The organism is Exiguobacterium sp. s34 (genome assembly GCF_018617435.1).
GTDB lineage: Bacteria > Bacillota > Bacilli > Exiguobacteriales > Exiguobacteriaceae > Exiguobacterium > Exiguobacterium aestuarii.
Genome location: NZ_JACSKE010000005.1, coordinates 173,014 through 268,198 on the forward strand (window position 1 = coordinate 173,014; position 95,185 = coordinate 268,198).

At 48.4% G+C, this 95,185-nt stretch carries 92 protein-coding genes, 1 pseudogene and 2 riboswitches (1 of these 95 cut by a window edge); of the genes and pseudogenes, 23 read left to right on the plus strand and 70 right to left on the minus strand.

All coding sequences use genetic code 11. The annotated features are described in order from the left end of the window. From KNO87_RS11975 to KNO87_RS12015, 9 genes are all read right to left on the minus strand, one after another. Positions 1-767, minus strand: partial view of an iron-containing alcohol dehydrogenase gene (locus KNO87_RS11975; protein WP_214787197.1) — the 5' portion only. The gene continues 397 nt to the left of window position 1, outside the view; 767 of the gene's 1,164 nt are visible here — the first part of the coding sequence; it begins with the start codon at positions 765-767; the stop codon falls past the left edge of the window. A 74-nt stretch (positions 768-841) separates the two neighbouring features. Continuing rightward, a complete protein-coding gene (locus tag KNO87_RS11980) occupies positions 842-1,834 on the minus strand; it encodes a Gfo/Idh/MocA family protein (protein WP_214795576.1) in 993 nt (330 codons plus the stop codon). Positions 1,835-1,935: 101 nt separating this feature from the next. Beyond that, on the minus strand, positions 1,936-2,328 hold the full coding sequence (gene yugI, locus KNO87_RS11985; RefSeq protein WP_074033496.1) for a S1 domain-containing post-transcriptional regulator GSP13: 393 nt from the start codon (positions 2,326-2,328) through the stop codon (positions 1,936-1,938). A gap of 197 nt (positions 2,329-2,525) precedes the next feature. Further along, positions 2,526-3,770, minus strand: a complete 1,245-nt coding sequence (locus tag KNO87_RS11990) for a lysine N(6)-hydroxylase/L-ornithine N(5)-oxygenase family protein (RefSeq protein ID WP_214795574.1) — start codon at positions 3,768-3,770, stop codon at positions 2,526-2,528. A gap of 58 nt (positions 3,771-3,828) precedes the next feature. Further along, complete coding sequence (locus KNO87_RS11995; protein WP_214787191.1) at positions 3,829-5,013, minus strand: aminotransferase; 1,185 nt, start codon at positions 5,011-5,013, stop codon at positions 3,829-3,831. After that, positions 5,010-5,504 (minus strand): Lrp/AsnC family transcriptional regulator, encoded by a 495-nt coding sequence (locus tag KNO87_RS12000; protein ID WP_214787189.1) that lies wholly within the window; start codon positions 5,502-5,504, stop codon positions 5,010-5,012. Before KNO87_RS12000 ends, KNO87_RS11995 begins: the two co-directional genes overlap by 4 nt. Before the next feature lie 2 nt (positions 5,505-5,506). After that, positions 5,507-6,307, minus strand: a complete 801-nt coding sequence (locus KNO87_RS12005) for a glycosyltransferase family 2 protein (protein WP_214795572.1) — start codon at positions 6,305-6,307, stop codon at positions 5,507-5,509. Further along, entirely contained in the window at positions 6,304-6,552 is a 249-nt protein-coding gene (locus KNO87_RS12010; protein WP_026825527.1) for a NifU N-terminal domain-containing protein, read from the minus strand. The genes KNO87_RS12005 and KNO87_RS12010 overlap by 4 nt, the downstream gene beginning before the upstream one ends. 12 nt (positions 6,553-6,564) lie before the next feature. Beyond that, on the minus strand, positions 6,565-6,795 hold the full coding sequence (locus tag KNO87_RS12015) for a DUF1871 family protein (RefSeq protein ID WP_214787185.1): 231 nt from the start codon (positions 6,793-6,795) through the stop codon (positions 6,565-6,567). A 519-nt stretch (positions 6,796-7,314) separates the two neighbouring features. On the opposite strand from KNO87_RS12015, the gene KNO87_RS12020 reads away from it, so the two are divergent. Genes KNO87_RS12020 through KNO87_RS12030 form a run of 3 tightly spaced genes read left to right on the plus strand, consistent with a single transcriptional unit; the run spans position 7,315 to position 11,135 of the window. Continuing rightward, positions 7,315-9,582 carry a ribonucleoside-diphosphate reductase subunit alpha gene (locus tag KNO87_RS12020; RefSeq protein WP_256441815.1) on the plus strand — a complete coding sequence of 756 codons (2,268 nt, stop codon included), beginning with the start codon at positions 7,315-7,317 and terminating at the stop codon, positions 9,580-9,582. A gap of 49 nt (positions 9,583-9,631) precedes the next feature. After that, a complete protein-coding gene (locus KNO87_RS12025) occupies positions 9,632-10,138 on the plus strand; it encodes a flavodoxin domain-containing protein (protein ID WP_214787183.1) in 507 nt (168 codons plus the stop codon). After that, entirely contained in the window at positions 10,095-11,135 is a 1,041-nt protein-coding gene (locus KNO87_RS12030) for a ribonucleotide-diphosphate reductase subunit beta (RefSeq protein WP_214795570.1), read from the plus strand. The genes KNO87_RS12025 and KNO87_RS12030 overlap by 44 nt, the downstream gene beginning before the upstream one ends. An 86-nt stretch (positions 11,136-11,221) precedes the next feature. Here KNO87_RS12030 and KNO87_RS12035 read toward each other — a convergent pair whose 3' ends face one another. Further along, positions 11,222-13,135 (minus strand): N-acetylmuramoyl-L-alanine amidase family protein, encoded by a 1,914-nt coding sequence (locus tag KNO87_RS12035; RefSeq protein WP_214795568.1) that lies wholly within the window; start codon positions 13,133-13,135, stop codon positions 11,222-11,224. 129 nt (positions 13,136-13,264) lie between these two features. Further along, complete coding sequence (locus tag KNO87_RS12040) at positions 13,265-14,044, minus strand: MazG nucleotide pyrophosphohydrolase domain-containing protein (protein ID WP_251126816.1); 780 nt, start codon at positions 14,042-14,044, stop codon at positions 13,265-13,267. A gap of 85 nt (positions 14,045-14,129) precedes the next feature. Between KNO87_RS12040 and ytvI the strand changes: the two genes are divergently transcribed. After that, entirely contained in the window at positions 14,130-15,263 is a 1,134-nt protein-coding gene (ytvI, locus tag KNO87_RS12045) for a sporulation integral membrane protein YtvI (RefSeq protein WP_214795564.1), read from the plus strand. Between the two features lie 10 nt (positions 15,264-15,273). On the opposite strand, the gene KNO87_RS12050 is transcribed toward ytvI, so the two are convergent. Further along, positions 15,274-15,933, minus strand: coding sequence for a DUF429 domain-containing protein (locus KNO87_RS12050; RefSeq protein WP_214795562.1), 660 nt, complete (start codon positions 15,931-15,933; stop codon positions 15,274-15,276). A 132-nt stretch (positions 15,934-16,065) separates the two neighbouring features. Beyond that, complete coding sequence (locus tag KNO87_RS12055; protein WP_214787173.1) at positions 16,066-17,508, minus strand: leucyl aminopeptidase; 1,443 nt, start codon at positions 17,506-17,508, stop codon at positions 16,066-16,068. Positions 17,509-17,833: 325 nt separating this feature from the next. Here KNO87_RS12055 and ptsP point away from each other — a divergent pair, with 325 nt between their 5' ends. Then, positions 17,834-19,552, plus strand: a complete 1,719-nt coding sequence (gene ptsP, locus KNO87_RS12060) for a phosphoenolpyruvate--protein phosphotransferase (protein ID WP_214787171.1) — start codon at positions 17,834-17,836, stop codon at positions 19,550-19,552. 50 nt (positions 19,553-19,602) lie between these two features. Here ptsP and KNO87_RS12065 read toward each other — a convergent pair whose 3' ends face one another. From KNO87_RS12065 to KNO87_RS12090, 6 genes and pseudogenes are all read right to left on the minus strand, one after another. Next, positions 19,603-20,436 (minus strand): aldo/keto reductase, encoded by an 834-nt coding sequence (locus tag KNO87_RS12065; protein ID WP_214795560.1) that lies wholly within the window; start codon positions 20,434-20,436, stop codon positions 19,603-19,605. Between the two features lie 124 nt (positions 20,437-20,560). Continuing rightward, complete coding sequence (gene ptsG, locus KNO87_RS12070; protein ID WP_196430953.1) at positions 20,561-22,600, minus strand: glucose-specific PTS transporter subunit IIBC; 2,040 nt, start codon at positions 22,598-22,600, stop codon at positions 20,561-20,563. Positions 22,601-22,733: 133 nt separating this feature from the next. Further along, a pseudogene (gene ptsG, locus KNO87_RS12075) lies at positions 22,734-24,233 on the minus strand (glucose-specific PTS transporter subunit IIBC); the annotation flags it as partial. Between the two features lie 220 nt (positions 24,234-24,453). Continuing rightward, a complete protein-coding gene (gene glcT, locus KNO87_RS12080; RefSeq protein WP_214693426.1) occupies positions 24,454-25,299 on the minus strand; it encodes a glucose PTS transporter transcription antiterminator GlcT in 846 nt (281 codons plus the stop codon). A 103-nt stretch (positions 25,300-25,402) separates the two neighbouring features. Then, positions 25,403-25,720, minus strand: a complete 318-nt coding sequence (locus KNO87_RS12085) for a YuiB family protein (RefSeq protein ID WP_012726819.1) — start codon at positions 25,718-25,720, stop codon at positions 25,403-25,405. 127 nt (positions 25,721-25,847) lie between these two features. Next, positions 25,848-27,059, minus strand: a complete 1,212-nt coding sequence (locus KNO87_RS12090; protein WP_074033515.1) for an NAD(P)/FAD-dependent oxidoreductase — start codon at positions 27,057-27,059, stop codon at positions 25,848-25,850. A gap of 263 nt (positions 27,060-27,322) precedes the next feature. On the opposite strand from KNO87_RS12090, the gene KNO87_RS12095 reads away from it, so the two are divergent. Continuing rightward, on the plus strand, positions 27,323-28,300 hold the full coding sequence (locus KNO87_RS12095) for an NAD(P)/FAD-dependent oxidoreductase (protein WP_214787165.1): 978 nt from the start codon (positions 27,323-27,325) through the stop codon (positions 28,298-28,300). Positions 28,301-28,339: 39 nt separating this feature from the next. Here KNO87_RS12095 and KNO87_RS12100 read toward each other — a convergent pair whose 3' ends face one another. Beyond that, positions 28,340-29,194 carry an NAD-dependent epimerase/dehydratase family protein gene (locus KNO87_RS12100; RefSeq protein ID WP_214787163.1) on the minus strand — a complete coding sequence of 285 codons (855 nt, stop codon included), beginning with the start codon at positions 29,192-29,194 and terminating at the stop codon, positions 28,340-28,342. Positions 29,195-29,322: 128 nt separating this feature from the next. On the opposite strand from KNO87_RS12100, the gene KNO87_RS12105 reads away from it, so the two are divergent. Then, the gene (locus KNO87_RS12105) at positions 29,323-29,562 is read left to right on the plus strand and encodes a hypothetical protein (RefSeq protein WP_047795133.1); all 240 of its coding nucleotides are present in this window, start codon (positions 29,323-29,325) and stop codon (positions 29,560-29,562) included. 35 nt (positions 29,563-29,597) lie between these two features. On the opposite strand, the gene KNO87_RS12110 is transcribed toward KNO87_RS12105, so the two are convergent. Further along, on the minus strand, positions 29,598-29,954 hold the full coding sequence (locus KNO87_RS12110; RefSeq protein ID WP_214787161.1) for a HesB/IscA family protein: 357 nt from the start codon (positions 29,952-29,954) through the stop codon (positions 29,598-29,600). A gap of 98 nt (positions 29,955-30,052) precedes the next feature. Continuing rightward, positions 30,053-30,195: riboswitch (FMN riboswitch) on the plus strand. Positions 30,196-30,358: 163 nt separating this feature from the next. Here KNO87_RS12110 and KNO87_RS12115 point away from each other — a divergent pair. Beyond that, positions 30,359-30,946, plus strand: a complete 588-nt coding sequence (locus KNO87_RS12115; protein WP_214693438.1) for an ECF transporter S component — start codon at positions 30,359-30,361, stop codon at positions 30,944-30,946. Positions 30,947-31,017: 71 nt separating this feature from the next. Continuing rightward, complete coding sequence (locus KNO87_RS12120; protein ID WP_214795556.1) at positions 31,018-31,578, plus strand: nucleotidyltransferase family protein; 561 nt, start codon at positions 31,018-31,020, stop codon at positions 31,576-31,578. Between the two features lie 52 nt (positions 31,579-31,630). On the opposite strand, the gene KNO87_RS12125 is transcribed toward KNO87_RS12120, so the two are convergent. Beyond that, positions 31,631-32,842 (minus strand): NupC/NupG family nucleoside CNT transporter, encoded by a 1,212-nt coding sequence (locus KNO87_RS12125; RefSeq protein WP_214795554.1) that lies wholly within the window; start codon positions 32,840-32,842, stop codon positions 31,631-31,633. A 202-nt stretch (positions 32,843-33,044) separates the two neighbouring features. Continuing rightward, on the minus strand, positions 33,045-33,281 hold the full coding sequence (locus tag KNO87_RS12130) for a YuzB family protein (RefSeq protein WP_074033523.1): 237 nt from the start codon (positions 33,279-33,281) through the stop codon (positions 33,045-33,047). Positions 33,282-33,379: 98 nt separating this feature from the next. Here KNO87_RS12130 and KNO87_RS12135 point away from each other — a divergent pair, with 98 nt between their 5' ends. Beyond that, positions 33,380-34,435, plus strand: coding sequence for an NAD(P)/FAD-dependent oxidoreductase (locus KNO87_RS12135; RefSeq protein WP_214746262.1), 1,056 nt, complete (start codon positions 33,380-33,382; stop codon positions 34,433-34,435). 242 nt (positions 34,436-34,677) lie between these two features. Next, positions 34,678-36,108, plus strand: coding sequence for a S8 family serine peptidase (locus KNO87_RS12140; protein WP_214795552.1), 1,431 nt, complete (start codon positions 34,678-34,680; stop codon positions 36,106-36,108). 95 nt (positions 36,109-36,203) lie between these two features. Here KNO87_RS12140 and KNO87_RS12145 read toward each other — a convergent pair whose 3' ends face one another. Continuing rightward, a complete protein-coding gene (locus KNO87_RS12145; protein ID WP_214795550.1) occupies positions 36,204-37,490 on the minus strand; it encodes a globin-coupled sensor protein in 1,287 nt (428 codons plus the stop codon). A gap of 174 nt (positions 37,491-37,664) precedes the next feature. Beyond that, the gene (locus KNO87_RS12150) at positions 37,665-37,952 is read right to left on the minus strand and encodes a YuzD family protein (protein ID WP_251126817.1); all 288 of its coding nucleotides are present in this window, start codon (positions 37,950-37,952) and stop codon (positions 37,665-37,667) included. Positions 37,953-38,081: 129 nt separating this feature from the next. Between KNO87_RS12150 and KNO87_RS12155 the strand changes: the two genes are divergently transcribed. Next, entirely contained in the window at positions 38,082-38,309 is a 228-nt protein-coding gene (locus KNO87_RS12155) for a NifU family protein (RefSeq protein WP_012726833.1), read from the plus strand. 19 nt (positions 38,310-38,328) lie between these two features. On the opposite strand, the gene KNO87_RS12160 is transcribed toward KNO87_RS12155, so the two are convergent. Further along, complete coding sequence (locus KNO87_RS12160; protein ID WP_214795548.1) at positions 38,329-39,108, minus strand: TIGR01457 family HAD-type hydrolase; 780 nt, start codon at positions 39,106-39,108, stop codon at positions 38,329-38,331. 4 nt (positions 39,109-39,112) lie between these two features. Continuing rightward, complete coding sequence (locus KNO87_RS12165) at positions 39,113-39,556, minus strand: DUF86 domain-containing protein (protein ID WP_214795546.1); 444 nt, start codon at positions 39,554-39,556, stop codon at positions 39,113-39,115. A gap of 158 nt (positions 39,557-39,714) precedes the next feature. Between KNO87_RS12165 and glpX the strand changes: the two genes are divergently transcribed. Beyond that, the gene (gene glpX, locus KNO87_RS12170) at positions 39,715-40,695 is read left to right on the plus strand and encodes a class II fructose-bisphosphatase (RefSeq protein ID WP_047795127.1); all 981 of its coding nucleotides are present in this window, start codon (positions 39,715-39,717) and stop codon (positions 40,693-40,695) included. Between the two features lie 41 nt (positions 40,696-40,736). Here glpX and KNO87_RS12175 read toward each other — a convergent pair whose 3' ends face one another. The 8 genes from KNO87_RS12175 to KNO87_RS12210 form a co-directional block, all read right to left on the minus strand. Beyond that, the gene (locus KNO87_RS12175) at positions 40,737-41,408 is read right to left on the minus strand and encodes a DUF975 family protein (RefSeq protein WP_214760112.1); all 672 of its coding nucleotides are present in this window, start codon (positions 41,406-41,408) and stop codon (positions 40,737-40,739) included. Positions 41,409-41,512: 104 nt separating this feature from the next. After that, positions 41,513-41,818, minus strand: a complete 306-nt coding sequence (locus KNO87_RS12180; RefSeq protein WP_214795544.1) for a hypothetical protein — start codon at positions 41,816-41,818, stop codon at positions 41,513-41,515. Positions 41,819-41,972: 154 nt separating this feature from the next. Continuing rightward, entirely contained in the window at positions 41,973-42,341 is a 369-nt protein-coding gene (locus tag KNO87_RS12185) for a YutD family protein (protein ID WP_214795542.1), read from the minus strand. A 48-nt stretch (positions 42,342-42,389) separates the two neighbouring features. Further along, positions 42,390-43,736: a bifunctional metallophosphatase/5'-nucleotidase gene (locus tag KNO87_RS12190; RefSeq protein ID WP_214795540.1), complete on the minus strand. Its 1,347-nt coding sequence runs from the start codon at positions 43,734-43,736 to the stop codon at positions 42,390-42,392. Positions 43,737-43,745: 9 nt separating this feature from the next. Next, positions 43,746-44,591 (minus strand): DUF72 domain-containing protein, encoded by an 846-nt coding sequence (locus tag KNO87_RS12195; protein ID WP_214795539.1) that lies wholly within the window; start codon positions 44,589-44,591, stop codon positions 43,746-43,748. A gap of 12 nt (positions 44,592-44,603) precedes the next feature. After that, positions 44,604-45,785 (minus strand): MFS transporter, encoded by a 1,182-nt coding sequence (locus tag KNO87_RS12200; RefSeq protein ID WP_214782026.1) that lies wholly within the window; start codon positions 45,783-45,785, stop codon positions 44,604-44,606. A gap of 105 nt (positions 45,786-45,890) precedes the next feature. After that, positions 45,891-47,210 (minus strand): branched-chain amino acid transport system II carrier protein, encoded by a 1,320-nt coding sequence (brnQ, locus tag KNO87_RS12205; protein ID WP_214795536.1) that lies wholly within the window; start codon positions 47,208-47,210, stop codon positions 45,891-45,893. Positions 47,211-47,415: 205 nt separating this feature from the next. Beyond that, on the minus strand, positions 47,416-47,688 hold the full coding sequence (locus KNO87_RS12210; protein WP_214795535.1) for an acylphosphatase: 273 nt from the start codon (positions 47,686-47,688) through the stop codon (positions 47,416-47,418). Positions 47,689-47,780: 92 nt separating this feature from the next. On the opposite strand from KNO87_RS12210, the gene KNO87_RS12215 reads away from it, so the two are divergent. Then, entirely contained in the window at positions 47,781-49,163 is a 1,383-nt protein-coding gene (locus KNO87_RS12215; RefSeq protein ID WP_214795533.1) for an alanine/glycine:cation symporter family protein, read from the plus strand. A 37-nt stretch (positions 49,164-49,200) separates the two neighbouring features. Here KNO87_RS12215 and KNO87_RS12220 read toward each other — a convergent pair whose 3' ends face one another. From KNO87_RS12220 to KNO87_RS12270, 11 genes are all read right to left on the minus strand, one after another. After that, the gene (locus tag KNO87_RS12220) at positions 49,201-50,184 is read right to left on the minus strand and encodes an L-lactate dehydrogenase (RefSeq protein ID WP_214795531.1); all 984 of its coding nucleotides are present in this window, start codon (positions 50,182-50,184) and stop codon (positions 49,201-49,203) included. Between the two features lie 109 nt (positions 50,185-50,293). Then, on the minus strand, positions 50,294-51,691 hold the full coding sequence (sufB, locus tag KNO87_RS12225; protein WP_012726850.1) for a Fe-S cluster assembly protein SufB: 1,398 nt from the start codon (positions 51,689-51,691) through the stop codon (positions 50,294-50,296). A gap of 19 nt (positions 51,692-51,710) precedes the next feature. After that, complete coding sequence (sufU, locus tag KNO87_RS12230; RefSeq protein WP_026825487.1) at positions 51,711-52,145, minus strand: Fe-S cluster assembly sulfur transfer protein SufU; 435 nt, start codon at positions 52,143-52,145, stop codon at positions 51,711-51,713. Further along, a complete protein-coding gene (locus KNO87_RS12235; RefSeq protein ID WP_159562600.1) occupies positions 52,135-53,355 on the minus strand; it encodes a cysteine desulfurase in 1,221 nt (406 codons plus the stop codon). Before KNO87_RS12235 ends, sufU begins: the two co-directional genes overlap by 11 nt. Before the next feature lies 1 nt (position 53,356). Further along, positions 53,357-54,625 (minus strand): Fe-S cluster assembly protein SufD, encoded by a 1,269-nt coding sequence (gene sufD / locus KNO87_RS12240; RefSeq protein WP_214693478.1) that lies wholly within the window; start codon positions 54,623-54,625, stop codon positions 53,357-53,359. Between the two features lie 12 nt (positions 54,626-54,637). Next, positions 54,638-55,399, minus strand: a complete 762-nt coding sequence (gene sufC, locus KNO87_RS12245; RefSeq protein WP_143180266.1) for a Fe-S cluster assembly ATPase SufC — start codon at positions 55,397-55,399, stop codon at positions 54,638-54,640. Positions 55,400-55,577: 178 nt separating this feature from the next. Next, the gene (locus KNO87_RS12250; protein WP_214795529.1) at positions 55,578-56,792 is read right to left on the minus strand and encodes an MDR family MFS transporter; all 1,215 of its coding nucleotides are present in this window, start codon (positions 56,790-56,792) and stop codon (positions 55,578-55,580) included. Between the two features lie 98 nt (positions 56,793-56,890). Next, positions 56,891-57,724: a MetQ/NlpA family ABC transporter substrate-binding protein gene (locus KNO87_RS12255; protein ID WP_214795527.1), complete on the minus strand. Its 834-nt coding sequence runs from the start codon at positions 57,722-57,724 to the stop codon at positions 56,891-56,893. A gap of 30 nt (positions 57,725-57,754) precedes the next feature. Then, on the minus strand, positions 57,755-58,417 hold the full coding sequence (locus tag KNO87_RS12260) for a methionine ABC transporter permease (protein WP_214795525.1): 663 nt from the start codon (positions 58,415-58,417) through the stop codon (positions 57,755-57,757). Continuing rightward, complete coding sequence (locus tag KNO87_RS12265; RefSeq protein ID WP_214795523.1) at positions 58,407-59,435, minus strand: methionine ABC transporter ATP-binding protein; 1,029 nt, start codon at positions 59,433-59,435, stop codon at positions 58,407-58,409. The genes KNO87_RS12260 and KNO87_RS12265 overlap by 11 nt, the downstream gene beginning before the upstream one ends. A 77-nt stretch (positions 59,436-59,512) precedes the next feature. Beyond that, a riboswitch (SAM riboswitch) is annotated at positions 59,513-59,619 on the minus strand. Between the two features lie 451 nt (positions 59,620-60,070). Continuing rightward, positions 60,071-60,328, minus strand: a complete 258-nt coding sequence (locus KNO87_RS12270; RefSeq protein ID WP_214787019.1) for a thioredoxin family protein — start codon at positions 60,326-60,328, stop codon at positions 60,071-60,073. Positions 60,329-60,505: 177 nt separating this feature from the next. On the opposite strand from KNO87_RS12270, the gene KNO87_RS12275 reads away from it, so the two are divergent. Further along, on the plus strand, positions 60,506-61,564 hold the full coding sequence (locus KNO87_RS12275) for a PTS sugar transporter subunit IIC (protein WP_214795521.1): 1,059 nt from the start codon (positions 60,506-60,508) through the stop codon (positions 61,562-61,564). Positions 61,565-61,610: 46 nt separating this feature from the next. Here KNO87_RS12275 and gcvH read toward each other — a convergent pair whose 3' ends face one another. From gcvH to KNO87_RS12305, 6 genes are all read right to left on the minus strand, one after another. Continuing rightward, positions 61,611-61,994 (minus strand): glycine cleavage system protein GcvH, encoded by a 384-nt coding sequence (gene gcvH, locus KNO87_RS12280; protein WP_214787015.1) that lies wholly within the window; start codon positions 61,992-61,994, stop codon positions 61,611-61,613. A 48-nt stretch (positions 61,995-62,042) separates the two neighbouring features. Beyond that, the gene (locus KNO87_RS12285) at positions 62,043-62,396 is read right to left on the minus strand and encodes an arsenate reductase family protein (protein ID WP_214795519.1); all 354 of its coding nucleotides are present in this window, start codon (positions 62,394-62,396) and stop codon (positions 62,043-62,045) included. Positions 62,397-62,443: 47 nt separating this feature from the next. Continuing rightward, a complete protein-coding gene (locus tag KNO87_RS12290; protein WP_214795517.1) occupies positions 62,444-63,175 on the minus strand; it encodes a hypothetical protein in 732 nt (243 codons plus the stop codon). Positions 63,176-63,264: 89 nt separating this feature from the next. Continuing rightward, on the minus strand, positions 63,265-65,049 hold the full coding sequence (locus KNO87_RS12295) for an acyl-CoA dehydrogenase family protein (RefSeq protein ID WP_214795515.1): 1,785 nt from the start codon (positions 65,047-65,049) through the stop codon (positions 63,265-63,267). 13 nt (positions 65,050-65,062) lie between these two features. After that, positions 65,063-66,235, minus strand: a complete 1,173-nt coding sequence (locus tag KNO87_RS12300; protein ID WP_214795513.1) for an acetyl-CoA C-acetyltransferase — start codon at positions 66,233-66,235, stop codon at positions 65,063-65,065. 18 nt (positions 66,236-66,253) lie between these two features. Beyond that, positions 66,254-68,665 carry a 3-hydroxyacyl-CoA dehydrogenase/enoyl-CoA hydratase family protein gene (locus tag KNO87_RS12305; protein ID WP_214795511.1) on the minus strand — a complete coding sequence of 804 codons (2,412 nt, stop codon included), beginning with the start codon at positions 68,663-68,665 and terminating at the stop codon, positions 66,254-66,256. A gap of 214 nt (positions 68,666-68,879) precedes the next feature. Here KNO87_RS12305 and KNO87_RS12310 point away from each other — a divergent pair, with 214 nt between their 5' ends. From KNO87_RS12310 to KNO87_RS12320, 3 genes are all read left to right on the plus strand, one after another. Continuing rightward, complete coding sequence (locus KNO87_RS12310) at positions 68,880-69,782, plus strand: SDR family oxidoreductase (RefSeq protein WP_214795509.1); 903 nt, start codon at positions 68,880-68,882, stop codon at positions 69,780-69,782. A 120-nt stretch (positions 69,783-69,902) separates the two neighbouring features. Continuing rightward, positions 69,903-70,445: a YcxB family protein gene (locus tag KNO87_RS12315; protein ID WP_214795507.1), complete on the plus strand. Its 543-nt coding sequence runs from the start codon at positions 69,903-69,905 to the stop codon at positions 70,443-70,445. Positions 70,446-70,493: 48 nt separating this feature from the next. Beyond that, positions 70,494-71,057 carry a YcxB family protein gene (locus tag KNO87_RS12320; protein WP_214795505.1) on the plus strand — a complete coding sequence of 188 codons (564 nt, stop codon included), beginning with the start codon at positions 70,494-70,496 and terminating at the stop codon, positions 71,055-71,057. Between the two features lie 124 nt (positions 71,058-71,181). On the opposite strand, the gene KNO87_RS12325 is transcribed toward KNO87_RS12320, so the two are convergent. The 6 genes from KNO87_RS12325 to secA2 all read right to left on the minus strand — a co-directional run bounded on the left by KNO87_RS12325 (position 71,182) and on the right by secA2 (position 80,229). Beyond that, positions 71,182-72,099 (minus strand): proline dehydrogenase family protein, encoded by a 918-nt coding sequence (locus tag KNO87_RS12325; RefSeq protein ID WP_214795503.1) that lies wholly within the window; start codon positions 72,097-72,099, stop codon positions 71,182-71,184. Between the two features lie 157 nt (positions 72,100-72,256). Then, positions 72,257-72,928: a PAQR family membrane homeostasis protein TrhA gene (gene trhA, locus KNO87_RS12330; protein ID WP_074033553.1), complete on the minus strand. Its 672-nt coding sequence runs from the start codon at positions 72,926-72,928 to the stop codon at positions 72,257-72,259. 95 nt (positions 72,929-73,023) lie between these two features. Then, complete coding sequence (locus KNO87_RS12335) at positions 73,024-74,466, minus strand: carbon starvation CstA family protein (RefSeq protein ID WP_214795501.1); 1,443 nt, start codon at positions 74,464-74,466, stop codon at positions 73,024-73,026. A 175-nt stretch (positions 74,467-74,641) separates the two neighbouring features. Continuing rightward, the gene (locus KNO87_RS12340) at positions 74,642-76,927 is read right to left on the minus strand and encodes a bifunctional 2',3'-cyclic-nucleotide 2'-phosphodiesterase/3'-nucleotidase (protein ID WP_251126818.1); all 2,286 of its coding nucleotides are present in this window, start codon (positions 76,925-76,927) and stop codon (positions 74,642-74,644) included. Between the two features lie 129 nt (positions 76,928-77,056). After that, positions 77,057-77,863, minus strand: coding sequence for an SLAP domain-containing protein (locus tag KNO87_RS12345; protein WP_214795499.1), 807 nt, complete (start codon positions 77,861-77,863; stop codon positions 77,057-77,059). After that, positions 77,863-80,229: an accessory Sec system translocase SecA2 gene (gene secA2, locus KNO87_RS12350; protein WP_214795497.1), complete on the minus strand. Its 2,367-nt coding sequence runs from the start codon at positions 80,227-80,229 to the stop codon at positions 77,863-77,865. Before secA2 ends, KNO87_RS12345 begins: the two co-directional genes overlap by 1 nt. 252 nt (positions 80,230-80,481) lie before the next feature. On the opposite strand from secA2, the gene KNO87_RS12355 reads away from it, so the two are divergent. Next, complete coding sequence (locus KNO87_RS12355; protein ID WP_214795495.1) at positions 80,482-81,777, plus strand: Y-family DNA polymerase; 1,296 nt, start codon at positions 80,482-80,484, stop codon at positions 81,775-81,777. Continuing rightward, the gene (locus tag KNO87_RS12360) at positions 81,774-82,103 is read left to right on the plus strand and encodes a YolD-like family protein (RefSeq protein ID WP_214795493.1); all 330 of its coding nucleotides are present in this window, start codon (positions 81,774-81,776) and stop codon (positions 82,101-82,103) included. The genes KNO87_RS12355 and KNO87_RS12360 overlap by 4 nt, the downstream gene beginning before the upstream one ends. On the opposite strand, the gene KNO87_RS12365 is transcribed toward KNO87_RS12360, so the two are convergent. After that, positions 82,100-83,656, minus strand: coding sequence for a SulP family inorganic anion transporter (locus tag KNO87_RS12365; protein ID WP_251126819.1), 1,557 nt, complete (start codon positions 83,654-83,656; stop codon positions 82,100-82,102). The two genes, KNO87_RS12360 and KNO87_RS12365, sit on opposite strands and share 4 nt — an antisense overlap. A gap of 296 nt (positions 83,657-83,952) precedes the next feature. Here KNO87_RS12365 and KNO87_RS12370 point away from each other — a divergent pair, with 296 nt between their 5' ends. Next, positions 83,953-84,336, plus strand: coding sequence for a hypothetical protein (locus KNO87_RS12370; RefSeq protein WP_214795489.1), 384 nt, complete (start codon positions 83,953-83,955; stop codon positions 84,334-84,336). Between the two features lie 52 nt (positions 84,337-84,388). Here the strand turns inward: KNO87_RS12370 and KNO87_RS12375 are convergent, their stop codons facing one another. The 6 genes from KNO87_RS12375 to KNO87_RS12400 all read right to left on the minus strand — a co-directional run bounded on the left by KNO87_RS12375 (position 84,389) and on the right by KNO87_RS12400 (position 90,015). Beyond that, complete coding sequence (locus tag KNO87_RS12375; protein WP_214795487.1) at positions 84,389-85,030, minus strand: ABC transporter ATP-binding protein; 642 nt, start codon at positions 85,028-85,030, stop codon at positions 84,389-84,391. Between the two features lie 11 nt (positions 85,031-85,041). Beyond that, the gene (locus tag KNO87_RS12380; protein WP_214795485.1) at positions 85,042-86,535 is read right to left on the minus strand and encodes a hypothetical protein; all 1,494 of its coding nucleotides are present in this window, start codon (positions 86,533-86,535) and stop codon (positions 85,042-85,044) included. 12 nt (positions 86,536-86,547) lie between these two features. Then, positions 86,548-87,327, minus strand: a complete 780-nt coding sequence (locus KNO87_RS12385; RefSeq protein ID WP_214795483.1) for an ABC transporter permease — start codon at positions 87,325-87,327, stop codon at positions 86,548-86,550. Between the two features lie 3 nt (positions 87,328-87,330). After that, the gene (locus KNO87_RS12390) at positions 87,331-88,071 is read right to left on the minus strand and encodes a permease prefix domain 1-containing protein (RefSeq protein WP_353047462.1); all 741 of its coding nucleotides are present in this window, start codon (positions 88,069-88,071) and stop codon (positions 87,331-87,333) included. Continuing rightward, positions 88,064-88,420, minus strand: coding sequence for a PadR family transcriptional regulator (locus KNO87_RS12395; RefSeq protein WP_214795479.1), 357 nt, complete (start codon positions 88,418-88,420; stop codon positions 88,064-88,066). The genes KNO87_RS12390 and KNO87_RS12395 overlap by 8 nt, the downstream gene beginning before the upstream one ends. A gap of 182 nt (positions 88,421-88,602) precedes the next feature. After that, positions 88,603-90,015 carry an NAD(P)H-binding protein gene (locus tag KNO87_RS12400; RefSeq protein ID WP_214795477.1) on the minus strand — a complete coding sequence of 471 codons (1,413 nt, stop codon included), beginning with the start codon at positions 90,013-90,015 and terminating at the stop codon, positions 88,603-88,605. Between the two features lie 405 nt (positions 90,016-90,420). On the opposite strand from KNO87_RS12400, the gene KNO87_RS12405 reads away from it, so the two are divergent. Beyond that, positions 90,421-90,921, plus strand: a complete 501-nt coding sequence (locus KNO87_RS12405; protein ID WP_214795475.1) for a hypothetical protein — start codon at positions 90,421-90,423, stop codon at positions 90,919-90,921. A 37-nt stretch (positions 90,922-90,958) separates the two neighbouring features. Here KNO87_RS12405 and KNO87_RS12410 read toward each other — a convergent pair whose 3' ends face one another. Together KNO87_RS12410 and KNO87_RS12415 are read right to left on the minus strand one after the other, a co-directional pair. Further along, positions 90,959-91,606 carry a hypothetical protein gene (locus tag KNO87_RS12410; protein ID WP_214795473.1) on the minus strand — a complete coding sequence of 216 codons (648 nt, stop codon included), beginning with the start codon at positions 91,604-91,606 and terminating at the stop codon, positions 90,959-90,961. Between the two features lie 11 nt (positions 91,607-91,617). Beyond that, positions 91,618-92,082 (minus strand): GNAT family N-acetyltransferase, encoded by a 465-nt coding sequence (locus tag KNO87_RS12415; RefSeq protein WP_214795471.1) that lies wholly within the window; start codon positions 92,080-92,082, stop codon positions 91,618-91,620. Between the two features lie 151 nt (positions 92,083-92,233). On the opposite strand from KNO87_RS12415, the gene KNO87_RS12420 reads away from it, so the two are divergent. Continuing rightward, positions 92,234-93,253, plus strand: coding sequence for a DUF418 domain-containing protein (locus KNO87_RS12420; protein ID WP_214795469.1), 1,020 nt, complete (start codon positions 92,234-92,236; stop codon positions 93,251-93,253). 172 nt (positions 93,254-93,425) lie between these two features. On the opposite strand, the gene KNO87_RS12425 is transcribed toward KNO87_RS12420, so the two are convergent. The 3 genes from KNO87_RS12425 to KNO87_RS12435 all read right to left on the minus strand — a co-directional run. After that, positions 93,426-93,857, minus strand: coding sequence for a hypothetical protein (locus KNO87_RS12425; RefSeq protein ID WP_214795467.1), 432 nt, complete (start codon positions 93,855-93,857; stop codon positions 93,426-93,428). 114 nt (positions 93,858-93,971) lie between these two features. Beyond that, a complete protein-coding gene (locus tag KNO87_RS15585) occupies positions 93,972-94,412 on the minus strand; it encodes an HNH endonuclease signature motif containing protein (protein ID WP_214795465.1) in 441 nt (146 codons plus the stop codon). Between the two features lie 440 nt (positions 94,413-94,852). Next, positions 94,853-95,185, minus strand: a 333-nt coding sequence (locus KNO87_RS12435; protein ID WP_214814654.1) for an RNA-guided endonuclease TnpB family protein, incomplete at its 5' end; no start/stop codon positions are given.

A 95,185-nucleotide genomic window follows, 5' to 3' on the forward strand; every position in this document is an offset into this window, starting at 1 on the left:
AGGACACCATTCAATGCCATCGTACCTGAGAATAAGATGATGGCGCGAAGGTCTACGTTTTCCAAATCGTTCACGAGTTTCGGTGCCGATTCAACGACCGCTTTTAACACACCTTCTGTCATGCGCTCTTGTACCGGTGCATGGTTCGGGTGGAAGTATTGTTCGAAACAGTGGCTCATCATATCGACAATCCCGTAAATTGTCTGGTCTTTTGGAACCGAGACTGTATAACGTGGATCAAGGATTGAGAATGTTGGGAAGACGAGTGGGTGACCCCAACCGAACTTTTCTTGTGTCTCCCAGTTCGTGATGACAGACCCTGAGTTCATTTCTGAACCAGTTGCCGCGAGTGTGAGGACCGTCCCGAATGGTACTGCCTCTGTCGGGATGTGTTCACGGAGAACGATGTCCCAAGCATCCCCATCATACGGAATAGCCGCTGAAATCAGTTTCGTACAGTCGATGACTGACCCTCCGCCGACCGCAAGCAACGCATCGACGTTTTCTTCGCGTGCAAATTTGACTGCACGACGTACCGTCTCGATGCGTGGGTTCGGTTCAACGCCTGAAAAATCAACGTATGAGATGCCAGCCTTGTCTAGCTCAGCCACGACTTCGTCGTACGTCCCATTCTTTTTGATGCTTCCGCCACCATAGACGAGCATCACTTTCTTCGCGTCGAGCGCATCGAGTTCTCCAGCTAATTTATCGACCTGATGTGTACCAAAAATCAGTTTTGTCGGGTTTTTGTATTCAAAGTTGTGCATGATTCATCCTCCTCATAGAAATATGTAACACCTACACTATATACCCTGTTTTCAAAGAATGAAAAGTATCGTGCTTACGCGTATATTCGATCGATGATGCGATGAAGAATGACCGCTTCCTCTGCTTGGCGGTAGTTCGGTTTCTCTCGGCATGCTTCGAGAAACAGCTGAATTTGACGTTCGTATGGATTATGCTCCGTCAAATAAGCAGGCCGCTCGTCAAACAGCGCCCCATATTTTTCGGTATGAAGGGTGAGTGGAAACAGACTTGCCCCGGCGTTCGTCCCACGGCACTCGACCCGCATCGTGTCTTCCGCCTCTACATTGGCCATGTAGCTGACATCGAGCACCAAGGACGCTCCCGTCTCGAACGTGATCATCGCCCTTGCCGTATCTTCGACCGATAACGATTCATGGTCCCATTCGCCCATCAAACCAACACCCGGACGGTTCCCTAAATATTGTCCGACATGACCGACGACCGCTTCTGGTTCAGGATAATCCATCAAGTAGAGTGCAAGGTCTAACATATGAACACCGATATCGAGTAGCGCCCCTCCGCCCTGAAGCTCCTTGTTCGTGAACACACCCCATCCTGGAATGCCGCGACGACGTAGCGCAAGTGCCGTGGCCGCATAGATATCCCCAAGTTCTCCCGCATCAATCATTCGCTTTAAGAGAACCGTATCGGCGCGGTGACGATAATGAAACCCATAGTGGAGCGTTTTTTCGGCTCGTTTTGCAACTTCTAACATCTCGATTGCTTCTTTCTCTGAGATGCCTGGTGGCTTCTCGCAGAGGACGTGACACCCTGCTTCAAGTGCTAGAATCACCTGCTCTTTATGTAAGGCGTTCGGTGTACAGATGCTGACGGCATCGAGCTGTTCCTTTGAAAGCATCTCCTCGACCGTCTCATAGACGTTCGGGATTCCAAACTCCCGTGCGACACGTTCCCCGTTCGCCCGTGTCCGGTTCATGACCGCTACCACATCCATTCCTGCTTTTACATAATTCGGAATGTGGGCACTCGTCGCAATCCCGCCCGTCCCGATGATACCAATCTTCATATGATCTCCTCCTGTTCGGTTTACAGTTTCGTCACACGGTCCGTCGATTCCTGTAAAACACAAAAAAGGTGACCCGTTTAGAACGGGTCACCTTCGAACACTTACTTCTTGAAGTTTGTGTTTTTGATCCAGTCTTCAAGTTTGTCTTTGAGGACTGTGAATCCTGGAGCTTCTTCTTGCTTGAAGTTTGAAGATGCTTCGTTGCGGCGTGGCGCACGACGAGCTGGCTTCGCAGACTTCTCGCGTTTTGGAGCTTCTTGAGTCGCTTTCATTGAAAGCTTGATCTTTTTAGAAGCTTCGTCCACTTCAAGGATTTTCACTTCAACTTCTTGACCAACTTGAACGTAATCGTTTACGTCTTTTACGTAGTCGTGTGAGATTTCTGAAATGTGTACAAGACCTTGAGTCTCGTCATCGAGTGCTACGAAAGCACCGAAAGGTTGAATTCCTGTTACTTTACCTGTTAATACTTGATCTTTTTCGTATTTTGCCATTACAAACAACTCCTATGCTAAATTCATCAACTTACTATAACATACTTTTTTCGATAAAGTGTACAAATTAGTAAAAAAGATTATTTTTGACGTGTTGTCATGTTTTAAAGTCGAAGTGCGGGGTAAATACAAATCAAGCAAGACTTCAAGTATTCCCCCCTGATTCCGCTAGGCGACTCGCCTAGCCCTTTTTTTGTTTAAAATGTCGTGAACGGCTTTTGATGGCGAATCGGATAGACCGTTTCCCCAGCCATCTCGTTCAACATCACCGCATTTCGGTATACGGCCATCCCTAGATTCGTCGCAGCGGGTCCATGGGAATGTTCCAAATTCGTATGCGTGAACAATTTTCCCTTCAACGACTCGCTCATGACCACCTCGTACGTATCATGAACAGCCCACTCACCCTCTGCTTCCCATACAATCGGGAGCTTCTCGACCCAAGTCGGAATCACTGGACGGTATCCCGTTGCCACGACAACAAGGTCATACTCCTTCTCAAACACTTCTCCTGTATATCGTTGCGTCCCCTTTAAGTGATGCTTCAACCAATCATAGGAAATGGATTCTACTTCGACTTGCGTTAGCATCTCTGCTCGCTTTGGTTCACCTTCTGCGGTTCGATGATAGAGCGCCTCATAAATCGCCGTCATCGTTTCCGGGTTGACACCGTGGCGGAAGCGTTCAAATGTCCGAAGTAATTCCTGACGCGATGCGTACGACAGACCATGAAAATATTCGACATAGTCCACACTAAAAATCTCGTCCCCGAGCTTCCCTGCTTCGAGTGACTCGAAATGATCAGAACGCGTGATCCAATCCACGCGTTGTTCATCCGTTGCTTCACGGAATAAATCAAGGAACACCTCTGCAGCACTCTGCCCACTGCCTACAACAGCAACACGATATCGGTCTCGAAGCACGTCTCGATATGTCAAATAATCGCTCGTATGGATGACTTGTTCAAAACCGTCTGGTACGAACGGTGCGGCCCCTGTACCAAGAACGATGTGCGTCGCGCGTACGTGAGTCGTTTCACCATTCGATTCGATCGTCACGAGAAATCCATCTGGTTCGACTTTCACATCCGTTACTTCGTGATCGAAGTGGATGGTCGATAAGCGTTCGGTCACCCATCGCAAGTAGCGATTGTACTCTGTCCGAGGAATCTTATCTTGTTCTTGCGTGATGAACGTCTGAAGACGCCCCGTCTCACTCAAGTAATTCAGAAAACTCGATGGATTTGTCGGATCCGCGAGCGTGACGAGATCTTGCAAGTAATGTGTCTGCATCGTCATCCCTTCGATGAGCATTCCTTCATGCCACATCATTTCTTCTCGCTTTTCAAAGCAAATCCCACGTAACGTCGTCTTTTCGGCAAGGGCCATTAAACCAAGATTATAAGGCCCACATCCGATTGCAACAAAGTCAACTTGTTTCATCTTCTTCACCTCGCCCGTCTTTTCCCCTTCATTATATCGCTAAAACGCCAAAAGACTCTCACGAATGAGAGTCCTTGACCGCTGCGACTTCGAATTGTTGCATAAATCGATGAATACGACGAATCGCTTCTTGCAACTGCTCGAGCGATGTCGCATAGCTCGCCCGAACGAATCCTTCACCGCTTTCACCAAAGGCGTTCCCTGGAACGACGGCGACGCGCTCTTCAAGCAAGAGACGTTCCGCAAATTCCTCACTCGTCAATCCAGTATGGCGAATCGACGGGAACGCGTAGAAGGCACCACCCGGCACGTGTGTCGGAAGACCGGCCTCATTCAGCGCCTGGATGAAATAGTTCCGTCGTTGACGATAGCTCTTCACCATGTTCGGCACATGTTGATGACGCGAACGAAGTGCCTCGAGTCCACCGAATTGAACGAGCGTCGGTGCACACATCATCCCATATTGATGAACCTTCAACATTTCCCTCGTCACGACTTCAGGCGCGCAGGTGAAACCGAGGCGCCATCCGGTCATCGCGAACGCTTTCGAGAATCCGTTGATGACGATTGTCCGGTCCCGCATATCGTGAAGTGTCGCAAAGCTTGTAAATGCTTCGTCATAGCAGAGTTCCGCATAAATCTCGTCACTGACGACCCAAAGGTCATATTTGGTCGCGAGCTCTGCGATTTGAGCGAGCTCATCGCCGTTCATCGTCGCCCCCGTCGGATTCGATGGGAAGCAGAGAAGAATCGCCTTTGTCCGTTCGGTGATGACACGTTCAACGTCATCCCGGTCGAGACGAAAACCATTTTCCGGGCGACAAGCGACAGGAACGACTTTCCCGCCTGCCATCTCGATGAGCGGACCGTATGATACGAAGGCCGGTTCGACGACGATGACCTCATCCCCTGGGTTCAGGAGGGAACGGAACGCGATATCGAGCGCTTGTGAAGCACCTGTCGTCACAATCAATTCCGTCGTCGGATCGTATTCGACTGAGAACCGTTCTTTCATATAAATCGCAATCTCTTCTCGCAATTCGATGAGTCCCGCATTGGCGCTGTATGCTGTATACCCTTGTTCAAGGGCGGCATAGCTTGCTTCTCGAACGTTCCATGGCGTGATGAAATCCGGTTCTCCCACCCCGAGAGAGACCACATTTTCCATCGTCTGTGCCAAATCAAAGAAACGACGAATGCCTGATGGTTTCATCGAGACGACTTGATTCGATAATGACTTCATGGTGTGATGTTCAACCGTTTGTCTTCAGTTTGTGGGGTGAACAAAATCCCGTCGTGCTTGTACGTCTTCAACTTAAAGTGTGTCGTCGTCGATAAGACCGAGTCAAGCGGTGACAACTTGTCAGAGACGAACGAAGCCACGTCTTGGAGCGAATTCGCCTGGATGACGACTTGGAGATCGTAAGCACCTGACATCAAATAAAGGGCCGTCACTTCCGGGAAACGATAAATACGCTCGGCCACATCGTCGAATCCACGCCCCCGTTTCGGCGCAACTTTGACGTCAATAAACGCCGTGACATCGTGCCGATTGATTTTTTGCCAATTGACCATTGCTCGGAATCCAAGTAAGATCCCGTCTTGTTTGAACTTCTCGAGCATCGACTCAATCGTCTCTTCATCGAGCGCCAACAAATCAGCCAACAGTTTCGTCTCTAGGTAGCCCTTCTCTTCCAACAGCTCTAATAGTTCTAGTTCTTTTGATGAATACATACTTAATCTCCTTCCGTCCGACCAGGTAACTCGCCTGTGAACGTTCTCTCTGTTTGTCTCACATATGGACGCCGCTCTTCTTGGACCATATGGAAATTCTTCATTCCCATGTCTGTCAGTCGATGCTTCTGACAAAAACGGTCAAAGTAACGACGTCTCGTCTCATCTTGTTTTGCCGATAGGTTGTCTGTCCCATTGAATGCATAGAGAACCGTCGCGCGAGCGGGATGGGACACGGTGAACTTCTCCATGACCCTCAAGAAAAAATCCCAGTCCCAATAATTGTAGACATCCTCATCAAAGAGACCGATTGTCTCGTGGATTGATTTTCGATACATCGTGCCGGACGGAATGAACGTCGAGTCTTTTCGCATCCGCACACGATCGAAGTCATATGCGAATGGTTCCCAGTCAGTCACGGTCCGTCGACCCTCTTTCCATTCAAAACGGAACAACTCAGCATCTGTATAGACGAAATCTGCTTCTTGAAGGTCACGCAAACCATCTTCGATATGCGTTGGCATCAATAAATCATCGTCGTCTAACAATAGGATGACGTCGCCTTTCGCTTCAAGAACGCCACGATTTCGCGCACGGACATGGTGGTTCTCACCGACCTCAAGCACACGCACATCCAATTGATTCAAAAAAGGCGCCAAAATATGCTGTTTTGGCGGCCCTTCATTATTCATGACCAAGACTTCGAACTGCTGAAACGTTTGGACCGTTAAGCTTTCGAGCAGCTCCGTCAATTCCGTCTCACGTTTGTAAGCCGGGATGACGATCGTGACAATCGGGTTCATCCGCGATATGCCGTCTCGACCTGTGGAAGAATTGCTTCCCAGCTCACACCGTTCTCTTTGGAAACAGTCACGAAATCGCCGTATGCAAATACGCTCTCGACGCCTTCAATCTCGACAAGTTTCGCAAGTAGCGGCTGATCTGTCGCTTCTCCCGCTTTCACACTTTGGCTCTTTGCGCCGAATACGTTTTCTGGAAGTGTAACTTTCATCGCATTTGGGTTTGGTGTTGGATCAATTCGTAACATCATTATTCCTCCTTATAGTTGGCAAGATGACGACGCAAGTAGTCGCTGCGCCATCTTGAAGATCTCTTGTTCAGGTGGACACTCATCGAACGCCTCAAGAAACGTACGGTGAATCACCTCGGTCAATTGTTCCGCGGATTCGACATAGGTTAATGCCATCATCACCTCATCGAACTCTGGTCCGTATGAACCTGGTCCATAACCGAGCGGGTCCCATGATAATAATATGTTTTCTGTACGCACTTGTTAAACCCTTCTTTTCGTTGAAATCCATGTCCTACTCCATCAATCTACCTTACTTTTTGTTCGGATACCAGCCTTGACAAATCGATTCACGCATCACGATTTCGTGAAACACTATATCTAGTATTGATTGATTCATGCAGGTATTTCGTTAATCGACATCAAATACAATACATTCGTGCTTAAATCGAGGTCCAAACAAACCTTTTCCGATGATGAAATCGAATTCATCTTGTTGTGAAAGAACGAGCAAATAGTGTCACTAAATATTTTTCATCTCAGATCTCTGTCTCAAATTGGGTCATGAAGCCCTTTTTGAACAAAAGCAAAAGAACGTCTCGCACATTCGAGAATGTCAAGGATTGAAAAACTAAATATAGGTGTTTTATGATTAAAAAGATAAAAATGTGTCAATATATAGTTAACAGCTATTTTGAGCGTTGATACATTATTGTGACAGGTTAGGAAGTTCTTATTATACTTTCATAACGTCTACATCTATTAAAGGAGTGATCAATTTTGACATCCCCTATCCATCACGAGACGATGCTACCAGCGGCACCAACGCTTGCTGACGTCGCTTCTCTTATTCAATCTATCCAAACACGGTATCCTCATTTAAGTGTACAGCGTTACGAGGAACGCGCGATTCGGGCGCTCGAGACGAAGACGCTAACACAAGATGTAGTATATGACTTATTGACGATGCATGCGCTCGATATGTTGAAAGCCGAAGAACCGGACTGGACGTTCGTGGCGACCGAGATGTATTTGAACCGTCTCTATCTCGAGGCGGCACGCAATCGTGGCTATGATGCGTCGATGCGCTACGGCAACTTCTATCATTTGATTGAGACGTTGACGTCAAAACGCATCTTCACTTCAGCACTGCTCGATACGTATTCAAAAGAAGATATGGACCACCTCGAGACATTGATTGATCCGTCTCGCGACCGTCTCTTCACGTATATCGGACTTCGCACACTATCAGACCGTTATCTCGGTCGCGATCATGTAAAGAACTTGTACGAGCTCCCACAAGAGCGGTTCATGGTCATCGCGATGACCCTCATGCAAAAAGAGGATGAAAAGACTCGCCTCAAACTCGTGGAAGAAGCGTACTGGGCGCTCTCAAATCTTTACATGACCGTCGCAACGCCGACGTTATCAAATGCTGGTAAATCATACGGTCAGCTCAGTTCTTGCTTTATCGATACAGTCGATGACTCGCTTCGCGGAATTTACGATTCCAACACGGACGTGGCGACACTTTCAAAAGGTGGCGGCGGAATCGGTGTCTATCTCGGTAAAATCCGCTCACGTGGAAGTGACATCAAAGGATTTAAAGGCGTCTCAAGCGGAGCCCTCCCTTGGATGAAACAACTGAACAATACGGCCGTCTCCGTTGACCAGCTCGGTATGCGCCAAGGTTCGATTGCTGTATATCTAGACATTTGGCACAAAGATATCTTTGAATTTCTAGATGCGAAGTTAAATAACGGCGATGAGCGTCTTCGGACACACGACTTGTTCACGGGTGTCTGCTTACCGGACCTCTTCATGCGGACGGTCGAAGCGCGTGGTGAATGGCACTTGTTCGACCCACATGAGATTCGCACGGTAATGGGCTACAGCCTCGAAGACTACTTTGACGAAACGGAGAACGGGGGTAGCTTCACTGAGAAGTATATGGAGTGTGTCAACACGCCAGAATTGTCTCGCGTAACGGTCCCTGCCATCGACCTCGTGAAACGTTACATGCGTTCGCAGCTTGAGACGGGAACACCGTATATGTTCTTCCGTGACGCCGTGAACCGTGCCAACCCGAACAAACACGCGGGTATGATTTATAGTTCGAACCTCTGCTCAGAGATCGCACAAAACATGTCGGCAACGACAATTGAAGAAGAGTACACACAAGACGGGAAAATCGTCATCACAAAAACTCCAGGTGATTTCGTCGTCTGTAACTTGAGTTCAATCGCACTCGCCCGTGCGGTGAAAGCAGACGTGCTCGAACGCCTCATCCCGGTTCAAATGCGTATGCTCGACAATGTCATCGACTTGAACACCATTGAAGTGCCACAAGCGATGATCACGAACCAAAAATATCGTGCTGTCGGTCTTGGTACATTCGGATGGCATCATTTGCTCGCTCTCGAAGGAATCCGCTGGGAGTCGGTCGACGCCGTACAGTATGCGGAAAAACTCTACGAAAAGATTGCTTATCTCACGATTCAAGCATCGATGGAACTCGCTAAGGAAAAAGGTGCATTCGGTGTCTTCGAAGGATCGGAATGGCACACAGGTGAGTACTTCAAACGCCGTAACTATCGTTCGCACGACGACTTGGATTGGGACGGCCTCGCTGAAGCCGTTCATCAAAATGGTGTCCGTAACGCCTATATGATGGCTGTCGCGCCGAACTCTTCGACTGCAATCATCGCCGGTAGTACTGCTTCGATTGACCCGGTTTACAAGAAAGTCTATTCGGAAGAGAAGAAGAACTATAAAATCCCGGTCACAGTGCCTGATTTGACACCTGAGACGAACTGGTTCTATAAATCTGCTTTCGAAGTCGATCAATTGTGGAGCATCCGTCAGAACGCATCGCGTCAACGCCACATCGACCAAGCAATCAGCTTTAACTTGTACGTCAAGAACGATGTGAAAGCGACAGAGCTTCTTGCGATGCACCTAGAAGCTTGGTCTCTCGGCATGAAATCGATTTACTACACACGTTCAACGACCGTTGAAGTAGATGAATGTGAGTCTTGTGCCTCATAAACAGATTGGATAACGAATTTGTCCGTTTTTAAGAAAGGTGGTTTACGACATGAACATTGCAATCATTTGTCATTCGATGAGCGGAAACACGGAAGAAGTGGCAACGCTCATCGAGTCGACCCACCATCATCGCGGCGACCACGTCGTCCGCTACGATGCCGATCGGGTCGGGTATCGGGAAGCTCGGTCTCTCGCTTCGTGCGACCTCGTCTATTTCGGGTCCTACACATGGGCAGACGGTATCCTACCGGACGAAATGAAAGACACGTTCCGCCTCGTCCTGAAGGAATTGAATGTACCGATTCGTCAGGCAGCGGTATTTGGGACGGGTGACAAAATGTTTGTTCACTTCTGCCGAGCTGTCGACGAGATGGCGTACCACCTTTCAAAATACGGAATCCCGCTCGCCGGTGAATTGCTCAAAATCGAGCAGTCACCTCGTAACCAACCGTTCAACGTCCAGCACTGGGCAGAACGGATGGCTCAGAATGTAGAAGAAGGAGTCATGCATCATGTCGATTCAGAAAATCAAATTATTGTCGCCCAAACATCCTAACCGGGCAACGGCCATCATCGGTGGCGAAACAAGTTCAATCGTGAACTGGAACGATATCGCGTATCCTCAGTTCTATACGATTTACAAACAATTGCTTTCAAACTTTTGGATCCCAGATGAGATCTCGATGTCTAAAGATATGCAACAGTGGCCACAACTGACGGAACGTGAACAAGACGCGTTCAAACGGATCATCGGCCTCTTATCGATTCTCGATTCTGTCCAGACACGATACATTCTCGAATCGTCGATGTTCTCATCAGATTCATCCGTGCACGCGGTACTCGCCGTCATCGCACAACAAGAAGTCGTGCACAACCAATCGTATAGTTACGTTCTCTCGAGCCTTGTGCCGCTCGCCGAACAAAATCGCATCTTTGACATTGCGAAAGATGACGAGATGGTCATGAAACGCAACCAATTCATCCTGGACTTATATGAAGAGTTCCGCGACACGCCAAATGCGGAGAATTTCGCTAAATCACTCGTTGCCTCAGTTATTTTAGAAGGCATCAACTTCTATTCCGGATTCGCCTACTTCTATAACCTTGCCCGTCATCAAAAGATGGTCGGTACGTCAACGATGATCAGTTACATTCAGCGTGACGAGATGCAACACTCATACTTCATTAGCCAGTTGCTCCGTGCCGTGTTGACGGAAAATCCAAAGATCGATGCAGACGGGCAGTTCAGCCAGTTCGTATACGATACGATGTCAGAGGCCGTCGACCTCGAGATCGAATGGTGCGAGTACGTACTTCGCGACCTCGACGGACTCGACGTCAGTGAGATGCGTGATTACGTTAAATACTTGGCAAACAAACGCTTACGCGTAATCGGTCTGAATGACTTGTATGAAGGATACGATGAAGATGTCATGCCATGGATTCGTGCGTATTCAGACGACTCCCTCAACGCAACGAAATCTGATTTCTTTGAACAGAAATCGCGTTCGTATGCGAAAGTGACAGACGCGAACGGTTTCGACGACTTGTAAGATCATCTGTAAACCGAACCTTTACGAGGTTCGGTTTTTTTGATGCAACAAAAAAACCTTAGACAGGATCGTCTAAGGTTCTCGAATCAATGGTATGTTTGTACGTATTTGGCGATTCCTTCCGCAACACCTTCTGCCATACGCTGGCGAGATGCGTCACTGCGAAGATATGTCAAATCCGTAGGAGAAGAGATGAATCCAAGTTCAACGAGCGCAGATGGCATCGTATTATACGTGATGACGTAATAGTTTGCCGTCTTCACACCTCGGTTCGACATCCCGCTCATCTTCCCAGCTAAATTACTTTGAATGTTTGAGGCCAACACGCTGCTGCGTGCACTGTGGGCTGAACGTGTCGAGTAGAATGTTTCCACCCCTTTAGCTGCTGATGAACCCGCCGCGTTGACGTGCATGCTCACGAATAAGTCACCACGCAATGACTTCGCTGCAGCGACACGTTGATCAAGTGTCAAGTAGACATCTGTCGAACGTGTAAGGCGAACCGTATAACCGTATTTCGAACGAAGATATGCTTCCACACGTTGTGTGACATCTAGTACAATCGTCTTTTCATAGAGCGAACCGTTCACAGCTCCCGGGTCTTTCCCACCATGTCCAGGATCTAGCACAATGACAGCTCCAGAAGATTCACTTGGTTTTGACGACGAGACGAAAGCTGAAGAAACGTAAGCATCTTTACCATTGTATTTGATTTTGTGGAAACCATTAATTGTCCCATAGTGAGGAACGGCCGTACCGTGATCGAGCTTCCCTACTACATTCGAGTTAAGACTAGCTTGAGAACGTACATTTAACACATCACCTGGTGTATTAATATATACTGTTCCTTTTGGTGCTGCTTCAGGTGCAGCCGGAGCTTTTCCAGCAGTCAACCATGAGCTTGCCGTGTAGTAGACTTTCGACCCGATATGAACCGTCGACCAGCTTGCATTATACGACTTGTATGATACCGCTGTGTATTTCGGAAGAACAAGTTGAACTGGCGAACTTTGATGCGTTCTTCCGAACAAGTTGACGTTTCGGTTTGCGTATCCTTCAGTCAATCCGTCGTTTGGTTCCGTTGTTGTAGGTGGCTGTATTTCCGTTTTAGAAGTTGAGATCCAAGCTGTCGGTGTATAGTATGTCTCATTCCCGATATACACCGTCGACCAACTTGAATTGTACTTGCTTGAAACGACTGCAGTATTGATTGGCAATACTTTAGCTACGCTAGAACTTTGGCTCCGCATCACGAATAGTTTTAAATCTCGGTTTGCGTAACCATTCTCTTTGACAATCTGTGGCTTGAGTGACCCAGGTGTGATCCACGAAGTTGGCGTATAGTATGTCGAGCTTCCAATATAAACGGTTGACCAGCTTGAGTTGTACTTGCTCGACGTGACGACCGTATGTTTCGGCAATACTTTTTGGACAGGCGAACTTTGACTCCGCATCGCAAACAATTTCATCTCGCGGTTTGCGTAACCTTCTGTTCGGTTCACAGTTGCATCAGACAACTTTGGTGCGATATACATCTTCGCAGCATAGTACGTCTTACCGTTCAAGTAAACTTTCGCCCATGAAGAATTATGAACGGCATACTTTACTTCAGTCCCTTTTTTCAACGTCGTGACAATACTGGCTGCACGATGTGATGTGACACGGATATTCAAATTGACGGTTGTCACACCGGTTGAAGTTGCCGACTGAGTCGTCAACGAACTAGACGAAGAAGAAAGTTTGCGAATGTACTGTGCCGATGCATAATATGTACGACTATCGACATACACCTTATGCCAGGACTGATTATATGTCCCGTATTTCACTTTCGTGCCTTTCGGCAATGTCTTGACGACTGCTCCGCTCAAACTTGGTGTTGAACGAATATTCAAATTCACAGTGGTCTCCCCATCGTACGTTGCGGCTTCAACTGAAGGAAGTTGCATTCCAAATAAGAGAACCGTTAAGATGAGTGCGATTTTTACGAGCTTCATTTTCATCCAAAATATTCCTTTCTTCTAGCGGCATTTCCTACTAACAACAATTTCATATTAGCATAATGCTTTTTTAAAAAAAGTAAATATTTGAAAATAAGATGAATGTTTTTGATAAAAAGGTAAATGTTTTTATTATTGGGGTTTGACGACTAAAAAATGATGTGTCCCGTAAGCTTCTTCTACAATATGAAAGCTTTCAGGAATCTTATATTGTTGATCTCGATCATATAAAAGACCATCAGTTGGTTGTGGAATCACAAATCCATCTAGTCCCTCGATATGAGCAATTTTTATAAAGCGTGCTAAATGTTTCTCTCTCTCCATATATCGGTCGAATCGCTCAAAAGGTTTAGGTTCAATCCCACCCCAATAGCGACCAAATTGATAAGCAATATACGTTCTGACCGAATCTTCCGTAATCGGGTCTGGCGTATGATCGAATCGCCCGAAGTCACGTGTCGACTTTTCATCAATCAACGCATATAACGAGTCAAACAATTCATAGTTACATTGCTCCCCTAAAGAAATCACGGCACGTTGTAATTGTTCAATATGCAGTTGCAATGAAGCACCTTGACGATTCGGCTTTAGCTTTTTATCCCCTTCGTACGCATTCAATATCCGCGCCACTTCGCCCGCCTCTTCTACGATTTGGAAATATAGCTGTTCTTTCGTCACTTCCCCTCCATTCACTTCTGGTTGTTGGAGTGAGATGGCATACTGGTTTGCGAGACACGTGGAAATGACAAGGACATCGAGCAACTCCTCTTTTAGCTCATCCGCTGTTCCTTTCCGCATCGCTCCCCCGACTTCTCCGACTTCTTCTAACAATCGTGCCAGACCCGATAATGGCCTCCAGTAGCCTCCCAAATGAAGAATCATCGCATCAATTTTTTGTTGAATCTCTCTCATGTTCATTCACCTATCTTTCTGCTTTATTTACCGTCTACATGATATACTATGCTCAATCTAACTGTCCGGAAAGGGTGGGTTTTTCATGTCTTCGGTAAGACTTTGGCAACTGCTTCGGTTCGTGCTCGTCGTGATCGGCTTATTTTTGGTTACGTGGGTATTGAACATCCTCTTCGAATATACGTACCCGTTCGTCTTTGCCTTACTCTTATCTCTCTTGACGGTCCCACTCGTCAATTTTTTTGAGCGAAAAACCAATATGCCACGAGCTCTCGGGACACTTATTTCTTTATTGTTCGTCCTCAGCATCGTCATCGGCATCATCACTATCGTCATCATCCAATTGATCCATTATGCGACGATCGCAGCGGAGCGACTTCCTGAACAAATCCAAACGTTCACCGAATACGTCCAACGGCTATTCAATGAAAAAATTGCACCACTCGTCAATGACGCGTACGAGAGCTATCAACAGTTGAATCCCGGTCAGACGACATCACTAGAAGGCGGCATTACAGAAATCGGCGTTCAACTTGCAGCAGCAATCGGGGTGTTATCCCGTGGTGTGGCTAGTGTGCTACAAAACATGTTGGCAGCACTACCGCTTGTCCTGTTGCTCGTTGTCGTCATTGTGCTCGCCTGGTTCTTTATCACAAAAGATTGGCCGTCCTATGTGACCTCACTCAATCGACTCAATGAACGTAAAGGCTTTAAAGAGTTCGAGGAAGTGATGATCAACTTGAAGTCCGCTCTATTCGGTTACGTCCGAGCACAACTTACACTCATCTCCATCACGTTCGGGATCGTATTGGTCGGTATGTTCATTCTCCGAGTCGACAACCCGCTTTCATTCGCTTTACTCGCGGGATTCTTCGACCTCTTGCCCTATTTAGGCGTCGGGACACTACTCATTCCATGGGCCGCCTATGCTGCAGTTTCAGGTGATTGGTTCGTCGCCATTGGGTTGGTTGTGCTATATATCATTGTCATCGTTCAGCGAAACTTAGCCGAACCAAAGATTGTCGGTTCCCATATCGGGTTGAACCCGCTTGCCGCACTCATCTCGATTTTTGTCGGTCTAAAACTATTCGGTGTATTCGGCTTTATCTTAGGCCCAGTGCTCGCCGTACTGTTAAAGGCTGTCTACAACGCCAAAGTCTTTCATTATATGTGGCGGTTCATCGTCGGACCGTCTGCCACGACAACAAAAGAGCGATGAAATCAATATTTCATCGCTCTTTTTTCATTTGAGGTACAGCCACTATCGGTTCATTCGCCTCTTCAGGGTGTAACGAAAGACCACTTGTTCCCGCTTCATAGGCGGCTACCGCCAGAATACAGGCATCGATTATGTCGTCTACTTGGACGTTCGACATCTTCCATTTCCACGGAGAACTCTTCGAGTACTTTCGAAGTAACTCGATTCGCTCCTCCTGACCTTCGGCTGTCTTTTTCGAATGACTTGCCTCACGCCCCATCATGACCGAGAAACAGACCTCCGGATGAGATTCATAAACGTTCTCAGCCTCCACTTGTTGGAACTCACGGATACGCGGGACTAAATTCCACGCCTGTTTGCTGATCCCTTTACTGATTAGCGTCCGACTTTTTTCGTTCGCTTCCTCGTATGTCGCTTCATGAAGGACTTCTTGAATCGGCGGGGTAAAGACGGAAGACTTCCGCTCTACAAGTTGACTCCGCATCCAAGCGTCGCATGCTCGACTCGATTGGTCGACCGTCCCTAAATCTTTTGGCATATCTACAAAATGCATGGCACCGTCAATAAACAACTCTTCTAGCGATTCTGAAATCGTCAAGCATAAAGAAATGCTATCGTATGTGATGCGTACCCAGCCACCACGTGCGCCATCAATTCCTACTCCTACCATGTCGTACCTCCTGTAACATCATCAACACGCCGAACACGGCGAAAAATACTGTACATCCTAACCAAATTCGGTTCGGCCAAACTGTGTAGGCAAAGCCACACAGAATAGCCAAACCGATTAAGAGGAGCGCTCTTAACGCTCCCACGTTTCAATCATCCGGGCAAGCGTTCGAACCATTACGCCAGTCGGGCCTTTCGGACCGAGGTCGTTCGCTGCCGCACGCTCGCTCGTGCCCGCGATATCAAGATGAAGCCACGGTGTGTCGCCGACAAATTCGCCGACAAACGCTCCACCGAAAATCATGTGTCCGAATCGACCTGGCGAGTTGTTCAAGTCGGCCACTTCTGACTTTCTAACTTTGTCGATGAAGACATCAAAGTAAGGCATTTGCCAAACGAGCTCATTCGTCTCGCGGCTCGCTTCTTCAAGTGCCCGATAGAGTGTATCATCGTTCGTCAGACAGCCTGTGACGTCCGTACCGAGCGCGACGAGTACCCCACCTGTAAGCGTAGCTACGTCGATGATGGCTTTAGGTTCATACGTTTTCGCAAACGTGACGGCATCCGCTAGGACAAGTCGTCCTTCTGCGTCCGTATTCAACACTTCAATCGTTTTTCCGTTCATTGCCGTGATGACATCATCCGGTTTGAAAGCGTCGCCTGAGATCATGTTGTCGGTCGCCCCGATGATCCCGATGACGTTTTTATTCGGGCGTGTGCGTCCGAGTGTCTCGAATAAACCGAGGACGGTAGCCGCACCACCCATATCCCCTTTCATCCCAACGATGCCATCTTTCGGTTTAATCGAATAGCCACCTGTATCGAATGTGACACCTTTGCCGACAACCGCAATCGGAGCTTCTTCATCTGCGCCACGATATTCTAACACGATCAACTTTGGCGGGATTGTCGAGCCTTGGTTCACAGCGAGCAACGCCCCCATTCCGAGGCCTTCCATTTCTTCTTTTTCTAAAACTCGGTATTTGAAATCATGACGTTTCGCTAACTCCACTGCATAATCCGCCAAACTTTCTGCTGTTAAGATGTTAGCCGGCATCATTGTCAACGTTCGTGCGACGTTGACCCCTTTTCCATAAGCAACACCTGCGTCGATATCCTCTTGCAACACATCGCCAAGGAGCGTGATTGTCGGTTCTTCGATTGTTTGTTTCGGCTCTGACTTGTATGTAGGATGGGCATACGTCGCCATTTCAAATGCTTCTGTGAACGTGCGAGCCGCGTCGTTCGTGAACGTGTCGAGTGCGACCGCAACGTCCTTCAGACCACGTGCGTGGACGAGTTTCGACACTTTCCCGAACCAGTTTCGAACATTCTCCGTCGTAATATCGTTGCGTTGACCGAGCCCGACAAATAAGACACGTGCCGTTTCCCCAGCGAACGTTGGCAATAATGTCACTTCTCCTGTTTTCGTAGAGAGGTCTCCTGATTGAATGAGTGCTTTCACACGTCCACCGAACAATGTGTCGAGCCCTTCATCGATTGAATCAGCCGCTCCGATTCCGACGACCATCGTGTCATATGAATCTGTCCAATTTAATTGAGCAATTTGATACATGTTGCCACTTCCCTTCTTTATATATGGTAAGCATAGCGAACTTCTCCAAAATAATGAAATAGTATGCGTAAGAGTCAAGAAATCTTCGAATTCATGGGCTATCTCCTCGTTGTGACGTTGTTTTATTTTATGATAGGATAAGAAAGTACGCAATCGGGCTTCTCTTCATCGTGAAGTGAGGCCAATTTGACTGGTCGAGGCTTCCCCTAGTCGTAGACCGTTGCTACTTTAACTTTCTCCGTTCTCGTTAATTCTTTTTTCTTTTCGGGTATGAAGTAACGAGGCAGGAAAGTACACTATTTCTTTGAAAAGAGGGACTACGCTTATGTCACACATTAAAGGTATTGGTGCATCTGCAGGAATCGCAGTTGCAAAAGCATTCGTCATGGAGACACCTTCATTCGATATCCCATCACACAAGGTTGAAGATGTCGCTGCAGAAAAGGCACGTTTCCAAGATGCAATCGCACAATCTAAAACGGAGCTTGAAGAAATCCGCGAACACACGCTTCGTGAACTTGGTCCAGACAAAGCCGAGATTTTCTCAGCTCACCTTTTAATCGTTGAGGACCCAGAAATCGTTTCGCAAGTGAACGATAAAATTGAAAGCGAAAACATGAATGCTGCGAAAGCACTCGACGAAGTCGCACAAACAATGATCATGATTTTCGAATCGATGGACAACGAGTACATGCGCGAGCGTGCAGCTGACGTTCGTGACGTGACAAAACGTGTTTTGGCTCATATTCTCGGGGTGACGTTCGTGACACCTGCATCGATCTCTGAAGAAGTCATCATCATCGCCGAAGACTTGACACCTTCAGACACGGCGCAACTTAACCGTAAATACGTCAAAGGGTTCGCGACAAACATCGGTGGACGTACATCACACTCTGCCATCATGTCACGTTCACTTGAAATTCCAGCGGTCGTTGGAACGAAAGTGGCCCTTGAAGAAATCAAAAACGGTGACCTCGTCATCATCGACGGTACGGAAGGTGACGTTTTCGTCAACCCTTCAGAAGACCTCGTCAAAGAGTATGAAGGCAAACGTGCTGATTTCGAAGCTTACAAAGAAGAGTTGAAGCAACTCGTCAATGAAGAGTCTGTCACAGCAGACGGTCATAAAGTGAAGCTCGCAGCGAACATCGGTACGCCAAACGACTTAGAAGGCGTTTTGAAAAACGGTTCAGACGCAATCGGTCTTTATCGTACAGAGTTCTTATACATGGACTCTGAAACATTCCCGACAGAAGAAGAGCAGTACACAGCATACAAAACGGTTCTTGAAGGTATGGAAGGCAAGCAAGTCGTCATCCGTACACTCGACATCGGTGGCGACAAAGAATTGTCTTACCTCGACCTCCCGAAAGAGATGAACCCGTTCCTCGGCTATCGTGCGATTCGCCTTTGCCTCGAGGAAACTGATTTGTTCCGCACACAACTTCGTGCCCTTCTCCGCGCGTCAGCTCATGGTAACCTCGCGATCATGTTCCCAATGATTGCGACACTTGAAGAGTTCCGCGCAGCGAAAGCCCTTCTCCTTGAAGAAGAAGCGAAGTTGAAAGAAGAAGGAATCGAAGTCGGTCAATATGAAACAGGGATGATGGTTGAGATTCCATCAACGGCTGTCATGGCGAAACAATTCGCAAAAGAAGTCGACTTCTTCTCAGTCGGTACAAACGACTTGATTCAATACACGATGGCGGCTGACCGCATGAACGAAAAAGTATCTTACTTGTACCAACCGTTCAACCCTGCCATCTTGAACCTTCTCCACAATGTCATCACAGAGGCACACAAAGCTGGCAAATGGGTCGGTATGTGTGGAGAGATGGCCGGAGAAGAGCTCGCGATTCCTATCCTTCTCGGTCTCGGACTCGATGAATTCTCAATGTCTGCTTCAAGCGTCCTTCGTGCACGTAGCCTCGTGAAACGCTTGACGAAGACAGAGACAGAATCAATCGTCAACGAAGTCCTCAACATGGATACAGCTGAAGAAGTCGTGAACTTCCTTAGCGAAAAGTTCGACATTAAAAAATAACGTCAAAAATCCTTCTCTCGCCCGAGAGAAGGATTTTTTTACATACCTATTCAGAAATCGAAATCGTCTGGGTCCGGACCGACACGTTTATGCTGATCGAGTGCATCGATTCGATTCATTTGCTCATCGCTCAACTCAAAGTCATATAAGTTGAAGTTTTCTTCGATACGATGTGATTTGACGGATTTCGGAATGATGACCCACCCTGTCTGAAGATGCCAGCGTAAGATCACTTGGGCGACAGAACGCTCCACTTCTTTCGCAATCTCTACTAACGTCGGTTCTTCAAACAACCCACCTTGCATGAGCGGTGCCCAAGCGACTGGTACGATTCCATGCTCGCTCATATACGAGGACAACTCGGTTTGACGTAGCAGTGGATGCCGCTCGACTTGGTTCACTGCTGGAACAAGTTCACTGTTCACAGCCAAGGTCTCAAGGTGATGTGCCTGGAAGTTACTCACTCCGACCGCTCCGACACGTCCGTCTCGATACAATTGTTCAAGCGCGCTCCAAGAGTCAACGATTTTGTCTTCCACCGGCCAATGGATCAAATACAAATCCAATTGTTCTAAGCCGAGGCGTTCGAGTGAAGCTTCATACGCAGCGATGGCGGCATCATATCCTTGATCGGCATTCCATAGCTTCGACGTAATGAACAAATCATCCCGGGAAATATTCGCAATCTCCATCCCTTTCCGAATTCCGATTCCGACACCTTCCTCGTTCTCGTAAACGGCTGCCGTATCGATATGGCGGTAGCCTTGACGAATCGCTTCCACGACGGCATCGATGACCGTATCCCCGTCTTCTACTTTGAAGACACCAAGTCCAATAGCAGGAATGGCTTTCTGACCGTGATTTAACTGTATCGATTGTTTCATTCGTACCCCTTCTTTCGTGAGAATTCTCCTCCACTATAAATGGGATTCTCACTTTCTGGAATAAGGCACATTGAGGTAACTACAAAAAAACCGCCCCATTGCTGGAGCGGCGTGTAACACATGTTTATTCTGGACCTCTGTCATCGGCTCTAAAATCGAGCGCTTCACCTGCGACGACTGTCTCACCAAACGGTACGACGACAACTTTTCCGTCTCCGTTTGTCCAAATGATTGGTGTGATGAGTGATGGTACTTTATCGCGAATTGCGCTGAGATCGACTTCAAGAAGTACGTCTCCTGCTTCGACCCGTGCGCCCTCCTCTACTTTCGCAGTGAATCCTTCCCCTTTCAGGTTGACCGTATCGAGACCGACGTGAATCAACAGTTCGCGTCCATCGTCAGCCAAGATACCGATCGCGTGTTTCGTCGGGAAGAATGTCGTGATTTGACCGGTCACCGGTGAAACGACCTGACCTGAGCTTGGTTCAATCGCAAATCCTTCTCCCATCATGCGACCCGAGAAGACTTGGTCCGGTACATCATCGAGTGAGAGCAATACACCTGACATCGGAGCGAGGAAGCGATGATCGGCTTGTTCAGCCGCTTCCGGTGTGATCACAGCTTTCTCAACTTTTTCTTTCGGTTTATACTCGCCACCTTCGATGATGGTCGCGATTTGTGATTTGAGCGTATCCGATTTCGGTCCAAAGATGGCCTGAATGTTATCCCCTACCTCAAGGACACCGGCAGCACCGAGTGTTTTCAGTAGGTCTTTGTCAACTTGCTTCACGTCATTTACGGTGACACGAAGTCGCGTGATACAAGCATCCAAATGTTTGATGTTTTCAGGTCCGCCAAGTCCGACGAGCACTTCATATGGCAAGTCGTCCCCAATACCTGCTTTGTCCCCTTTCGTGCCGGTCTGAACGTCACGTCCAGGGATTTTCAGATCGAATTTCGTAATGGCGAATCGGAATCCAAAGTAATAGATGACCGCAAAGACGAGCCCGACCGGAATGACGAGCCACCAGGCCGTCCGGTTCGGCAAGACACCGAAGAGAAGATAGTCAATGAGACCGCCCGAGAAGGTCATCCCAATCTTGACGTTCAGTAAATGCATCGTCATGAAGGAGAGCCCAGCAAAGACGGCGTGAATTCCGAAGAGAAGTGGTGCTACGAAAACAAATGAGAATTCGACTGGTTCTGTGATCCCAGTCAAGAATGATGTGAGGGCAGCTGAGAAATAGAGACCTTCGACATCTTTCCGACGTTCTTTCGGAACCGTATGGAACATGGCGAGACAGGCAGCTGGCAATCCGAACATCATGAACGGGAATTTCCCGGTCATGTACGTACCAGCAGTGAACTCGACGCCGTCACGTAGTTGCGCAAAGAAGATCCGCTGGTCCCCTTGTACGAGATCACCCGCTTGGTTCGTGTATTCACCGAACTGGAACCAGAACGGAGAATACCAAATATGGTGAAGACCGAACGGAATCAAGGAACGTTCTACCAATCCAAAGATAAATGCTGATAAGGCAACGTTTGCCTCAATGACCGTACTTGAGAACGTATTGATCGCATTCCCGATCGGTGGCCATATATAAGCGAGCGCAATCCCGATAATCAAACTGAATGCGGCCGTCGCAATTGGGACGAACCGCTTCCCGGCAAAGAATCCTAAGAAATCTGGCAACTTGATATTGAAATACTTGTTGTACGCATATGCTGCAACAAGACCTGCGATAATACCCCCGAATACCCCCATTTGGAGTGTCGGAATCCCGAGAACGGTTGCATACTGCGGGTCGCCCTGAGCAATTTCCGCGGTAATCCCGTTCCACGTGCTAATAACTTTGTTCATGATCAAATAACCGACAATGGCTGCTAGACCAGCAACCCCATCACCATTCGCAAGGCCGATTGCGACCCCGACGGCAAACAGTAACCCTAAGTTTGCGAAGACGATGTCCCCGGCATCTGTCATGACTTGCCAAATCAGGACAAGTGAGTCATTCGCCAGAAACGGGAGCAATTCAACGAGGTCCGGGTTTTGGAATGCGGTACCAAACGCCAAGAGAAGACCGGCTGCCGGTAAGATCGCAACCGGAAGCATGAGTGCTTTCCCGACCCGTTGTAAAACGCCAAACACTTTCTTCCACATCATGGTTCCCTCCTTTGTCAGAATACTTACTTTTTCCCTCTAACGTTTGGATGAAACCGTTTCACAAAGAAAAAGACCAACCCCGAAGGATTGGTCTCAATGATCATTAGTTTGCTTTCTTTTCGTTACCTGAAGCGATGACCGCTTGGATTTCTGATTTCAATGCATCCGAACGTGGTCCGAAGATTGCTTGAATGTTGTTACCAACTTCAAGGACACCAGATGCGCCAAGGCGTTTCAACTCATCTTTGTTGACTTGGTTCTTGTCTTTTACTTCGACACGAAGACGTGTGATACATGCATCGAGGTGCTTGATGTTTTGTGAGCCACCAAGACCAACGAGGATATCTTGTGCAAGTTCCGAACCAGTAGCTGTTGATTGTTCAACAACCTCATCTTCACGACCTGGTGTTTTAAGGTTGAACTTGCGGATAACGAAACGGAATCCGAAGTAGTAAACAACCGCGAACACGAGACCGACTGGAATAACGAGCCACCAAGCCGTACGACCTGGAAGAACACCAAAGAGCAAGAAGTCGATCAAACCACCTGAGAACGTCATCCCGATCTTAACGTTCAAGAGGTGCATCGTCATGAATGAAAGACCTGCGAATACTGCGTGTACTGCGAAGAGAAGTGGTGCAACGAACAAGAATGAGAACTCGATTGGTTCTGTGATACCAGTCAAGAACGATGTAAGGGCAGCAGAAGCCAAGAGACCACCGACAACCGCTTTACGCTCAGGACGTGCTTCGTGGTACATTGCGAGTGCTGCTGCAGGAAGACCGAACATCATGAACGGGAATTTACCAGTCATGAACGTACCTGCTGTCAACTCAGCGCCGTCACGAATTTGTGCGAAGAAGATCGCTTGGTCACCACGAACGACGTTACCCGCTGCATCTGTGTATGAACCGAATTCAAACCAGAACGGTGAGTAGAAGATGTGGTGAAGACCGAATGGAATCAATGAACGTTCGATCAAACCGAAGACGAACGCTGCGAATGTGCGATTCTCTTCCAACATGATTTTAGAGAATGCGTTCAAACCATCTTGTACTGGCGGCCAAATTAAAAGCATGACGAAACCAGCAAATACTGCTGCTACTGCTGTTACGATTGGAACGAAACGTTTACCAGCGAAGAAACCAAGGAATTGTGGCAATTCGATATTGAAATACTTGTTATAGGCCCATGCGGCGATGAGACCCATGATGATCCCTCCGAATACCCCAGTTTGGAGTGTTGGGATACCGAGTACGTTCGCGTAAGCTGGGTCACCTTGTGCTAACACTTCAGGTGTGAGTTCGAGCCAAACACCCATTACTTTGTTCATGATCAAGAATCCAACGATTGCTGCAAGTCCGGCAACCCCGTCACCGGCTAAACCGATGGCGACACCGACTGCGAACAAGAGCGCCAAGTTCGAGAAGATGATTCCACCTGCTTGCTCCATCAATTGAGCGAATTTCACGATGCCTTCGTTTGTTAACCAACCAGCGCGTGATGTAAGTTGTGGGTTTTGCATTGCGTTACCGAATGCAAGAAGAAGACCGGCTGCCGGTAGGATTGCAACAGGAAGCATAAGTGCTTTACCGACTTTTTGAAGAACACCAAAGATCTGCTTAAACATCAACATTTCCTCCTTTTTTAAGTACGTATAAACAATATGATAGCGGTGTAGATGTCAGACAACCGACGTATCTAAACGTTTTCATAAATCACGTTTATAAAAACAGAAAAGGCATGAATAAGGATAGAACGTAGACCTCTCCCAATGGAGAAATCACATAACGTTCCACTCCTTACTCATGCCTGATCGAATCAGTAACACGTAAGACACGTGGTATCATTTATCTACTTGTTAGGCGCTGGAGATGCATCGTCAAATATGTCGCTTCACCTCGTGGGACGGGACGCTTTAATTCGCGTTCCATGATGCCCATCAGCTCCCAAGCAGTACTATAGCATAGCGGATATTCGTCGCGCAACACCTTTTCAATTTTTTGTGGGGCCTCGACCATCTCACCCGTCGCAACCCGCTCAACGGCGTACCTTAAATGCCGAAGTAAGCGCTTATAATCGAGTGAAGTCCGGTCCATTTTTACGTTCAAACGACTCTCAATCGTCTGGACGATTTGGCCGATGATTTGGTTATGACGATTCACTTCAAGGACATTCTTAAACGTCGTCGCCGAGTGGATGTGGAGGGCGATGAATCCAGTCTCCGCATCCGGTAGGAGTACGTTCAATCGTTCATGAAACATATCGACAATCCGTTCCGCGAGCGCAAACTCGTTTGGATAAAGCGATTCTGTTTCAAGTAAAAACGGATTCGTCACTTCCATTCCTTGCTCGATTCGTTTCATCGTAAAGAACAAATGGTCGGTCAAACCGATGTGAATATGTTCATCGACTTTCTTACCCGTACTCGTTTCGATGAAGCCGACAATCTCTTGCATGAACGCAATAAAATCCTCATCGACATGTTTGACGAGTTCTTGGTATTGCGACTGTTCTTCTTTATCTGTCAGTTGATACACTTTCTCCGGGACGCTGGCCGGGTCGACGAGGTCGCCTGGTTTTTTACCAAAGCCAATTCCCTTCCCGAGTAGAATGACTTCCGGATCCGTATCATGTTGACAAATGACAACGCTATTATTCAACACTTTTTTGATCGTATACATCGGTAATGTCATTCGCATCGCATCCCTTACTAAAATCGTTTCGCTATCTAGTATATCGGTTCATGCCCTAAAAAAGTAGGGACAAAACAAAAATGGCGAACATTTCTGTCGCCATTTAGAACATTGAATAACCGCTCTTCCGTAAGAAACGAATCGTCACGCCAGCTAAGATTGCACCGAGCAATCCGAAACCGAGCATGAACAAATCGAGAAGTTGCAATCCGACGAGTCCTTCATAGATCCCCGTGAGTGCAGTTGACGTCTCGGTCACGTAACTCGAAAGTTTGACATTATCAATCATCATGATGACAAAAATTGGATAAATGAACACAAGTGTCCATGTCTTTTTAAGTAACATATTCAAGATGAAGCCGATACTGAAAAAAATCGTCATATATAAGACGGCCCCAATGACTGCTTGGATAATATGCATGTGATGTCCCCCTTGTCCGCTCTCCATTATACAAAATTTCGACCAACGTGGTCAAAGAACTTCCTATGACAATTTCTAAAGAAAACAGCTCGTTCTGAATGAGAACGAGCCGTACGTGAATCGCGAATTAGAACTTCCCTTTTTTGAGGACGAGTCCGTATTTTTTCAATTCGATGAAGTGTTTGTTGTCGATGACTTTCTTCATGAATGAAGCGTTGCGACCGAAGATTTTTTTACCCATGACGATTCCGATTCCATCGTTATGACCGAGCGAAGCGACTGTTCCTTTGCTCTCGTAAGTGAACTTCGAAGTCGATTTGCCGTTGATAAGCGCCGCGATGTTTTTCGCAACGTTGTGCGCTTGTTGCGTCGCGATTTGTGCCGTCGGTGGGTATGGACGGTTTGATGCAGGGTCCATGACTGCTGAGCAGTCACCGATGATGAAGACGTTGTCGTGACCTGGTGCACGGTTGTCCGCTTCCACCATGACACGGTTACGAACCGCTTCAAATCCTGATTTTTCGATGATTGGGCTACCACTTACGCCACCTGTCCAAATGATTGTGTTGGCACGGATTGTCTCCGTTGTGTCACCTTGGAGTGGACCGAATGTGACGACACCTGGTTCGACGCCTTTGATTCCGTTACCGAGTTTCATCTCGACACCGTTACGCTCCAACCATTTCTGTGCGTATGTTGTGAGTTCCGGATCGAATCCTGGAAGAACTGTTGGCGCTGCTTCAATGTTGACGATGCGAACCGCTTCGCGTGGAACGTCATACTGTTTGCAAAGCTCAGGGATTCGGTTGACGATTTCACCGAGGAATTCGATTCCTGTGAATCCAGCACCACCGACAACGATCGTGACGAACGAGTTGTCAGAAGAACCGTTTGTTTTATATTGAGCGAATGAGTACTCGATGTGCTCTTTGATTTTACGAACACTGTTCAACGAGCTGATTGTCATCGCGTTTTCTTTCAAGCCTGGGATACCGAATGTTTCAGGAACACCACCGAGACCGATGACAACGTAGTCGTATTCGACGACAGAACCATCTTCGAGCGTCACTTGTTTCGCAGCAGTATCGACGCGATCGACGATCCCTTTGACAAGTTTCACACGTGACGGGTTCACAATGTCGTTAATGTAAATGCGTGCTTGGTCTGGGTTCATCGTTCCAGCAGCTGGTTCGTGAAGCCATGTCGTTTGGTAGTGATAATCATGCTTGTTGATGAGCGTGATGTTCGCATCACCTGCAGCGAGTGTCTTTTGAAGGTTGACAGCTGTAATAAGTCCGCCAAAGCCCGCGCCAAGAATAACAATGTTAGGTCGTTTCATGTTCATTTCCACCTTGTTTAAAGTTTTGTTTTTTTGAACAACTATGTTGTGTGTTTCTTCACATAGATGTTCACAATAAAGCCCATTCTTGTTCAACATCTGTTCACAATTGCTTCTGCTTTATTGTACGCTCTTTAAATTGAATTCTCAATGGAAAAGCTTATCTTCTTGAATTTTTTTTGAAAGTGTTGCATGTTTGTACTGAATGGATTTAATTCAATAAACTCTCTATAATAGATGTATACGCTTTGAGGAGGAATTCGATGAAGACGACGAAAGATGTAATCATCATCGGTGGCGGCCCGGTCGGACTGTTCACCGCATTTTACGCAGGCATGCGCCAACTCGATACGACGTTGATTGAAAGCTTACCGCAACTCGGCGGTCAGTTGTCAACGCTCTATCCTGAAAAATATATTTATGATATCGCTGGTTTCCCGAAAGTGAAAGCACAGGACTTGATCGATCAATTGAAAGCGCAAGCTGATCAATTCGAGCAAGACTACCGCCTCGGCGAAACGGTTGAAACAGTGGAACGTCTTGAGGACGGCACATTTGTTTTGACGACAAATAAAGAAGAATATCATACGAAAGCCATCATCATCACTGCAGGAAACGGTGCCTTCTCGGCTCGTCCACTCGGTCTTGACGGCTGTGAAGATTACGCAAACCTTCATTACTTCGTCGACAACATGGAGAAATTCCGTGATCGCCGTGTCATGATTGCAGGTGGCGGAGATTCAGCCGTCGACTGGGCGCTCATGCTTGAAGGGATTGCGAAAGAAGTACACATCGTCCACCGTCGCGACCGCTTCCGTGCTCACGAACATACGGTCGAGCAGATGAGAGCATCGACGATTAACGTCCTTACCCCATACAACATCGAGTCACTTTCAGGTGAGACACACATCGAATCTGTCGAACTGACAGATAAAGACGGTGAGTCGAAAATCGTTGAAATTGATGATTTGATTTGTAACTACGGATTCGTTTCATCTCTTGGTCCAATCAAGAACTGGGGAATGGAATTCGAGAAGAACACAATCCGTGTCGACTCACGTATGGAAACGACAGTCGCTGGCATCTTCGCTTGTGGTGATATCGCCACATACGAAGGAAAAGTGAAGTTGATCGCAACAGGTTTCGGTGAAGCCCCAATCGCTATCAACCAAGTAAAACAACTTGTGGACCCGACTGCTCGTCACCCACAACACTCGACATCTGTATTTGCCGGGAAATAATCATCAATCCTCTGTGGACCGTATCCACAGAGGATTTTTTTATTTCCGCATCGTCTGAATGATGACCCGGTCAATCCAGTCATCCAACTGCGTGAAGACGTAGCCCGCTTTTTTCGCTTCAGCGATTGACATGTAATAGTCGACATCCGAATCATATGGGGACGACTCCCCGTCTTTTATAATATGGACCGGTTTTCCGACGTGATGACCGATCCGTTCCATCAGAGCACCCATGGAGATCAGACCGTCACTTGCCGCGTTGAATGGACCCGTCACGTTCGCGCGTCCTACCCATTCTAAAAATGCCGCTGCTTCCGCACTCGAAATGAAGCCCATCTTCGCTTCCGGATGATGCAAGACAACCGGTTCCTCGTTACGAATCGCATCCACATAAAATTTGAGTCGATCTGTATAATCGTCCGGCCCTAAGACAATCGGCAGGCGAACGGTCGCGACCGGGAACGAGGCCCGGTGGAAGAAGAACGATTCGGCCTCTCGCTTTCCTTGTCCGTAATCATGCTCGGCTTCTAGATGATATTCATAATGGAGCGGATTGAAGTCACTCTCTTTTAAGTCAGGACCCGGAGCATACACCGACATCGTAGACGTCAATACATATTTCCCCACTTTGTCCATGAACGCGTCCGACGCAATCTTTGCCTGATACGGCGTAAAACAAATATTGTCGTAGACGAGGTCGTACCGTTCGCGTGCCAAGTCTTTCATCGTTGCGACCGATTGCCGATCTCCTTTGATCGAACGTATCCCTTCGGCTTCTGGCACTTGCAGTTGCCCTCTCGTCACAATCGTCACATCGTCCCCCGCCTCCGCGAGTCGCAAGGCAAGTCGTTTCCCGAAATAGCGTGACCCTCCGAATATCAATACTTTTCTCATGACCCTCAATCCTCCATTTTGTAATGACGTCCCTACTCATTTTCCCTTCAAAGAAACAGACTAATCTACCACTTTCACACGTTTTCTTGCTATTGTTATAAGTAAAGACTCGTTAGGGGGACCTGAATATGCATCAAATCATGCTAGAAAAAGGATGGACTTACGAATTGCCGCCACAGTATGCGATTTATCAGAGCTTATCAGACTTCAGTCGTTATTCCGTCCTCGACCAAGAAGAGGAGAGCGTTTGCTCATTCCGAATCACGAATGACACGTGTACAATCACGGGCTTTCGACCTTGGCAGCACCATATCGAACTCGATGTCACCGCTAAAGTGATTCGTTTGATTTTGACAGAAGAAGAATAAAGAACCGATCGCGAGTGCGATCGGTTCTTTATTCTTTAACATTCTCCTGGTGTACCGGCGTTCGTTGCCGTACGGAAACTTGAGCCGCATCCACACGTGGCGATCGCATTCGGGTTTTTAATCGTAAAGCCTCCGCCGAGCATCGACTGCTTATAGTCGATCTCAAGTCCATCGACGACACCATGATCCACTTCAGCGACGATGACGCGGACACCATGATGATCAAATTGAACATCTTTGTCCGTTTTCTCCTCATCAAAGCCCATTCCATATGAAAGTCCTGTACATCCGCCACCTTGGACCTTTACTCGCAAATATTGTGCATCCGGGCGTTCGGTCTGTTTCATCATCTCTTGTACTTGAAGTGCTGCTGATTCTGTCAAATGAATCATCTGAACTCCTCCTCATTTTATCTTCATTTCAAGTCAATTGACTTGTAGTTTTGTGCATTATCTTGTATAACTAAACTGTAACAAAAAAAATTAAATCGTTCCATCTTCGGGGCAGGGTGAAATTCCCGACCGGCGGTATTGAAGAATTTATTCTTCTCAGCCCGTGAGCGAGCAAGGCGTTGCTTGCTGATTTCGTGAGATTCGAAAGCCGACAGTATAGTCTGGATGGGAGAAGATGGCGGCATCCGACCGATATCCGGATGTTTTCTTTGACGTGGACTCTTCCACCTCGGAAAACATCTATTTCGTATGCGCGTAAACTCTCCCGATTGTCTTCATTGCAATCGGGTTTTTATATGCGACGGGTGCCATTCATCGAGGAGCGACCTAAAGGAGAGATTCTGATGAAAACTACGCGCAACAAACGACTGACAACAATGGTGACTTTGGCGATGCTCGGGACGATTTCGTTCGTACTCATGCTATTCAACTTCCCGCTCCCATTTTTACCGCCATTCCTCAAAGTGGACTTTAGTGACATTCCTGCACTCATTGCCGGGATCGTCTTTTCACCACTCGCAGGTGTCGTGGTCGTCGGATTGAAAAACGTCTTGTATTATGTCTTTAACGGTGGCGGTGTCCCGGTCGGAGAAGTCGCAAACTTCTTCGCAGGTGTCGCATTCATGTACCCGGTCGCATGGTTCTATCACAAACGGAAGACGAACAAAGCACTCGCTTCTGGACTACTCGCCGGTACAATCACAATGGCACTCAGCCTCGCCATCTTAAACTATCTCGTCATCTTGCCAGCCTATGCTTTCTTCTTCGGAATGGCAGACATGGCCGATCCGGCCGTGAAGACGGACCTCGTCCTTTACGGGATTTTACCGTTCAACTTGATTAAAGCGATCTTGATCAGCGCACTCTTCGTTCCACTCTTCTTGAAATTGAAGCCGTGGATCGAACGTCAACGTGTACAGCTTCAAGCGTAATCGATATACAAGCATCTAGGCATTGCCTAGGTGCTTTTTCTAAATCCTATTGATCAGAAGGAGTTTGATTGATGAAACATGAACAGGACTTGATCCATTTCTTACAGCAAGATGCAGAACTCATGAAGCACCTTCGCACCGTCGCTACTCTTCATCTACCAGACTGGTGGATTTGCGCGGGCTATATCCGCGCAAAAATATGGGATCATCTCCACGGATACGATACTCCGACACAAACAGACGATGTGGATGTGATTTATTTCGACCCTACCCAGCCAGAAGAAGCAATCGAGAAAGAGTTAGAGCAGACGTTGTATCAACGAGATCCAGACATGCCTTGGTCTGTCAAAAACCAAGCAAGAATGCATCATGTGAACCATCTGCCTCCGTATACCTCATCAATCGATGCGCTAGCCCATTTCCCCGAAACTGTGACAGCAATCGGGGTACGTCTCAATTTAGACGGTGAGCTCATTCTCTCAGCACCCTATGGCGTTCAAGACCTTCTCACACTACAAGTTAGACCTACACCGTATTTTGAAACAAGCACCTCAAAACATCCAATCTACTTGAAACGAATGGCTCAAAAAAATTGGCCAGCTCAATGGCCGAACGTCAAATTGTATACATAATTCCTACGTTAAAAAACGCGACCACCGAAGTGATCGCGTTTTCTTATATCGATTAGAGAAGAAGTCCAGCCAATGTAGCTGACATCAAGTTTGCAAGCGTACCTGCGAGAATCGCGAGAACACCCATACGTGCGATGTCACCACGACGGTTTGGCGCCATACCACCAAGACCACCGAGAAGGATCGCGAGTGACGAGATGTTTGCGAAACCACAAAGTGCAAATGCGATCATTGCTTCTGTACGAGCTGACAAATCACCAGAACCGATGATTGGTGCGAACTCAGAGAATGCAACGAATTCGTTCAAAACTAGTTTTTGACCGAGGAAGCTACCGAATTGTACAGCATCTGCCCACGGCACACCAATGACAAACGCGAGTGGTGCGAACACATAACCAAGAATCAATTCGAGTGACAAGCTATCGAATCCGAAGAGTCCGCCGACTGAACCGAGGATCAAGTTAACGAGCGCAATCAATGAAACGAATGCGAGAAGCATTGCACCGACGTTCAAGGCAAGGAAGAGACCGTCAGAAGCACCACGTGCCGCTGCATCGACGAAGTTCGCCGCTCTGTCTTCTTCTTCCTCTGCAATCTCGATGTCATCATCGTACTCTTCTGTTTCTGGCACGATGATTTTAGCAAATAAGAGACCCGCTGGTGCTGCCATGAAGCTTGCTGCGAGCAAGTATTCGAGCGGTACACCAAGTGCTGCGTATCCAGCAAGTACAGAACCGGCAACCGATGCGAGACCACCGACCATGACTGCGAAGAGCTCAGATTGTGTCATCGTAGGAAGGTAAGGCTTGATGACAAGCGGTGCTTCCGTTTGACCAACGAAGATGTTTGCTGTTGCTGAAAGTGACTCTTTACGTGACGTTCCTAATGCTTTTGCAAGTGCCGTACCGAGGATACGGATGACCCACTGCATGACGCCAAGATAGTAAAGTAACGCGATTAATGATGACATGAAAACGATAATCGGAAGAACTTGGAATGCGAAGACGAAGTTGTCGCCGCCGACTGCTGTTCCGAATACGAACGCAATCCCGTCACCCGCCGTGTTCAAGATGGCTTGAACCCCGCTCGAGATCCATTCAAGTGCCGAACGTCCCCAAGACGTATACAACACGAGGAAAGCAAACGCGAATTGAACAGCGAACGCTGCCAAGACCGTGCGCCATTTGATGGCTTTACGGTTGGTAGAGAAGATGTAAGCGATTGCAATTAGTGCCAAAATACCAACCACACTCATGATTTTCATTGATGTTGTGCTCCTTTCATATTAAACAAAGCTATTATATGTGTCATACCCGAAAAGAGATGTGCCCTACCGTTTGAAACGCTTTCTTTTTCTCGTTGTTAAACGTCAGACAACCTACATTCGAACCTCTTAGAATATAACATCCCTCTTTTTAAAATGCAACGGGTGAAATAAAAAAGTTTGAGGTCATCCCCCAAACTTTTTACCATGCCATCTCTTCTATTTTTTCATACACCTTCGTCACTAATTCATCCGGTGTTTCACCGGTCACAACTTCCCCATCGACAAGGCAGAACAAATCGAGGGAACAGACGCCACAGTAGCCCGTACAGCCGTATTCGACTACATCGAGGTCCGGGTCGGACTCCAATTTTGCTCGGGCAACCTGTGAGCCCATCGCTAAATTCGAGGCACAAAATTCGATGATTGGATTCATCATATATGTCACCGTCTTTCTTTACGTGAATTATCGGAAAATGGTTCTTCTACGGCAGATTATAACATGATACAGTTGAAGAGTAACAAAGGGGGATTATTATGCGCAAATTAGTCGTCTTAGGGGGCGGTTATGGGGGAATGCGTGTCATCGAAAGAGTTCTTGGGCACCAGTTGAAGGACGTCTCGGTCACGCTCGTCGATCGCTTACCTTATCATGGATTAAAAACAGAGTATTATGCGCTCGCTGCAGGAACGGTCTCGGACCGCGATATTCGCATCGACTTTCCGGAAGAAATTGACTACATATACGGACAAGTCACGGATATCGATACCGAAGACAAGATGGTTCTTCTCGCGAGTGGAGAAAAGGTACCGTATGATGACCTCGTCATCGGATTAGGCTGTGAGGACAAGTATCATAACGTCCAAGGGGCAGCGGAATTCACGTACAGCATTCAAACACTTGAAGAATCGCGTAAAACACAGCAAGCGATCAACGGGTTACGACCTGGCTCGGTCGTTTCAGTCGTTGGAGCAGGATTATCCGGTGTCGAACTCGCAAGCGAACTACGCGAGAGTCGTCCTGATTTGACGGTTCGCTTGTTTGACCGTGGACCTTCCGTGCTATCGTTCTTATCCAATCGTGTCTCGATGTATGTCCAATCTTGGTTCGAAGAGCATGGGGTCGAAGTCATTAACAACGCCAACATTACGCGCGTCGATGCCGATGGTTTATGGAACCATGAAGATTTGTTCCCTTCTGACTTGACCGTATGGACAGCTGGGATTCAACCGGTCGCTGTCGTACGCAACCAAGGATGGGAGCTCGATGGAGGCGGACGTGTCAAACTGACGGAACATCATTTCGTACCAGGCTTACCGGACGTGTTCGTCGTTGGAGACAACGCTAGCTTGCCGTACGCACCGTCTGGACAACTCGCCGAAGCTCAGGCAGAACAAATCGTTCAAGTGCTCCTCTGTAAGTGGAAGGGGCTCGCCTATCCAGAGTTACCTGACATCAAATTGAAAGGGACGCTCGGTTCCCTCGGGAAGAAAGCAGGCTTTGGGGTGTTTATGGGGAAACAATCGCTCACCGGAAAAGTCGCTCGCCTATTGAAATCCGGTATTCTTTGGAAACATAAAGTCATCAAATAACCGATTGCGAATTGACCTGACTGGTCGATTCGCTTTTTTTATAAATCCGATCATCGATTATTCATTCAACCACCGTCTTATTGAGTCAAAAGTCTTGTATCTTAATCCCCTCTATCCTTATCTAAATATTCAGATTTTTAATGCCTACGACATATTCTATACGTTGGAAAAACTTGTTACTCTATGAACACGGCAGCCCGACATCCTGTCATCTTGCCTACTACCCTAAAGGAGGAAACAAGTTGAAAAAAATCTGTAGCACCGTCCTCGCATCATTGCTCGTCTTATCAACCGTACCTGGAGGCGCAGAAGCTGCCCCGAACAAAGAGAAAGAACGCGTCCTCGTCGTCTTCAAAGAATCGGCAAAGAAAATCCCGCTCTCGATTGAAGGCATGGAAGTTCGTCAACAGTATTCGAATATTCCAGCAGCGGCACTCGAAGTTCCGAAGTCTGCCCTGAACGGACTGAAGAATAACCCGCATGTCGCACACGTGGAAGTGGATCAAACGGTACATATCGAGAACCAAAGCCAAGATTGGGGAATTCCTAAATTACAAGCTCCTTCCGCTTGGCAGAGCGGATTCACTGGTAAAGGTGTCAAAGTATCCGTCGTCGATACCGGGATCTCCGCTCACCCGGACTTAACGATTGCCGGTGGTGCCTCATTTAGTACGGTGACGAGTTCTTATGCCGATGACAACGGTCACGGGACGCACGTCGCTGGGATTATTGGAGCCCGTAACAACAGTATCGGGACCGTCGGAATCGCACACGAGGCAAGTATTTATGCCGTCAAAGCACTCGAGGCAAACGGAAGTGGTAGTCTATCGAGTATTATTGCCGGGATTGACTGGTCGATTACGAACGACATGGACATCATCAACTTGAGCCTTGGAACGACAAGTCCTTCGACGACACTCCAACAAGTGGTGGATCGTGCGAATAACGCAGGGATTCTCGTCGTTGCAGCAGCCGGTAACAATGGACGTACCGATGGATCAGGCGACCTCGTCAACTACCCGGCTCGTTACAACTCGGCAATCGCCGTCGCTGCGACAGATATCAATAACAACCGCGCCTCATTCTCAGCAACAGGTAGCACAGTCGAAGTCGCGGCTCCTGGAGTCAGCATCAATTCAACACTCTCTAATGGCGGCTACGGTCAAATGAGTGGGACATCGATGGCGACACCTTACGTCGCAGGTAACCTTGCGCTCATGAAGCAAGCCTTCCCGACGTTATCGAGCACGCAACTCCGTACGAAATTATCGCAAGATTCGATTGACCTCGGTACGGCAGGTCGTGACACTTGGTTCGGAAATGGACTCGTCCAAGCCCCTACTTCTGGTGGTACGACACAACCGGTACAAGCACTTACGACGACGGTATCGACGTCGAAGTCATACTACTACGCGGGTGAAGTCGTCTCAATCTCTTCGACGGTGCGCAATTCGAATGGACAAGCAGTCGCAAACGCTGATGTCCGTGTGACGGTCACACAACCGAACGGTGCGACACTCGTCGGCACAGGGAAGACGAATGCTTCCGGTGCGATCACATTCACGCTCTCTACAAATTCTTGGTCACAACGCGGTTCGTATCAAGTGAAGTCAGACGCGACACTAACTGGTTACACAGCGGGTTCGGCGACATCTTCGTTCCAACTTCTCTAACCGAAAAAGGTCGAGCGAATCGCTCGACCTTTTCTATAAAACGAATCAAGTCGTTCGAAGCGACTCGGTTCGTTTTTTACGTTGATTCCATACTTCTATAAACGTTGCGCCGTATCCATCAGCTGTGTCGAAGACGTCGCTATCTGCGTCGTCGCCCGCTTAAGTTCGGCAATCGACTCGACAATCTCATCGATATCCCCGGCGAGGCTCCCCATCTGTCCGTCCGCATGTTCAGAGTCCCCCGAGATTTGCAGGAAGGCGTCCGTCACTTGATTGATTCGCCCCATCGTCTGCTTCATCTCTTGCTCGGTTGAGAGGACACGGGTCGACGTCTCTTCCATTTGATTCGTGAGTCGCTTCACCAAGTCCTCGACTTCTTCCGCTGCTTGTTTGGACTGACTCGCAAGCGTCCGTACCTCGGAAGCGACGACGTGGAATCCTTTCCCTTGCTCCCCCGCTCGTGCAGCTTCGATGGCAGCATTCAAACTGAGCAAGTTCGTCTGATTGGCGATTTGTTTCACTGAGTCCGCAATCGTCATAATTTCATTCATCAACTTTTCAAGTGCTTTGATTTCTTGAGCGGAATCCGAAAGGTCACGCGTAATCTCTTCGAGGCGGCCCGTCTCGGACAAGATGGCGTCTTTTCCACTTACCGAAGAATGAAGTACCGTCCTCAGCTTTGTCTGGGTGAGTGAACTCGAATGCTTCATATCATCTGCCCGCTCGTTCATCGATTGAAAGCTGGCCATGACTTCTTGAGAGAGCGCCGCTAAGTCTTCACTTGCCTGTTGGATTGTCTGACCAATCTCGTCTTTTACGAGTTGCATCTGGTCACGAACGACCTCGGCCTCATCATCAAACATTTCGAGCACGATCTGTTGCTCGAAATTAAAGATTTTAGAGACGGCCATCATCAACTTCATTTTTGATTCCGCATCAAGTTGTTCATCTTGGATGGATAAGACGAGCGTCTCAAATATTTTTTGAAACGCAGCCATATACCACTTCCCCTTTAGACCGATCAAGTAGTGACGTTTGGCGATGGCAAGACGTCTGTTAATATACGACTCATTCAATTTCCCTTCAAACATCTCCATGATGTGATTCGAGAGGGTGAGTTTCAGTTTGTCCGAGGACGAATGTTGCCGAATCAACTCTTTCATCTCATCAATTTTTTCGAGCTCCTCGTAAAATACATCCACTAAACGCGGCGTCAATTGACGTAGTTCATGTTGATACGCACGTAAATATACGAGATCTTCACGTTCGAGGCGAATCAACTGACGTTGACGTTCTAACTCATCCGGTAAAGCGATCAACAGGTGCTCCATTTGTGATGAGATGTCTAAATGGATCGGTGTATTCCGTTTTCGAGCAAACATTGAACAGTCCTCCTCAATGAATAGATTCGTAAAATTTTCAAAATATTATAAAAATTATGCAAGTTATGTTCAGTTTATCCCGATAGACAAAAGTTGTAAAATTGTTTTCAAAAGAATAGGTAAACAAAAAAACGAACCTTGCGCTCGCACGGTCCGCCTGTTGTCTTCATTGTTTTATACTTGCTTCGCCTCAATCGCCGCGTATACTTTCCGCAACTGAACCACGCCCTCGTCAATCACTTCCCCGTCGAGCAAGACGAGCGGATAAAACCATTCGTCTTCTTTGAGCGCCTGGGCGAACTCATCTTCGCTCTGTTCGAAATCGATGTATTCGAACGAAAAGGATTGCTCCGGATACTTCCGTCCGAGCGCACTTTGCAACCACTCATACGTTTCGGTAGAACTCGGTGCACCGACACAACTTGCACATTGAACTTCTGCCCCATATACCGTAATTTTCAACTTTATTCCCCCTCAAATCTATTATACAAAAATTCTTCGATTTCCCGATGATGAAACGCTCAGTGTAAATGATTGAGAAACACTCTCAAACTTGCTAGAATAAAGTAGAACGAGAAAGGGGTAGATACCATGGAAATGTTTGATCAAGTCCAAGAAGTGCTCGATAAATTGCGTCCGTTCTTGCTTCGTGACGGCGGAGACGTCGAACTCGTTGATGTCGAAGAAGGCATCGTCAAGCTCCGTTTGATGGGTGCTTGCGGCAGCTGCCCGTCTTCAACAATCACGTTAAAAGCCGGTATTGAGCGTGCGCTCATCGAAGAAGTACCAGGCATCGTCGAAGTAGAACAAGTATTCTAAGCAAAAAGGGAGACATTCGTCATCCCTTTTTTTCGTGCTTCCATTCATCTAAACTCTCGACCATATAGGTTGGGAGTTTTTCTTGTTCTTGGATAAACGCCGGTCCATGCACACCTGAGTTGACATGGAGCGTACGAATGCCACCATTGATCCCAAACAAAATATCCGTATGGTAGTTATCCCCGACCATGACGACATCCTCTTTATTTAGTCCAATCATGTCGAGTGCGATGTCGATCATGACCGGTTCCGGTTTTCCGATGAAGAAAGGATCCTTCTCCGTCGTCACGGTCAATACAGACGTGAGCGACCCGTTCCCCGGTAGAAATCCACGTTCAGTCGGAATCGCGATATCCCCATTTGTCGAGATGAATCGAGCTCCCGAACGGATGGCGATTGCGCCACGTGCCAACTTCTCATATGTGATGTGTCGGTCAAGGCCGATGACCACATAGTCCGCTTTCGGTTCGTCCGTGACATGAAAACCACGAGATTCTAACGCAAGACGAAGTCCATCTTCCCCAATCATATAGACAGTTGCCCCCGGAGACATCTTTTCAATATAAAAAGCCGTTGCCATCGCGCTCGTCAAAACGTTCTCCGCTTTCACGTTCGCCCCCATCTCAATCAACTTGTCAGCAATCTGTTGTTGCGTCATCGATGCGTTGTTTGTGACGAACAAATATGGGACGCCTGTCGCTTCTAGTTCGTTGACGAAATCGACAGCTGCCTGTACGGGTTCCGTACCGGCATACATCGTACCGTCTAAATCAAACAAATATCCTTTAATCGGTTCCATCCAATCACTCGCTTTCTGGTAAGAATGCGGACACTGGTCCAAGTTCGACTTCTAAGTAGCGATGAACTTGTGTGGAGAATGCCGTGAAGTCTTGTTTCGACGTCTTCACCCATTCGTCAAACTTTGATGCATCGGCGTGCACAAACTCACGAACGTAGTAGGCACGTAATCCGACGAGTGCTTTTGTCGCTTTCGCCGTCGTCTCATCGAGCACGCGCTCATCGAGTAAGATGTCGACAATGTCTTCATAACTTCCAGGGTCTCGCATGATGAACCCGTCAATCATCGAGTTCCCAACATCGATGACCCCTTCCATAAGAAGGACGGCCATTCGCTGTTTCGCAAGATCTACCGTGAACGCATCCCCGGTCAATTGATCGGTATGCGCTAACATCGTCTCCATCTGTTCCAGTGTCTGATTAATCTTCTCTCTATTCACAAAATACATGATAATCCCCCCTGCTGTTAATACTAATGCTTTTTCGGTCAGGAGAAAAGAATCTGTCCTATTTACATCATTTATAAGATTGTGATACACTAATCAACGGATTTAAGCCGTAAAAAGTATAACACATTGAATAGAGATAACGTGGAGGGTACAACACTATGGAACGTGAATTAGCATTAGAAATCGTACGGGCAACAGAGGCAGCAGCACTCGCATCATCGAAATGGATCGGACGCGGCCAAAAGAATGAGGCCGATGATGCAGCTACGTCAGCGATGCGAGAAGTTCTTGGAACGGTCAACATGGACGCGACAGTTGTCATCGGAGAAGGTGAACTCGATGAGGCCCCGATGCTCTACATCGGGGAAAAACTCGGAACAACATTCGGTCCGAAAGTTGACATCGCTGTCGATCCACTCGAAGGAACATCCATTGTCGCAAAAGGCCTTGGAGATGCGATGGTCGTCATCGCCGTTGCTGATGAAGGTGCCCTCCTCCACGCACCAGATATGTACATGGACAAACTTGTCGTCGGTCCAAACTTAAAAGGGAAAGTCTCACTCGACGAACCGCTCGAGTCTATCATTGAAAAAGCTGCGAAATATAATAACAAGCGCATCGAGGAAGTGACGGTCATCATGCAAGACCGTGACCGCCACGAACATCTTCGTCAAGCCGTCATGAACGTTGGCGCACGCGTCAAGCTATTCGAAGATGGCGATGTGTCTGCAGGAATCGCTGCTGCCGTTAAATCAAACCCGATTGATATTTTCATCAGTACAGGTGGAGCTCCTGAAGGAGTTATCACAGCCGCTGCTGTCAAAGCGCTCGGTGGAGACATGCAGGCCCGTCTACATCCGATGAACGAAGAGGAATCAGCTCGCGTCATCTCAATGGGAATTGAAGATCCACTCCAACTCCTCACGCTCGACGACCTCGTCAAGAGCGATGACTGCATCTTTGCTGCGACTGGTGTCACGTCTGGTGAGTTGCTCGATGGCGTCAAGTTCTTGACGGATGATATCGTCGAGACGACGTCACTCGTCATGCGATCGAAGACACGCACGATTCGTAAAGTCGTGGCTGAACATCACTTGTCATTGAAGCCATACTTACAAAAAACTGAAGTCAACGCCTAAAAAACGCCTTGCTCAATGAAATGAGCGAGGCGTTTGTTTGATTAAAACCCTTGTTCCGTTCCGTGCACTGGCTCGTCCGAACCAACTTGATTGTCGCGAATCGAGTCATAGAACGTCGCATACGTTGTCGAGAAGTAAGGACCGATGAAGAAGAATCCAATTCCGAGCGTCAAAATCCCGACGAGGAACCATCCGAAGAACGACAAGAAGAGCATGAATGCTTCCATCTTATGCCCGTCCATGAGACGCCGCGATTCCGTAATCGACTCGAGTGCCGAAAGCTCAGGCTGATCGCGTAAGATATACGGCGTAAGCGAGTACGAGAATCCTTTGATGATTCCAGGTACGATGAGCAATAACGTCCACAATACAAGGAACACACCCATCACGAAAGACGTGATGACATGTTTAACATAACGTTTTTGGAACGGTTTGAACAATGTCGAGAGTGATGCGCCATTTCCGCGTGATACGTTAAGGGCGAGCCATGACCAACCGATGGCAAGTGGTGCAATCAAGATTTGAAGAACGTTCGACACGAAACTTAATGTGACGTCTGTCGATGTGAGCGGTTCTGTAGAATTCGGGTCCACACTCGGAGCAAATCCTTGTGGAATCCCGTTGATGATCATGAACAAGAGAGCCAATCCAGCCATGAGCCACCATTTTCCTTTCAGTGCTTGTCGTGCATGTTGTTTCCATTCAGATCTCATTGTAACCCATCCTTTTTTATAGTCTTCACTTCAGTGTACGTGAAAAGTTTGCAACACGTTTCAAAAAAACATAAAAAAAGGGAAAGGATTTTTTTCCTTTCCGCTTAACGAATCATGACGTTACCTAAAAAGAACTGAGACATGGATAAAATCAATAAGAACACTCCGAGCGAAAACGCAAGGTGAGATGTAACTTTGAACACGCGGCTCCGTAAAAAAGAGTGCCCATATTCAAAGCGACGGACGATCAACACATGAATAAGTTCAAAAAGAATGACTGCCGCCGTAAAATAGAAAGTCATCATGATGTGGAAGCCAAAAAAGAACATGGCCAGTATCCCTAGTCCAAGATTATGGATTCGATTATGGACGTCATCCCGATCCCCGACGGTCGTTTGTACATGTTGCATCCAATCACCTCACTCTAAAAACCAAAACTACGTAGCTATCCTTAATGACAATTTATCACATTTTTCCAACCCTTAAACTCTAAGTCATGACTTTTTACCTAAACGAAATATTTGGAAATTAACTGTAATAAAAAAGTGCTGATTGCTCAGCACTTTACGCGTTCGTCTCTTCAGCCTTGTTGAACTTCCGCTTCAACTTCAGTTTCTGCTTTGTTCCACCAAAGACAGGACCGCTCTCTTCTTCGTTAATGTCCGTCTCTTTCTTCAGAACGAAATAAGGACATCCGAAATTGCAGTACTCGTATACATAGTCCATCACATGATCGATCCGGTTCTCGTACGTCGCTAATTTCGATTGTGGTTCATAGAACCCTTTCAAACGTAGTTGACCGTGTCCCCAGTCGCCGACAATATAGTCGTATTTATCAAGCACGTCACTATACCGCGCGATAAACGCTTCTTCATCAAAGCCGTCGCGCTTCTCTTCTAAGACGGTATATCCGTGGCGATTCACTCGAATCATCGCTCCCACCTCCACTCTTGTATCATAGCATGTCCCGCTATGACGGCTCTATCCTTTTCGAATGACCTCATGACGAGCAACGATGGTCTCTCGCAGCACATCCCTTAATAATTCGGGCATGAAATATCGTTTCGGCTGGTCTGCTAAGTATGGAAGGAGCGGACCAAACGTCAACATATCGACCGTTGCGACACGATACGTCCGGTTCGGTTCAAGCTTTTCTCCCATGACATAGTATTGACCGTCCCGCTGTTCGATTTGATACAAACTTGGTTCACCAAGCACAGTGCCTCTGAAACCGAGACCTCTGACGTGCATATTCGTGAACGTTTCCTCGTTTACGTCATGTAAGAAGCGTTCGAGCGTGTGACCGTCAAGTGTCAGGACACATGGGTTGATTGGATGTGGGCAGATTCGGTGAAGCATATTTAACGTGACGTTTCCTGGAGCGAGACCGTCTAAGACGACGCCTGACGGGATGATCCCGACATCTGCCGTACACCACTCGACCATTCCTTCCACAAGCAATTCACCGAGCGGGGAATGTCCGAACCAATCCGATGCATACCCTTCCGTCTCTGCAATGGTGATATCGAGGAGACGTTCGGCTTCAGCCCCTTCTGAGCGCAGCAACGCTAACGTATCTGTACTTTCGGCTTGATGGGATAATTCATGAAGCCGTGCTTCCTTCGCGACAACCTCGGCGCCGTCAAGCGTCAGCGTCACTTCCCCGACATACTGTCCGTATTTCCCGGCTTGTGCGATCAGTACCCCGTTCGTCATCACGCCTTCATCTAAAACGTGATGCGTGTGAGCACCAAGGATGACGTCAATTTCAGGATACATGTCCGCTAGTCGCTCATCCCCGAAGAAACCGAGGTGACTGAGTGCGATGATGACATCACAATGTGCCAACTGCTTCAACGCACGCTTTGTCGCTTCGTAAGGCGATTCGATTTGCCAACCAAGTTCCGGATACAACTCTTCATAAGGGGCTGTGACACCAAATAAGCCGATTTTCAAACCATCTTGCTCGAGGACAAGCGTCTCCTCTACCCAATCTGGTCGTGAACCGTCCGCTTCATACACATTCCCAAGTAAAATCGGAAACGTCGCCTCCTCATATAATTCGGCTAACCAGTCGTGCGGGAACGTGATCCCTTCGTTGTTCCCGATGGTGACGGCCGTCGGTTGGAGTCGCTCGAGTAATCGAACGTTCAACTTTCCGCGTGTCACTTCTGTCGCGGGATGTGTACGATCCGCATGATCACCTAAGTCAAAATAAAGCGTATTGTCCGTACGATGTTCCTCTAAAAATGAAACAAGTTTCGGCCATTGGTCGAACTTTGAGTGAAGATCATTGTAGTGAAAAATAGTAAGTTTCGTCACGGCCATCCCTTCCTTCTAAAACAGACTGATTTGTCTAGGTGCAAGCTCGTATTCGAGCCCAAGAATGTCAATCAAACGTTTGGCGTTCGGAGCCGCATCTCCGTCTGAGTTGTTGTTAAAGTATACATACACGTCTTTCGCTTCACGGTCAATCTCGCGGAGCGAGGCGGCGAGTTCCTGAAGTTCTTCCTCACTATAACGATATAGACAACGGACGTGTCGCCATTCTTGACTCGTCATTCCCGGTTTCTTGAGCCATCCTGACGTATTCCGTCCATGCAATCGAACGACGGCTACCTCGGGATGTGTCACGACGGGGACGAACGGGATGCTGCTCTCTTTCGTCTGCGGCTCATCACAAATCGTGTTGATGAATCGTTGCTCCTTTAAAAATTGAAGCGTACGGTCTCGGAACGCTTCAGAGAACCAAGTCGGGTTACGAAACTCGATGGCAATCTCATAGTCGGAGAGCTCGGCACGAATCGTTCGCAAATAGTCGAGATGCGGTTTCGATACATCGAACCAAGGAGGGAGCTGAACGAGCACGGCACGTAACTTCCCGGCCTGCTTTAATGGATCGACAGAAACACGATAGCGCTCAAACAACTCAATAAGTGGTGTTTTCGGTTCACGATCATGTCCACTCATTTCCCGGGAAACTTTGACGATGAATTGAAAATGATCCGGCGTTTCAGCATCCCATTTTTCAAAGTTCTTTACAGGTTGTATCGCATAAAATGTAGAGTCGACTTCAACGGTCGGGAAATGCCCCGCGTACGTCGATAGTTTATGTTTTCTTTCCTCTGGGGTCGTATATAACAGATCGTGGTCACCCCATCCAGTCACACCAACGTAGATCATAGCGTCCTCCTTTTATGACTCCGAAATGACGGTCGCTTTCCGTTTCGACCAGTTCCATGTGCCCGTATACGTAATGAGTAGTAAAACAAGACCCATGATGAACGGATAGCGCATATCGATATCAAACGCGATGCCAGCGAGTGTCGGTCCCAAAATATTCCCGATGCTCATATAGGCGTTGTTCATCCCCATCGCGAGTCCCTGCTCGTTCCCAGCTAATTTTGAGACAAGCGTGTTCAACACCGGACGCAAAATGGACGTCGACAAGAAAATGACAAGTGTCACCGCAAAGAACAACATATACGTTCCTGCAAACAGTGATAATAAGAAACCAAACGCCGCGAGCGCGATGAAGGCGAGGACAACTTTGACCTCTCCCATCAGCTCAACGAGACGGTCTACCGCGAACAATTGGACGATGACGCTGACGACACCCGTCCCTGTCACCATGATGGCAATCTCTTGTGGTGTCGCGCTGAACATTTCACTGACATATAGTCCGAGCACCGACTCATATGCCATGAGCCCGAATGCCATAACCAAGTTGATCAGCAACACGAAGAAGTATGGTTTCCGTGTCGACATGACCAATTGAGTCGGTAATGATTCTTTTATTTTCGGTGCCACATAAGGAGCTCGGTCCGGCTCTTTTAACAGAAGCACTGAGGAAATAACGGCGATGAAGGAGACGATTGCTGAGACGAGTAACGGTGTCTTTAAACCAAACTCGGCAAAGAATCCTCCGATCCCTGGTCCAACGACAATCCCTAGCGACATTGCCGCGGAAATATAACTATTCCCTCGCGCGCGTTGTTCGAGTGTCGTGATATCCGCGACATAGGCGAAGATGGCAGGAATCAATAACGCTGCCCCGACTCCCCCGATCGCACGCGATACGAGCAGGATCGTCAAGTTATCCGATAGATAGAAGACCCCCATCGAAATGGTAAATCCGATGAGACCTAAAATGATCATCAGTCGACGACCATACACGTCCGCCCATTTCCCTGCAATCGGTGACATGACAAGCTGAGCCCCCGCAAATACGGAAATCATCAGTCCTGCGGCGGTTCCCCCTTCGCCAATCATCTTTAAGTAATCCGGAATAATCGGGATAATAATCCCGAAGCCGGCGACGGCAATAAACATATTCAACATGAGAATCGCCAATTGATTTTTTTGTTTTGTTGTCAACGCATGTCACTCCCTTTTCATCCTTCCATTTTACTGTTTGAGCTCACATATGGGCAAACAATAAGACAGAAAAAAGCCCATCCTTGACCAAAGGATGGGCTCGACTTATGAGATGCGTGATTGAGCAAGTGATTCTTGTGACGTGCCCTTCGGAAGAAGGAGCGTGATCACATAGACGATCATCGTTGGAACTGCCCAAGCAAGACCAATTTCCGCCATCGGCAAGCTCGAGATCCAAGAAGTGACCGCTGACGGCTGGATGCCGTTCCACGTTTCAAACAACGAGAGAACGAGCGCCGTGTAGATGGTAGCCTTCATCGCCACACCAGGGTTGCGCTGAAGACGCTCTGTCACAGACACGAGCACGAGCGCGATCATGACCGGATAGAGAAGTGTGAGAAGTGGAACCGCGATCTGAATCAACGTTCCCAATCCGACGAGTGAGATTAAATAGCCGAACAATGTAGTCGCGATGACGACATGATGGTATTTGAGTGATTCAAACTGATTGCTGATGAAGCGTGAGAACTCTGAGATGAGTCCGACCGCTGTTGTCAAACAAGCGAGGAAGACCGCTAACCCGAGAGCGAGCATTCCGACTTGTCCGTAAGAGGTACCAGCGAACGCTTGGAGAAGGCTTGCGCCACTCGTTGTTCCTTCTGCGACCGTCATATTCGCACCGATTGACCCGAGCGAGATGTAGACGAGCATCAAACAGGTAACCGCGAGCATCCCTGCAGAACGAAGGAGTGAAGACGCTTCTTTTTGGTCACTCAATCCATTGGCTTTCAACGTGACGAGGACGATTGCCCCAAAGACGAGGGCCCCGAATACATCCATCGTCAAATAACCTTGTTGGAAACCTTGTCCGAGTGCGCCAACCCAAGTCTCAAATCCTTCAGCTGGAGCTCCAGGCTCTCCGAGAGGAGCGACAAGGTTCGTGATTCCAATCGCTGCGAGCAAGAACAAGAGGATTGGTGTGATGATTCGTCCGATCACTTCAATCAACTTTTGAGCACGGAGCGTCAGGAAGAACGTCAACCCGAAAAAGACGGTCGAACTCATCGCAAGTGTCAAAGTAGAAGGTGCATCGAGAAACGGGACAAGCCCCATCTCATAAGTGACAGCGGCCGTACGTGGGATTCCAAAGAATGGCCCGATGGCTACATACATCAATCCCGTCAAGACGAGCGCGAGACGTTTTGGAATATAACGAGCAATTTGATCTGTCCCGCCGCCTACTCGAGCGACTGCAAACAAAGCAAGAAGCGGTAAACCGACACCCGTAATGACGAACCCGATCATCGCCGGTACGAGGTTTTCCCCCGCCAAGGCGCCGAGCTCTGGTGGGAACAGCAAGTTCCCGGCCCCAAAGAATAAAGCAAAAATCGTAAACGCTAACGGGAACAATGTCGATTTTTTCATACAACTACCTCCATACACTTGATATTCCGAACGAATTAACAAAAAAATAATAACTAAATTTTCTGACAATACATCGCTTGGTCTATTTCATTATACACACTTCAAATCTTTTGACCACCCCATCTCAAAAATTTGAGGTTTAATTTTTTGAAATGTAGATTTCACAAAAAAATCCCCCTTCGATTATGAAGGAAGATGTAAGCGTTTAATAACGAATGTCGAACGATCGAAAAGCTTGATCCTCCGCTTCCGTCTCTTGGATTCGTTCGACGCCGACAAAGCGATTGCCATCTTTCAACGCCTGTTTGAAAGCATCAAACTCCTTATCGGTTCCTTCTGCATGCAGCTCGACTGTCCCGTCATTCAAGTTTCGTACCCACCCTTTGATTCCGTATTGTCGAGCGGTCTCTTGAGAAAAATAACGAAACCCAACGCCTTGGACACGTCCAGATACAATTAAATGTTTAGCGACTCTCATTCTATATTCCTCCTTTATTTTGCCAAAGATGTTTAGAGGTCCTTACTTTAGGAAACAGTATTTAAGTAAAATAATGGAATTGGAGTGGTTATATGAATGCAATTATCGATATCGTCACGAGTTTTTCGAATTGGCTTTGGGGCGTGCCGATCATCTCGTTACTCGTCTTGTCCGGTGTGTTTCTCACCATTAAACTTGGTTTCTTTCAGTTTCGCTATCCCATCTACATATTCAAGCAAACATTCGGCAGCATCTTTAAAAAGCCAAAAGGTGAAGGCGACATAAGTCCGAGACAAGCGTTAACATCAGCCCTCTCTTCAACAGTCGGGGCCGCGAACATCATCGGTGTACCTGCAGCGATCATGTTCGGGGGACCGGGTGCCATCTTCTGGATGTGGGTCATCGCCATCATCGGTATGGCCATCAAATTCTCAGAGAGCGTGCTAGCCGTTCACTATCGTGAAAAGAATGATGCCGGTGAATTCGTCGGTGGACCTGTCTATTACATATCAAAAGGACTCCGTTGGAAATGGCTCGCGACTTGGTTCGCTTTTGCGCTCATGATCGAACTCATTCCGAGTATCATGGTGCAGGGGAACGCTGTCAGCTCCGCAGTCCGTGAAACGTTCAACGGAAACACGCTCATCACCGGCATTCTCGTCGCCGGACTTGTCGGGATCATCGTTTTCGGTGGTCTGAAACGAATCGCGAAAGTGACGGAGATTGTCGTTCCAGGTATGGCGCTCGTCTACGTCGGGGCCGGACTCATCATCGTGCTGATGAACTTGTCTGAAATTCCAAACGTGCTCAGTCTCATCTTCTCTTACGCGTTCGAGCCGATGGCCGCATTCGGTGGTTTCGCCGGAGCTGCAGTCGCTGAGACGATTCGTTGGGGTTTTGCCCGCGGACTATACTCGAATGAAGCCGGTCTCGGGACGGCACCAATCGCTCACGCTGCTGCACAGACGGATCATCCGGTACGCCAAGGATTCTGGGCGGTCATCGGAATCGTTATCGATACGTTGATCATTTGTAGTACGACAGCCTTCGTCGTCTTGTCTTCAGGCGTTTGGACGGCTGATGGGGCAATGGAGGACCCGGCGGCGTTGACGACGATCGCCTTCCGTGAATACTTTGGGTATACGGGAAGTTTACTCGTCACAATTTCACTCATTTTCTTCGTGCTCTCGACCATCATCGTTATCATCTTTTACGGTTCGCGTCAGGCTGAGTACTTGTTCGGTTTGACGGCAGGGAAGATCATGAAGGCCGTTTATATCGTCTCGATTGTCATCGGTTCGATTGGAGGCGCTCAAATGATCTGGAACTTCCTCGACTTGATGCTCGCGATGATTCTCATCCCGAACATGATTGCCGTCTTACTACTCAGCGGTGAAGTGAAACGATTGACGACTGAGTTCTTCACCTCAGAGAAATATTATAAGAAAGATATCGCCGAAGAAGAGGCGTCTTAATCAACAATCCGACTGCTTGCGCAGTCGGATCTTTTTTTTAGGATGCAGGTTCGACCTTCTCGATTCCCGCCTTGATGGCTTGTACCGAAGCATCAAATCTTTGTTGTTCTTCGTCCGTCAATTCGATCTCGATGATTTTGCGAATGCCGCTCCGGTCAATCAAGGCCGGTACGCCGATATGCACGTCACTTGCCCCGTACTCGCCGTCTAAATGAGCGCCAATCGTGACGACCGAGTTTTCATTTCGAACAATCGCTCGAATAATGCGAAGCAAGCCGACCCCAATCGCATAATAGGCGGCGTTCTTGTGCTCGATGATTTGGTAAGCGGCGTCACGCACATCAGCATAAATCGCTTCCAAGTCTTCGAACTGATATTTCTCATTCTCCGCCAATAGTTCTTCGATACTCTTCCCATAGATGCGGGCGTTGTTCCATGCGACAAATCCTGTATCCCCATGTTCCCCCATATAGTAAGCGTGGCAGTTCCGCGGCGATAGTTCGAAGTAGTCTCCGAGCTTGTAACGGAGTCGCGCCGTATCGAGGACAGTCCCTGAACCGATGACGCGTTCTTTCGGTAAGCCCGATGCTTTCCAAGCGACGTGGGCCATCACATCGACCGGGTTCGTGGCGACGACTAAGATGCCGTCAAACCCACTCTTCATCAAATCTTGTGTCACGGTGCGAACGACTTTCGCGTTTTGCTCGACGAGGTCCATCCGTGTCTGACCGAGTTTTTGCGCCGCACCTGCTGTGATGACGACGATGTCTGCATCTTTACAATCCGTGTAATCGCCTGCCCAAATCCGGACCGGTGTCGGGGCGAAGGAGATGCCGTGATTCAGGTCCATCGCCTCTCCTTCTGCCTTGGCGTGATTTGAGTCGATTAAGACGAGCTCTTCACAAAGGGCCGCCGTCGATAATTGATAGGCAAAGCTAACCCCAACCCAACCGGCACCGATCACGGCGATGCGTGTGATGTCTTTTGGATCAATATCATCTTTATGCGGAATACGTGTCATATAAATCCTTCCTTTCTATGAATCATTCTCTTTTTAGCATACCCTACATACGGCATGGACATAACAAAAAAACGGACCCCTTTTTACAGGGAGTCCGTCATTCAGGCAATTATCCAATCGAACCTTCCATCTCGAACTTGATGAGACGGTTCATTTCGACCGCATATTCCATTGGCAATTCTTTTGTGAATGGCTCGATGAAGCCCATAACGATCATTTCTGTCGCTTCTTCTTCCGAGATCCCACGGCTCATGAGGTAGAAGAGTTGCTCTTCTGACACTTTTGAGACTTTCGCTTCGTGCTCGAGCGACACTTGGTCGTTCAAGATTTCGTTGTACGGAATTGTATCTGACGTCGACTCGTTGTCCATGATGAGCGTGTCACACTCGATGTTCGAGCGAGCACCCTTCGCCTTACGGCCGAAGTGGACGATTCCGCGGTACGATACTTTTCCGCCTTGTTTCGAAATCGATTTCGAGACGATTGACGACGACGTGTTCGGCGCGAGGTGAATCATTTTCGCTCCAGCGTCTTGGTGCTGTCCTTTACCAGCGAGGGCGATCGAGAGTGTCATCCCACGTGCGCCTTCCCCTTTCAAGATGACAGCCGGGTATTTCATCGTGAGTTTCGATCCGATGTTTCCATCGATCCACTCCATCGATCCACCCGCTTCACAGACTGCACGTTTCGTTACCAAGTTGTAGACGTTGTTCGCCCAGTTTTGGATTGTCGTGTAACGGCAGTATGCATCTTTGTTGACGAAGATCTCAACGACCGCTGAGTGAAGCGAGTTCGTTGTGTAAACCGGTGCTGTACATCCTTCGACGTAATGAACCGATGCGCCTTCGTCGACGATGATGAGCGTACGCTCGAACTGACCCATGTTTTCCGAGTTGATGCGGAAGTAGGCTTGAAGCGGTTGCTCGAGTTTCACGCCTTTTGGTACGTAGATGAACGAGCCACCCGACCAAACTGCTGAGTTGAGGGCCGCGAACTTGTTGTCCGTCGGCGGGATCAACTTCCCGAAGTACTCTTTGAAGATTTCTTCGTCTTCTTTGAGTGCAGTGTCTGTATCTTTGAAGATGACACCTTTTTCTTCGAAGTCTTCTTGCATGCTGTGGTAGACAACCTCAGACTCATACTGAGCCGAGACACCTGCCAAGTATTTTTGCTCTGCTTCTGGGATACCGAGCTTGTCAAACGTACGTTTGATTTCTTCTGGTACCTCGTCCCATGAGCGTTCTGTCTTCTCAGATGGTTTGACATAGTAAGTGATTTCGTCGAAATCAAGTGCCGAGAGGTCTCCGCCCCATGTCGGCATCGCCATCTTGTTAAAGTGATCCAACGACTTCAAACGGAAGTCGAGCATCCATTGTGGCTCTTCTTTCATGCGCGAGATCGTCTCTACGATTTCTGTCGTTAAGCCGCGGCCTGAACGGAAAATCGAAACGTCCCGATCATGGAAGCCGTATTTATAATCGCCAATTTCCGGCATGTTCTTTGCCATATCGGTCTCCTCCTTCTCCTTACGCGTCCTCGTCTACTCCTTTTTCAAGCGCCTTCCACGCGAGCGTGGCACACTTGATTCGAGCCGGGAATTTCGATACGCCTGAGAGCGCCTCGATATCACCGAGGTCAAACGTATCCGTGTCGTACTCTTTGCCTTGAACCATTTCAGAGAAGATGTTAGCGAGTTGAAGCGCCTCTTCCACTGTTTTCCCTTTGACGATTTGGGTCATCATCGATGCTGAGGCGAGACTGATCGAGCAGCCTTCCCCTTCAAACTTCGCATCTTTGACGATGTCGTCTTCGACTTGTAGTTGAAGACGAAGTGAGTCCCCACACGTCGGGTTGTTCAAGTCCACCGTCACGCCATCTTCGATGACGCCACGGTTTCTTGGGTTTTTATAGTGATCCATGATGACCTGGCGGTACAACATGTCGAGATTATTAAAACTCATAATTGAAATACTCCTTCGTTTGACGTAATCCCTCGATGAAACGGTCGACCTCTTCTTTTGTGTTGTACAAATAGAAGCTCGCCCGTGCCGTCGATGATTGCTTCAAAAGACGCATGAGTGGTTGTGCACAGTGGTGACCGGCACGAACCGCGATGCCTTGCATATCGAGAACGGTCGCAAGGTCGTGCGCATGCACGTCCTTCAAGTTGAACGTGACGAGACCGACGCGATCTTCAGGACCGTAAATCTCGATCCCTTCAATCGTTTTCATCTGCTCGATCGCGTAAGACGCGAGTTCACGTTCGTGTGCTTCGACGTTCTCCAGACCGATTTCTTCTAAGAAATCGATGGCTGCCGCAAGACCGACTGCTCCAGCGATAATCGGTGTACCCGCTTCGAAACGATACGGGATGTCTTTCCACGTCGATTCATACAAATCGACATAATCGATCATCTCGCCACCGAACTCGACCGGTTCCATGTTTTTGAGGAGTTGTTTCTTCCCGTATAAGACACCGATTCCAGTCGGTCCGAGCATCTTATGTCCAGAAAAGGCAAGGAAGTCACAGTCGAGTGCTTGGACGTCCAGTTTACGATGCGGTGCACTTTGTGCGGCATCGACGACCATGACGGCACCTAACTCATGCGCGAGTCGAGCGACTTCGGCAATCGGGTTGATTGTACCGAGCACGTTTGAGACGTGACTCATCGCGACGATTTTCGTACGATCCGATAACACCGCTTGAACCGCATCGAGTGTGACACGTCCGTCCGGCGTAAGCTCGACGTATCGAAGCGTCGCGCCTTTTCGCTTGGCGAGTTGTTGCCATGGGATTAAGTTCGCATGGTGTTCCATCGGAGTGAGGACGATTTCGTCGCCTTCACCGACATTCGCATCTCCGTAGCTCGACGCAACCAAGTTGATGGCCGTCGTCGTTCCACGTGTGAAAATGATTTCTTCAGGAACCGCCGCATGGATGAAAGAGCGGACGCGTTCGCGTGCTCCCTCATACGCATCCGTCGCTTGCGTCCCGAGCGTATGGACGCCACGATGCACGTTCGAATGGTTGCGACGATAATAGTCCTCGATCGCCTCGATGACAGCGAGCGGCTTTTGTGAGCTCGCCGCGCTATCAAGATAAACGAGCGGGTGTCCATTGATTTCCTGATCTAAAATCGGAAACTGTTCACGAATCGAGGCGTTCAACATCTTAACGTACTTTCCCTTCGATGACTTCGCGGAGACGGTCTTTGACCGAATCGATTGCGAGTTCTTCGACGACAGGCGTCAAGAATCCGTGGATGATTAAACGCTCTGCCTCTTGGCGAGACAAACCACGGCTCATCAAGTAGTACAATTGAACATCATCGACACGACCGACCGATGCCGCGTGACCTGCCATAACGTCATCTTCATCGATAAGAAGAATCGGGTTGGCATCCCCACGTGCTTTTTCAGAGAGCATCAAGACGCGCTCTGTCTGAACACCGTTCGATTTTGACGCACCGTGGTGAATCATCGATGTCCCGCTGAAGATCGCAGTAGCTGCGTCTTTTTGGACACCGTGAATCAAGATGAACCCTTCAGATGCTTTTCCGAAGTGGTCGGTACGAATGTTGAAGTTTTGTTTTTGTGCACCGCGACCGATTGTCACAGCTTTTGTATCCGAATACGTGTTATCTCCGACGAGGTGAGTCTTCGTCTCAACGACCGAGTTCCCGTCGTTCATGTGACCGAGCGCCCAATCAAGGCGACCGTTCGCATAGACGACACCGCGACGGTTCATGAACGTGAGTGCTGATTCAGCGAGCTGATCGACACCACCGAAGACGACTTTCGCGTTCTCTCCAGCGAATACTTCCGTCACGACGTTGACCGTGTGCGGTTCGTTCGTGCCAGAAAGGAAGTTTTCGATGTATGTCACTTCACTACCTTCGTCTGCGACGAGGATTGTGTGGTGATAGAGGGCGCCGTTCGCCTGTTCCATCGTGAAGATCGCTTGAAGCGGATCTTTCAATTGCGTGTTTTTCGGTACATAGATGAATGCACCACCGTTTGTGAGGGCAGCATTCAACGCCGAAAGACGTTCTTCATCGACACGTACGCCTTCCGTCATGAAGTATTTCTCAACGAGCTCTGGATGTTGCTCCATCGCTTCTTTGATTCCCATGAACAAGACGCCTTCTGGCATCGACAATTCGTTATAGACGACATGACCGTTGCGTTCAACGAGCACGTTTGTCCGGTGGTCTCCGAGGAGTGACTCGATGTCAGCCGTCAAACCGTCTTTCGGTTCGAGATTGACATCACCCGCTGCGAAGTCCCATTTATCAATCTTAATCTTTTCAACTTTTGGCAAAGCAAGTGTCGGCGCAAGTTCTGCTGCCTCTTTACGACGGTTGACCATCCATGCTGGTCCGCCGAGCGCTTCTGCACGTGCCGACAACGCTTGTGCATCCAATTCAAATTGTACGGTCATCGTACAGCCTCCTTACGCTTCTGTGTCTACTGTCATTCCGAGTTCTTGCTTCACCCAGTCGTAACCTTCTGCTTCGAGTCGTTGTGCGAGCTCTTTGCCACCAGACATGACGATTTTACCGTCCATCATGATGTGTACGAAGTCTGGTTCGATATAGTTGAGGAGACGTTGGTAGTGCGTGATGATCAAGCAGCCAAACTCTTCTGAACGCATTTCGTTGACACCTTTTGCGACAACTTTGAGTGCATCGATATCAAGACCTGAGTCGATTTCATCCAAGATGGCGATGTTCGGTTGAATCATCATCATTTGAAGAATTTCGTTACGTTTCTTCTCACCACCTGAGAATCCTTCGTTTAAGTAACGGTGTGCCATTTCTGAAGGGATTTCGAGAAGTTCCATCTTCGCATCGAGTTCACGGATGAACTTCATGAGCGAGATTTCTTGACCTTCTTCACGACGTGAGTTGATTGCTGAACGCAAGAAGTCTGCGTTTGTAACACCGCTGATTTCAGCCGGGTACTGCATCGCAAGGAACATCCCTGCTTGTGCACGCTCGTCGACTTCCATCTCGAGGACATCTTCGCCGTTTAATTCGACGCTTCCCCCAGTGACCTCATAAAGTGGATGACCCATGAGTGCTGATGCGAGTGTTGATTTACCAGTCCCGTTTGGACCCATGATGGCATGAATTTCGCCACCTTTAATTTCTAGGTTAAGACCTTTGACAATCTCTTTTCCTTCGATTGAGACGCGGAGGTCATCAATTTTCATTTGTGGTACGTTAGACATTCGGATACCCCTTCCGTATTTTCTCGCCATAGTGAATGGCGTAGATTAGATATATTCTAATCTTAGACTAGTAATTTTTTTATTTCAAGCGACTCACCTTAGAATTCATTCTCAATAGAATGATAAAAGTTGAGAATGCTAATAGTAGGAAATCAAGACATTATCCGGCATTCTCCTCGACGAGTGCGAGAACGGCTTTCCGCTCTCGTACGGCGGCAGCGAAGAAGAAGGCACCACATCCCGTCAACACCGCCAAGCTTCCGAATACCGGAAGTGATGATTGGCCGAACGTATCCAGTAAAACGCCTCCGATAATCGGTCCAATCGTCTGACCGAGTGACGTCAACCCCATCGCTCCAAAATAAGTTCCCCGCAGATGTTCTGGCGCCAGTTCGTCCGTCAACACGTCCGTCATCGTGAACATCAACACCTCGCCGACCGTGAAAATGGCCATCGCGACAAAGAGAACCCACTCCACCGTCGCAAATCCGATGAGCAGAAGTCCGAACGACAATGTCGAGATTCCGAAAAAGAGCGATTTGATGGGAGAGACACGAATCCCGAAACGCATAATCGGATACTGGACGATGAGCACCGTGATGGCGTTTGTCGTCAATAAGTAAGCGAACAATCTTGAACCGTCTTCCAACCCATCGCTTAGCGCGATAAATTGAGGAAGCGTCGAATTGAACTGACTGTAACCGATAATCGCAAAGATCATCCCGATGATGACCGCACGAAACGTCCGATCGTCCCGTAAAACGCGAAACGTCTCCGTCAAGCGCGGGCGTGCTTTGACACCGTCCCCTTCTTCAAACGGATATTTGTAAAACAAGATCGAGATGATGATTCCATACACGATGTAGACAGCCGTCACAACGAAGAACGCGGTCTTCACACCGGTGAGTGATAAGACAACCGCCAAGAGTGGTCCGATGGCCGCGGCGATGTTAATCATGAAGTAACGGACGTTATAGACGATGACCCGCTGATCTGCCTGCGTCGTGTCACTAATGAGAGCACGTGAAGCCGGTTCTAAGAAAGATCGCGACATCCCCATCAACATGGATAGCATGTAAAACCAAAACAGTTCGGTCGCAAGCGCGAGGCCAGCGAACGTAACGGCATTGAGCACGATCCCGATTAGCATGAGCTGTTTTCGCCCATATCGGTCAGAGAGTGTTCCCCCAAAGAAGCTCATGAACAGACCCGAAAGCGCCGTCACGGCAAAAATCGTTCCAATCACACTCGCTGAAAACCCGAGTGTGGCCAAATAGATCGCAAAAAATGGCATGACAAAAAACGTTGCCAGTCGTGCAAAAAACGTCCCGAACAGGACGCCCCACGTCAGCGGATGAATCTGTGTGAGCTTCATCCAAATCCCCCCTTTTCTTTCATATATAGTGTACTTCTCTTCATGAAAGAACACTAGACAAAAAAAGACTCAGGGGATGACCCCTGAGTCGAGATTACTTATTGTTGTACCGGTACGACCGCACCTTTGTATTCGTCCAAGATCCACTGTTGTGTTTCTTTAGAAGTCAATACTTCGAGAAGTGCCTTGACGCGCTCATCTTCTTCGTCTCCTTCACGTGTGACGATCAAGTTGACGTATGGTGAGTCTTCGCCTTCGAGTGCGATGGCATCTTCAAGTGGGTTGAGACCTGCATCGATCGCGTAGTTCGTGTTGATGAGGACCGCATCGCCTTCTCCGTTGTTGTAAGCTGTCGGAAGAAGTGCTGCTTCCACGTCCGTCTTAAATTTCAAGTCTTTCGGGTTGTCGACGATGTCAGAGACTGTCGCATCGACTGTCTTGCCTTCAGCAAGTGTGATGAGACCTTCTGATTGGAGCATCGTAAGGATACGTCCGTGGTCAGCAACCGATGAACTCATGATGATTTCCGCACCTTCTGGAAGTTCGTCGAGCGATTTGTATTTTTGTGAGTAGACACCGATTGGCTCAATGTGGACACCACCCGCAGATGCGAATTTGTAGTCTTTGTTTTCAGCCATTTGCGACTCGAGGTATGGCTCGTGTTGGAAGTAGTTCGCATCGAGTTCCCCGCTTGCGAGCGTCTTGTTCGGAAGCACGTAGTCTTGGAACTTCTTGATTTCGAGTTTGTAACCTTTTGCTTCATATTCTTCTTGTACGTGCTCTAAAATCTCAGCGTGTGGTACGTTCGATGCACCGACGATCAATGTCTTTTCATCGCCAGACCCTGTGTCTGCCTCTTCCCCGCCGCAAGCCGCGAGAACTGTGAATGCTGATAATGCTGTCAATCCGAGTACTGTTTTCCAAGTTTTCATAATGAATCCCTCCAAATGGTATATGTGTGATTAAGCTGAACGTTTATCAATTTTTGTGACGAGTCGGTCACCGATGAATTGGATGACGAACACGATGATCAAGATGAGCACCGTCGCCACGAACGTGACGTCGTTTTGTGAGCGCTGGAACCCTTCCAAGAAGGCCAAGTTCCCGAGTCCGCCGCCCCCGACGACCCCTGCCATCGCCGTATAACCGACGATGGCAACGATGGTCACCGTGAGTCCTGATACGATTGCGGGAAGAGCTTCCGGAATCAAGACTTTATAAATGATTTGCCATTTCGTTGCTCCCATCGATTCGGCCGCCTCGATGACACCATGGTCGACTTCACGAAGCGCAAGTTCGACCATACGAGCGTAGAACGGTGCCGCTCCGATGATGAGCGCCGGAAGCGCCGCCGTCGAACCAAGCATCGTACCGAGTAGGAACAACGTGAACGGGATGAGCAAGATGATCAAGATGATGAACGGGATCGAACGAAACACGTTGACGATCGCGCTGACAAAGACGTAAATCGGACGATTCTTCAATAATAGCGATTCGTTTGTAATATAGAGAATCAAACCTAAAGCGAGTCCGATCACAAACGTCGCGACACCTGCGACGAGCGTCATGTATAACGTCTCCCAAGTCTGTTCCATCATGATTTGCCAGTCTACGTTAGGAAACATCGCTTTCCACCTCCACTTCTACAGATTGCGAACGAATCGACGCGATGGCGCGGTCGATTTCTCTTGCTTCCCCAATCAATTGGATGAATAGCGTGCCGAGCGCACCGACTTGTGACTGGGTCACATTCCCGCCGATGATGTTGAATCCGATATCGTGTGTTTTAAGGACGTCAGACAAAATCGGTTGTTCCGCCGTCTCATTCAAGAATTTCAATTTGACGATTTGACCACTTGGGTATCGTGCTTTCAAGTGTTCGAACGTGAGCGACAGATCGTCGACCGCTCCGATTTGCTTCACGAATTCTTTCGTGATCGGTTGTTCCGGATGTTGGAACACGTCAGAGACTTGACCCGTCTCGACGACTTTCCCCGCTTCCATCACGGCGACACGATGACAAATCTTTTGGATGACGTGCATCTCATGCGTGATGAGGACGATCGTCAAGCCGAGTTTCTTATTGATGCTGACGAGCAGTTCGAGAATCGAATCCGTCGTCTTCGGGTCGAGCGCACTCGTCGCTTCGTCACAGAGGAGCACCTCTGGATTCGTAGCGAGCGCGCGGGCAATCCCGACTCGCTGTTTTTGACCGCCCGATAATTGTGATGGGTAGCTGTCTTCACGACCAGCCAATCCAACGAGCTCAACGAGTTCTTGGACCCGACGTTTCCTCTCACTTGCCGGAACCCCAATCAATTCGAGTGGGAAGCTAATGTTTTCTGCGACCGTGCGCGACCACAGAAGGTTAAAGTGCTGGAAGACCATCGAGACGTTTTTGCGAACCCCTCGTAATCCTTTCGGGCTGAGCTTCGTGAGCTCACTCCCGGCGACCTCGATTTCACCGCTAGACGGTGACTCGAGACGGTTGAGTAATCGGATGAGCGTCGACTTCCCCGCCCCCGAATATCCGATTATTCCAAAAATTTCACCGCGATCAATCGTTAGTGACACATCATCGACCGCCTGGACACGACCATTCTTCGTATCGAACCATTTGGCGACGTTTCGTAATTGAATCAATTCTTTTCCCTCCTGACAACAAAAAAAGCGCGCACGTTTGAGCAAACGTGCGCACTTTATCGTACGGACAACGATTGCTCTCATCTCTCAAGGTTTCTCACCTTGCTGGAATTAGCACCATTTCGGATTGCTCCGCGGTTGCTGGGCGTCATAGGGCCAGTCCCTCAGCCTCTCTTGATAAGAGTGTTGTGTATTCGATTAGCTTTATCATAGCGACAGCTTTTTCTGCTGTCAAATCCTTTTTTCAAAAAAATTAAAAAAAGGTGCCGTCCGAGGACGACACAGAACGTAGCACCTTGAGTCACGGAAGGACAGCCCATAGATGAAAATCTTTTGCCCGTTCAAGATTTCCACCCTTATATGGGGGAGATTCACCAATCATCACTCGATCTTGACTTGGACCGTGCGATTATACGGAACGTCTTTCTTCGCTTGATTTTTTTGGGGGACAATCGAAGGGAAGACTGACGTGTATTCGTATAAAGTGTAGCAGCGGCTTCATCAAAACGTCTTGATGTCGGGAATATCGCGTCCTATTTTGTGTTCAAGTAAGATGTTGTAATGAATATACCATTCGTGAACTTTCTGTGTCAACTGATTATTTAAAATTTTCAGATTATTCTAATGTTCCTCTCTCACTTCACGAAAGAGAGGACATGCTGGACGTTTTGAAAAGCATAGAGACGATCCCGAACCTCGCCATTTTCAAGCTTTAATAGGGCCGGGACACTCATCACTTGATAGGCCTCAAGCTCTTTTGGAATATAGTTCGCGTCTCGCTTTTCAATCTGAATTTCAGGGTCAACCGCCTCGACGACCGTTAACATTTTCTCCGCGACAGCGCATGTACCACACATTGGCGCGTATATATATAAGAATCCGTCTGTAATCATTATTCTCACCTCTCTTGCCATTATAATGGTCGATTGATTCTCGTTCAAAAATCGTGCTCTCGTGAAATTTCAGAATTTTTCAATGATTCTCTTGACTCTTCTGTCGGATAGGAATAATATGGGTTCTAACTTTATCGCTTTTGTACATAACAGCAAAAAAGAAGGACAGGTGAATGAATGATGACGGAACAGGCAACAAGTACGACAAAGCAATTCACGATGAACGTCTTAAACGGTCTCAGCATGGCGATTCTGATCGCCCTCATCCCGAGCGCACTGCTCGGTGAACTCACGAAAGCCATACTCCCTTATTTTCCGTCTCTTCAATTCATATTGGATGCGACGACGATTGCGATGCGGCTTCTCCCAGCCATTATCGGCCTGGCCGTTGCGATGCAGTTCGGACGATCGATTCTAGAGGCAGGAACGATTGCCATCGCGACGTATGTCGGCAGTGGTGCCGTTCGAATTAACGAGGGTGCGTTCGTGATGGCAGGCATCGGTGACGTGATCACAGCCGGTGTGACCGCTGCGATTGCCACCCTTCTCGTCATGAAGCTCGCCCCCCACTTGAAGACGTATACGGTCATCGTTATGCCGATGACAGTCATTGTCGTCGCTGGTGGGATCGGTTCCTTCTTGTTGACGTACATCTCACAGATTACGACATACATCGGATACCTCATCATGACGATGACAGATCTTCAACCCGTTCTCATGGGTATCTTGATTGCGATGGCGTTCTCGCTCATCATCGTCTCGCCGATTTCGACCGTCGGAATTGCGACCGCGATTAGCCTATCCGGCGTTGCGGCCGGTGCGGCAAACCTCGGTGTCGTTGCCGCCGGATTCGGTCTCGCCATCGCGGGTTGGCAGGCGAACGCGACCGGTACATCGATTGCACACTTCCTTGGGTCACCGAAAATTCAAATGGCAAACTTCGTCCGACGTCCCATTATGATGCTTCCGATTTTGGCGAATGCGGCCATTCTCGGCGCCCTCGCCGGTATGTTAAGAATCGAAGGGACTCCAATCAGCGCCGGATTCGGTGTATCTGGACTCATCGGACCGGTGAACGCGCTACACCTCATGCCGGGCGGATTCGCCTTGTTCAACGTGCTTCTCGTCATCGTCTTGTTCGGTCTCATCCCGGTCGGACTCGGGATTTTCTTCTACCGTGTGTTCGAACGGGCGACACTCGTCAAATCGGATCACTATCGTCTCGATTTCGAGTAAGACGTAAAAAAAGCCGGCTTCTCCAATTCGGAGAGGCCGGTTTTACTTATCCTTGAATCATCGCTTCGTATTCTTCAGCTGTCATGAGCTTGTCGAGGTCCGACTCTTCCGTCAACTCGACTTCGACCATCCATGCGTTTTCAAACGGTGACTCGTTGACGAGTTCTGGAGAATCCGCGAGGTCCTCGTTCACTGCTGTGATGCGTCCTGATACCGGCGCATACAACTCAGAGACCGTCTTCACTGATTCGACTGAGCCGAATGGCTCGTCGAGCAAAATCGTACCGTCGACTTCTGGGAGTTCCACAAACACGATATCCCCTAGTTCGCTCTGTGCGAAATCCGTGATGCCGATGCGGGCTTTCGTTCCGTTTACTTCCACCCATTCATGTTCTTTTGAATAACGTAAATTTGCTGGTACTTTGCTCATCCTAACTTCCCCCTCAAATAAATTAGACTCACATCTGTATTATAGCACTTAGCCCCAAACGTCCGTAAAGGACTTTTCTGAAAATCCGACCGTCGTTTTTTCACCATTTGTGACGATTGGTCGCTTCAAAAGCATACCATTACTCGCCAACAGCTCGAGTTGTTCGTCTTCTGATAGATTTGGAAGCTGATCTTTGATACCTTCATTCCGATACACTTGCCCGCTCGTATTGAAGAACTTTTTGAGTGGTAAATCCGATTGTTTCCACAACTCGGCGAGCTGTTCTTTCGTCGGTGTCGATTCGACGATATGGACGTATGTATAATCGACGCCTTGCGCTTTCAACCATTTTTCTGCTTTTTTACACGTACTGCATGGTGGATAGCCATATAGTGTCACCATCTGTTCATCACCTCTCTCATCAATGTAGCATATTCTGAGAAATCAATTCACGTCTCAAGCAACCGTTCGATTTCTCGTTTCATCGTCGTGTTGACCATATGTCGCTCTTCGATAAAACGTAAGATGATCGCCGCCGCGACACCTGACTTGCCATATCCTAATACCCCGCCCATCAAGAAAGAAATCATTTGTGGATGTCTCGACTCGACCCGACGTGTCGGGTTGAACGGGTCCCCTTGTCCACCGAGCGCCTTCAGAACGTTCTGAACGGCCGCGACTTGGACGAGTTCGAATCCAGCGAGCGTCTCTCCTCGGCGTTCACGTAGCAACCCGACATATAGGTTCGTCAACGCTTCTTCATAGTAATAAGCCGTCGCTTCACGCGCGATTTCGAGATGCGGTGTCGCGAATACATCGAGTGCTTCATCCCGTCGCCAGACGATCCGTCCCGGCGTGTAGGCGATTGTTGCGAGTTCATGTACTTCGAAGACGGCGAACTCACCGTAAATGCCATCGTGATACATAATCTTATGCCCGTCTTTCGTGTTTTGGAACTGATAATGAAGCGGCTCGACTTCGAGCCAGTCGAGTCGGTCGATAAAGCGTGCCTTATGCCCGTCCTCGACAATCAAAAAGAAATCGAGGTCCGAGTAATCATCCAACCGCTCCGTCTCTTGTCCGATCGACCCTAATGCCAGCAACATAAGCGTTCCTTCGTGTGTAGCGACCGATTCCCCGATTCGTTCCATCCGTTCAAGCAAGATCTCTCGTTTTTTCATCGTCTCTCCCCCTCGTTTCTATTGTACGTGGCGGAGAGACCAAAAAGAAAGGGTCGACCGCGTCCGGTCCACCCTTTCTGTCGATTGGATTAAACGATAAACTTGTTCGCTTTGATGAGGCTCGCAGCGACTTCGCGCTTCGTCCCGATCACATTGATCGGCTGGTAGCGGCTGAACTTCTTCATTGCCGAGAGAAGCATACGCTGCTCGTCACCAGACGCCGCTGCGTACAACACTTCTTTCGCCATGAGTTCGACTTGTTTGAATACTTGTTCCGCAAAGATTTCCGTGTAACGGACTTTGAGCGTGTTCTTCTCATCGCCTGTGCGTGCAATCGCTTTGTCCGTACGAGCGATCGCTGCTTCAAGCGCATAGATGGCACTGATCATGTCTGCGATCTTCGCCAAGATTTCTTGTTCGTTTTGAAGGTCTTGTTGATACTTCTGAACCGCTGTACCTGCGACCATCAAGTTGATCTTCTTCATGTTTGAAAGGAGCATCTTCTCGCGTGCGAGCGGTGAGCCGTCCAATTCTTGTGGCATATAGCTCATGAGCTCTTTTTGAAGCTTTTGTGCTTCTGCGAGAAGCGGCAATTCACCTTTCATCGCTTTCTTGAGAAGCGTACCAGGAACGATCAAACGGTTGATCTCGTTCGTTCCTTCGAAGATGCGGTTGATGCGTGAGTCACGGTAGAGGTTTTCGACCTCATACTCTGCCATGAATCCGTATCCACCATGAATTTGAACGGCTTCGTCGACGACGTAGTCGAACGTTTCAGATGCGAATACTTTGTTGAGTGAGCATTCGATCGCGTATTCTGCGATGGCTTGTGCGACTTTTGATCCGTCGCGCATGTTCTCGTCACCAAGTGCGTCAAGGCTGTCCTGGAACAAGCCGCCCGTACGATACACTGAGCTTTCCATCGCATAGATGTTTGCTGCCATCGTCGCCAATTTCTCTTGGATGAGTGGGAATTGGCTGATTGGTGTTTTGAACTGTTTGCGCTCGTTCGCGTATTGAACCGAGAGATCGAACGCGCGTTTTGATGAACCGACCGCTCCGACTGCGAGTTTGTAACGACCGACGTTCAAGATGTTGAAGGCGATGACGTGACCTTTTCCGACTTCACCGAGGAGGTTGTCGACCGGTACTTCAACGTCCTCAAGGATGAGCGTACGTGTCGACGATCCCTTGATTCCCATCTTCTGCTCTTCTGCGCCTGTTGAGACTCCTTTGAAGTCACGCTCGACGATGAAGGCACTGAACTTGTCGCCGTCGATTTTTGCGTAGACGACGAAGACGTTCGCAAAACCAGCGTTTGTGATCCATTGCTTCTCACCGTTCAAGACGTAGTGTGTTCCTGCTTCGTTCAAGACAGCCGTCGTTTTCGCACCGAGAGCGTCAGACCCTGAGCCTGGCTCCGTGAGCGCGTAAGCTGCGATCCATTCCCCTGTCGCGAGTTTCGGCAAGTACTTGTGTTTTTGCTCTTCTGATCCGAAGAAGACGATCGGGAGTGTCCCGATTCCAACGTGTGCGCCGTAGCTGAGTGCGAACGAACGAGCTTTTGCGAAGCGCTCCGTGATGATCGAAGATGAGATTTTATCGAGTTGGTAACCACCGTACTCTTCTGGAACGTCTGCTCCGAGGAGGCCGAGTTCGCCTGCTTCTTTCAACAATTCGACTGAAAGGTCGAACTCGTGCTTCTCGATACGCTCGAGGACTGGCATGACGCGATCATCGACGAATCCTGCTGTCGTGTCACCAATCATTTTATGCTCATCTGAGAAATCCTCTGGTGTGAAGAGACGCGATGCGTCGAGTTCGTCAATAACAAAGCTACCGCCTTTAATCAATTCATGTTCTGTACGTTCCATATCCGATTCCCCCTTAAAGTAATTCGAAGACACCAGCCGCGCCCATTCCGCCGCCGATACACATCGTGACAACCCCATACTTCTCATTGCGTCGTTTCATCTCGTGCAAAATGGAGACAGAAAGTTTGGCTCCTGTACATCCAAGTGGGTGACCAAGGGCGATGGCGCCGCCGTTCACGTTTACTTTCGAAGGATCGATTCCGAGTTCACGGATGACACCGAGTGACTGACTCGCGAACGCCTCGTTCAACTCGAACAATCCGACGTCTTCTAATTTTACGCCAGCCATTTCGAGTGCTTTCGGAATCGCGACGACTGGACCGATTCCCATCACTTCTGGACGGACACCGCCGACAGCGAACGAGAGGAACTTGGCCATCGGTTGTAACCCTTGACGTTCTGCTTCTTCACGGTCCATAACGAGAACAGCTGCTGCCCCGTCTGACACTTGTGAAGCGTTACCCGCTGTGACCGAACCTTTGATTTTGAAAGCCGGGCGAAGTTTACCGAGCGCTTCGATTGTCGAATCGGCACGGACACCTTCATCATGCTTCACGACTTTCTCCACTTCAGCGACTTTTCCGTCTTCACCGAGTACGTGCTCGATGACCGTGACAGGTACGATTTCTTCCTGGAACTTGCCACCTGCGATGGCTGCCGCTGCTTTTTGATGACTGTTGATGGCGAACGCATCTTGGTCTTCACGCGAGATGTTATATTCGGCTGCGACACGCTCTGCCGTATGACCCATGCTCATGTAGTACTCTGGTGCCGTCTCCATGATGTGTGGGTTTGGACGGATGACGTGACCACCCATCGGTACTTGGCTCATCGACTCCATACCGCCGGCGATGATCGCCGTCGCTTGACCGATCATGATTTTTGCCGCCGCATCCGCAATGGCTTGAAGGCCTGACGAGCAGTAGCGGTTGATCGTAATCGCTGGAACTTCGTGCGACAGTCCCCCCCGGACCGCCGCATAGCGAGCGATGTTCATCCCTTGTTCCGCTTCTGGCATCGCACAACCCATGATGACGTCATCAATCGGGCCTTTATATCCTGAACGCTCAAGCGTTGCCTTGATGGCATATCCCGCGAGCTCGTCCGAACGAACGTTACGGAACGATCCGCGTTTTGCTTTTCCGACCGGCGTCCGTGCGCCGGCTACGATGACTGCTTCCCTCATCTGTTATGTCCCCCTTTATCAGTTCCGTAGTGGTTTGCCTTTCACGAGCATATGTTGCATCCGTTGTTGTGACTTCGGCTCCCCGATGAGGCTCAAGAAGGCTTCACGCTCGATGTCGAGGAGGTACTGTTCGTCGACGAGCGTACCGTATGCCAAGTCGCCACCACTGATGACATGTGCGAGTTTCTTCGCAATCTTCAAATCATGCTCTGAAATATAACCGCCGTAGAACATTTCATATGCCGCGAGTTCGAGCGTCGCTTTACCCGTTTGACCAACGACCGGTAACTTCTCACGAACCGGTGCCGTGTAACCATCAGCAAGTTCGAGTACCGTTTGTTTCGCATCGAACGTCAAGTGATCACGGTTCATCGAGATGCCGTCGACCGCACGATGGTAACCGAGCGCCTTCGCATCAAATGCCGACTTCGATACTTTCGCCATCGCGATGTTCTCAAACGTCTGTTGCGCAGCCTTCTCGATGTTTTGCATCGATTTCGGCGTCTGTTCGAGGAGACGACGATACGTGTTGACGTTTCCGCCCCCACCTGGGATGAGACCGACACCGACTTCGACGAGACCCATATACGTCTCAAGCGCAGCTTGCATACGTGCTGCCGGTAAGCTGATTTCCGTTCCGCCACCGAGTGTCATACCGTATGGTGCGGCAACGACCGGACGACCCGAATAACGAATCTTTTGAACGACTTGTTGGAACTTGTTGATGATCCAATCGAGTTCGTACCAGTTCTCGTCTTCTGCTTCCATGAGCATCATCGCAAGGTTCGCGCCGACACAGAAGTTCTTGCCATCGTTTGCGAGGACCATTCCTTTGAAGTCTTGCTCCACTCGGTCGATCGACTGTTCGATCATCTGCATGATGTCGACGCCGATTGCGTTGTTTGGTGACGTGAATTCGAGTGCGACGACGTCATCGCCGATATCGACAAGGCGTGCGCCACCGTTCTCTAAGATAATGCCGTTTGATTTTGCGAGTGGCTTGAGTTTCAATTCTTTCGGGTTGACGGTCTTCTCGACATACGCCTTCGACGCTTTATCGTAATACTGGTCTCCCTTGTAGAATGACGTGTTGCCTGCAGCAAGCATCTCATCAATCCATGCCGGAATTTCGTAGCCTTCCGCTTTCATGCGCTCGACTGACTTTTCAACACCGAGGGCATCCCACATCTCGAACGGTCCGAATTTCCAACCGAAGCCCCACTTCATCGCATCGTCAATCGCAACGATCGTGTCTGCGATCTCACCCGTGAGACGCGCCGAGTAAGCGAGCGTCTTCGCCGTGATCGGCCAGAGCAATTGTCCGATGCGACCTTTGTTCAAGATGGCACCTTTCAACTTTGCCTTCGAACCAGGAAGTGACTTGATTTGATCGAGTTCAGGACCTGTAATCGCTTTCAATTGTTCGTATTCGAACGTCTGAAGATTCAATTCCTGAATGACCTTTCCTTCTTTCTTATAGAAGCCTTGACCGGCCTTCTGCCCGATCCAGCCTTTTTCGACGAGTTGCTTCATTTCTGAAGGGACGTCAAACGTATCCTTTTCTTCCCCTGCTTCGAGCGTCTCGTAGACATTACCTGCCACGTGGACGAATGTGTCGATTCCGACGACATCAAGCGTGCGGAACGTCGCTGATTTCGGACGACCGATGAGCGGACCTGTAATCGAATCCATCTCTCCGATTGACGCGTTTTGTTTGAGCATCTCTTCGAACGTGACGAGGAGTCCGTATGTCCCGATGCGGTTACCGATGAAGTTCGGCGTATCTTTGGCTTCAACGACACCTTTCCCGAGACGGTCTTCCGCGAAGCGTGACATGAAGTCGATGACCGGACGAGCCGTCTTCTCCGTCGGGATGAGTTCGAGCAACTTCAAGTAGCGCGGTGGGTTGAAGAAGTGCGTCCCGAGGAAGCGTGATTTCAAGCCTTCCGGAAGGGCACTTGCCATCGCTTCAATTGAGATCCCTGACGTGTTCGAGCTGAGAATCGCATCTTCACGGATGTAAGGTGCGATCTTCTCGAAGAGCTGTTGTTTCACGTCGAGACGTTCGACGACGACTTCGATCACCCAGTCTGCTTCTTTCAAACGCTCCAAGTCATCTTCTAAATTTCCGACTTCGATGAAGTTGAGATGGTCTGCTGTCGCGAGTGGTGCTGGATTTTGTTTCAATAACTTTTGACGGTTTTCTGAGGCGATGCGATTGCGTACTTCAGGTGACTCGAGCGTCAACCCTTTCGCTTCCTCTTTTGCTGTCAATTCACGTGGTACGATGTCGAGCATGAGCGAACGAATCCCCGCGTTCGCCAAGTGAGCCGCAATCCCCGCCCCCATTACTCCTGAACCGATGACGACCGCAAAACGAATTGAGTTCGTCAAACGGAGGTCGGTTGATTGTTCGATGTGACTCGTCATAGTGTTCCCCCCTAAAATGAGAATGAATAGTGATTCATTTCACGCGTAAAAAAAATCGCAATCACCATCGTGTTTACTCTTCTATCATAAATGAATGAACATTCATTCGCAAGCGTTCATTTTTCAATTTCATTCCATTTTTTAATTGAACGATTAGTTTTCAATCGGTGTGGTATAGACAAAAAGAGTCAAATTTAGAAAGGGGAATGTATACATGCGAGATAATCGTTTAAACACTGCCGGCAGCCGAGAGGATTTTGAATCGTTCAAAAAGAATGCCCAAGAACAGGCCCATCAACCAGGAATCGATTCGAAGATGGAGCCTTTCCCCATTTATGAACGGGAAGACTATAAAGGAAGTGACAAGTTAAAAGACAAGGTCGCAATCATCACCGGTGGGGATTCCGGGATTGGAAAATCGGTCGCTATCTTTTTCGCCCATGAAGGCGCGAACTCGGTCATCGTCTATAAAGATCAAAACGAGCTCGAGGACGCGGAAGCGACGAAAGAACGGATTGAAGACTTGGGCCAAGCCTGCCTCTTGCTTCAAGGAGACCTCGGGGAATCTTCTTTCTGCCAACGAATCGTCGAAGAAACGCTCGAGACGTTCGGTCATATCGACATCCTCGTCAACAATGCCGCCGAGCAGCATCCGCAGGAATCACTCCTCGACATCTCGGACGAACAACTCGAGAAGACGTTCCGCACGAATATCTTCAGCATGTTTTACTTAACGAAAGCCGCGCTCCCTTATTTAAAAGAAGGAGCCAGCATCATCAATACAACCTCGATCACGGCATATGAAGGAAACGATCAGCTCATTGACTATGCGTCGACGAAAGGCGCGATCACCGCGTTCACCCGCTCGCTCGCCAAAAACTTGGCGGATAAAAAAATTCGCGTCAACGGGGTCGCACCAGGACCGATTTGGACACCGCTTATCCCGTCGACGTTCGACGCGGAAAAGGTCAAATCGTTCGGTGACTCTTCCGGTATGAAACGACCGGGGCAACCGGCCGAACTCGCACCAGCATACGTCTATCTCGCAAGCGATGACTCGACATACGTCAGCGGTCAAGTCATTCATGTCAACGGTGGGACGGTGATTAATGGATAATAGGTGAGACTCAGCGATGGCTGGGTCTTTTTTTGTTAATCCCTTTCGTTTTCTTATCAATCCTACCTATGTTTTAATTAAGGAAGAGATTACCACTTTTTATAGAATGGAGGAAACGTATTGACCACTCAGTATCATTTGACGGAACATGATTTTTTCGCTCTTCAAAAAAATTCCCTTCACCAATTAACAATGCATAAAAAAGGACGCATTGCCTTTACTGTTGTCGCAGAAATACTCGCCATTTTTTATGGGATTGTATTATTAGTTAATGTACTTCCTCAACAAAATGCGTTATATCCACTTGTCGGAAGTTTGATCATCGGGTTGTTGCTTTTACCATTCATCACGAAACTCTATCAAAAAATCGTTCTCCGACAAACTCGGTCAATTATAAAAACGAATACGAAGTGGCCAAGAAAAGTCACCTTACACTTGAGTGAAAGCGGTATTGAATTTCATTCAACCCACCATAACGTAACCAAGCGCATACACGTGGCATGGGAAGCGATCCAAAACATGAGTGAAGATGAAACAAATCGCTATTTATATTTCCAAACCAATGAAGTGTTTATCATCCCAAAACGGAATCACGGAATCAGTGAAATCGACCAAACTGAAATCAATCGATGGTTACAAGACCGTCTACATATCAAAAACTAATCAGATCAATATACTGACCGACAAAGAAGTTTGAAAGGAGTGAACGACTTGACGTTCACGTATCAAATGACAGTAGAAGATGCCATATCTTTTCAAAGAGAATTGATTCATCACACTGCAGAACATGAACGAAGACGTAAAGCATGGATGAAATATATGCGCGCCATTCTGATTGCCATCGGGTATGTAGGGACACTCTTTTTCCCGTACCGACCTGAGTCGACCGCATTACATGTATTTATTGCCGTCATCGTCGGATTCTTGTTCGCACTCTTGCTGACGCCACTTTTAAATGATTTGTACGCACCGTATATGTTGCGACTAAATCTTCGTTTCCTGCAAAAGAGTCAGACTTGGCCAAAAGAAACCACTCTTCAATTTTATGAGACTCACGTCGAAGTCCATTCTGTTAGTACAAACATTCATCGAACGACTCAAGTTCCTTGGGAATCCATCAAAAAAGTGAACGAGGACGAGACATATCGCTTCTTGTATTATGAAGAAGATGAGGCGATTATCATCCCAAAAGCAAAACAGGGAATCAATGAAGCTGAACAGCTTGAAATCAATCGGACACTCGAAAAATATTTGTCTACCTCACCAAGTGTATGACTTCGGTTAGGGAGGACGAGAACAAGAAATCGTAGCCCCTCCGCTATATAGAAAGCGGAACGAATCGACGTCATCCATACATCAAAAAAGCACGAACATCCTTTGACGGACGTTCGTGCTTTTCTCATTTCTTCACCATTCCTTTTAACACGAACGCTACGTTTGCCGGGCGCTCCGCGAGGCGGCGCATGAAGTAACCGTACCAGTCACGGCCGTATGGCACGTAGACGCGGACTTTGTATCCTTGGCGTACGAGTTCGAGTTGACGCTCGACGCGGATACCGTATAGCATCTGGAACTCGAACTGGTCGAGTGGGATATTGTTCTCTTTGACGTGTTCGATGACGGCGTCAATCATATGGTCATCGTGTGTCGCGATGGATGCGTAGTTTCCGTTCGCAAGATGGAGTTTGACGAGCTTCACATAGTTATGGTCGACGTCCTCTTTTTCAGGGAACGCGACCGTCGCCGGCTCTTTGTATGCCCCTTTGACAATCCGGAGGTTCGGCTTAAGCGGTGCGAGGTGATTGATGTCATCTTCCGAGCGATACAAGTACGACTGGATGACCGTCCCGAGACCATCAAATTCAGCCTTCAGCTTCTTGAACAATTCGAGCGTCTTCTCACAACGCTGCTCGTCTTCCATATCGATGGCCACAAAGACCCCGACTCTTTGTGCGACCGTCAAAATTTGACGCATGTTGTCTTCAATCAATTCGTCCGAAATGTCGAAGCCGAGTGACGTCAACTTGAGTGACATATAAGCATCTAATTGTTCTTCTGCCATAATTTCAATCGCACGAATGATTTCGTCGCGATTCGTATTCGCTTCTTCGACCGTCTTGATAAATTCCCCGAGATGATCGACCGTGACCGACAACCCTTTCGCGTTGAGTTCGCGAATCGTCGGAACGGACGCCTTAAAGTCTTCCCCTGCTACAAAGCGTGATGCACCAAATCGTAAACCATATTTCTTCGCCAAACTATTGAGTGTTTTGTTTTGTGACATGTAGATAAATCCATCGCGCAACACTTTTTCCATCTGATTTTCCCCCTTACTTTTACACCCATCTATCTCTATGATGATGTCTGAAATTATTATGACACACAAACGTCAATTCGTCTGTATTTTTGTAACCGTTTTCAGCACTTTCTTCCCAACTTTTCAAAAAAGACAGACGCCCCGTAGGACGGCTGTCTTATAGGCTTGTCGAAGGTGCGACATAGAGCAGAATACTGAGGAAGATGAACACACTTCCCGCTAAGACGAACAAGTGCCAAATCGCATGATTGAACGGCAGTTTTTGCCACACATAAAACACAATGCCGACCGAATAAGCAATCCCTCCGGCGAGGAGAAGCATGAACCCTTGATGCCCGAGTGATTCATAGAGCGGACGGATGGCAATGATGCAGATCCAGCCGAGTGCGAGGTATGTCACGTTTGACACCCACATGTACTTCCCGGTCGAAAATAGTTTCCAAATGATTCCGAGAATCGCCACTCCCCACACGATCCCGAACAACGTCCAGCCGAGCGTCCCGTGAAGCGTCACGAGAGCGAACGGTGTATAACTTCCGGCGATGAGTAAGTAAATCCCTGCGTGGTCGAACACTTGCAGCACCCGCTTCGCCCGTGGATGGGGGATGGCGTGCATGAGTGTCGAGAAAAGATAGAGTAAAATCATCGATGCCCCGAACACACTTACCGCCGTGACGTTCCATGTGCTCCCACTTTCTGTCGCGCTCATGACGAGCAAGACGAGGGCGACGATGCTGAAGATGACTCCTAAGCCGTGCGTGATCGCGCTCGCAATCTCTTCCCCGAGCGTATCGGCATGGAGCATCTCTTTGAGTTGTTCTTGTTTCATATGCTCCCACCTTCCATAACTGTTCCCTCTAGTATGGACATTTCCCGATTTGAACGCAATCAAAAACACGGGCTACCGATTAGCCCGTGTCGAGATTATGCGACTTCTTTCACCGGAATATCACATTCCATTTGTGCAGCCCGCATCGCGCGTGCCCGTTTGTGGAACAAGACGAGCAGCGTCAACGTCCCGAGTGTCGAAATGACATACGGAAGGACCCCGTCCAGCTTGAATCCGATTGGTGCCGTCAAAATATAGAACCAGACCGCATACAACATGAACGTCCCCGGAAGGAGCGCGATGTAATGGTTCTTCCCTTTAATGTAGAGGTACATCGCTCCGACGAACAGTGCGATGACCGCTGTCGTCTGGTTCGCCCAGTTGAAGTATTGCCAAAGCATCTGGAAGTCCATGTTCGTGAGCACGTATGAGATCGCGAAGAGTGGAAGTGCGATCCAGAGGCGTGACGAGAACTTCTTCTGCGCGATCGACAAGTAGTCCGCGATGATCATACGGGCGCTACGGAATGCCGTGTCGCCTGATGTGATCGGTAATACGATGACACCGAGAATCGCGAGCGTCCCACCGATACTACCGAGCATGAGTGTTGCCACTTCTTGGACGACGAGTGCCGGCGTCCCTGAGTTGATGAGTCCGAGCAATTCACCTGGCTCGAAGATGGCCATCGCAGCCCCAGCCCAAATCATCGCGATGACCGCTTCCGCGATCATCATACCGTAGAAGATTTCACGACCATTGCTCTCTTTCATCGTCGTCCGCGAGATGATCGGCGACTGTGTCGCGTGGAAGCCAGAGAGCGCTCCACACGAAATCGTGAAGAAGAGGAGTGGCCAGATCGGTAAGCCGTCCGGATGCATGTTCGTCAATGTCATCTCTGGAATTTGGTAGCCTTGTGCGAACAAGCTGACCGCAATCCCGATCGCACTGACGACAAGAAGTGCCCCGAAGAACGGGTAAATCCGTCCGATGATTTTATCGACTGGGAGAAGCGTCGCCAAGATATAGTAGGCGAACACAGCGAAAATGACGAACATGAGCGTCGTTGCGTTTCCGTCAAATAAGTTGTTGATCATGTTACTCGGAGACGTGACGAACACCGTTCCGACGAGTAAGAGAAGTAAAAGTGCGAATCCGTTGACGATATGACGGAGCGAGCGTCCGAGGAACTTCTCCGCTAGTTGTGGCAAGTGTGCGCCGTTATTCCGAAGGGAAATCATTCCTGTCAAATAGTCGTGTACCGCCCCGGCAAAAATCGACCCGAAGACGATCCAAAGAAATGCGACCGGTCCGTAGAGCGCCCCCATGATCGGTCCAAAGATTGGTCCGACACCGGCGATGTTCAATAATTGAATCATCGAATTCCGTTTTTTACCCATCGGCACGTAGTCGATGCCGTCCTGAGAAGCATAAGCGGGCGTCGTCCGCTCTTCCTTGATGCCGAACGTCTTCTCGACGTAACGACCATATACCAAATACCCGACCAAAAGTAGTGCGAGTGCGACAAAGAATGTAATCATCTGTCAGTCCCCTTTTCCGTCCATATGTAGCTGATCCCCGTCAGCTTTTCGGTTTACACGTGTCATGTAACCGATTACATGATTGATTATACAAGAAGAATCCATGTAATGTAAGGGTTTTCATTCACATTTTTGCCACAAAAAATGAGCCCCCATTCAGGAAGCTCATTTCCAATTAACGAAGCGCAGGTTCACCGACGTGGCCGGCACCAACGACTTTCATTTCTGACTTCGTCTGACCATCTTTTTCACTGACGACTTCTACTGTTTGGCGAAGTTTGAGCGGTTTGACAGACAGTACGTATTCTCCGTTCTCATTCGCGACCGTCTCAGCCAAGACGCGATTGCCATCGCGAAGCGTCACGTCTGCTCCAGGGGCTGTCATTCCCGTCACGCGTTTCGCACCCGGTTTGATCGTATCCACTGTGAGGTTTAACACGAACTCTGGTGCTGTCGGCTCAAGACCGAGCGTATACGTCCGGAAGAGACGACCCGCTGCGTCCGCACGTGTCGCGTCTGTCGCTTCGATGCCTTCGTAAAGGTTCAAGTACTGCTTGCCGGCATCTGCTGTCTCAAATGTCACAGAACGTTTCGCGTCCGCGACAATCTTCCAGTTGTTATCGGCTTTATAGTCCAAGTTGCTGCCACTCGACACGATATAATCCGAGATGACGTTACGTGTCTCATACGCTGAGCGATAGACGATGTTCTTCCCGCCACCGAGACCTGGGAATGAAGACGACCCTGCACGATAGTTGTTCGTCGCGACCAAGAACTCTTGGTTCATCGTGATCGGTTGACCGTTATATTCGACGTTCTTCACGCGGTTGGCGTTCTCGTTGACGAGTTTCCCACCGACATCGAACTTCGCCGGACCTGTGACATCGATCTCATACGTCAAGCCGTCGAGGACGTCGAAGTTATAGCTGCGGAACTGGAGGTTGAGGAGGTTTTCGCCGTCCGCCTCGATTTGGTCATATGCCCCCGCTGACATCTCGAGCCAGTCCATGACGTCCTTCCCTGTCACTTTGACGACTTCGAGCGTGTTCGGATAGACATAGAGGTCCGCCACGTTCTTCAAGGCGATTTGACCTTTCGGGATATTCGTGTAATAGCTCGCGTCCGTCAATTCACGACCGCCCGCTTTGAACGGTGCCCCTGCCGACAAGAGTGGCAGACCTTTATAAGGTGAAAGCTCTGGGTTCGTCTCAAGTTCTTTCTCGACGTACCACTTCTGGGCGTTTGTCACGAACTGGACCGACGCATCGTCACGGACGAGTGCGAAGTAGCTCTGAATATCGTCTTGAATCTGTCCGACCGGTTGGTTGATGTAGTCGATTGTCGCCAAGTGGTCGTCTTCAATCAACGCTTGGATCGTCGGGTCGATCGCTGTATCAGCCGTCACCGTGTCGAGCGCGGCCGATGCGTCAAGAATCTGCCATTTGCCGTCGACGAGTTCGAGTTCGAAATCGATGACCCCGAGGTCTTTCCCTTGGTTGTTCGCCATGACGACCGGTTTCCCGTTGATCGTCCCTTTTGCCATATCGACGTTCGGGAACGAGGCGAACATGCCTTTCGCATCCGGGAAGCGACCGTGCTGGTGTCCCGTCATGACCATGTCGAGTCCGTCAATCTTCGTGAGCGCATACCCGACGTTCTCTTCGCTGTCGAGTTGTTCGTCCGCGAGTGCCGCACTTTCGCCGATGCCTGAGTGCGCGAGCGCGACGACGACGTCTGCTCCTTGGTCTTTCAATTTTTGAACCGATTCACGTGCCGATGGGATGATGTCCTCTGCCGTCACACGACCTTGTAGGTTCCCTGAATCCCATGACATGATCTTCGGCGGTACGACACCGAACACACCGACTTTGATTGTATGTGTTTCCCCGTCCAAGTCTGTGACCGTCCGTTCGATGATCTGGACCTCTTGTCCATCCACGTTGAACTTCGAGACGATCGGGTTGCCTTCTAAGTCTTTGACGTTCGAGTTGACGAAACGGAGCTTCCCTTTCGATCCTTCCATCGCGTTGTATAAGAATTCGAGACCGAAGTTGAACTCGTGGTTCCCGAGTGTGACAGCGTCATAGTTGAGTGCTGCCATCGCCTTATACATCGGATGCTCGAACGCTTCATTTTTCCCAGCTTGAAGCTCACGGACGTAGTCGCCAAACGGTGTCCCTTGAATCGTATCGCCGTTATCGAACAAGAATGTGTTCGCTTCCCCAGCGGCTGTACGATGTTCATTGATGAGTGTCGCGACTTTCGTCAACCCGATCGTATTGTCGACCTTGTCTTGGAAGTAGTCATAGTTCGTGATGTTCGTATGTAGGTCTGTCGTCTCTAAGAAACGGAGCTTGACGATATCCTCATCGACCTCTGCCAAAACGTTCGGTGCCTGTAGCGGTAAAACGGTTGGTAATACGAGCGCGGTCGCGATCGACCATTTCCATGCACTTTTCATGTGATTGTCCCCTTTGTCTGGTTGATAAGTGTCTAACCATACTCAATATAACACCAGCCTCGTTGACCTTCTATTAAAATTTTGTATAAAAAAGACCCAATTTCCTTTACAGAAATTAGGTCTTTCGTCTTATGAACGTTTAATTCGTACAGTGAACGGGCCGTTCCCTTCCACATTCTCGAATGTGACGGAAATCGGGTACGCATGTTTGCTGTGGACCGGGTTCTCGAGACGGATTGTCGTGAGACCGACAACTTCTTCTCCACTCATGAGTTCAAGTGGGAGTTGTTCCACATTCAAATCGTGAGCATAGCCGTTTCGGAGAAGGAGTGTCGTCGTGACACGTGTCTCTTCTTGCTCGACGGCGACGAGCATCATGTTGAACTCGTCTTCCGCGACCGGTGGTGTCGCAACGTTCGTGCGCATCACTTGTTGCCACGCTTCTGCCGAGAACTGTTCCATCGCCTCGCGTGAGATGGCTTGTAACGCGTCGATTGGGTTCATTTGGAAGACGAGACGAAGTGGTGCGGACGTATCGATCTCGCCAAATAGTTCATCCTGAAGAAAATCGAGGTAGACGGGCTTACTCGTCCACGGCTCGAAGTTCGGGAGCGCCGAACGTTCCAACACTTTTCGTCCGAGCGGCATGTTGTTCGCGTCGAGCAACAAGACCGGGAGTTCGTTGATCTCGAACGAACTCGGGAGCGTGTTGCGGAACAACGCAACAATCGACAAGTCCTGACCGAGTGACTCGGCGCTCAGCAGTTCGATCGAGAGCTGGTTGTCGAGGAGTGCAGGGAGTCGTTTCGCATGATAACGGAAGACGTACTCATCTTCTTTCGGGATCCCCATCTCATCATCGAAGACGAGCGTCAACCGACGCCCTTCTTCCGTTTTGCCTGTCTCGATTTGTTTTCGCTTACGAAATCCTAACATTACACTTCCTCCTCTGCCGTCTCGACGAAGTACAGGTCGAGCTGGCATAGTTCTACCGTCACGTCACGGGCGATGTTGACATACGTCTGTTCGAAGATGTCCAACCCTTCTTTGCTGAAGAGACGACTCGGATCTTCTTGGGCATAGCTCCGTAGACCGATTCCTTCCTTCAATCCGCTCATCATCGTCAAGTGGTCCGTCCATTTCGTATCGAGGGCACGAAGGAGCGACTCTTTCGTGAATAAGACGACGTCTTCTCGCGTAAGGCGCGCTTCTGTTTTTTGGATGATCTCTTCCATCCAATCCTTCAACGCTTCTTTCAACTCATACGTATCCGCGATGTCGTTCGACCAAGTCGGCTCTTGCATCGTCAAATAACGCAAATCTTCTTTTAGTTCGGCGACTGGCCACTCTTCCGGGACGAGTTCGTCTGACACATGCATATCGATACTGTTCTCGAGGGCGAGACGCATCATGCTGAGTACGTTTTTCGTGATGGCATCCGCATCGGCATTGACGGCCTGGTCGCGAATCGTATAGATGATGTTCCGTTGTTCGTTCAAGACGTCATCGAGCTTGAACAAGTAGTCGCGGATCGATACGCCGATTCCTTCAATCGTCGTCTGGGCGTATTCCACCACATCGATCGCTTCTTTTGACGAGACCTCACCTGTCGCGTTTGGCTTCAGTTTCTTCTCGATGCGTTCTAGTTTTTGTGCGGCATATCGTTTCACAATCTCATCTTCGAGCGAGACGAAGAACTCGGTCTCCCCCGGGTCACCTTGGCGTCCCGAACGTCCACGAAGCTGGTTGTCGACACGCTGCGACTCATGACGCTCCGTCCCAACGACGAATAGTCCACCTGCCGCTTTCGACTTCGCATCGAGCATGATGTCCGTTCCCCGCCCTGCCATGTTCGTCGCAATCGTCACTTTCCCGAACTGTCCGGCGTCGGCGATGATATCGGCTTCTTGTGCGACCGTCTTCGCATTCAAGACGTCATGCTTGATCCGTTTCTTCTTCAAATGTTTACTGATCGCCTCAGATTGCGCGATCGATGTCGTCCCGATCAAGACCGGACGTCCCATCGCATGCAACTCGTCGACTTTTTCCGTCACGGCCGCATACTTCTGCTCGATCGTCATGAAGATGCGGTCCGGATGGTCGATCCGTTTCCGTTCACGGTTCGTCGGCACTTGCACGACGTCCATGTTATACGTCTTCAAGAACTCTTGACGTGACGTCTGTGCCGTCCCCGTCATCCCGCCGACGAGCGGATACATGCGGAAGTAGTGCTGAATCGTGATTTCCGCCGTCGTCTTGTTCTCCTCGGTGATCGTGACACCTTCTTTCGCCTCAAGCGCCTGATGCAATCCTTCCGAGAGGCTACGTCCTTCCATGATGCGTCCCGTGAACAAGTCGATCAGTTCAATCTTGTCGTCACGGACGATATAGTCGACGTCGAGCTCGAACAATACGTTCGCACGGAGCGCCTGGACGAGATAGTGATAGAGCACCTGGTGCGACGCGCTGAACAAGTTGTCGATGGCGAACAACTCTTCGATTTTAGTGATCCCGGCTTCTGTGAACGAGGCCGCTTTCGATTCCAAATCGACTTCATAGTCCGTATCCTCAAAGCTCGAGATGACTTGTTGCGAGAGTTGTTTCAAGCGGATATGTGAACGGTCCTTTTGTGCGATGATGAGCGGCGTTTTCGCCTCATCGATCAAGATGCTGTCCACTTCGTCAACGAGGGCGAAATGGAACGGGCGCTGGACGCGCTCTTCCGGTTTCCCGACGAGGTGGTCACGTAAATAGTCAAACCCGAACTCGGTCCCGACCCCGTACGTGATGTCTGCCTGATAAGCGGCGCGCTTCTCGTCTGGCTCAATATCTGGCACGTTCAACCCTACCGTCAACCCGAGGAAGTCATGGATCTTGCCAATCTGTTCGGCGTCACGTCTCGCCAAGTAATCGTTCACGGTGATGACGTGGACCCCTTTTCCTTCGAGTGCCTTGACATAACTCGGTAAAGCGGCGACGAGCGTCTTCCCTTCCCCTGTCGGCATCTCCGAGATGTTCCCTTCGAGAAGGGCGAACCCGCCGATGAGCTGGACGTCGTAATGGCGCATGCCGAGCACGCGGACCGACGCTTCCCGGACGAGGGCAAACCCTTCTTCGGCGATGTCATCGACTGTCTTTCCATCCAAGAGGCGCGCTTTGAGCGTCTCCGTATATGTACGCATCTCGTCATCCGAGAGTGCTTGCATCGTTGTCTCTAACTCGTTGATTCGCGCGACCCGTCGTTCGTACGCTTTCAAACGCCGGCTTTGATCATTCGTTAATTGTTTTACAAATTGGATCACACTAATAGCCTCCATCTTTCTGTCAATTCATCTGTTACATACTCGTCTATTATAACGAAATTCGGGCGAATTCGGAGATTTTTTTACGAAAACTTCCTAAAAGTTGGTTTTTGAATTCTTAAAAACCTATAAATTTTGGTTAATTTTCAAAAAGTATTTGTAAAAATATTTTCAATTCACTATTTGAGACGGCGTGAGACCGTGTTACGATGAGAAAAACAGAACATTTGTTCGTAAAAAGGAGTGGTGACGATGCGCAGACGAATCTTTTGTATCGACAGCGTCTCGTTCTATGCCAGTTGCGAGTGTGCCGCGCGCAACAAAAATCCTTACCACACGAAGCTCGTCGTCCTCTCGAACTTGCAGGACAGCGGGGCACTCGTCCTTGCGGCGACCCCGAAGATGAAGCAGCTCGGCATCAAGACCGGGTCGCGTCGTTTTCAGATTGACCGCCTTCCGTGGCACGAACGGCGGGACGTTTTGTACGCTGAGGCGCGAATGAGTCATTATTTGAACGTCTCGATTCAAATCATCCACATCCTCCATCAGTTCGCCCCACCCGAAGCGATTCGCGTCTATTCGATTGACGAGACGCTCGTCGACATGACCGGGACGGAGCGGCTGTTCGGAAGTGACGAGCACGTCGCCCACCTCATGCGTGCGACGATTTTTCGCTATACGGGTATCCCCGTGACGATCGGCATCGGACCGAACAACGTCCTCGCCAAGCTCGTCCTCGACTTACATGCGAAAAAGAAAGGGGTCGCCACGTGTCTCCTCCACGACGTCGAGCGACTGATTCATCCGGCCCCGATCGAAAAGATGTGGGGCGTCGGGACGAAGATGGCGGTCCACCTGCAGCGGCTCGGCATCTTCACGATCGGTGACCTCTCCCGTTATCCGCTCGACGTGTTGCATGAAAAATTCGGCGTCATCGGGGCAGAACTGTGGCATCACGCCTGGGGCATCGACGAGTCCCCCACCATCTTGCCGACGAGTTCGTTGTTCGGGGCGAAACGGACGCGACCGAAGTCGATCGGTCACGGCATCACCCTCATGAAAGATTACGCGACGTATTCCTCAATCCGGCTCGTCTTACAGGCGATCGCGGTCGAAGTCGGGATGCGGACCCGGCAAGCGGGACTCGTCGGAGGGACGATTCATCTCGGGGTGCGCTATACGCGGACGAGTGACCGGGGTGGTTTCAGTAAACAAAAGAAGCTCCCCCGCTTCACAGCGGACGAGCAAGAGTTTCTCCCAATCTTGTTGCAGCTATTTTTAGACGGCTGGGAAGAGACAGAGGCCGTCCGTTACGTCTCGGTCGCCCTCGGAAAGCTCGAACCGCGGAGCGACCACGTCCAGTTATCTTTTTTTGAAGACGAATGGGCGAAGGCGAAGCGGCTCGACTTTCTCGATTTGATTGACGGCTTGAACGTCCGGTTCGGTCGCGGCACGATCCGACCGGCATCGAGCCTACTAAAAGACAGTCCGCTCCGGACGCGCCAACGTTTAATCGGCGGACATAAACAAGGAGGCGATTCCTCATGAGCAAGACCCGCTATCGTGATCGGGGTGAATTGAAATGGATCCCATTTCTCATGCCCGAGCACGTCGCCCTACTGAAACGTTATTATGCCCAAATCCAAAAGATCGAGCTACCCGATTTGGACGAACAACTCCTCTATCTGTGGCAGACCGAGCTCGAACGGGCCATCCGTGAAGGTGACCAGGTCGAATTGACACTGTTCGTAGATGGTTTGACGACAAGCATGCGCGGTTACGTCCATGCCATTTATTACGCAGAACGAGAAGTCGAACTGTTCGACGGCGAAGTGCGCCGCGTCCCGTTCGGTGACATCTTGTCCGTTCGTTAAGACGCCTCGATCGCTTCCTGGGTCGTCTCGAACGTCTCGATTCCGTCTAGCAGCCCATAGTGAGCAAGCGTCGCACGGACCGATGACGACAGGTGCGCGAAGATGACGTGCCGGTCGGCCGCTTTCAGTTCAGTGACGACACGACGCAGTTCTTCGACCGCGGTCACATCGATGACCGGGCAGCGGTGGAAGTTGAAAATGAACACGTTCGGCTCCCGATGGATGTGATGGAGGACGTGCTCGAACAGCTCGACCGCACCGAAAAAGAGGGGACCTTCGACACTGAAGACGATTTGCCCGTCTCTTGTGACGTAGCGTTCCGTCCGTTCACGTACGTCAATCGTGTCTGCCATCCGCTTCGCGAAGAGCGCGAGCGCACAGATGACTCCGACCTCGACGGCGACGACCAAGTCGACGAATACCGTCAATAGTAACGTGACGAGTAAGACGAGCGACTCAGATGAGCGATGACGTAACATCGCCATCACGTGATGACGCTCGGACATGTTCCAAGCGACACGCATCAAGATTGGGGCGAGTGCGGCGAGGGGCACGTAACTCGCGAACGGCGCGAGGACGAGCACCGCAACGAGGACCGTGATTCCATGAATGACACCGGCACGTCGGCTGACCGCACCCGCCTGGATGTTCGTCGCCGTCCGAGCGATGGCACCCGTCGACGGGATTCCACCGAAGAACGGCGTGATCACGTTCGCAAGACCCTGTCCGAACAGTTCCTTGTCCGGCTTCATCTTCGTCCCTGCCATCCCGTCGGCGACCGTTCCTGAAAGAAGTGACTCGAGCGCACCGAGGAAGGCGATGGCGAACGCGGATGGAAGGAGCGTCGTGACTAGGTCTAGGTCGATTGCGAGCCAGTTGACTGTTGGCAGTCCACTCGGGATGCCGCCGTATGCACTTCCAATCGTCGCGACCTCACCTGGGATGAGGAGACTGACGAACGTCGGGACGAGCATCGCCATGAGTAAAAGCGGTAGACGGAACGGCAATTTTGGTACGAGCCAAAGCGTCAAAAAACCGATCCCGGCAATGACAATCGGCCACATCGATGCGTCAGGCAACGCCTGACCGAGACGAAGCAGATTCTCGTGAAAATGTGGCGCCTTCTCAAACGTGACCCCGAACAACTCATCGAGCTGGTCGACGAAGATGACGACGGCGATCCCTGCCGTGAAACCGATCGTGACGGCACGGGGCATGAAGCGGATGAGTCGTCCGACCCGGAGTACGCTCATGAGGAGCAGTAACACACCGGCGAGGACGGTCGTGACGAGTAACCCTTCATACCCGTATGCGAGAACGACACCCGAGACGATCGGGATGAACGCCCCCGTCGGTCCGGCGATTTGGAACGTCGAACCTCCGAACAGGCTGACGAGGATCCCAGCGAAGATGGACGTGTAGAGCCCGTATACCGGTGGGACCCCAGAAGCGATGGCGAATGCCATGGCGAGCGGGATCGCGACGACACCGACCGTGATCCCGGCCGAGATGTCCTTTTGCCACATCTCACGTGTGGAGAGTGAGTCTTGCATCATACATTCCTTCTTTCCAATCAGTTCAAAAGCGAGTTTAGTGTACGCCTGTAAAGAGGGCTTGTAAACGGGTTGAGAAAAACATTAACAGAATGTACAAAGAACAACATCCCTCTTTGAATGTTTCTGTATTCTTGCGTATATACGTTTTGAAGATTGAAGACATTTTAGGACTTTTTAAGAGCACCTGAGTAATTTGGTTTATTTTTACTTTTTGAGTATTTTTATGGTTATTATTATTTTCTTTTATGCTATTCTTTTTCTGTACCACAATATACTTGAAATGGGGAATGAAGATGAAGCGTAAGTCGATGATCTCAATGGGGTTAGCTGTAGGATTGTTAGCACTCGGGGGAGCTGCTCAGGCAGGTACAACATATTCAAACTATGACACCACAGTCGCATCGTTTAACGGAAGTGGATACACAGGGTATCAGACAAAATCTTCTTCAAATGCTTCGGGAACACTTGTATCAAAAACAGTTGGCGGGTCTTATACTGTCGATGCAAGAATGACTGCCTCTTCTGGTACAGGTTCTTGGGTTCGCTCTGTATCGGATAATGAGACTCGTTCATTATCAAATTCAATCTCTTCAGGGAGATCAACACGTGTCCAATTCAGTAACGATTTGACCACACCAGTGAGTGTTCAAGTCACAGGTCAATGGAAGAGTAACTAACGATAATAAAGCGCGGTTTCGTTCTAAACGAACAATTCCGCGCCTTTTTAATTCATACAATTTTCTCAAGCTTGCCACGGTTGATTCGATAGACATCCTCACATAAGTAATCGATATCCTCTTGATTGTGACTCGTCATTAAAATCGTCTTCCCTTCTTCTCGAAAAGCAAGTAATAGTTCACGTAACGATTCGACACTATCATGGTCTAATGCATTGAACGCTTCATCCAAAATCAAGATGTGTTGGTTTTCCATAATCGCCTGTGCGATAGCAAGTTTTTGCTTCATTCCAAGCGAATAGTTTTTCACTTTTTGTGAATTGTCTGGGTTTAATCCCAAAATCAACATTGTTTTTCGAATTGTCTCTTCATCAATCTGATTTTGAATTTGTGCTAGTTCTTTTAAGTTTTCAAATCCTGTCTTATTGGCAATATAACCTGGACGATCGATAATCATACCGACACCTTTCGGGAAGCGCTGCTCTTTTCCAATTTGTTTCTCCTCAACGTACACTTCTCCATGATCAGGGAACACAAATCCACACATCATTTTGAACAAGACGGATTTGCCAGATCCGTTCGGTCCGACAATTCCGACAATCCGCCCTTGTGGAACAGTCAAATCCACCGCATCAAATAACAAATTGCCTTTGTAGGATTTCGTTACATTTTTTAATTCGATCACTGCAGTCATATTCATCCTCCTCATACATGCAAACTTCTTCTTAACAACAACGTAATCCCGAGCATCAGTACAATCAGTGCTCCAAGCAACTGTATAAACACGGTCCACATCGAAGTAGACTCAAGAACGATTAACGCGTTCATTCCAATCGGTAACCAGTTGACTTGCAGGCCTGGAAATAAAAATAAAGACAACAGACCGATAACGGTCGGTACAACATATACTTCTCGAATCATCCAAGACAGCATGAAGCAAAGCAACGTATACACGAGGCACTGCAAAACAGTACTCACAAACAGAAAACCTAGGATGCTTGTAAAGGGATACCCCTGATGAGTTTGATGGACGTCAAATGGTACATTCGACAGAAACGCCATAAGTAAGGTTAGTCCAATTAAACTGAGTGTAAGGATTGAGAAGAACACAGTCTCTTGAAGGAAAATATTGCGAAACCAGCGATGCGGACTCTTATAACGAATCAACTTGTAATGACTAATTTCCAAAAGTTCTCGCTGCATGCGAAGTTGACTCATATAAGTTGCCCCAAAAAAGAGAATCACATAGGACATAAAGGACAAATAGGAAAAATAATCTGCCCCCACTCCAATGAAGGTTGCTACGATCGCTTCATCAGCCGTCGCCCCTTCTCGACTATTCAAAATTCCATTGTAAGAAATATGAAGGATCGCCAACCCGGCATATAAAAGGTATGCTCCGCTCCCGGTCCATTGCTTCCAATCTATTCGTTGAATCGTTGAAAGTTGACGGAACAGCAGCCCTTGACCCAAGATTATTCCTGTCAGGATGAGCGCAGCCACAATCAAATTTGAATACGAAACGGACGTCATTGAAATAGATAAATATGTCGTCGGCGACAGAAATGAGAATTGCTCGGGAAATAGTTTAAATCCTACGATCCCGAGTAAAAATGTGAAGATTGCCTGTGTGTATAACCATCCTTTTTTAACGTGAAGGAGAAAGATTCCAGCTAACGAAAAATGAACTGTCGTCAGGAAAAGGAACCATAGACAAAGTTGAACGGGTAACGGGTACCAAGGAAGCGAAAAGCGACTTTGCAATACACTCGTCGCATTGACTTCGGTGACCATCTTCGTGTAATCACTCCAACCAGCTTCATATGGCAGTCCAATCATCATCAACGTACTGAGTATAAACAACACGGTAAATAACGGTGCGGCCTCTACAAAAAATAGTTTTAGCGTTCGGTAAATCCAAGCTTGTGGAGTCAATATTCGAATGAGTACCTCATGACGATACTCCCGAATCAGAATCCCAACTGATAAAAATAACATGACAGGAAAGACAAAGTACGTCAGAAGATACATATCCGTCATAAGGGCATAAAATCCGTCCCATACATTCACCTCAACCTGATTCAAACGTACCGTGTCTAATATCTGTCGTTTTACTCTCAAACTATAGAGAAAGATGATGACCCCAACAAAGAGCCAGCTCCTTTTTGTAAATTCATTCATCAATCGATCAACGACCATCATTTTTCCTCCTCAAAAACTCCACTCCCGGCGTAACCGTAGATGGAATAAATAGATGCCGACACCAATGGAGAGAAAAAGAAGGAAGGGCACGAAAATTGTCCAAATCGGATGTGCCGTAATATTAAACGGAAATAGTGTGCTAAGTGGCGAGAATTGCGGAACCTGAAAAATCCCTGCCACAAAATTAAGAATATGGTATGCCAAAAATGGGATAGAGATGGCTACAAATAAGTTGTCGAGTATCAAAATCAACAGATACGCCATCGTCGCATACAACGACCCGTTCACACCAATCCAGACAGCATAAGAGAATCCATAGAGCATCGGATGAATCTCTTGCAAAAAGGAAAATGTCGTAGTCGGGATCACTACTCCGTCTGTCACAGCGGTGTACTCAACTAAATGGAATAGAGGTTCCACGTACATGACAAATAAAAACGTCATGAAAATCATGGAGAATAGTACGATTCCGCTCAAAATCGCATTAACCAAACCTTTCGCAACCAGATACACAGATAAATCGATACGTGTTCGTGTGTACGTCAAAAAATTGTGCCGATATTCAGCCAAGATATTTGGCAAAAAGATTAAGATGGCTAGCACCGGAAACAGCATGGCAGGAATGGTAGATACACTTTCTTCAAACACCTCGATCGGGTCAAAGAACTGATACCGATCCCGAATGGTCATAAATTGCACGAACGGCATGATAAAAATGATACCGATGTACACCGTGAGAGAACGAGGTGTCCATAAATTAATGAATTCACGTCGAATAAGCTGCTTCATTCGTTAGTCCTCCTTTTTCGTGGAGACCAATTGATTGGCCATCCAATAACCGAGCACGTTCAATAAAAATAAAAGCGCAAGACTCCACACGTTCAATCGTCTGTTTATATGTAGATTGATCACACCCCATACCATCGATAAGACCAGATAAATCGTCAATCCAATCAATAAAAGGAAACTACCGATTTTACGTGGATCAATGACATCGATGACAACCAGCAATCCGTTCTCTAAATATGAGATTTCATTCGAGATGAGTCTCACAGCACCCGACCACCGCTTATCATCTGAGAAGACATGTTCAGAATTGCTGTAGTCTGAAATCGTCACACCGTGAATCAATCGACTCGTCTCGAGAATGCCTTGACTCATTTCTTCATCTGTTGAAGATTCATCAATATTCAGGTATACGGCATCCGCAAACACCAAATCATAACGCCCACCAATGACAATCGACGTGATGAACAGGAAAATCGATACGATCGCGATGCTAAATCCGATTTGAAGCAGTTGCTTCGCAAAACGATTTTGTTGAATTTGCATCATATGAATGATGGATTCAGCTTGCTCAGCCCCTCCAAATCGATTGAATGCAATGCGAGTGGCGTCTGACTCTGAGTGACCTTTAATCATCAAATCATGAATCGACTGCTCTAAATGAGTTCGCGTCTCCTCTTTTAACTCAATGGTTTCTTGAAGGCGCGGGTCTGCGTTTTGATAGAGTTCGTCAATGTAATCATCCACGTGCTTCAAACGGATCACCTTCTTCATGTAAAAATAGGTCCATTAATTGTTTCACAAGACGCCATTCCACTTTCTTTCGTGCCAAGACGGCTCGTCCATCTGTCGTGATCCGATAATACTTCCGTCTTCCCCCTGGCCCTTGCTCATCTCCCCAATAAGATTCCACACTCCCTTTTTTCTCAAGACGTTTTAAGGATAAGTAGAGTGTCCCTTCCTTCAACTCGAACGCTTCATCAGTACGTGTGTGTACGACTTTGGCGATTTCGTAGCCATACATATCCTGATTGTTGAGTAACGACAGAATCATCGTATCGATATGACCTTTCAGCATTTCTTTATCGATTTCCATAGTGCCCTCCATTCATCACCTAATTCAACTTACCTAATTTTCCCATGCTAATACCTTGTTATGCAATGTATTTTTGTTTTTGAGTCTTATGGGTACATCAACATTAAAAATCAGATGAAAATCGAGACCATTGGGCATAAAAAAAGAAGACAGGGTCACTGTCTTCCAACACTTCATCACATTTAATTCGTCGGAGCCTCTACGACTTGATCGCCATCTTCCGCGTCTTTCGCCAAAAACTTCACGTGACGACCGAACAGCCACATGACGACGAGATGGGCTTTCGCCTGTGTCTTCGTATAGAACCACCACGGAAGTGCTGGTACGAACTCATGGATGGCGACGAGTCCTTCATCCGATTCTGGTAAGCGTCTGAACTCGAGACGACCTGTCTTGTCCTCTTCACTCAATTTGACGAACTTGCCCCCATCAATCGCAAAGGATGCCATATCGTCTGTCGCTTCCTGTTCAAGCGATAGATGAAGCGCGACGAATGACGGATCGAGCAGCGCGATCTCCCAATCGTCGTCTTCTTTCGTCGTCTGAATGAGCGGATACATGAAACGACCGAGCCATTCGAAGTACGTGTCCGCCATCCAAAGCGCCGACTTTTCTTCCGGCAGACCAAACCGCTGAATCGAGCGGACGGTGTATGACTTTGGCTGCTTTTTCTTCTTGCCGCCTGAGGATTGTTTCTCTTCCTCTTCAAGCGCATGTTCGACAGCCTGTTTAAACGGAATCTCTCCCTGTCCGATGCCTTCGACGGTATCTTCTGCCACCATCGCGTGCCCCATGCTCTCGACAAGCGGATAGACGGTCGCCTTCGGTTCACCCGTGACCGCCATGACCCACAGGCGCGACAGTTTGATTGTCGGGAACGGGAAGTCAATCAAGACGCGACGCTTATCCATGACTTCGGCCGTCTGTTCGATCATCTTCCGATACGTCATCACTTCGGGACCCCCGATGTCGATATGACGATCATAGAGCGATTCGGCACCGACGACCGAGATGAGTGCCTGAACGGCTTCTCGAATATCAATCGGATGTGTCTCCGTCTTCGTCCAACGTGGCAAGATCATCGACGGCAACCGTTTGACGAGTTTCGCTAAAATCGGGAACGACGAACCTTCCGGACCGATGATGAGCCCCGCTCGAATCGTTGTCACCGGCACCCCTTGTCCGCCGAGAATACGTTCGACCTCGAGTCGACTCTTCAAATGACGTGACAATGTCTTCTCTTGTTTTGGAATGATGCCGCTCAAATAGACGATTTGCTCGATATCGTTTGCCTTCGTCGCTCGGGCGAAGTTATCGGCGATGAGCGCATCCATGTCCTCGAACGTCGCCTGCGTCAAGCCACCGTCCGGAATCATCGAGTGGACGAGGAACATCGCATAATCCGCGCCCTCACATGCCTCACGTGTCTGCTCATACGAGAACAAGTCACACGCACGCCACGTGATATGGGCTTCATCTTCTTTATTTTTCGTCGATCGCGATAATGCAATGATGTCATACTCTTCTTTCAGTTGCTCCATCACGTTCGAGCCGATATAGCCGCTCGCCCCCGCAATGACAATCGTTTTCCGCATAAAGCTCACTCCCCTTCATTTTCACATAGAGGTAATGTACCCGTCTTTTCGAAAAGATAAATCAGTCTAAGTATGTAGAGCCTGTCCGTTCGATTCGTAATAAAATGAGAATAATTAGAAAAAGGAGGAATATTCATAGGATTTTGGTATTTTCTTTTGCTTGGGTTGGGAATTCCCCTCGTCGTGAGAGGGGTTGAGAGTAGCGCGAAACAAGGTGGATTGATTTTAGTTGGGCTCGTGATGGTCGGGGTATCGATATTCATGTTCCAAGATGGGGCGCTGATGTAGTAGCGAGCTGGTTTGAGCAAATCACCGGTCGATAAGTCACATTCTCGAGTAATCGCGAGGTCCATTGACAACCTTTTAACGTCTTCAATCTTGAATTGATATGGAAGGAGCTCGACAATGAAACAGTTCAAACGAGTAGGTGTCCTGGCGTTATTCGCCTTGATTGGATTTGCTCTTTTCCATTATGCGACCGAGTCGAAGACGGGTTCCGCTGCATGGACGACAGAAGCTGCGACACATCACTTCAAAGATATCTTAGAAGCGCAGCGAGAGGCGATTGAAGCGCATACTCCTCTTGAAAATATCGAGCGAACGAAACTGTCACACGAAAATGACGTCGTCCGGCTTCTACTCGGCCAGCGGGATTGGGTCGAGCAATTCCACTATACGATTCAGGAGGTACAAGTGGATGAAAAAGGTGGACTTCTATACGCAAACGCGTATGTGACAAGAAATCTTCAATTTGAGAGTGGTGTCACGACCGGGCTTGGTGACGAGATGACGATTCAATTAAGATCTCCGAATGAGGCAATCGAAGAGGTGGAGCTCGAAAATCATAGCGTGACACAAGCAGGCCAACCCTTTTTCAAACGCTGGATCAGTCGAGTGTTTGACTGAACAAATCCCACTTTCCGATTGGAGAGTGGGATTCTTTTTAAAACGATAACTCTAAACCAGTACCATCATCAAGAAGTTCTCCGTTTTTAGCGGTATAGTCGACACGAATCTCGGCTCGCTTCAGGATGTCGTTCTCTTGTAACGCAGACATCCACATTCGAACGCGTTCTTCGTCATCAGCTTTCGGCTCTCGATGAAGCGTCAATAAGATTGTCGGCGACACGTCGGCTGTCTGATAGGCGATTGGATTTGCCGAGGAGACATCGAGTTGTCGGATACTTTCTTCGTCATATAGGACGACATAGGTGACGTCTGCACCAAACGCCGTATCAATCGAATCTTCAATCGCCTCTGTGACCGCATCCTCCCATTTAGATGAAAGAAACGTATCAACGATTTCTCCGGTCGACTCATCCTCGTAGACATAAAACTCCGTTCCCGTCACCGAATCCATCGCAATCGCCGCATATTCAAACGGAAAGTTACCCATGTTGTCGAATAATACGTCCTCTGTCAATTCAGCATCTTCGAATCGTTCGGCTACATAAGGTTCGGCCATCTTGATCACGTTTGCTTCCTCATCGGGATCTGGTTGCATCGACCGATAAAAGGCAAATACCAACCCCGCCACCCCAATCACAATCACGCCAAATCCGACCAAAAGCCACTTCAAGTAACGTTTCATGTCGACTCCTCTCATAACTGTTTGTTCATGGCGATGGACGCTTCTTGGAATCCGAGTCGTTTATATAATCGCTGTGCGTCTGGATTCGTACCGAATACACTTAGTCCAATGGATGTTGCGCCAAGTTCTTCTGAAGCTACTCTTTCAAGTTTCTCAAACACCGCTGTCGCATATCCTTGTCCACGGTACGTCTCTTCAATCAAAATATGATAAATGAAGACGCGTTTCGATTCAGCTTGAAACGCATACCACAAAATCCCGACACGAGTGTCTCCGTTTATCACATGAACAATCGTCTGTCCTTCCCCGGGTTGATTGTCTGGGAAGAGACCTCGAATCAATTGTGTGGATTCCTCTTGCGCTAACACTATTGGAAGTTGATAGTTGCGCGCGACATCGTTTGCATAATCGTCAATCAACCAAGTCACATAATGCGAGACTTCTTGTTCCGTCATCTGATCAAAATGAATGGTCATTTGTTTACCCCTAATCGTTTTCACCTAGTGTAACATACAATTTCTGGGATTTTTAATCTTAGTGAAGTTCAGGATTTTGTAAGGTTACCGCATACAACATGTAAGATGCTCCCTTCATACTCGGAAGAGGAAATTGAAAGGAGATAATCACATGACAGCAACACCTACAAACGAACGAATCAATGTTCTCGATACCCTGCGAGGCTTCGCCTTATTCGGGATCATTTTTATTAACATTCTGAGTTTATTACGTCCGAGCGACCCGAACACCATCATGGAACATTACTATGTATATGCCCTGCACATCTTCATCGATGGAAAGTTCTTTATGATTTTCTCATTTTTGTTTGGTGTCGGATTCTACCTCTTTATCCATCGAGCAATAGAACGCGGAGATCGCGCCTACGTTTTATTTACGAAACGATTGCTCCTCTTACTCGGCTTCGGCTTGATCCATATGCAATTTCAGCCGGGTGAGGCGTTGACGATTTATGCCGTGAGCGGGCTACTCCTCCTGTTTGCATACCGCCTTCCTCGGTCAGTCAATTTGATTCTAGGTCTGATCGGACTAGCTGCCCTCACTTATACCGGGACGAAACTGTTGATGCCACTTGCTCTCATCTTGCTCGGGCTTGCAGCGGGTCAGTATGAGGTGTTTCGTCGCATCAATACGCACCGGGTACGTTGGCAAATTGGACTAGTCGCTACCGGTATCCTCTCTGCCGGATTTGTATGGCTACAATATACGAATTTACCGAGCTTATCGTATTTCAACGTCGGCTACACCCCGACTAATGAAGAAATTCAAGCATATATCCGTATGCTCGACTATTCGAATTGGTCAGCTCCCTTTTTAGCGGCGTTCTATGTCACCGTCCTTGTCAATATGAGTCAACTACGGACGGCACGTTCCTGGTTCGCCCCACTTCAAGCGTTTGGTCGTATGGCGTTGACGAATTACTTGCTTCAGACTGCACTTATGATGACTGTTTCTACATTCGGACAGACGTTCACAATGATTGAAACAGGACTATGGGCAATCGTCATCAACGCCGTATTGATTGTATTCAGTATGTTATGGCTTCGCCGTTTCACGTACGGACCGATGGAAAAGGTATGGCGACTTGGGACGTACTCTCGCTTCGGACAAGGCATCCTATTGCCAAAATAATATAATGTTGAGGAAGAACGACTGTTAAAAGTGTTCTTCCTCTGCAGATTCTCTTTCATACAATTGATGGTTTGAGTGGGTTAGAAGAAACTAGTTGGTCATTACCTTATTCAGTAACACGAACTAAAGAAACAGAAAACCATTCGTCTAAGTAGCGAATGGTTTTCTAGGTTTAATTTAATGCGTCTTTGGCAACTTCATTTGTCGGATCTAGAACAAGAATTTTTTTCGCGATGGACTTTGCTTGTTCATCACTTACAATCTTTTCTGGGACGATATTCAGAAATAACATGTTCTCTAAACTTTTCACATCTGCACCGTCGGTCAAATCCACGGCTCTTTGGGCATGGTATGAGGAAGAGGCATAAGCTCCTTCAATGTGAGAAAGGGGCTGTGATAGGACTTGAAAAGCCAAATCATGTAATTTATCGTTCTCCGTTTCCAATAACAGATAGACGAGTACGGAGTAATTCGACAGATTTTCATTATCATACGCCAAAGTTAATAGGTCGTTTTTAAATGTTTCAAAATCAGTAGTTTGATAGATGTCTTTTACTTCTTTAAAACGGCCTGACACAATTAAAGTTTCTAAATTATTTGACACTGTTTATTCACCTACGCATTGCTTATTTCTATTTCTCCATGTACTCTCTGAAAGGTTACGGTTTGAACGTTCATTGATATAGTTTTTATGAGCAAATCCGTAGGCCGACTCTTTTCATGTCTTCGGAGCCCAATTGTTTTCAAATCCATTTTGAACGGCATAGTGATACAAATGAATGAGTTTCGATTCTTTGTATGTAGACATGTATTCTGCCGTACGCAGTTCATGATTTCGTTCTACCAAATTGTAGAGATAATCGATATTCGCTAATCGATTATTTTTACTCGAATTACATGTCGGGCATGACAGCACAAAATTCCATAAGACATCATTTTGCATATAAGACCAAGGAATGAAATGATCAACGTGAATCTTCTTTACAGGTTTTAGGCAATAGAAGCACATTGAATGCCCGTGGCTTAATAGAATTTGTTTGAACTCCTCAAGCGGTTGACGGGCAGACACAAACTCCAACTTACTCAAAATTCGTTCCATCGCATCTTGGGAATTGTACTTTTCTAAAAACACAGCTAACTGATAGTTTGTCACGTTCATGAGAACGCGCTTATATTTTCCAAAGAAAACGACATACGCTGGAACGAGTTAAATCCACTCTTCTTTTCGATTGAAAGAGTAAATCGTTTCGTTAAAGGAGCGATAGAAAGAACCATATACGTATTTTTTATAAAACTGATTCACATTCCGAATCAATTGATTTTGTTGATGTTCTGGTAAGCGGTCGAAGTTCCAAACAGATGGAATGTTGTGTTCCCGTGTTTGTACGTGGTCGTATGAAAAGCGTTCATCAAAAATTGTTGTGTAAAGCGCCATAGGTCTGATTCGGTTAAATATATATCTTTTGCCTCAGCGACACGTGAACTACTCGCCACTTATTTGTTTTACAAATTGAAGTGGGAGCTTCTTGGGAAGACCGTGCTCTTACCAGCCACGGTTATGGACCAAGCTCGTCGGGCAGTCCCTGCCCTGAATGGTTGTCAGTCGGCCAACATCAACAGGTTGATGCTCGCATTGATATCTCGATCATGTTGCGCGCCACAAGCACACGTCCATTCGCGGACATCTAATTTTTTCTTCTCGCCTTTTACTCCGCAAGTGGAACAGATCTGCGTCGATGCGTACCAGGGGTCTGCCTTGATGAGCGTCCGTCCATAGAAGTTTGATTTGTACTCGAGTTGACGGACGAACTCGTACCAACTGACATCTGCAATCGATTTGGCGACCTTGTGGTTCTTCATCATGTCCTTCGACTTCAATGTCTCCACGACGATGACTTGGTTCTCGTCAACGATCCGTCTCGACAGTTTGTG

What these genes read in the sequence shown, in the direction of transcription:
- KNO87_RS12040 (WP_251126816.1), bottom strand. Translation starts at nt 14,044, where the DNA reads ATGAGAGAGATTCAACAAAAAATTGATGCGATGATTCTTCATTTGGGA.
- ptsP (WP_214787171.1), top strand. Translation starts at nt 17,834, where the DNA reads ATGTCACACATTAAAGGTATTGGTGCATCTGCAGGAATCGCAGTTGCA.
- KNO87_RS12415 (WP_214795471.1), bottom strand. Translation starts at nt 92,082, where the DNA reads ATGACCATTCATTTTGATCAGATGACGGAACAAGAAGTCTCGCATTAT.
- KNO87_RS12130 (WP_074033523.1), bottom strand. Translation starts at nt 33,281, where the DNA reads ATGATGAATCCAATCATCGAATTTTGTGCCTCGAATTTAGCGATGGGC.
- KNO87_RS12125 (WP_214795554.1), bottom strand. Translation starts at nt 32,842, where the DNA reads ATGAAAATCATGAGTGTGGTTGGTATTTTGGCACTAATTGCAATCGCT.
- KNO87_RS12100 (WP_214787163.1), bottom strand. Translation starts at nt 29,194, where the DNA reads ATGAGAAAAGTATTGATATTCGGAGGGTCACGCTATTTCGGGAAACGA.
- KNO87_RS12165 (WP_214795546.1), bottom strand. Translation starts at nt 39,556, where the DNA reads ATGTATTTTGTGAATAGAGAGAAGATTAATCAGACACTGGAACAGATG.
- yugI (WP_074033496.1), bottom strand. Translation starts at nt 2,328, where the DNA reads ATGGCAAAATACGAAAAAGATCAAGTATTAACAGGTAAAGTAACAGGA.
- KNO87_RS12085 (WP_012726819.1), bottom strand. Translation starts at nt 25,720, where the DNA reads ATGCATATTATCCAAGCAGTCATTGGGGCCGTCTTATATATGACGATT.
- KNO87_RS12095 (WP_214787165.1), top strand. Translation starts at nt 27,323, where the DNA reads ATGAAGACGACGAAAGATGTAATCATCATCGGTGGCGGCCCGGTCGGA.
- KNO87_RS12420 (WP_214795469.1), top strand. Translation starts at nt 92,234, where the DNA reads ATGACAGCAACACCTACAAACGAACGAATCAATGTTCTCGATACCCTG.
- KNO87_RS12185 (WP_214795542.1), bottom strand. Translation starts at nt 42,341, where the DNA reads ATGATTCGAGTGAATCGCCACGGATATACCGTCTTAGAAGAGAAGCGC.
- KNO87_RS12180 (WP_214795544.1), bottom strand. Translation starts at nt 41,818, where the DNA reads ATGCAACATGTACAAACGACCGTCGGGGATCGGGATGACGTCCATAAT.
- glpX (WP_047795127.1), top strand. Translation starts at nt 39,715, where the DNA reads ATGGAACGTGAATTAGCATTAGAAATCGTACGGGCAACAGAGGCAGCA.
- sufC (WP_143180266.1), bottom strand. Translation starts at nt 55,399, where the DNA reads ATGAAAATTGATGACCTCCGCGTCTCAATCGAAGGAAAAGAGATTGTC.
- KNO87_RS12220 (WP_214795531.1), bottom strand. Translation starts at nt 50,184, where the DNA reads ATGACACGTATTCCGCATAAAGATGATATTGATCCAAAAGACATCACA.
- KNO87_RS12305 (WP_214795511.1), bottom strand. Translation starts at nt 68,665, where the DNA reads ATGACGAGTCACATCGAACAATCAACCGACCTCCGTTTGACGAACTCA.
- KNO87_RS12270 (WP_214787019.1), bottom strand. Translation starts at nt 60,328, where the DNA reads ATGATTACAGACGGATTCTTATATATATACGCGCCAATGTGTGGTACA.
- KNO87_RS12190 (WP_214795540.1), bottom strand. Translation starts at nt 43,736, where the DNA reads ATGGCCGTGACGAAACTTACTATTTTTCACTACAATGATCTTCACTCA.
- KNO87_RS12395 (WP_214795479.1), bottom strand. Translation starts at nt 88,420, where the DNA reads ATGGAAATCGATAAAGAAATGCTGAAAGGTCATATCGATACGATGATT.
- KNO87_RS12000 (WP_214787189.1), bottom strand. Translation starts at nt 5,504, where the DNA reads ATGTATTCATCAAAAGAACTAGAACTATTAGAGCTGTTGGAAGAGAAG.
- KNO87_RS12255 (WP_214795527.1), bottom strand. Translation starts at nt 57,724, where the DNA reads ATGAAAACTTGGAAAACAGTACTCGGATTGACAGCATTATCAGCATTC.
- KNO87_RS12055 (WP_214787173.1), bottom strand. Translation starts at nt 17,508, where the DNA reads ATGTATCAAATTGCTCAATTAAATTGGACAGATTCATATGACACGATG.
- sufD (WP_214693478.1), bottom strand. Translation starts at nt 54,625, where the DNA reads ATGACCGTACAATTTGAATTGGATGCACAAGCGTTGTCGGCACGTGCA.
- KNO87_RS12120 (WP_214795556.1), top strand. Translation starts at nt 31,018, where the DNA reads ATGAAACATGAACAGGACTTGATCCATTTCTTACAGCAAGATGCAGAA.
- KNO87_RS12155 (WP_012726833.1), top strand. Translation starts at nt 38,082, where the DNA reads ATGGAAATGTTTGATCAAGTCCAAGAAGTGCTCGATAAATTGCGTCCG.
- KNO87_RS12340 (WP_251126818.1), bottom strand. Translation starts at nt 76,927, where the DNA reads ATGAAAAGTGCATGGAAATGGTCGATCGCGACCGCGCTCGTATTACCA.
- KNO87_RS12400 (WP_214795477.1), bottom strand. Translation starts at nt 90,015, where the DNA reads ATGCGGAAAACGATTGTCATTGCGGGGGCGAGCGGCTATATCGGCTCG.
- KNO87_RS12035 (WP_214795568.1), bottom strand. Translation starts at nt 13,135, where the DNA reads ATGAAAATGAAGCTCGTAAAAATCGCACTCATCTTAACGGTTCTCTTA.
- KNO87_RS12250 (WP_214795529.1), bottom strand. Translation starts at nt 56,792, where the DNA reads ATGAAGCTCACACAGATTCATCCGCTGACGTGGGGCGTCCTGTTCGGG.
- KNO87_RS12110 (WP_214787161.1), bottom strand. Translation starts at nt 29,954, where the DNA reads ATGATTCATTTGACAGAATCAGCAGCACTTCAAGTACAAGAGATGATG.
- KNO87_RS12275 (WP_214795521.1), top strand. Translation starts at nt 60,506, where the DNA reads ATGATGACGGAACAGGCAACAAGTACGACAAAGCAATTCACGATGAAC.
- KNO87_RS12335 (WP_214795501.1), bottom strand. Translation starts at nt 74,466, where the DNA reads ATGATTACATTCTTTGTCGCACTCGCACTACTTTTGGTCGGGTATTTG.
- sufB (WP_012726850.1), bottom strand. Translation starts at nt 51,691, where the DNA reads ATGGCAAAGAACATGCCGGAAATTGGCGATTATAAATACGGCTTCCAT.
- KNO87_RS12375 (WP_214795487.1), bottom strand. Translation starts at nt 85,030, where the DNA reads ATGACTGCAGTGATCGAATTAAAAAATGTAACGAAATCCTACAAAGGC.
- gcvH (WP_214787015.1), bottom strand. Translation starts at nt 61,994, where the DNA reads ATGAGCAAAGTACCAGCAAATTTACGTTATTCAAAAGAACATGAATGG.
- KNO87_RS12210 (WP_214795535.1), bottom strand. Translation starts at nt 47,688, where the DNA reads ATGAGAGTCGCTAAACATTTAATTGTATCTGGACGTGTCCAAGGCGTT.
- KNO87_RS12135 (WP_214746262.1), top strand. Translation starts at nt 33,380, where the DNA reads ATGCGCAAATTAGTCGTCTTAGGGGGCGGTTATGGGGGAATGCGTGTC.
- KNO87_RS12215 (WP_214795533.1), top strand. Translation starts at nt 47,781, where the DNA reads ATGAATGCAATTATCGATATCGTCACGAGTTTTTCGAATTGGCTTTGG.
- ytvI (WP_214795564.1), top strand. Translation starts at nt 14,130, where the DNA reads ATGTCTTCGGTAAGACTTTGGCAACTGCTTCGGTTCGTGCTCGTCGTG.
- KNO87_RS11980 (WP_214795576.1), bottom strand. Translation starts at nt 1,834, where the DNA reads ATGAAGATTGGTATCATCGGGACGGGCGGGATTGCGACGAGTGCCCAC.
- KNO87_RS12370 (WP_214795489.1), top strand. Translation starts at nt 83,953, where the DNA reads ATGAAGCGTAAGTCGATGATCTCAATGGGGTTAGCTGTAGGATTGTTA.
- KNO87_RS12235 (WP_159562600.1), bottom strand. Translation starts at nt 53,355, where the DNA reads ATGTTGAACGCCTCGATTCGTGAACAGTTTCCGATTTTAGATCAGGAA.
- KNO87_RS12410 (WP_214795473.1), bottom strand. Translation starts at nt 91,606, where the DNA reads ATGAAACGTTACTTGAAGTGGCTTTTGGTCGGATTTGGCGTGATTGTG.
- KNO87_RS12365 (WP_251126819.1), bottom strand. Translation starts at nt 83,656, where the DNA reads ATGCAAGACTCACTCTCCACACGTGAGATGTGGCAAAAGGACATCTCG.
- KNO87_RS12300 (WP_214795513.1), bottom strand. Translation starts at nt 66,235, where the DNA reads ATGAGGGAAGCAGTCATCGTAGCCGGCGCACGGACGCCGGTCGGAAAA.
- KNO87_RS12385 (WP_214795483.1), bottom strand. Translation starts at nt 87,327, where the DNA reads ATGAAGCAGCTTATTCGACGTGAATTCATTAATTTATGGACACCTCGT.
- KNO87_RS12025 (WP_214787183.1), top strand. Translation starts at nt 9,632, where the DNA reads ATGAACATTGCAATCATTTGTCATTCGATGAGCGGAAACACGGAAGAA.
- KNO87_RS12290 (WP_214795517.1), bottom strand. Translation starts at nt 63,175, where the DNA reads ATGAAAAAACGAGAGATCTTGCTTGAACGGATGGAACGAATCGGGGAA.
- trhA (WP_074033553.1), bottom strand. Translation starts at nt 72,928, where the DNA reads ATGAAACAAGAACAACTCAAAGAGATGCTCCATGCCGATACGCTCGGG.
- KNO87_RS12195 (WP_214795539.1), bottom strand. Translation starts at nt 44,591, where the DNA reads ATGATCTACGTTGGTGTGACTGGATGGGGTGACCACGATCTGTTATAT.
- KNO87_RS12345 (WP_214795499.1), bottom strand. Translation starts at nt 77,863, where the DNA reads ATGTTAGGATTTCGTAAGCGAAAACAAATCGAGACAGGCAAAACGGAA.
- KNO87_RS12380 (WP_214795485.1), bottom strand. Translation starts at nt 86,535, where the DNA reads ATGGTCGTTGATCGATTGATGAATGAATTTACAAAAAGGAGCTGGCTC.
- KNO87_RS12175 (WP_214760112.1), bottom strand. Translation starts at nt 41,408, where the DNA reads ATGAGATCTGAATGGAAACAACATGCACGACAAGCACTGAAAGGAAAA.
- KNO87_RS12310 (WP_214795509.1), top strand. Translation starts at nt 68,880, where the DNA reads ATGCGAGATAATCGTTTAAACACTGCCGGCAGCCGAGAGGATTTTGAA.
- KNO87_RS12355 (WP_214795495.1), top strand. Translation starts at nt 80,482, where the DNA reads ATGCGCAGACGAATCTTTTGTATCGACAGCGTCTCGTTCTATGCCAGT.
- sufU (WP_026825487.1), bottom strand. Translation starts at nt 52,145, where the DNA reads ATGAGTTTTAATAATCTCGACATGTTGTACCGCCAGGTCATCATGGAT.
- KNO87_RS12105 (WP_047795133.1), top strand. Translation starts at nt 29,323, where the DNA reads ATGCATCAAATCATGCTAGAAAAAGGATGGACTTACGAATTGCCGCCA.
- KNO87_RS12030 (WP_214795570.1), top strand. Translation starts at nt 10,095, where the DNA reads ATGTCGATTCAGAAAATCAAATTATTGTCGCCCAAACATCCTAACCGG.
- KNO87_RS12360 (WP_214795493.1), top strand. Translation starts at nt 81,774, where the DNA reads ATGAGCAAGACCCGCTATCGTGATCGGGGTGAATTGAAATGGATCCCA.
- KNO87_RS12005 (WP_214795572.1), bottom strand. Translation starts at nt 6,307, where the DNA reads ATGAACCCGATTGTCACGATCGTCATCCCGGCTTACAAACGTGAGACG.
- KNO87_RS12260 (WP_214795525.1), bottom strand. Translation starts at nt 58,417, where the DNA reads ATGTTTCCTAACGTAGACTGGCAAATCATGATGGAACAGACTTGGGAG.
- KNO87_RS12405 (WP_214795475.1), top strand. Translation starts at nt 90,421, where the DNA reads ATGAAACAGTTCAAACGAGTAGGTGTCCTGGCGTTATTCGCCTTGATT.
- brnQ (WP_214795536.1), bottom strand. Translation starts at nt 47,210, where the DNA reads ATGAAAAAATCGACATTGTTCCCGTTAGCGTTTACGATTTTTGCTTTA.
- KNO87_RS12295 (WP_214795515.1), bottom strand. Translation starts at nt 65,049, where the DNA reads ATGGAACGTACAGAACATGAATTGATTAAAGGCGGTAGCTTTGTTATT.
- KNO87_RS12050 (WP_214795562.1), bottom strand. Translation starts at nt 15,933, where the DNA reads ATGGTAGGAGTAGGAATTGATGGCGCACGTGGTGGCTGGGTACGCATC.
- KNO87_RS12145 (WP_214795550.1), bottom strand. Translation starts at nt 37,490, where the DNA reads ATGTTTGCTCGAAAACGGAATACACCGATCCATTTAGACATCTCATCA.
- KNO87_RS12325 (WP_214795503.1), bottom strand. Translation starts at nt 72,099, where the DNA reads ATGGAAAAAGTGTTGCGCGATGGATTTATCTACATGTCACAAAACAAA.
- KNO87_RS12115 (WP_214693438.1), top strand. Translation starts at nt 30,359, where the DNA reads ATGAAAACTACGCGCAACAAACGACTGACAACAATGGTGACTTTGGCG.
- glcT (WP_214693426.1), bottom strand. Translation starts at nt 25,299, where the DNA reads ATGACATTACCGATGTATACGATCAAAAAAGTGTTGAATAATAGCGTT.
- KNO87_RS12160 (WP_214795548.1), bottom strand. Translation starts at nt 39,108, where the DNA reads ATGGAACCGATTAAAGGATATTTGTTTGATTTAGACGGTACGATGTAT.
- KNO87_RS15585 (WP_214795465.1), bottom strand. Translation starts at nt 94,412, where the DNA reads ATGAACGTGACAAACTATCAGTTAGCTGTGTTTTTAGAAAAGTACAAT.
- KNO87_RS12010 (WP_026825527.1), bottom strand. Translation starts at nt 6,552, where the DNA reads ATGTTACGAATTGATCCAACACCAAACCCAAATGCGATGAAAGTTACA.
- KNO87_RS12090 (WP_074033515.1), bottom strand. Translation starts at nt 27,059, where the DNA reads ATGAAACGACCTAACATTGTTATTCTTGGCGCGGGCTTTGGCGGACTT.
- KNO87_RS11990 (WP_214795574.1), bottom strand. Translation starts at nt 3,770, where the DNA reads ATGAAACAAGTTGACTTTGTTGCAATCGGATGTGGGCCTTATAATCTT.
- KNO87_RS12285 (WP_214795519.1), bottom strand. Translation starts at nt 62,396, where the DNA reads ATGGTGACACTATATGGCTATCCACCATGCAGTACGTGTAAAAAAGCA.
- KNO87_RS11995 (WP_214787191.1), bottom strand. Translation starts at nt 5,013, where the DNA reads ATGAAGTCATTATCGAATCAAGTCGTCTCGATGAAACCATCAGGCATT.
- ptsG (WP_196430953.1), bottom strand. Translation starts at nt 22,600, where the DNA reads ATGTGGAAGAAAGTGTTTGGCGTTTTACAACGGGTCGGGAAAGCACTC.
- KNO87_RS12065 (WP_214795560.1), bottom strand. Translation starts at nt 20,436, where the DNA reads ATGAAACAATCGATACAGTTAAATCACGGTCAGAAAGCCATTCCTGCT.